Source organism: Pseudonocardia sp. 73-21 (assembly GCF_001899645.1).
Classification (GTDB): domain Bacteria; phylum Actinomycetota; class Actinomycetes; order Mycobacteriales; family Pseudonocardiaceae; genus Pseudonocardia.
Map to the genome: position 1 here is coordinate 55,373 of NZ_MKVV01000083.1, position 113,002 is coordinate 168,374.

A 113,002-nucleotide genomic window follows, 5' to 3' on the forward strand; every position below is an offset into this window, starting at 1 on the left:
CACGGCCGAGCGCATTCGCTCCATCGTGCCCGGCTACGCCGAGAACGACGAGGCGTTCTTCCGCATGTTCGAGCGGGACAAGACGGAGCTGCGGGAGCTGGGCGTGCCCCTGGAGACGGGCCGCCGCTCCAGCTTCGACACCGCCGACGGCTACCGCATCGCCCGCCAGGACTACGAGCTCGGCGAGATCGACCTCGAACCCGACGAGGCCGCGGCCGTCGCGCTGGCCGCGCGCCTGTGGGACTCCCCGGAGCTGGCCGCCCCCGCGCACGGCGCCCTGGTCAAGCTGCGCGCCGCCGGCGTCGAGGTGGACGAGGACCAGGGGCGCGTGCAGCCACGGGTCCGCGCGGGCGAGCCCGCGTTCGCGCCGCTGCTGGCCGCGGTGCAGGCCGGGCGCGCGGTCACCTTCGACCACCGCCGCGGCGGCCCCGGCGGCGAGCTCGCCACCCGCACCGTCGAGCCCTGGGGGGTGGTGTCCTGGCGCGGGCGCTGGTACCTGGTCGGCTTCGACCGCGACCGCGACGCACCCCGCTCGTTCCGGATCTCCCGCATCGTCGAACCCATCCGCGCCATCGGCCCGCACGGCGCCGTCACGGTGCCGCCCGGCGTCGACCTGATGGGGATGGTGCGCCGCAACGTCGACCCGCCGCCGGTGGTCGGCACGGCGCGGGTCTGGGTGGCGTCGGGACGGGCCCACGGGCTGCGCCGCCTCGGCACGGTCATCCGCCCCCTCACCCACGTCGGACGCGCCGGTGACGAGATGGCGATCGAGCTGCGCGGCACCGAGGTGCTGGCCCGCTGGCTGTCCGGGCACGGCCCCGACATCGCGGTGCTCGACCCGCCCGAGCTCGCGGAGCACGTGCGCGCCAACTGGTCCGCCGCCGCAGCGGCCCACACCACATGAGCGGCTCCGCCGCCCGTGCGCGGAAATCAGGGCCAGAGCACCGTTATCCGCGCACGACCCCCACGCCGTGCACGACCCCCACGTCACTCAGAACCTCAGGGGCCATCCGATGAGCGCCGTCGGGGTGGCCGACCGGCTGCCGCGGCTGCTGTCGCTCGTGCCCTACCTGCTGGCCCGCCCGGGCATCCCGATCGCCGAGGCCGCGGCCGACTTCGGCACCACCGAGAAGCAGCTGCGCCGCGACCTGGAGCTGTTGTGGATGTGCGGGCTGCCCGGCTACGGCCCCGGCGACCTCGTCGACATCTCGTTCGCCGGCGACACCGTCAGCGTCATCGAGGACGCCGGCATGCGCCGCCCGCTGCGGCTGACCACCGCCGAGGCCACCGCCCTGCTCGTGGCCCTGCGGACGCTCGCCGACGTGCCCGGGGTCGTCGACACCGCCGCCGTCCGGCGGGCCACCGTCAAGATCGAACGCGCCGTGGGCGACGCCGGCACGTCGGCGGTGGCCGTGGACGTCACGCCGGCCGAGGAGGCCGCCACCGGCGCCGTGCGCGACGCGCTGGCCGCCGGACGGGCGCTGCGCATCCGCTACTACACGGCGGGCCGCGACGCCGTCTCGCAGCGCACGATCGACCCGATGCGGCTGCTCATCGTCGAGGGCCGCGGCTACCTCGAGGCCTGGTGTCGCCGGGCCGAGGGCGTCCGGCTGTTCCGGCTCGACCGCGTCGAGGACGTCCAGGTGCTCGACGAGCCGTCGGAGCCGCCGCCCGACGCCGAGCCCACCGACCTCTCCGAGGGGCTGTTCAGGCCCAGCGCCGACCACCGCACGGCGGTGCTGGTGCTCGAGCACGACGCGCTGTGGGTGGCCGAGTACTACCCGGTGGACGAGGTGGAGGAGATCGACGGCGACCGCGCCCGCGTGGTGCTGCGCTTCTCCGACCCGGCGTGGCTGGTCCGGCTGGTGCTGGGCCTCGGCGGCCGCGCCCGCATCCTGGAACCGGCGGACCTGGCCGGGGCGGTGGCCGACCGGGCCCGCGCGGCCCTGCAGATGGGGGAGTAGCAGATGGGGTACCTACCAGCCATCATCGTGGGGGTGGCCGGGCTGCTGGTCGTCGTCGCGCTGGTGGCCGTCCTGTTCGGCCACCTGCGCCGCACCACGCGGGCGGCCGCGGTGTTGCGGGCGTCGCTCGCCTCGGCGACGGACGCCCTGCGGCGGGAGCGTCGGCGTTGATCGGGTGCCGCGTATGCTCGAATCGTCACGAATTCTCGTCGAGGAGGTAGGCGCATGCCGGGTGGATGGGAATGGCTCATCATCATCGGGGTTCTGCTGCTGCTGTTCGGGGCCAAGCGTCTCCCCGACATGGCGCGTTCGGTCGGCCAGTCCGCCCGCGTGTTCAAGGGTGAGATGAAGGGTCTCAAGGAGGACGGCAAGGACGGGAAGGACGAGACCCCCGCCACCGTCGAGGCGCCCGCGCCGCTGCCCCAGGCCCGGCCGCCCGTCGCCGAGCAGCAGAAGGTGACCCAGCCGGGCTCCACCAACGCCGGGCAGTAATCTCTGCCCGTGGCCAGACTTTCGTTGCGTCGGGGCGGTAGGCGGCCGAAGAGCCCCGACGGCACGATGTCGCTCGTCGAACACCTCTACGAGCTGCGCAACCGGCTGGGGATCGCCCTCGTCGCCATCTTCATCACGACGATCCTCGGCTTCATCTGGTACGAGACGTCGCTGTTCGGCCTGCCGAACCTCGGCGACATCCTGAAGGGCCCGTACTGCTCCATCCCGGCCGCCAACCGGGCGCAGTTCACGTCCGACCCGAACCAGTGCGTGCTGATCGGTCTCGCGCCGTTCGACCAGTTCACGTTGCGGCTCAAGGTGGCCACCACGGCCGGTGTCGTCCTGGCCTGTCCGGTCTGGCTCTACCAGATCTGGGGCTTCATCACGCCCGGCCTCTACAAGAACGAGCGCCGGTACGCGCTGTCGTTCGTCTCCGCCGCCTCGGTGCTGTTCGTCGGCGGCGCGGTCCTCGCCTACTACATCCTGGCGAAGGGCCTGTCGTTCCTGCTCACCGTCGGCGGTGGCGTCCAGGTCACGGCGCTGTCGGGCCAGGAGTACTTCTCGTTCGTCATCGGCCTGCTGGTGATCTTCGGGGTCAGCTTCGAGCTGCCGCTGCTCGTGGTCATGCTCAACCTGGTCGGCATCGTCAGCTACGAGAAGCTCAAGGCGTGGCGCCGCGGCCTGATCTTCGGACTGTTCGTCTTCGCGGCCATCGCCACGCCCGGCCAGGACCCGTACTCCATGATCGCGCTGGCCGCGGCACTCGTCGTCCTGTTCGAGATGGCCATCCAGTTCGCCCGCTTCAACGACCGGCGCAAGGCCAGGCAGCGCAAGGCCGAGGGCTGGGACGACTGGGATCCCGACAGCCCCTCGCCCATCGACACCGCGCCGAGCGCCATCGACACGACGCCGAGCACCGTCTCGCCGTCGCCGATCCCGGCCCCGGAGCCGGTCACCTACCAGCAGGGCCTCGACGACGTCACGTGAGCACGTCCGTGGCCACGTGATCGGGCTCCACCCCGTCCACGAGGACCGCGATGCCACGCGCGTTGCGGGTCCGCAGCGGCAGGATCTCCCGGTAGGCGGGTGAGTCGTACCACCCGCGGGCCTGCCGGCGGGTCGGGAAGCCGATCACGACGAGCGTGCCCTCCCACTCGCCCTCGAGGGCCTCCGGCGGGTCGCCGTGCACCAGGAACCGCCCCTCGAACGGGGCGAGCGTGGCGTCGATGCGCTGCAGGTACTCGACGATGTCGGGGCCGCGGTCCACGTCGGCCAGGTGGGCGATGGCGTAGGCGGTCACGGGATTCCTCCGGTCTGCGGGGCCGGTGCGCCCGGCCGAGGAGACCAGCCTGCGACGGCCGCGGCCACCCGTCGATGACGTCACAGGTCATGCCGAAGGGTCGTTGTCGGTGCGGTGTGGAAGCCTGGGGGTGTGGCCAGCAGTTCGAGGGCTCCCGCGGAGGCCTACGCCGCCGCCCGGAACCGCGTTGCGCGTCCCCGGCTCGCCGAGTTCGCCGGGAGTCTCCCTTTCGACCTCGACGGGTTCCAGATCTCCGCGTGCTCCGCGCTGGAGGACGGGCACGGCGTTCTCGTGTGCGCCCCCACCGGCGCGGGCAAGACCGTGGTGGGGGAGTTCGCCGTCCACCTGGCGCTCGCCCAGGGCCTGAAGTGCTTCTACACCACGCCGATCAAGGCGCTGTCCAACCAGAAGTACGCCGACCTGGTCGCGCGCCACGGCGCCGACGCGGTCGGGCTGCTGACCGGCGACACGGCGGTCAACGGCGACGCGCAGGTGGTCGTGATGACCACCGAGGTGCTCCGCAACATGATCTACGCGGGCAGCCACCACCTGGAGCACCTCGGCTACGTCGTGATGGACGAGGTGCACTACCTCGCCGACCGGTTCCGCGGCGCGGTGTGGGAGGAGGTCATCCTCCAGCTGCCCGACCACGTCGCCCTGGTCAGCCTCTCGGCCACCGTGAGCAACGCCGAGGAGTTCGGCGACTGGCTCGTCACGGTCCGGGGCGACACCACCGTCGTCGTCGACGAGGTGCGGCCGGTGCCGCTGTGGCAGCACATGATGGTCGGCAACCGGATGCTGGACCTCTTCGCCGGGGAGGACGAGGCCGGGGAGCTGCAGGTCGATCCCGACCTGGTGCGCCACACCCGCGAGCTCGACCGGCAGAACGCGATGTCGAGCTTCGGCGGCGGGCGCGGGCGCGGCCGGTCGGGTGGCCCGCCGCGACGGCCCCAGAACGGCGGCTACCGACCGCCGTCGCGCGTCACGGTCATCGACCGGCTCGACCGCGAGGGGCTGCTGCCCGCCATCACGTTCGTGTTCAGCCGCGCGGGCTGCGACGCCGCCGTCGGGCAGTGCGTGCGCTCAGGGCTGCGGCTGACCACCGACGACGAGGTCGAGGAGATCCGGCGCATCGTCGCCGAGCACACCGCCGACCTGCCGCAGGCCGACCTGGCCGTGCTGGGCTTCTGGGAGTGGCGCGAGGCGCTGGAGCGCGGCATCGCCGCCCACCACGCCGGCATGCTCCCGGCGTTCAAGGAGACCGTCGAGGAGCTCTTCGTCCGCGGGCTGGTCCGCGCGGTGTTCGCCACGGAGACGCTCGCCCTGGGCATCAACATGCCCGCGCGCACGGTCGTCCTGGAGCGGCTGGTCAAGTACAACGGCGAGTCCCACGCCGACCTGACGCCGGGCGAGTACACGCAGCTCACCGGCCGGGCGGGGCGGCGCGGCATCGACGTCGAGGGCCACGCGGTCGTCGTCTGGCAGCCCGGGGTGGACCCCGTGATGGTCGCCGGCCTGGCCTCCACGCGCACCTACCCGCTGCGCAGCTCGTTCCGGCCCGGTTACAACATGGCCGTCAACCTGGTCGGGCGCCTGGGCACCGACGCGGCCCGCGACCTGCTGGAGCAGTCCCTGGGCCAGTTCCAGGCCGACCGGTCGGTGGTGGGGCTCGCCAAGCGCATCGAGCGCAACCTGGAGGCGCTCGCCGGCTACGAGGGCTCCATGCAGTGTCACCTGGGCGATTTCGCCGAGTACATGAGGCTCCGCACCGAGGTCTCCGCGCGGGAGAAGTCGCTGTCCCGCGAGGGCATCACCGAGCGCCGCGAGGCGTCGTCGGAGTCGATGCGGCTGCTCAAGACCGGCGACGTCATCGCGGTCACCACCGGACGGCGCGCGGGCCTGGCAGTGGTGCTCGATCCCGGCATCGACGGCGACGCCGACCCGCGCCCGCTCGTGCTCACCGAGGACCGCTGGGCGGGCCGGCTGTCCACCGCCGACTTCAGCGGGCCCGTCGAGTCGCTGGGGCGGATGCGCCTGCCGAAGCGGGTGGACCACCGCACGCCGCGGGTCCGGCGTGATCTGGCCTCCGCCCTGCGCACCACGGGCATCACCGCACCCAGCTCGCCGCGCCGGCGCGCCCGCGCCGCCAACGGCGACGACCCCGAGCTCGCCGCCCTGCGCCGGGCCCTGCGCAACCACCCCTGTCACGGCTGCGACGACCGCGAGGCCCACGCCCGCTGGGCCGAGCGCCACGCCCGCCTGGAGCGCGAGACCGAGCAGCTGCGGCAGAAGGTGCGCGCCACCACCCACTCGCTGGCCCGGGCGTTCGACCGGATCCGCGGGCTGCTGGGGGAGCGGGGCTACCTCGCCGAGGAACCCGACGCCGAGGGAAACCTCGTCACCGAGCACGGCGCGCGGCTGGCCCGGCTGTGGGGCGAGTCCGACCTGCTCACCGCCGAGTGCCTGCGCCACGGCGTCTGGGAGGGGCTCGACCCCGCCGAGCTCGCCGCCGTCGTCTCCGCGCTGGTGTACGAGACGCGCCGCGACACCGGCACGATGCCGCGCGTGCCGTCCGGGGCCGTGTCGGAGGCGCTGGCCGACACCGTCCGGTTGTGGGCGGAGCTGGAGGCCGACGAGCGGCGCCACCGTGTCGACCGCACCCGCGAGCCCGATCTCGGCTTCGCCTGGCCGATGCACCGCTGGGCCCGCGGCGAGACGCTCTCGGCCGTGCTCACCGCGGCGGAGCAGAACGGCAACGAGCTCACGGCGGGCGATTTCGTGCGCTGGTGCCGGCAGGTGCTCGACCTGCTCGACCAGATCGCCGGCGTCGCGGGCCGCAAGAGCGGGGTCGGCAAGGTCGCGGCGCAGGCCGGGGCGGCCGTGCGCCGGGGCGTGGTGGCCGTCGGAACCTGATCACGGTTGTAGGAGGACCCTGCACGACATGGGGAGTCTGTGCTTTGATCGCCGCACCCGGGTCGCACCGGTGGCATCAGCGAGGGAGCACACAGGGCGATGAGCAACCCACAGGGCCCGTCCCACAACCCGGCCGATCCGCCCGCCTGGGGCAAGGAGCCCGCCGGTGGGTGGGGCCAGCCCAACCCCGACGACGAGCGCACCCAGCGCGTCGACCCCCGGTCCTTCGCACCGGGTGGGGGCCAGCCCCCGGCTGCTCCACCGCAACAGGGCTGGAACGGCCCTTCGCCCCAGCAGTACGGCGCACCGCCGCAGCAACAGCCCTACGGCGGCCAGCAGTACGGTGGCCAACCCCAGTACGGGGCGCCGCAGCAGCCGTACCCGCCGCAGCAGGGATGGCCCCAGCAGGGCGGCCCCCAGCCCACGCAGCAGTGGGGCGGTCAGCAGCCCGGGTACCCGCCGCCACCCGAGACCCCCGCGAAGTCCGGCCGCTCGAAGCTGCCCCTGATCCTCGGCGGGATCGGCGTGCTCGTGGTGGCGGCGGTCCTCGTGCTCGGGTTCGTCACGCCCGGGTTCTTCGTGTCGAAGGTGTTCGACACGGCCGCCGTGCAGACGGGCGTGCAGAAGATCCTCACCGACAGCTACGGCGTCAAGGACGTCACGACCGTCACGTGCGGCCAGAACATCGCCGTCACCGCCGGCAACACCTTCACCTGCGACGCCACCATCGCCGGCAAGCCCGCCCGGATCCCGGTGAAGATCACCAGCAACGCCGGCGACTACGAGGTGGGCCGGCCGGCGTGACCCACCCCGTCACGGTCCTCGGTACCGAGGAGCTGCGGGCGGCGCACGACCTGTTCGGCGGGGCGCTGTTCAACGGCCCGGTCGACGACGAGGGCTGGGAGTTCCGCGGGGCGAGCTACGCCCCGGGCCGCACGCTCGGCGTCCACCTCGACGGGACGCTCGCCGGCACGGCCATGTCGTTCGGCACCACCACCGTCGTGCCGGGCGGCGCCGTGCTGGAGGCCGCGGCCGTCACCCGCGTCGCGGTGCGGGCCGACCGCACCCGCCGCGGTGTCCTCTCGGCCATGATGCGCGCCCAGCTCGACGACGTCGCCGACCGCGGTGAGGCGGTCGCGTCCCTGCGCGCCACCGAGGCCCGCATCTACGGTCGCTTCGGCTACGGCGTCGCGACGCGTGGCCGCTCGGTCCGCCTGCGCGGCTCCGGCGCCGGATGGCGGCCGGGTGCCCCCGCGTCAGGCTCCGTCCGGATGCTCGGCCCCGGCGAGATCATCGACGTGCTCTCCGGGTTGCACGAGCGGCTCGCGCTGCGGCGCACCGGCGGCATCACCCGCAGCGACGGCTGGTGGAGAGCGGTGGTGGGGCGCCGGCTCCAGGCCCGCGAGCCGGTCATCGCGGCCGTGCACACGGGCGCGGACGGCGACGACGGTTACGTGGTCGCCACCCCCGGGGCGCGGGACGGTTTCACCCGGCCGCTGCACGTCGAGGACCTGCACGCGGCCGACGCCGCCGCCACGGCGGCCCTGTGGCGGTTCGTCCGCGACATCGACCTCGTCGGCGACGTCGAGGCCCACCTGCGCCCCCTCGACGAGCCCCTGGAGCTCCTGCTCGCCGACCCGCGTGACTGCACGGTCACCGGGGTGGCCGACGAGACGTGGCTGCGCCTGGTGGACGTCCCCACCGCCCTCGCCGCCCGCACCTGGGCCGCCGCCGACCCGGTACTGCTCGCCGTCCACGACCCGTTCCTGGAGCGCAACGCCGGCGTCTACCGGATCGCCGACGGCACCGCCGAGCGGGTCGGCCCGCTGGGTGGGGCGGTCGTGCCCGGGCTGGAGTGCGACGTCGCCGCGCTGGCCATGGCCTACCTCGGCGACCGCACGCCGTCGGAGCTTGCGGCCACCGGCTGGTGGACCTGCCACGACGAGAAGGCCCCGGCCCGGGCCGACGCCGCGTTCGCCACCGACGTCGTGCCGTGGTGCGGCACGTTCTTCTAGTCCGATCGCCGCCGACGCCGGAGCGTCGAGGGCGACGGCCCTCGACGGCGCCGTGCCTCGTCCGAGTGCGCAGGCGGGGTTGGGACGATTGCCGCGGGAGTCGGGCCGAGCGCTGCGTGCTGGCGGACGGACGGACGGACGAGGCTCGCTGAACGAGCGGGCCGCCGCGAACGACGGGAGCCGTGACCGCTCCGGACGGTCGGCCGATGTCGACCAGATCCCGTTCCATCAGATCGGTTGATTGCGTTGCAGCGCAATTCACACTCGACGCGCTCTCCGACGAGCAGTGGCGGTCGCTGTCGTGGACCGGTCTGGACGTGGATCCGACCCTGGTGATGTTGTTGGACGAGATCCCGCCGGCGGCGGATGGGTTCGACCGGTTGGAGCGGATCGGGACGTGGGAGCAGGTCATCGCGTGGGCGCAGGCCCGGCAGTGCGCGGAGATCACCCGATACATGGCCGACTCGGTGGCGGAGCCGGCGCACGGGATGAGGGCGGATCAGGCGGGTGAGTCGGCGCAGTCCGAGGTCGGATTGATGCTCACCCTCGCTCCCGGGGGTGCGGCGTGGCGGGTGTCGGATGCCCGGACCCTGGTCGAGGACTTCCCGGCCATTTCCGCCGCCCTCGAATCCGGGGCGATCACGTTGACGAAGGCGCGGATCATCACCGAGGGCTAGGTGGTGCTGTATCCGGAGCGCGACGGGATGGCCACCCTGGCCGCGACGTTGCCGGCGTCGGAGGCGGTGGGGGTGTTCGCGGTGCTGGATCAGCACGCCCGCGCCTGCTGCAGTACTGATGGGCGGTCGATGGACGCCCGCCGCGCGGACGCTCTGACTGATCTGGTGCTGGACGGGACCGGGTTCAGCAGCAGCGGCGGCGTTGAGAACGCCGACGACTTGTCGGCCGAGGCCACCGCAACCGCTGACGAACTGCCTCAGGTCCAGCCGCGCCGTCCGGCGTGCCTCACTCAGCGGTGTGCCCGCACCAGTGCCGTGTGCAGGCGCTCCACCGAGCTGCCCAGGCCCCACCGCTCCGCCAGCTCGGCCAGCCGGTCGGGGTCGGCGGGCACCGCGGGGAGGGCGTCGTCGCGGTCGAGGTGGACATCGGCGTCCACGGCCACCCGCACCACCGGCTCGACGACGGCCAGGTAGCCGGCCGCGGCGGCGAGCTTGGCGCGGACGGGTGGGGTGAGGCGGCCGTCGGTGCGGTCGAGGACGGCCTCGCACAGCTCCGTCCAGGAGTCGAAGCGGCCCACCAATGTGGCCGCCGTCTTGGCGCCGACGCCGGGCACACCGGGCAGGCCGTCGGAGGGATCGCCGCGCAGCATCGCCATCTCGGCGTAGGCCGCTCCGGCCCGGCCGGCGGGCACGCCGTACTTCTCGGCCACCTCCTGCGGGCCCAGGTGCTCGGCCTTCGCCAGCCCCCGTCCGACGTAGAGCAGGCGGACGGGGACCGGCTCGTCGCGGACGATCTGCATGAGGTCGCGGTCGCCGCTGACGGCGAGCACGGGGTCCGTCGTCTCGGTGGCGGCGAGCGTGCCGATCACGTCGTCGGCCTCGAAGCCCTCAGCGCCGCCGGTGGCGATGCCGGCGGCGGCGAGGACCTCCAGGATGATCGGGACCTGCGGCGAGAGGGTGTCGGGGATCTCCTCGGGCACCCCGGCGGGGGCGGTGTCCGGCTCGCCCGGCACCCGGTGCGCCTTGTAGGTGGGCAGCGCGTCGACGCGGAACGCGGGGCGCCAGTCGAGGTCCAGGCACGCGACGAGCCGGGACGGCCGGTGTTCCGACACGAGCCGCGACACCATGTCGGTGAAGCCGCGCACGGCGTTGACCGGCGTGCCGTCGGGGGCGGTCATCGACTCGGGCACGCCGTAGTAGGCCCGGAAGTACAGGCTCGCGGCGTCCAGCAGCATCAACGGTGCGGTCCCAGGGGTGCTCACAGCCGACACCCTGCCGGAATACCCTGAACGGCATGACACCGGCCGTACCCACCGCGCTGCTCGCCGACCGTCTCCGCCGCGCCGGGGAGGTGGCCGCCGACCAGGACGTGGAGCTCCTCCTGATCACACCGGGCACCGACCTGCGCTACCTCATCGGCGCCGACGGCGAGTCGCACGAGCGCCTCACCTGCCTGCTCGTGCCCGCCGCGGGCCACCTCGCACCGCCCGCGATCGTGGTGCCCCGCCTGGAGGCGCCCGGGCTGGCCGCGCTCGGACTCGAGTCCCTCGGCGTGGAGGTGATCACCTGGCAGGACGGGGAGGACCCGTACCTGCTGGTGAGCGACCTGGCCGGCGGGCCCACCCGCCTCGCGGTGACCGACACGATGCCCGCCGCGCACGTGTTCGGCGTGCGCGACGCCCTGCCCGACGCCGCGCAGTTCCTGGCCGGGCCGATCATCCGCGAGCTGCGGATGCGCAAGGACGCCGCCGAGGTGGCGGAGCTGCGGGCCGCGGGCGCGGCCATCGACCGGGTGCACGCGCGCATGGGCGAGTTCCTCCGGGTCGGCCGCACCGAGGCCCAGGTGGGTGCGGACATCGCCGCGGCCATCGTCGAGGAGGGTCACACGTCCGCCGCGTTCGTGATCGTGGGATCGGGTCCCAACGGCGCCAGCCCCCACCACGAGGTGTCGGACCGCGTGATCGAGCGCGGTGACATGGTGGTGATCGACATCGGCGGGCCGCTGCCCAGCGGCTACAACTCCGACTGCACCCGCATGTACGCCGTGGGCGCCGAGCCGGCGGTGTCGGTGCGCGAGGCCTACGCCGTGCTGCAGGCCGCCCAGGAGCGCTCGGTGGCCTCCGTGCGGCCCGGTGTGACGGCCGAGCAGGTGGACGCCGCCGCCCGCGAGCCGATCACCGAGGCGGGGCTGGGGGAGCGGTTCATCCACCGCACCGGCCACGGCATCGGCCTCGACGTGCACGAGGACCCCTACATCGTGGGCGGAAACGCCCGCACGCTGGAGCCGGGCATGGCGTTCAGCGTGGAGCCCGGCGTGTACCTCGACGGGGAGTGGGGCGCGCGCATCGAGGACATCGTGGTGGTGACCGACACCGGCGTGGAGCGGCTCAACAACAACACTCACGATCTCGTGGTGCTGTAGCCGGAGCCGCCGGAGCCCGCCACACAGGTACCGGCGTCGGCGCCGCTCCGCACGAAGTCGCCGAGGCAGCGGCCGATCGCCGCGTGCCCCTCGGCGTCGGGGTGGAACGACTCCTGGGCCAGGTGGAAACCGACCGCGTCCAGGCCGCCGTGCACCAGCGCGTCCGGGTCGACCGTCAGGCGGCGCTGCCACTCCTGCGACGACGGCGTGCGCGTGCAGGCCTCGTAGCCCTCGGTGGCGCGGTCGAGATCGAGGAACCGCGCCCCGACGCGCTGCGCCACCCCGGCCAGCGCCGTGGACAGCGCCGGGAACAGGACGGTGCGGCCCCACTGCGCGTCGTCCCGGCTGTAGGGGCAGCCCCGGGCGGCGGGGACCGGCAGCATCTTCTCCGTGATCGGGGAGGCGTAGGACGCCATGACGAACGTCCACGAGCCCGGCCGGTAGCCGGCGCGCAGCATCGCCTCCTGCACGTCGCGGGCCGCGGCCTCGACCTTGGTGGCGGTGGCCGCCATCCGGCCGGCGACGAGCGGGCCGATCGTGTCGCGGCACGGCTGCGCCGTGATGGTGATCAGCGCCTCGATGCAGGCGATGCCGGTGGCGGTGAGCGCGGCGTCGTCGTTGGCGCCGACCTGCAGCACCACGGTGGTGACCCGGTAGCGCTCCGCGACGCCGACGAGCTGCTCCGCCTGGGAGGGCTCCCCGTACCTGCCGCCGGAGCCGAACGCGACGTCGGCCGACCTCGCGCCCGAGCACGCGAGGTTGACGGCCTCGGGAGCCAGCCCCGCGACGGTGACGTAGGCGTGGGGGGAGCGGTGGCACCAGTCGCCCTGCTCGCCGCGCGTGCCGGGCACGTAGTCGCCCGCCCCCTCGCCCGACGCCGCGCTGTCGCCGAGCGCGACGGCGGCGGCCGGGCGGGTGTCGGCGGACGCGGTGGCCGGCGCACCGACGACGGATGCGGTGAGGACGGCGGCGGCGAGGAGGAGGCGGGTGAGGAGCACGAAACGGGACGCTAGACGCGGTACCACCGCCTGACCAGGGCGTTCGTCGCCACCTGTGGACAACTCGTGATCATCGCTCGACCGGCCCAGCGCGTGCACCACGGTCGGCGACCGCCGTCACCCGTCCGGGCCGGAACCTCAGGGGGATCTCCGGGCGTTCCCTGAGGGAGCCCGCCGCTGCGACAGGCAGAGTGGACCTCAGCGGCGAGACGCGCCGCACCGGAAGGAGCCCTTGGTGGCATCGACACTGACCCGCGCCCGCGACGGGAAGGTCATCGCCGGCGTCTGCGCCGGACTCGCGCAGCGTTTCGGCCTGAGCACCGGACTGGTCCGGTTCCTCTTCCTGATCTCCTGCCTGCTGCCCGGGCCGCAGTTCATCATCTACATCGTGCTGTGGATCATCATGCCCAAGCAGCGTTGATCCGCAGGATCCTCGTGGGCGTCCGGGTCCTCGACCCGGACGCCCCCTCGGGCTCGCTGGCCCTCGAGATCACCGGCGACCGCGTCACCTCCGTCGGTCCGGTGGCGGCGGCCCGCACCGACGGTGCGGAGGTCCACGACCTCGACGGCGCCGTGGTCACCCCGGCCTTCGTCGACGCCCACGTCCACGCCACGTCGACGGGCCTGCTCGTCGACGGCCTCGACCTCACCGGCTGCGCCGATCCCCGCACGCTGCTCGACGCCGTCGCCGCCCGCGCCACGGCCCGGCCCGGTGCCCTGATCTGGGGGCACGGCTGGCAGGAGCTCGGCTGGCCGCACCTGCCGTCCCGCGCCGAGATCGACCGTGCCGCGGCCGGCGCCCCGGTCTACCTCAGCCGCATCGACGTCCACTCCGCGCTGGTCTCCACCGGCCTGCTCGACCGGGCCCCGGGCGCGGTCGGGGCCACCGGCTGGTCGGACGGGACCCTGTCCGCCGACGCCCACCACCACGTCCGCCGCGCCGCGCTGGCCGCTGTCGACGGCACCGTCCGTGCGGCCGCCCAGCGGGCCTTCCTGCGCGACGCCGCGGCCCGCGGGGTCGCCGTCGTGCATGAGTGCGCGGGCCCGGACATCTCCTCGGCCGTCGACCTGGCGGCCCTGCGCACCCTCGACGGGCCGGAGGTCGTCGGGTACTGGGGGCAGGCCGTGCGCGACGTCGACGAGGCCCGCGACCTGCTCGCCGCCACCGGCGCCCACGGGCTGGCGGGCGACCTGTTCGTCGACGGCTCGGTCGGCTCGCGCACCGCCGCCCTCCGCGACGCCTACACCGACGCGCCCGGCTGCACCGGCAACCGCTACCTCGACGCCGACGCCGTCGGCGCCCACATCACCGCGTGCACGCTCGCCGGCGTCCAGGCCGGGTTCCACGTGATCGGCGACGCGGCCGCCGACACCCTCACCCAGGGCCTGCGGATCGCCGCGACCGCCACCTCGGTCCAGGCTCTGCGCACACGGACGCACCGGGTCGAGCACCTCGAGATGGTCGACGCCGAACAGCGTGCCGTCCTCGCGGAGCTCGGCGTCGTCGCGAGCGTCCAGCCGGTGTTCGACGCCCTGTGGGGCGGTCCGTCCGGGATGTACGCGGAGCGGCTGGGCGTGAGCCGTGCGGCGCCCATGAACCCGCTGGCTGCTCTCGCCGGAGCAGGGGTCACCCTCGCGCTGGGCTCGGACTCCCCGGTCACCCCCGTCGGCCCCTGGGCCGCCGTCCGGGCCGCCGTCGAGCACCGCACGCCGGGCTCCGGGATCACCCGCGAGGCGGCGGTCGCGGCCCACACCGTCGGCGGCCACCGCGCCGCCGGCGACCACTCGGCCACGGCCGGTCGGCTCGTCGTCGGCGCCCCCGCGTCGTACGCGGTCTGGGACGGCGCCGGTGACCCCGCGCCCCGGTGCCTCCTCACCGTGCACCGGGGCACGACCCTCCACAGTGTCCGGAGCGGCGGTGTGGCATCATCTCGCACGTGACGACGCGGACCAGCGGTGCAGGCGTGGCCTGTCGCTGTCCGGGGTGCTGTCGCTGCTGTCGCAGCTGACCCCCGGCCCCGTCCATCCTGCCGCCCCGCGGCCCGCACGTCTGCGAATTTTCATGATCACGCCCGATCTCCGTGGCCACACCGTCCTCGCGCTGCACGCCCACCCCGACGACGAGTCGATCTTCACGGGCATCACGCTGCGCCGGCTCGCCGAGGCCGGAGCGCGCACCGTGCTCGTCGTCGCGACGGCGGGGGAGCTGGGGGAGTCCCGGGTGCCCCTGCAGGTCGGCGAGACCGTCCCCGAGCGCCGCGTCGCCGAGCTGGAACGCGCCGCCGAGCTGCTGGGGGTCTCCCGGCTCGTCCTGCTGGGCCACCGCGACTCCGGACTGCCCGGCTGGCCCAGCGGCCACCACGCCCGCGCGTTCTCCGCGGCCGACCCCGTGCGTCTGGCCCGCACCGTCGCCGAGCTCGCCGACGACGAGGGCGCCGGCACCCTCATCCACGACGACGAGCACGGCATCTACGGCCACCCCGACCACCGGGCCGCCCACCGCATCGGCGCCACCGCGGCCGATCTGGTCGGCGCCACCGCGTACCGGATGACCGTCGACCGCGAGCACCTGCACGTCTCCGCACGCGACCGGCACCTCGTGCACGGCGCCGCCCGCGCCGCGGACGTCGCGTTCGGCCGGGTCACGGCCGAGATCACCCTGGCCGTGGGCGGGACGGCCGAGCACCTGGCGTGCAAGCGGGCGGCGATCGAGGCGCACGCGAGCCAGGTCGATCCCGCGACGCTCCCGGCGGAGCACTTCGCGGCGGCCTACGGCTACGAGTGGTACCGCAGGACGGGCGCGCCGGGCGTGGTGGACGCCCTGGGCAACGCCCACCTCGTGTCCCACGCCTCGACGAGCGGCACCCTCGTCGGATAGGTTCCGACGGGAGTGCCGCTCGTCGGAAGTTCGGGTGGCCCGTCGTACTCTTTCCCCCGTGGTCCTTCCCGACGTCGAACCGTCCGTGTCCGATCCGCCCCGATCATCCGGACGGGCGTCCTGGGGACTGCTGCTCACCCGGTCGGTGGCCGCCCTCGGCGGAGGGCTGCTGCTCTACTACAGCTTCCCCCCGCGGACGCTGTGGTGGCTCGCGATCCCGGCGTTCGCCCTGCTCGGGCTGGCCGTGTACGGCCGCCGGGCGCACGCGGGCTTCGGCTACGGGTTCCTGTTCGGGATGGGCTTCCTGCTGCCGCTGCTGACGTGGATCGGCGCGCTCGTCGGGCCGGTGCCGTGGGTGGCGCTGGTGGTGCTGGAGTCGCTGTTCGTGGGGCTCGCCGGGGCCGGCATGGCGCTGGTCTCCCGGCTCCCGGCCGCGCCCGTGTGGGCCGCCGCCGTGTGGAGCGCGGGGGAGTCGCTGCGCGGGCGGGTGCCGTTCGGTGGCCTGCCGTGGGGCCGCGTCGGGTTCGGCCAGCCGTCCGGTCCGCTGCTGCCCGTGGCGTCGATCGGCGGGGTGCCGCTGCTGTCGTTCGTCACGGTGCTGGCCGGGCTGGCCCTGGGCGAGCTGGCGCGCCGGTTGTTCCTCCGCGAGCTGCGGCCGCTGCTCGTGCCGGCCGTGATCGGCGTCGTGGCCATGCTCACCGGCCCGCTCGCGCTGCTGGTGCCGGCCACCGGCGGCGGGCCCGCGAAGTACGTCACCATCGCCGCCGTGCAGGGCAACGTGCCGCGCCTGGGCCTGGACTTCAACGCCCAGCGCCGCGCCGTGCTCGACAACCACGTCAACGAGACGATCAAGCTGGCCGACGAGGTGGCCGCCGGGAAGGTCGCGAAGCCCGACATCGTGATCTGGCCGGAGAACTCCAGCGACATCGACCCCCTGCAGAACCCCGACGCCGCCGCGCAGATCGACCGCGCCGCGCAGGCCGTCGGCGTGCCGATCCTGGTCGGGGCGGTGCTGCGCAACCCCGACGGCGTCACCACCAGCAACTCGGCCCTGGTGTGGCTGGGCGGCCAGGGGGTGGTGGAGCGGGCCGACAAGCGCCGCGTGCAGCCCTTCGGCGAGTACATGCCCTGGCGGTCGTTCTTCGCGATGTTCTCCTCCTACGTCGCCCGGGCCGGCTACTTCGTGCCCGGCAACGGCCCCGGCGTGGTCACCATGGACGGCGTGAAGGTCGGCGTCACGATCTGCTGGGAGGTGGCGTTCGACGACCTCGTCGAGGACAGTGTGGACAACGGCGCGCAGGTGCTCGCCGTGCCCAGCAACAACGCCACGTTCGGCTTCACGGAGATGACCTACCAGCAGCTCGCGATGTCGCAGGTCCGGTCGGTGGAGCACGATCGCGCATCGATCGTCGCCACCACGAGCGGGGTCAGCGCCACGATATCGCCGGACGGTACGGTCACTCAGAGCACGAAACAGTTCACGCCGGACGTGCTCGTCGAACGCACACCGCTGCTCGACACCACCACTCTGGCCACGCGCCTGGGAGCCGTACCCGAGTGGGTGCTGGTCGCGTTGGGGGTGGGAGCGGTCGGCGCGGTCATCGTGACGCGTAGGCGTGACAGGAAGGACGAGGACAAGAATGGCTGAGCCTGCCGGGCCGGTGCTCGTGGTGATCCCGACGTACAACGAGCGGGAGAACCTCGGTCCGGTGCTGACGAGGCTGCACGCGGCCGTGCCCCGGGCGGACGTGCTCGTCGTCGACGATGCGAGCCCCGACGGCACCGGCGAGCTCGCCGACGAGATGGCCGCCGCCGACAAGCGGGTCCGGGTCCTGCACCGCACCGAGAAGGCCGGCCTCGGCGCCGCCTACCTCGCCGGGTTCGCCGAGGCGCTCGCGGGCCCGCACCAGGTCGTGGTCGAGATGGACGCCGACGGCTCGCACGCCCCCGAGGACCTGCCCGCCCTGCTGGACGCGCTGATTGACGCCGATCTGGTCCTGGGCTCGCGCTACGTCCCCGGCGGCGAGGTCGTCAACTGGCCCGGCCACCGCGAGTGGATCTCCCGCACCGGCAACCTGTACTCGCGCCTCGCGCTGGGGGTGTCCATCAAGGACATCACCGGCGGCTACCGCGTGTTCCGGCGCCAGGTGCTCGAGGAGCTCGACATCTCCTCGGTGTCCTCGCAGGGCTACTGCTTCCAGGTGGACATGGCGTGGCGGGCGGTGCAGGCCGGCTTCCGCGTCCGCGAGGTGCCCATCACCTTCGCCGAACGCGAGCGCGGCGCGTCCAAGATGAGCAGCGCGATCGTCATCGAGGCGCTGTGGCGCGTCACGCAGTGGGGGGCGGCCCGGGTGCTGCGCCGCGGCGAGACCCGTCCGGCCCCGACGCCCGGCGCCACCACCGAGAAGGCACCCGACGACCCGGCCCACCGGGCCCCCGTACGGGAGAGCGCGTGAGTGAGCCTCGTGAGGAACTGAGCTGGGAGCTGTTCGGCACCGCGTCCCGGGAGCTCGCCGAGCACGTGGCCGCCGACGGCTACGAGCCGGACATCATCCTGTCGATCGCGCGGGGCGGGCTGTTCGTCGCCGGCTCGCTCGGCTACGCGCTGGACGTCAAGAACCTGCACGTCATGAACGTGGAGTTCTACACCGGCGTCGACCAGCGCCTCCCGGTGCCGATCGTGCTGCCGCCGGTGCCCAACGTGGTGGACCTGTCGGGCTCGAAGGTGCTGGTGGCCGACGACGTCGCCGACACCGGGGCCACGCTCAAGCTCGTCCGCGACTTCTGCCTCGGCCACGTGGCCGACGTGCGCTGCGCCGTGGTCTACGAGAAGCCGCACAGCACCGTCAGCTGCGAGTACGTCTGGCGCCGCACCGACCGGTGGATCAACTTCCCGTGGTCGTCGCAGCCGCCCGTCGTCCGGCGCGCCGACCAGGTCCTGGACGCATGAAGAAGCCGGGCCACCCTGAGGGTGACCCGGCTGTAGAAGATCGTCAGGCGATCTCGCGCCGGCGCTCGGCGAGCAGTTCCAGACGCTCCGCGAGCAGCACCTCGAGATCGGCCACCGAGCGGCGCTCGAGCAGCATGTCCCAGTGCGTGCGCGGGGGCTTGACCTTCTTCGTCTCCGGCTCGACGCCGTCGACCAGCTTGGAGATGCTGCCGTGGAGGCGACACTCCCAGGTGGCCGGAGCCTCGGCGTCGTTCGCGAAGGGCACCTCGAAGTCGTGCCCGCGCGGGCACGCGTAGCGCATCGACTGCCGCGGCGCGAGGTCGTGGTTGCGATCGGTCTCGTAGCTGACAGCCCCGAGCCGGCTGCCACGGAGCACGCGGTCGGCCATGCGTCTACCTCCCGTTCATGGTCGAGGGAGCCTCCCCCGACCGTTCACCACCGGGTGTAACGTCTCACCTACGGACGTACATTCCCGCCAACGGGGCGGACTGTCTGCAGGTGTCGTCATTTGACGGACACCCGATATTTGCCGCCCCGATCAGTCAGTGTGGCCCATCAGGCTCGATCGCACACGCCAGTGTGACGTGTCAGCCTACTGTGACCTATGTCACGGAGTGCTGACGTGCTGTTTACACGAGGGCCGGTTCGTCGTTACCGGCTGCCCGGATCGCCCGGCGCAGCGGGACGAACGCCATCGCGACGCCGCCCACCACGAAGAACGCGATCAGCGAGATGATCGCCGGACGGAACGAGCCGGTGGCGCCGGCGACCGCGGAGAACACGAGCGGCCCGATCCACGAGGTGCCCTCCTCGCCGATCTCGTAGAGCGCGAAGTACTCCGCCTCCTTGCCCGGCGGGATCAGCTGGCTGTAGAGCGAGCGCGTCAGGGCGAGGGTGCCGCCCAGGACCAGGCCGATGCCGATCGCGACGGCGATGAACTCCACGGTGCTACCCGCCGTCACGAAGTAGGCGAGCGTGGTGATCACCGTCCACGCCACGAGGCTGCCCAGGATGGTGCGCCGGGCCCCGAACCGGGCGGCCAGCAGCCCGTGGACCACCGCGCCGCCGTAGGCGACGAACTGCACCAGCAGGATCGTCGCGATGAGGACCTCGCGGGGGAGAAGCAGCTCCCGCTCGCCGTAGAGGCCGGCGATCTGGGCGACGGTGTTGATCCCGTCCGCGAAGATCAGGTAGGCGCCCAGGAACGCCAGGGTCAGCGGGAAGCGACGCGCTTCGCGCAGGGTGGCGGCGAGTTGTCGGAATCCGTTGCCCGAGCGCGCCGCGGCGACCGGCGGGCGGTCGTGCAACCGCCGCAGCGGGATCACCGTGAACGCCGCCCACCAGAGGCCCGCGGTGACGAAGCAGACGCGCACCGCATCGCCGGACGACAGCCCCAGCGCGTCGTGGCCCAGGTAGATGCCCAGGTGGACGATCAGCGCCAGGCCGCCGCCGAGGTAGCCGAACGCCCAGCCCCGCGCCGAGAGCACGTCCCGCTCGTCGGCGTCGGCCAGCTCCGGCAGGAACGCGTAGTAGACGACGATCGACGCGCCCAGCGCCGTGTTGGCCACGAGGAACAGCGCGAACCCGATCTGCCAGTCGGTGCCGGCCATGAGCGCCAGCGCCGAGGTGGCCGCCGCGCCGACGAACGCGAACACGCCCAGCATCCGCCGCTTGGCCCCGGTGCGGTCGGCGACCGCCCCGACGACGGGCAGCACCAGCACCTGCAGGACCGTCGCGAGCGAGATGAGATAGCCGAAGACCGAGCCCGCGGCAACCGGGATGCCGAACAGCGACACGTCGCACTGCACCAGCGCGTTGGGGTCGCTGCAGGGCTGGCCCGACGCCTGGGCGTCGGCCTCCGCGACGCTCGTCAGGTACAGCGAGAGGAAGACGGTGACCACCGAGGTGGAGAAGACCTGGTTGGCCCAGTCGTAGAAGACCCAGCCCGCCCGCTCGCGGGCGGTGCTCACGACGGTGCTCACGACGGGGCCCGCACCGGCAGCAGCGCGACGAGCCCCGCCACCAGCACCAGCAGGATCCCGACGATGCCCGCCCGCGGCGCCCCGAAGACCGACGTGAACACACCGAACAGCGTCGGCGCGAGGAACGAGACGGCGCGCCCGGTGGTGGCGTAGAGCCCGAACAGCTGCCCCTCGCGGCCGTCCGGGGCCAGCCGCGCGAGGAACGTCCGCGACGAGGACTGCGCCGGCCCGACGAAGAGCGTCAGGATCAGGCCGGAGATCCAGAACGACGTGGGTCCGGAGAGGAACAGCAGCACCGCCCCGTCGACGATCAGCCCGACCAGCGACGCGACGATCACCGGTTTCGGGCCCACCCGGTCCTCGAGCCAGCCACCGGTGAGCGCCCCGGCCGCAGAGACGAGGTTGGCCGCGATCCCGAAGATCAGCACGTCGCCCGCGCCGATGCCGTACACGGTGACGGCGAGCACCGCGCCGAACGTGAAGATCGCGGCGAGGCCGTCGCGGAACAGCGCGCTCGCGACCAGGAAGAACACCGTCTGCGGGCTCCGGCGGTACAGCGCGCCCAGGTCGGTGAACAGAGTGCGGTAGGAACCCACCACGCCGAGCCGGGCCGGGCGGCCGGGATCCGGGAGCACCTCCGGCACGCGCAGGAACAGCGGCAGCGCGAACAGCAGGAACCACGCCGCCGCCACGAGCGCGACCACCCGGATGTTGAGCCCGCCGTCGGTGGGCACCCCGAGGAGGCCGCGCGTGTCGCCGTCGCCCGCGATGAGGCCGGTGTACACCCCCAGCAGCAGCACGATGCCGCCGAAGTAGCCCATCGACCAGCCGAAACCCGAGATCCGCCCCATGTTCTCCGGCGTGGAGACCTGGCAGAGCATCGCGTTGTAGGACACCGACGCCAGCTCGAAGAAGATCGATCCCAGACTCAGCAGGAGCAGCCCGATCCACAGGTAGGTGTCGTCGTCGCGGACGACGAACAGCCCCGCCATCGCGACGACGGTGAGCACGGTCCAGACGGTGGTGGAGCGCTTGCGGTGGCCACCCGCGTCGGCGTTCTGGCCGATCACCGGCGCGGCCAGGGCGATGACCAGCCCCGCGGCGCCCAGGGCGTAGCCGAGCCAGGCGCTCGCGTCGATCGGCCCGGGGAGGTCCCTGCCGACGGAGTCGGTGAGGTACACCGAGAAGACGAACGTCAGGATCACCGCGTTGTAGGCGGCACCGCCCCAGTCCCAGAAGCCCCAGGCGAGCACCGGCCCGCGCCGGACGGGCGTCGTCCCCCGGGCCGGGGTGATGGCGGGGCTCATGGCGGGAGAGTATGTCCTACGAGGCCCACAGGTCCCGGTTCTGCAGCACCTTGCGCAGCACGTCGGGCCGGTCCGACAGCAGCCCGTCCACGCCCAGGTCGAGCAGCTCGCCCATCTCGTCGGCGTCGTCGACGGTCCAGACGTGAACCTCCCGGTCGGCGGCGTGCGCCGTGCGCAGCAGGGCCTCGTCGACGACGGTGAGCGCGCCGAGCCGGCGCGGCAGCTGCGCCAGCCCACCCCGCACGGGCAGTGCGGGGAGGTGCCGCAGCGGGCCCGGCAGGGCGTCGAGCCAGGCCCGGCTGCGCAGCCCCAGCGCCGACGGCATCGCCATCGACGTGAGCAGCCGGGGCCCCCCGCCGGCCCGGGCGCGGTCGAGCCAGCGCTCGACGAACCCGCCGACGCACACGCGGTGCCACGCGTCGGTGCGCTCCAGCACTCCCAGCAGCGGCGCGACGACCGCGTCGGACTTCAGCTCGATCGTGATCCGGGTGTCCGGCAGCTCCGTGAGCACCTGCTCCAGCCGCGGGATCGGCTCGCGGCCCCGCACCTTCACCTCGGCGATGGCCGCCGCCGACAGGGCCCCGATCCGGCCGTGGCCGTCGGTGGTGCGCTCCAGGGTGGGGTCGTGGTGCACGAACACCACGCCGTCCGTGCTGGCGTGCACGTCGAGCTCCAGGTAGCCGAAACCCTCGTCGACGGCGCGGTGGAAGGCGGCGAGGGTGTTCTCGCAGCCGGTGAGGTCGTCGAGGTGCCAGCCCCGGTGCGCGTACGCGCGCGGGAAGGGCCCGTCGAGGTAGGGATGGCGCTCCACCTGGACGAGCCTGCCACCCCGGATGGATCAACCGCGACGCGGAAGGCGTTGCGTGTCGGTGAACAGCGGGGAGAGCAGGTCGCCGTGCTCCGCGAGCCGTGCGGGCAGGTCGTCGAGGGTGAACGTCAGGTCCTCGGGCTTCCGCGCCGCGCGCACCTCGTCCCAGGTCACGGGCGTGGCGACGGTGGGCCGGGCGCGGCCGCGCAGCGAGTAGCTGGCGATGGTGGTCTTGTGCGGGTTGTTCTGGCTCCAGTCGACGAACACCCGGCCCCGCCGGCGCGCCTTGTTCATCACGGCGATCACCTGGCGCGGCGTCTCGGCCGCCATCTCCTCCGCCAGGGCCTTCACGAACTCCGAGGTCTGCTCCGGCCGCGTGACCGTCACGGGCAGGTAGAGCTGCATGCCCTTGCCGCCGCTGGTGCGCGGGTACGCGACGAGGCCGTCCGCGGCGAGGTGGTCGGCGATCCGCTCGGCCACCCGCGCGCAGTCGACGACGGTGGTGCCCTCGCCCGGGTCGAGGTCGAACACCACCAGGTCGGGCGGGTGGTGGCCGCCGCGCGGGCCGATGCGCCACTGCGGCACGTGCAGCTCCAGGGCCGCGAGGTTGGCCGCCCACGCCAGCCCGTCGACGTCGTCGATGAGCGGGAAGTCGGCGCTCTCCGAACGCCCACCGGGCGTGTCGACCCGCGCGGTGCGGATCCACGACGGCGCGTGCCGCGACACGTCCTTCTCGAAGAACGACGAGCGCTCGACGCCGTCGGGCCAGCGGACCATGGTGACCGGGCGGTCGGCGAGGTGCGGCAGCATCACCTCGGCGACGGCCAGGTAGTGCGCCAGCACGTCGGACTTGGTGGTGCCGGTCAGCGGGTAGAGCACCTTGTCCGGATTGGTGAGCTTGGCGCGGGTGGCCGCAGGCGGCGGCCTCGTGCGGCCCAGCACCTCCACCCACGCGCTGTCGTAGGGCGCGTCCGGGTCCTTGGCCACCACCGACGGCAGCCCCTGCTCGCGCACGGCCGCGATCACCGCGTCGTCGCCGTCGGGGAAGACCGGGGCGAGGCGCCAGTGCGGCCCGGCCAGCGGCAGGCCCTCCAGCAGCGCGCGGCGGTCGCGGAACGGCAGGGGAGCGGTGTCGCGGCCGTCGAGGTGCAGGACGTCGCCGATCCACAGCTCGCCGGTCGGGAGGAGCTCCGCGTCGAGGAGCACCGGGGTGGCACCCAGGGCCGGCCCGAGCCCCGCCGGCCCGTCGACCTCCCCGCCGTCGGCGTCGGTGTAGCGGGCGCGGCCGCCGTCGACCCGGACGATCACGCGCCGCCCGCCGAACCCGACCTGCAGCCAGTGGCCCACCGGGAGGGAGCCCGGGGTGGCGACGGTGGGCCGGGCGTCGCGGGGGAGGGGTTCCCGGTCGGGGGCCGGGTCGGAGCGCTGCAGCAGCCAGCTGTTCTTCTCCCCTTCCCGCTCGGTGCGGATGAACACGTAGCGGCCCTGCGCCCGCCGCCCGGCCATCCGCACGATCACCTCGCGGCGGTTCCACTTCTCGGTCTCGTAGGTGCCGGCGTCCCAGATCGTCATCGAGCCGCCGCCGTACTCACCGGCCGGGATCTCCCCGGAGAACTTCAGGTACTCGATGGGATGGTCCTCGGTGCGCACGGCCAGCCGCACGACGCCCGGCTCGGGCGGGAGCCCCTTGGGCACGGCCCACGAGGCCAGCACGCCGTCGCGCTCGAGGCGGACGTCCCAGTGCAGGCGGCGGGCGTGGTGCTCCTGGATGACGAACCGGTTGTCGGTGCCGGGTGCCGGGTCACCCTCCGGCACGGGCTCGGGCGTGCGCCGCGCGTCGCGTTTGCGGCGGTACTCCTCGAGCGCCATGGAGCACAGCTTAAGACCCTCTTGCGCTGCACCCCGGGCCAGTGCGAGCATAGGCTCGCCTAAACAAAGGGGTGGCTGATGTACGTGTGCATCTGCGCGGCGGTGACCGACACCGAGGTCCGGTCCTGCATCGCTCGTGGCGCGCGCACCGTCGAGGAGGTCGGCGACGCGTGCGAGGCGGGCACCGGGTGCGGTTCGTGCCACGACCACATCGACGTCTTCCTCGCCGCGGCCCATGCTCCGTCGGAGCTCTCCGCGCTACCCCTGTCGGCCTAAGGTTTGCCTGGCCATCCGGCAGTCGATCCTGAGTCGATCACGATCGTGGGACGGCGCTACCGTCGCCTCCTCAAGAAGTCGACGAAAAGGACGAAACCGTGCGCGGCGACCCCGAGATCATCGCTCTGCTCAACGACCAGCTGACGAGCGAGCTGACGGCCATCAACCAGTACTTCCTGCACGCCAAGATGCAGGCGAACTGGGGCCTGACGAAGCTGGCGGCCTACACGCGCGACGAGTCGATCGACGAGATGAAGCACGCGGAGAAGATCACCGACCGCATCCTGTTCCTCGAGGGCCTGCCGAACTACCAGAAGCTCGGCACCCTGAAGATCGGCCAGACGGTCAAGGAGCAGCTCGAGGCGGACCTGTCGATCGAGCTCGCGGTGGTCGAGCGCCTGCGTCCCGGCGTCATCATGTGCCGCGGCAAGGGCGACCACACGTCGGCCAACCTCCTCGAGGAGATCCTCGCCGACGAGGAGCACCACATCGACTACATCGAGACCAACCTGGAGCTCATCCAGAAGCTCGGTGAGCCGCTCTACCTCGCCCAGCTGGTGGACCAGCCGCCCGTCCCGGGCTGAGCCGCGCTGTCATAACGGGCGGCGGGACCGCCTCATCCTGCGCGAGCGGGGGTTCGAAGATACGTTCGAGCCATGACTGATGCCGGTAGCACCGCGAGCAACCCCGAGAAGGACCCCGACGACTGGACCACCGGTGACGAGCCGATGACCGGTCCGCAGAAGTCGTACCTGGAGACGCTGGCCCAGCAGGCCGGTGAACAGGCGCCCACGGGCGAGCTCTCGAAGGCCGACGCGTCGAAGCTGATCGACGAGCTGCAGGAGAAGGCCGGCCGCGGCTGAGCCGCCGGGAGCACCCTGTCCGGCAGGGTGCTCCCGCCCCTCCTCCTGTGGATCCGATAATCGTAGTTATGACAGAACGAACGGCACCTTCTCGACCGAGAGGGCCTGTGGGCCCGTCGGGTTGACGGTCACCCGCAGGTAGTCGTTCACGCCGGTCGACCCGTCGACGGTGATCCGGCTCAGGTTGGCGGCCGGCGTGCCGACCCCGTAGAACGTCAGCCACTTCGAGCCCGGCGCGAGCGGGGCGTCGGCGTTGTAGATGTGGCTGTCGCCGTTGAACAGGTACACCGGGCCGCGGTACGCGGCCGCCTGGGCGGCGATCTCCCGCACGAGCGGCTGGAACGCCGAGTAGTCGGCGAACTGCGGGTCCGGGACGGTCGGGTCGAACATGTCGGCCTGCGTGAGCAGCACGACCGCGCGGCTCTTCTTGTCCTTCCGGGCCTCGCGGAAGGTGTCGTCGATGAGTGTCAACGTGGCCGCGGTCCGCCTCTGCACCTCGGCCTGCTGCTCGGGCGTGGGTGCCGTGTTGCCGGTCCAGGGCAGCAGGCTGTTGTTGCTGCCGACGATGTGCAGAGCGGCGAACTGGACACCCGCCCGTTCGTAGGACACGTTCTCCGGGAAGCCGTCGCGGGCCTGCGAGTCGACCTCGACCGGGTGCTCCCCCAGCGTGTGCCCCGGCTTCGGGAAGAACACCGTGCGCACTGCGTCGAGGCGCTCCAGCGGGTTGTAACCGCCGTTGTTGGGCCGGTGGCAGTCGGTCCACTCGTTGTCGCCGGGGGTGTAGACGAGCGGGTCGGCGAAGCGGTCGAACTGCGTCCGGATCATCGCGAAGTAGGCGTCGCTGCACACCGACGAGCCGCTCTTGATGTCGCCGAGGTGATCGACCAGCTGTACCGAGGGATCGGCGTTGATCTGGTCGACGACCTTCGGGAAGGCCGCGATCTGCGCGTCGCCGTACGGGATGTCGCCGATCACCGCGAACGTGAACGGCTTCTCCTTCGCCTCGGCCGTCCCCGGGCCGGCTCCGAGCGCGAGCACCGCGCACATCGCCGCACCGCAGGCCGTCTTCTGCCACCGCTTCATCAGTGCCACCTTCCGTCCACTCGATCAGGCGACCCTAGGCAGCGTCGCTGAACGGAAGGTGTCCGTGAGCGGTCGGTTCAGCCGAGGTCGGCCAGCGCCGCGGCGACGTCGGCGTGCAGCGGGAGGATCTGCTGCAGGTTCATCGTCTCCCAGGGACGGATCACCGCGCGGTTGTCGGGCGCCGAGACCAGGCGTACCGGAACCGGTGACTCGTCGGGCCGCCGCGACGCGGGGGCCCGGGTGGCGAGCTCGGCCAATGTGCCCAACCCGGACGAGCCGAGGAAGCTGACGCCGGTCAGGTCGATCACCACCCCGCCGAGGCCGGGCTCAGTGAGGACGTCGTCGACCGACGTCATCAGGTCGCGGGCGGTATGGAGGTCCAACTCCCCCGAGACGGTGACGACGGCCACCGCACCGACGCGCGAAGTGGTCACGATCATCAGTCGGTCAGCGGACGCGGAATCGCCGGCACTCATCTCTCGCACGGTAGTCGGCCGGGCCGGCGAGCCCCATCCGGCCGTGCGATCGTCGACCGGTGTGCCACCTGGTGCCGCTCACCGGGAGCTCTCCGCCACGTACGGAGTAAACATGGGATGTTAGGTTGTCTGCGTGGAGTTGACGACGGTGCAGTCGGGGCGGGTGTGCGACGAGGTGATGGCCCAGCTGGAGCGGCTCATCGCCGGGGGCCGGTGGCCGGTGGGGACGAAGATCCCGCCGGAGCCCGAGCTCGTCGCGGCGCTCGGTGTGGGTCGCAACACCGTGCGCGAGGCCGTGCGGGCCCTGGAGCACGCCGGGATGCTGGAGCCGCGGCGCGGGGACGGCACCTACGTCCGTGCCACGAGCGATCTCGGGGCCGCGTTCCTGCGCCGCGTCCGCCGTTCCACGGTGCTCGACGTCCTGGACGTGCGCACCAGCCTGGAACGCGACGCCGCCGCGGCGGCCGCCGAGCGCCGCACCGACGCCGACGTGACGGCCATCCGGGCCGCGCTCGCCGACCGCAACGGGGCCGGCCGCGACCGGGCAACGTTCGTCGCCGCCGACATCGCGTTCCACCGAGCCGTGATCGCGGCGACCGGCAACCCGGTGCTGGTGGACCTCTACGCGGGGCTCACCGAGGCCGTGCAGCGCAGCGTCGCGCAGGTCGACGAGCTCGATGACGACCCGGACGGCTTCCCCGGCCACGAGGAGCTGGCCGACGCCATCGAGGCCCGCGACCCGGTGGCCGCCCGCGCCGCCGCCGACTCGTACCTGGCCGCGGCCCGCGCGGTGCTGAACCGGTGACCGCGACACTCACTCCCCCGACCACGCGGGTCCCCACCTGGTGGATCGGGGTCGGCGTCGTCCTCGTCGCAGCCAACCTGCGGCCCGCCGTGGTCGGTGTGTCGCCGCTGCTGGCCGAGATCCGCGCGACGGGTGGGCTCTCCGGCACCGCCGCCGGCGTGCTCACCGCGTTGCCGGTGCTGTGCTTCGGGCTGCTCGCCCCGTTCGCGCCGCGACTGGCGCGGCGCACCGGGATCGAGCGGGCCCTGCTCATCGCGCTCGTGCTGCTCATCATCGGGTTCGGGGTGCGGTCGCTCGACTCCGTGGTGGCGCTGTTCTCCGGGACGGTGCTGGTCGGCGCCGCGATCGCCACGGGCAACGTGCTGCTCCCGGCGCTGATCAAGCGCGACTTCGCCCACCGCACCGGCCTGATGATGGGCCTGTTCTCGATGTCGATCTCCGCCGGTGGGGCGCTCGCGGCGGGCATCACGGTGCCGGTGGAGCGGGCCGCGGGGCTGGACTGGCGGGCCGCGCTGGGCCTGTGGGGGCTCTTCGCCCTGCTGGCCCTGGTGTGCTGGCTCCCCCAGGTCCGCGGAGGCGGCACGACCGTCATGGGCACGGCCCGCGTCGCCGGGCTCACCCGCAGCCCGCTCGCGTGGCAGGTCACGGCGTTCATGGGGCTGCAGTCGCTCGGGTACTACGCGGCGGCGTCCTGGCTGCCCGCGGTGTTCGTGGAGCGCGGCTTCGACGCCTCCGCCGCCGGTTTGCTGCTGTCGCTCTCGAGCGTCACGGGCATCGTCGGGGGCCTGGTCACGCCGGTGCTCGCGGCGCGCTTACCCCGCCAGCGGCTGCTCGCCGCCGGGCTCACCGCGACCGCGGCGCTCGGCCTGCTCGGCGTGCTCACCCTGCCCGGTGCCGAGGTCGTCTCGATGGCGGTGCTGGGGCTGGGCCAGGGCGCCGCGCTCGGGCTGGCGCTGACGTTCATGGCGCTGCGCGCTCCCGACGCCGCCCACGCCTCGCAGCTCTCGGGCATGGCGCAGAGCGTGGGGTACACGGTGGCCGCGGCCGGGCCGTTCGCGGTGGGGGCGCTGCACGATCTCACCGGCACCTGGACCGTGCCGCTGGTGGTGCTGGTGGTGCTGTTCGTGCCGCAGGCGGTCGTGGGTGTGTTCGCGGGAAGGAACCGGCTCGTCGGGCGATGACTCAGGGGGTGGGCGTCGGCCCGTCGGTGCGCGAGGTGCTCGCCCACCTCGTCCGCGACGACCTCGGCGGGGAGGGCGGGGCGACGTCGTCGGGGGCGCGGCCGGTCATGAGGCGATCAGCTTGTGCAGCAGGGCGCGCAGCGGCGCGTCGTCGCCCGTGTGGGAGGCCCGGGACGCAGCGACGTTCTCCTGGGGGTCCATCGCCGACCAGCGCACCGGGTGGCCGGCGTCGCGGGCGAGCTGGGCGAGGAAGGCGCGCTGGGTGCGCCCGTTGCCCTCCCGGAAGGGGTGGAGGGCGTTGAGGTCCGACAGCAGTTCCGTGAGTGCGTCGACGAACGCGTCACGGTCGAGGCCGGTCAGGTACGCGCTACGGGCGAGCCAGGCGAACAGCTCCTCGGCGTCGCCGGCGAGGTGCTCGGGCCGGCAGAACGCCGTACCTCGGCCGATCGCCACCGTGCGCAGCTCGCCGGCCCAGTCGTACACGTCGCCGAAGATGCGGCGGTGGAACGCCTGCAGGTGCGCGAGATCGTAGGCACCGGGCAGTGGCACCCGGTTCAGGTCGTAGATCCGTGACGCCGTGAGCGTGGCCTCGACCTGGCGCAGCTCGTCGGGATCGGTGATGCCGAGGCGGTTGCGCAGGACGCCGGACCCGAGGTCGAGACAGGGATCCCAGCTCACCGGTCGTAACGGGCCAGCACGCGGGCGCGCAGCTCATCGGTGCCGATCTCGCCGGCACCGAGCGCGGTGAACATCTCCAGGTCGTCGGCGCTGGGTTCGAGGCCCTCGACCCGCACCGACGCGAGCGCCTCCGTGACCGCCTCGCGGCGCTCCGACATCTCGACGAGGTGCTGGTAGTGCGACACCGACATGACGACGGCCTCGGGCTTGCGGTGCGCACCCACGAACACCGGCTCGCCCCCCTCCCCCTGCACGCGTCTGAACGTGGCGGCGAGACCGGAGCGGAACTCCCGGAACGACAGCACCTCGGGTGGCTTCACGCGGGCGAGCGTACCCGAATGCGTACGCATTTGCGTCACACCGGGCGCTCATCACCGGTCAGGAGGTGCTCGATCCCGCCCAGAGGTTGATCCCGCCCTCCACCGCGTGCTTGTCGATCGCGGCGAGCTCGTCGTCGGAGAAGGGCAGGTTGTCCAGCGCGCCGAGGCTGTCGTCGAGCTGCGCGACGCTGCTGGCGCCGATCAGCACCGAGGTCACGCGCTCGTCGCGCAGGGCCCAGGCCAGCGCCATCTGCGCCAGCGACTGCCCGCGCGCCGACGCCATCTCGTTCAGCGCGCGGACGTGGGCCAGGGTCTGGTCGGTGAGCAGGTCGGGCGAGAGCGACTTGTCCTGCGACGCCCGCGAGCCCTCCGGCACCCCGTCGAGGTACTTGCTGGTCAGCATGCCCTGGGCCAGCGGGGAGAACGCGATGCAGCCCACGCCCTCCTCCCCCAGCACGTCGAGCAGGTCCTCCTCGATCCAGCGGTTGAGCATCGAGTAGGAGGGCTGGTGGATCAGCAGCGGCGTGCCGAGGTCCTTCAGGATCGCGACGGCCTCGCGGGTGCGCTCGCCGCTGTAGGAGGAGATCCCGGCGTAGAGCGCGCGGCCGGAGCGCACCGCGGTGTCGAGCGCGCCCATCGTCTCCTCGAGCGGCGTGGTGGGGTCGAAGCGGTGGCTGTAGAAGATGTCGACGTAGTCGACGCCCATGCGCGCGAGCGACTGGTCGAGGCTCGACAGCAGGTACTTGCGGCTGCCGCCGCCCTGCCCGTAGGGGCCCGGCCACATGTCGTAGCCGGCCTTGGTGGAGAGCACGAGCTCGTCGCGGTACGGCCGGAAGTCCTGGGCGAAGATCGAGCCGAAGTTCTGCTCGGCGCTGCCGTAGGGCGGGCCGTAGTTGTTGGCCAGGTCGAAGTGGGTGACGCCGCGGTCGAACGCCCGGCGCAGGATGGCGCGCTGGGTCTCGATGGGCTTGTCGTCACCGAAGTTGTGCCACAGGCCGAGCGAGACGGCGGGCAGGTCGAGGCCACTGCGGCCGGTGCGGCGGTAGCGAGCGCTCTCATAGCGCGTGGGATCGGCGAGGTACGTCACGGGTACATCCTGCCTCAGCTCCGGTCGCGCGCCCTGATCCGCAGGCGTGCGGTGCTCGACTCCGCGATCGGCACGAGGCGGCCCGCGTCGACCCGGCAGGACGACCACCGGAGGATGTAGCCCCATGGCACACGTACGACGTCTCGACCACATCGGCATCACCGTCTCGGACCTCGCCTCGGCCACGGCGTTCTTCGTCGGGCTGGGGCTCGAGGTGGAGGGCACCGGATCCGTGAGGGGCGAGTTCGTGGAGACCGTCTGCGCCATCCCGGGCGCGCACTGCGAGATCGTCATGCTGCGCCCGCCCGACGGAGGGTCCCGGCTCGAGCTCTCGAGCTTCGTCACCCCGGACCACCTGCCCGGATCGCCCGCGGCGATGGCCAACGAGCTCGGCCTGCGCAACGTGTCGTTCGAGGTCGGCGACCTCGACGCGGTCATCGGGGAGCTGGCCGCGGCCGGGTACGGGCTCGTCGGCGGCATCGGCGAGTACGAGAACAGCGTGCGGATGGCCTACGTGCGCGGGCCCGACGGGATCGTCGTGTCCCTGTTCGAGCAGGTCGGCTGACCCGGTGACATCCGCCGGGCCCACGGGCCGCCGGAGCACGTGGACGTGGCCGAGGTCGTCACCGTGACCCGGGAGCTGGTCCTCGCCGCGCCGCGGACGGTGGGCACCCGGTGGTCCCGAGCGCGAACCGGCGCGGGGTGGTGCCGACGAGCCGCGTGAAGTGCCGGTGCAGGTGGGCCTGGTCGTGGAAGCCGACGGCGACGGCCACGTCGGCGATCGGCTCGCCGTCGAGCAGCCGGCGGCGGGCGGCCTCCACCCGGCGTCCGGTCAGGTAGCGGTGGGGCGGCAGCCCGAACTCCCGGGTGAACGTGCGCACGAGGTGAGCCGGGTGCGAGTGCAGGACCGCGGCCGCCTCGCGCAGCGCGAGACCCGGCACGAGGTGGGCGTCCAGCAGTTCCCGGAGATCCGCGGCCAGCCGGTGCGGAACGGGATCGGGCGGCGCACCGCGCAGGTGCAGCCGGATCCGGTCGCCGATCAGGGCCAGCCTGCTCTCGGCCTCCAGCTCGGCGCCGGGCCCGTCGACGACCCCGTGCAGCTGCGCGACGCGGGAGCGCAGGAGGTCGTCGTCGAGGGCGGGCGTGGCCAGCGCGGCGCCGGTCAGCGACGCGTCGAGCACGTCGGTGTCGACGTAGAGCACGCGCTTGCGGAAGCCGTCCGCGGTGGCGGCGCGGCCGGTGTGGGCGACGTGGGGCGGGAGCAGCGTGACGGAGCGCTCCAGGGCGCCGTGCTCGTGGTGGTCGAGGTCGTAGCGGATGACGCCCTCGTCGACCACGAGCAGCGTCCAGGTGTCGTGCGCGTGGGCCGGGTAGGCGTGGTCGGTGAACCGGGCGTGGAACACCTCGGTGATGCCGGGCACCCCCGGCGACCAGGCCCGCACGGTCATGCTCCGAACGTACAAGAACCGGCCACGCGGCCGGTCGATGCTGGGTCCCGTGCGATTCGACACCAAGATCGCGGTGCTGCTCCGCGACGATCTCGAGACCTGGCAACGACTGAACGTCACGGCGTTCCTGTGCAGCGGCATCGCCGCGAACCCCGGGCTCCTCGGCGAGCCCTACGCCGACGCCGACGGCACGCCGTACCTGCCGATGTTCCGCCAGCCCGTGCTCGTGTTCGAGGGCGACAAGGCCACGCTGACGGCGGTGCACGAGCGTGCCGTGCGCCGCGGGCTGCCGGAGGCGGTGTTCACCGCGGAACTGTTCGGCACCGGCCACGACGAGGCCAACCGGGCCGCGGTGGCGGCCGTGCCCGGTGCCGGCCTCGATCTCGTCGGCCTGGCCGTGCACGGCCCCCGCAACGCGGTGGACAAGGTGCTCAAGGGAGCCACCCTGCACCGCTGAGGACCCCTACCGGGCCGTCACCGTCTGCACGCTGATCTGGTCGCCCGGTGGGGTGCCCGCGCAGCCGGTGCCGGGCCGCTCGACGTACAGCGACGCGGTGGCGCCCGGTGGATAGACGCGCAGGCCCAGCACCGGGGTCGGCCTGCAGACCGCGGCGTCGTAGTTCTGGACGTTGACCAGCCTGAGTTGGGCCCCGGCGGCCTTGCCCGGCGCCAGGACGACCTCGCCGCCCCGGGGGCCCGACATGGCCGCGGCCGGGCCGACCTGGTGGCCGTCGGTGCCCGCGACGTAGGAGACGCCCGGGAAGCCACGCAGCTCGCACGTGCGGGTGCCGACGTTGGTGAGGATCAACGTCTGGATGACCGACCCGGCGGCGCCGTCGGACGGGCCGAGCGACCCCCTGAGCTCCGGGGTGTCGCACCGCTGCGGGTTCGTGTCGGCCGGGCCGGGCGCGGGCGGTTCGCTGGTCGTCCCGCCGGCGGGCGTGGCGGCCGACGTGGGCACGGCGGCCGTGGTCGGCGCCCCGGCGGCGGTCGTGGCCACGGGCGCCAACGTCCCCGGGTCCGAACAGCCTGCGGCGAGCGCGCCGAGCAGTCCGGCGGCGACGACGAGCCCCCGCCCGCGATGAGTGACGATCATTGGGATCCCCCGATCCTGGTAGTGCCTACCCCTACAACCCAGGACGTCCCGGGGCGGAACCCGTTGCGTCGGCGAACCATCCGATCGGACGACGGTCGATAGGCTGCGGCGGTGTCCGCGACGCGTCTCCTCGTGCTCGGGATGGTCCGCGGTTACGGCCGCACCCACGGCTACCGCATCGGCACCGACCTGATCTCCTGGGGTGCCGACGACTGGGCCAACGTCAAGTGGGGCTCGATCTACCACGCGCTGCGCAAGCTCACCGACGACGGACTGCTCGTCGACCACGACGAGGTGCCGGGCCGCACGGAGTACGAGCTCACCGAACGCGGCGAGGCGGAGTTCCTGCGGCTGCTGCGCGACGCGGTGCGCCGTCCGCAGACCCGTCCGGACTTCCTCGGCGGGGCACTCGCGATGCTGCCCGCCCTCCCCCGCGACGAGGCGATCCGGCTGCTGCGGGAGCGGAGGACGGCGCTGGAGGAGATCCGCGACAAGGCCCAGGGGCAGATCGACGGGCTGGTCGACCCCCGGCACTGGTCGGAGCTGTTCGGGCTCTGGCAGCAGACAGCCGCCGGCGGCGTCGCGTGGACGTCCGGGCTGATCGGACGGCTGGAGGCCGGCGCCTACGCGATGGCCGGCGAGCCGGACTCCCCCGGCCGTCCCGGCAGTTGGCACGAACTCCGCGGACAGGGCACACTCGACGGCCCGCATTCAAACTTGAACAACGGAGCTGCCTCGTGGCCGACACCTCCCGCATCGGGCCGCCGTCGTGGATCAAGGAGATGAACGAGGGGCTGATGGAGCAGGAGCGCCAGGGCGCCCTGGGCTTTCCGCTGTCCGTGCTCACCGTGCCCGGGCGGCGCAGCGGGCAGCCTCGCTCCACCCCGCTCACGGTGCTGGAGAAGGACGGGCAGCGCTACGTGGTGGGCGGGTTCCCCGCCGCCGACTGGATCCGCAACGTCCGGGCCGCCGGGGGCGGCACGCTGACCGTGGGCGGCGTCGAGGAGCGGGTGCGGCTCGTCGAGCTCGACCTCGACGAGGCCCGGCCGATCATGCGGGAGTGGCCCGCCGTCACCCCGCAGGGCGTGGAGATGATGCGCGACGCCGGCGTCGTCACCGACACCACTCCGGACGCGCTGGAGCAGGCGGCCGGGATCTGTCCGGTGTTCCGCGTGGAACGCGCCGTATGACCACCGGGGGATCCCCCACGCCGTCCGGGTGATCGACCTCGGCCCCGACGCGGGCGGGTGGGCGTCGACCGGCCGCCAGCCGAACTGCTGCGCGCCGGGGTCCTGCACCGGGGAACACCTGGCCCGCCACGTCGGTGCAGCCCGCACGGAGAGCGCGACTCGTTCGCACGCAGACCCCGACCCGCGGGTTGTGGGCTGTGCCGCTGGTCGCACCCCGCCTGATGGTGCTCGCGGCCCGGCTAGGGTCGGGTGCGATGGACGTCGGGCTGTTCCTCCTGCTGGTGCTGGCCGGTGTCGGGGCCGGCCTGTCGGGGTCGATCGCGGGGCTCGCGTCGCTGTTCTCCTACCCGGCCCTGCTGGCCGCCGGGCTGCCGCCGGTCACCGCGAACGTCACCAACACCGTGGCGCTGACGTTCAGCTCGCTCGGGTCCGTCGTCGGGTCGCGGCCGGAGCTGACCGGCCAGGGGGCCACGGTGAAGCGGTTCGCGCTGCTGACCGCCACGGGCGGCGCGCTGGGAGCCACGTTGGTGCTGCTCACCCCGCCCGGCGCATTCGAGCGGATCGTGCCGTTCCTCGTCGGCGGGGCGTCGACCGCGCTGCTGTTCCAGCCCTGGTTCCGGCCCGTCCCGGAGCCCGGGACGGGGGTACCGCGCACCAGTGCGGCGGTGGTCGCCGGGGTGTTCGCGGTGGCCGTCTACGGCGGCTACTTCGGCGCGGCGGCGGGCGTGCTCATGCTGGCGCTGATCCTGGTGAGCCTGCCGGTGTCGCTCCTGCAGGGCAACGCGCTGAAGAACGTGCTGCTCGGGCTGGCCAACGGCATCGCGGCGATCGGGTTCGCGTTCTTCGGCGGCGTCGACTGGCTCGCCGCGCTGCCGCTGGCCATCGGCCTGCTGGCCGGGGCCCGCGTCGGGCCGGCGGTGTCGCGCCGCATCCCGACCACCATCCTGCGGGTCGGCATCGCGCTGGCCGGACTGGGCCTGGCCGTCACGCTGGCCGTCGGGGCCTACTGAGCACCGCCCTCCGGACGAGCCCGACGGGCGCCGCCACCGGACCTCCAGCGGGCGCAGACGGCCCGTCCGGCGCACGAGCGTGCCGAGGCCGACCACCACCAGCACGGGCACCACCCCGGGTAAGCGTCAGCGGGTCGCCGCCGCTGCCCCACCGCCGTTTGCCGGCCGGGCGGGCCGGGTCGGCTCCCCGTCCGGTCAGAGCGGTCCGGGCTGGAACGTCGCCACCGAGTGCTCCACCCAGGGGTCGGCGGTGGTCCGCTCCGCCGTCGGGTAGCTCCAGCTCAGCAGGTACTCGGTGTGCGGCCCGACGACACCACGGACGTACTCGACGAGTGTCCCGCCATGCAGAAATCCCGACACGGTGTAGGAGTTCGCCGACGCGTCGACGGTCGTGGTGGTCACCTCGCCCCGCCTGCGCAGGTCCGCGGTGTGGTCGGCCGCCTCGGTGGCCGGCGTGGCCCCGGCCGGGGTCGCCGACGCCGAGGCGGTCACCTCGGTCCGGCCGTCCGCACTGCGGTAGGTCAGTCCCTCTCCACCGGTCGGGGAGGGACCGGCGACCAGGCTCGCAGGGACCTGCACGCTGAAGCCGAACTTCTCGTTGCGGTAGGTCGTCCACTCCGAGCTCGTCGCGTCCGCGCCGGATCCTCTGGCGGTCGCAGAGCCGACCGGAGCGGAGGACGGCGCGGGTCGAGCAGGGGTTGCACCGGCTGCCGGCACGACGCTCGCGCTGCTGGGCGGCGTCCCGTCGGGAGCGGCCTGCGTGGTGCAGCCGCTGAGCACTGTCATCGCGACGACGCCGGCGACCGCGACCCTCGTCGTGCCCCGCGACCCCACGGAGCCCCTACCGAGATCCTGTTTCCCGAACGACGTCACACAGCCCTCCCGACCGGATGGCCCCCGGGGAGGGCCGGAGCCTCCCCTGCACCTTAGGTCGATCTTCCCGTGGCGGCCGGGTGGCCGGACCGGATGCCGGGCCGACCCGACACCGACCCGGTGAACGCAGGTCGACCGGGACACTGCACGGCATGAGCGGACCTCACCGCGGGCGGGCCGTCATCGGAGGGGCGTGACCGCCGTGACCGGTCCGGCGAGCGACGCGCCGTTGCGCTGCAACCACTCCGACAGCGCGCGCTGCACGGCGGGCAGCGGCGGCCGACGGGAGGGGTCGTTGTCCATGGCGGCCTGGAGCAGCGCCAGGTGGGCCGTGCGTCGCGGGAGGTGCGACAGGGGCGCGCCCGAGGCCGCCGCGCGCAGACCCGACACCGCGTCGGGGTGGCCGCCGCGCGGGGGCTGCCCGGTGAGCGCGAACGACACCGTGGCGGCCAGCTGCCAGGCGTCCGAGGCGGGGGTGGCGCGCTCGCCGCACGCCGCCTCGGGCGAGAGGAAGTCGGGCGTGCCCAGCACGAAGCCGGTCTGCGTCATCGTGGCGTCGCCGGACTTGCGCGCGATGCCGAAGTCGATGAGGTGCGCGAACCCGCCGTGGTCGACGACGACGTTGCCCGGCTTGACGTCCCGGTGCATGACGCCCTGCTGGTGGGCGGCGTGCAGCGCGCCTGCGAGGCTCAGCCACACCCGCGCCGCGGCCACGTCGTCGAGCGTGCCGCGGGAGCGCACGAGATCACCGAGCGACATGCCCTCGACGTAGCCCATGACGATCACCATGCCGTCGAGCTCCGAGAGGCCGGCGTCGCTGCGGGCGGGTACGAGATCGTGGATGCGGACGCAGTGCGGGTGCCGCACGGCGGCCAGCGCGCCGGCCTCGCGGCGGATGCGCTGCTCGGTCTCGGCGTCGGGCGCGTGGGCCGCCTTGAGCGCCACCACGTGGCCGAGCCGGGCGTCCTGGGCGAGCCAGACGCGCCCGAAGCCACCGGACCCCAGCCGGCGGATCAGCTGGAACCGCGGTCCGGCCGCGGTGGCGCCGGTGCGGGGTGCGCCGGGGAACGGGGGCGCGGCGATCAGGGTGGGCGGGTTGGATCGCGATGCCGCCGCACGGACCGGCGGCCGGACCGGCGGGGCCGACCGGGGCACCACGGGCGGCTCGGGCGCACGGGCGGCGAACCGCTCGGCGAGAGCGGACCTCGTCGGGGCAGCCTTCGCAGCGGCCGCCTTCGTGGGAGCCGGCCGCACCGGCGGCGGGACCGTCGAGCGGCGGACGGCCTCCCGCGACGGCGTGCCCACCACCAGCAGCACGAAGATTCCCACGAACGACCCGAGCACGGCCCCCAGCCACAGGTGCCCGGCCGAACCCGCCGGCACCCCGACGGTGAGGAACGCCACCGCCGCCGTCGGGATCCAGAAGAACTTCGACGGCCACGCGGGGCCCCGCCGCAGCGCGAGCCGTGCCTGGATCATGACGAACACGGTGACGAGGACCGGCGCGATCACCAGCAGGAACATCGCCAGGCCGAACCGGACGGGATCGGACCCGCCGAACGCGTCCGCGACGCTGCCGATGCCCAGGTACTCGGCCTGGCTGCCCAGCACGTAGCAGGCGTCGCCGCCCAGCTCGCGCAGCGCAGGCCGGCCGAGCCCGGAGAAACCGCCGCTGGCGGCGGCGGTGAAGATCCGCCCGGTGGCCGTGAACACGAGCAGCGGCAGCAGGCCCGCGGTGACGAGCCCGGCCGCGGCCAGCACGAACGACTCCGCGGCGCCGTAGCGGGACCCGATGCGCTTGCGCAGCAGCGCCACCACCAGCGCGCCGACGGTGGGCAGCAGCCCGACCCCGACACCCAGCGCGGAGACGGCCCACGGCCAGCTGCCGGGGCAGAACTGTGGCGCGACGGCCCGGTGCAGGGTGACCAGCAACCCCGCGAGCAGCGCGGCGACCCCCTCCACGCCGTCGTCCCCCTCCCGGGCCCCGAACCGCTCGGTGGCACCGCCACCACTATGGCATCGGATCGGGTGGGCGTGCCGTCAGCCCACGCCCACGACGGCGTCGGACGCCGCCCGCAGCGACGCGAGATCGCCGAACCCGGCCAGGGCCAGGGTGATGTCCAGCTCGGCCAGCACGCTGCGCAGCACGTGCCGAACCCCGTCCTGACCGCCCAGGGCGAGGCCGTAGGCGTACGGGCGGCCCAGCAGCACCGCGTCGGCGCCCAGGGCCACGGCCACAGCGGCGTCGGCGCCGGTGCGGACACCGGAGTCGAACAGCACGGGCACCCGCCCCTCGACGGCGGCGAGGATCCCCGGCAGCGTGGCGAGCGACCCGACGGCCCGGTCGACCTGCCGGCCGCCGTGGTTGGACACGACGATGCCGTCCATGCCGACGTCGAGGGCGCGCAGCGCGTCGTCGACGTGCTGGATGCCCTTGAGCACGATCGGCCCGTCCCAGTGCTCGCGGATGAGGTCGAGCCGGTCCCAGCGCAACGCGGTGCCGGTGAACATCGGCACCCAGCGCCCGACCGCGGCCATCAGGTCGTCCTCGGGGCTCTTCGCGAGCCCGGCCCGGAACGCGGGGTCGGAGAACGGGGTGGCCGTGCCCACGCCGCGCAGGAACGGCAGGTAGGCCCCGTCGAGGTCCATGGGACGCCAGCCGAGCGTCCAGGTGTCGAGGGTGACGACGAGCGTGGTGAAGCCGGCGGCGCGGGCCCGGTTCAGGATGCTGACCGTGACGTCGTCCTCGGTGGGCCAGTACAGCTGGTACCAGCGGGAACCGGCGCCGGACGCGTCGGCGACCTCCTCGATGCTGTGCGACGACGCGGTGGACAGGATCATCGGCACGTCGAGCTCGGCGGCCGCGCGGGCCACGGCGAGCTCGCCGTCGGCGTGCATGATCGAGAGCACACCGATCGGGGCGAGCAGCAGGGGCGCGGGCATCGTGGTGCCGAGGATCGTGGTGGACCAGTCGCGTGTGGTGGTGTCGCGCAGCATGCGCGGGACGAGCCCGTGGCGGTCGAACGCCTCGCGGTTGGCCCGCATCGTGGCCCCCGACCCCGCTCCCCCGGCCACGTAGCCGTAGGGCCCGTCCTCGAGCACCGCGCGTGCGGCGAGCTCGAGCCGGGCCGGATCGGTCGGGTAGGCGGGCCGCTCCCCTCCGAGCCCACGCAGGTAGATCTCGGCGGCGTAGCTGGAGAAGGACGCACTCATGGGTGGAACTCCCATCCGACGAACGGCACTCTCGTCGGAACCTATGCGACGAGAGTGCCGTTCGTCCCAGGGGGCTGGCACGATGTCTCGGGTGACCGATCTTCGCTCCCTCGCGCTGCTGCGTCGGGTCAAGGACCGGATCGACCGCGAGTACGCCCAGCCGCTCGACGTCGAGGCGCTCGCCCGGGGCGTGCACATGTCCGCGGGGCATCTCAGCCGGGAGTTCCGGCTCGCGTACGGCGAGTCGCCCTACTCCTACCTGATGACGCGCCGCATCGAGCGCGCGATGGCGCTGCTGCGCCGGGGTGACCTCAGCGTCACCGAGGTCTGCTTCGCCGTCGGCTCCTCGTCGCTGGGCACGTTCAGCACGCGCTTCACCGAACTCGTCGGCGTGTCCCCGAGTGCCTACCGGCGCGACGCCGCGGACGCGACGGTGGGCATGCCCTCGTGCGTGGCGAAGCAGGTGACCCGACCGGTCAGGAATCGAGAAGCGCCGGCCGGCGCGTCGCACCTAGCCTGACCAGCATGGACGAGGGAGCCGCCGTGAGCGTGCACGCCGCCGACAGCCACGACCTGATCCGGGTGACCGGCGCGCGGGTGAACAACCTCAAGGACATCAGCGTCGAGATCCCGAAGCGGCGGCTGACCGTGTTCACCGGGGTGTCCGGCTCGGGCAAGAGCTCGCTGGTGTTCCACACGATCGCCGCCGAGTCGCAGCGGATGATCAACGAGACCTACAGCGCGTTCGTCCAGGGCTTCATGCCGTCGCTGGCCCGTCCGGACGTCGACGTGCTCGACGGGTTGACCACCGCGATCATCGTCGACCAGCAGCGGATGGGCGCCGACCCCCGCTCCACCGTCGGCACGGCCACCGACACCGGCGCGATGCTGCGCATCCTGTTCAGCCGGCTCGGGCAGCCGCACCTCGGCCCGCCGCAGGCGTTCTCGTTCAACGTGGCGTCCATCAGTGGCGGGGGCGCGGTCACGTTCGAGCGCGGCGGGCAGAAGGTGAAGGAGCGGCGCAGCTTCAGCATCACCGGCGGCATGTGCCCGCGCTGCGAGGGCCGCGGCTCGGTCAACGACATCGACCTGGCCGCGCTCTACGACGACAGCAGGTCGATCAACGAAGGTGCCATCACCATCCCCGGCTACAGCATGGAGGGGTGGCACGGCCGGATCTTCCGCGGCTGCGGCTTCTTCGACCCGGACAAGCCGATCCGCGACTTCACGAAGAAGCAGCTGAACGACCTGCTCCACAAGGAGCCGACCAGAATCAAGGTCGAGGGCATCAACCTGACCTACGCGGGGCTGATCCCGTCGATCCAGAAGTCCTACCTGTCCAAGGACATCGACGCGCTGCAGCCGCACATCCGCGCGTTCGTGGAGCGCGTCGCCACCTTCACCACCTGCCCGGAGTGCGACGGCACCCGCCTCACCGAGGGCGCGCGCTCGTCGAAGATCAAGGGCATCAGCATCGCCGACGCCTGCGCCATGCAGATCAGCGACCTCGCCGCGTGGGTCGGCGCCCTCGACGAACCGTCCGTGGCCCCGCTCCTGGCGAACCTGCGCCACACGCTCGACTCGTTCGTCGAGATCGGGCTGGGCTACCTGAGCCTGGACCGGCCCTCGGGCACGCTCTCGGGCGGCGAGGCCCAGCGCACCAAGATGATCCGTCACCTCGGCTCGTCGCTCACCGACGTCACCTACGTCTTCGACGAGCCGACGATCGGCCTGCACCCGCACGACATCGCGCGGATGAACGCCCTGCTGCGGCAGCTGCGCGACAAGGGCAACACGGTGCTCGTCGTGGAGCACAAGCCGGAGGCGATCGCCATCGCCGACCACGTCGTCGACCTCGGCCCCCGCGCCGGCTCGGCGGGCGGCGAGATCGTGTTCGAGGGCACCGTCGAGGGTCTGCGCACGAGCGGCACACTCACCGGCAAGCACTTCGACGACCGCGTGTCGGTGAAACCGGAGGTGCGGACGCCGTCCGGGGCGCTGGAGGTGCGCGGCGCCCGCACCCACAACCTGCAGGGCGTCGACGTCGACATCCCGCTCGGTGTGCTGGTCGTGCTCACCGGTGTGGCGGGCTCGGGCAAGAGCTCGCTGGTCAACGGCTCGGTGGCCGGCCGCGACGGCGTGGTCGCGATCGACCAGGGCGCCATCCGCGGCTCGCGCCGGAGCAACCCGGCCACCTACACCGGCCTGCTGGAGCCGATCCGCAAGGCGTTCGCCAAGGCCAACGGCGTCAAGCCCGCGCTGTTCAGCGCCAACTCCGAGGGCGCGTGCCCCAACTGCAACGGCAACGGCGTCGTCTACACCGACCTGGGCATGATGGCCGGTGTCGCCCACCCCTGCGAGGTGTGTGAGGGCAAGCGGTTCGACGCCGCGGTGCTGGAGTACAGGTTCGGTGGCCGCGACATCAGCGAGGTGCTCACCATGTCGGTGGCCGACGCCGAGCTGTTCTTCGCCGCCGGCGACGCGAAGCTCCCGGCCGCCCACAAGATCCTCGAGAGGCTGGTCGACGTCGGGCTCGGCTATCTCACCATCGGCCAGCCGCTCACCACGCTGTCGGGCGGCGAGCGCCAGCGGCTCAAGCTGGCCACGCACATGGGCGAGAAGGGCGACGTCCTCATCCTCGACGAGCCGACGTCCGGCCTGCACCTCGCCGACGTCGAGCAGTTGCTCGGGCTCCTGGACCGGCTCGTCGACGCCGGCAAGTCGGTGATCGTCATCGAGCACCACCAGGCGGTGATGGCCCACGCCGACTGGATCATCGACCTCGGGCCGGGCGCCGGCCACGACGGGGGCCGGATCGTCTTCGAAGGCACGCCGGCCGACCTGGTGGCCGCCCGCTCGACGCTGACGGGCGACCACCTCGCGGCCTATGTCGGGGCGTGATCGGTCAGGATCCGAGAAGCCCGGAACCCCCCGCCATCGCTACCGTGACCAGCATGGACATCACGATTCACTCCACCTTCCTCCCGCACGACGACCCGGACGCGGCGCTGGCCTTCTACCGCGACAAGCTGGGCTTCGAGGTCCGCCAGGACGTCGGCTACAACGGCCTCCGCTGGATCACCGTCGGCCCACCCGGACAGCCCGACACGTCGGTCGTGCTGAACCCGCCGCAGGCCAACCCCGGCCTCACCGACGACGAGCGCCGCGTCATCGCCGAGATGATGGCCAAGGGCACCTTCGGTGCGATCCTGCTGGCCACCAAGGACCTCGACGGCACGTTCGAGCGGCTGCAGGCCGGCGACGTCGAGGTCGTGCAGGAGCCCACCGAGCAGCCCTACGGCGTGCGCGACTGCGCCTTCCGCGACCCGGCGGGCAACATGGTCCGGATCCAGGAGCTGCGCTGAGTCCGACCGGTGCGGGATGTCGACGCCGGCCGCACGCAGGTCCGCCTCGATCAGCGCCCGTCAGCCGGACCAGGGCGGGAGACTCGTCCGCCGGTGGTTGTCGATCAGGTCGTGCCGGGCGGCGGCGTCGGACCCGGCCCGCATCCACCGACGGTGACCATCCCGGTCCGCGTCGAGGGGGCGAGTCGCTCATGCGTTCAGCGTGGGCCCAGACCTCGGGGCGGGGCTCTCTATCCGGCGGCGGTCCAGGTCGGCGTTGAGGCGGGCGAGCAGGGTGGCGAGAGTGTCACCGTCACCGTCCGACCAGCCCGTGAGGACCGCGGCGAGGCCGGCCCGCCGGACGTCCCGGACCCGGGCCACCTGCGCGCCGCCCGCGGCCGTCAGCTCCACGAGCACCGCACGCGGGTCGCGGTCGGGCCGGGTCGTGACGAGCCCGGCGGCCGCCAGCTTCGCCACGTGCCGGCTGGCCGTCGGCTTGCTGACGCCGAGGCGGCGGGTGAGCTCCCCGAGCCCCTGCGGGCCGTGCTCGTCGACGAGGGCGAGGACCGGGTAGGTGTAGCGGTCGACCGGTCCGGCGCCGTACCCGCTGGACCAGACCTCCTCCAGCGTGCGGCGGACCAGCACGGTGATCTCCCGTTCGACCCGGGCCAGGGCGTCGTCGGTGATGAGGACACCTCCGTGCGAATCGGGACGTTCGGAGCGAACGAGGCTACTCCTGTTGCACGATCGACCGTTACGCCGTGCAATGTTTCTCGTAGGTAAGACGCACGTGACGGAAGGTCGGGGACATGTGCGGAATCTGCGGATGGGTGGACCACGAGCGCGACCTGGGGGCGCCGGACGCCCGGCGTGAGCTGGCGGCGATGACGGAGACGATGGCCTGCCGCGGCCCGGACCAGGAAGGCACCTGGGTGGACGGGCCGGTCGCTCTCGGGCACCGGCGGCTCGCGGTGATCGACGTGCCGGGCGGGCGCCAGCCGATGACGCTGCCGGTCGGCGACGAGCAGACGATGACCATCGTCTACAGCGGCGAGACCTACAACTTCCGCGAGCTGCGCGAGCGCCTCGCCGCGGCCGGCCACCGCTTCGAGACCAGCAGCGACACCGAGGTGGTGCTGCACGCCCACCAGGAGTGGGGTGGCCGCGACCCGCGCCACGCCGTGCGCGAGCTCAACGGCATGTTCGCCTACGCGCTCTGGGACAGCCGCACCCGCGAGCTGGTGCTCGTGCGTGACCGGCTGGGCATCAAGCCGCTCTACTACTACCCCACCCCGCACGGCGTGCTGTTCGGCTCGGAGCCCAAGGCGATCCTGGCCAACGCCGCCGCGAAGCGCGTCGTGGACCTGGCCGGACTGCGCCGGGCGCTGTCCTGGGTGGCCGACCCGGGCAACGCGGTGTTCCGGGACATGCGCGAGGTTCCGCCCGGTCACGTCGTGCGGATCAACCGCGACGGCATCCGCGAGCTGCGCTACTGGGCGCTCGAGGACACCGGCCACACCGACGACGTGCCCACCACGGTCCGCACCGTCCGGGACCTGCTCGAGGACACCGCGAAACGGCAGCTGATCAGCGACGTGCCGCTGTGCACGCTGCTCTCGGGCGGGCTCGACTCGTCGGCGCTCACGGCGCTGGCCGCCAGGCACCGCGCCGATTCCGGGGAGGGGAGGGTGCGCTCGTTCGCCGTCGACTTCGTCGGCTACAACGACAACTTCGCCGCCGACGACGTGCGCGGCACCCCGGACGGCCCCTACGTGCAGGAGGTCGCGCGGTTCGTCGGCACCGACCACACCGACATCACGCTGTCCACCGAGCAGATGATGGACCCGGGCGTGCGGGCGGCCGCCCTGCACTCCCGCGACCTGCCGATCACCGCCGGCGACCTGGACACGTCGCTGTACCTGCTGTTCAGGGCCGTCCGCGAGCGCTCGACGGTGGCGCTGTCGGGCGAGTCCGCCGACGAGGTGTTCGGCGGCTACCGCGACTTCCACGACGCCGACACCGTCGCCGCCGACACGTTCCCGTGGTTCGCCGGCCGGATGATGAAGCAGGCGAACGCCGGCCCGACGCTGTTCGACGAGCGCCTCACGAAGGAGCTCGACCTGCCCGGCTACCTCGACGCGCAGTACCGCCGCGCGCTCAGCGAGGTGCCGCAGCTGACCGGCCCCGTCGCGGCCGATCCGCACGAGCGGCGGATGCGCGAGATCTGCTACCTCTACCTCACCCGGTTCCTGCCCAACCTGCTCGACCGCAAGGACCGGATGAGCATGGCCGTGGGCCTGGAGGTGCGCGTGCCGTTCTGCGACCACCGGCTCGTCGAGTACGTCTTCGGCACGCCGTGGGCGCACAAGAACTTCGACGGCCGTGAGAAGAGCCTGCTGCGCGCGGCGACGGCGGACCTGTTGCCGGAGTCGGTCGTGCGGCGCGTCAAGAGCCCGTACCCGTCGACGCAGGACGCCGGGTACGAGCGGGTGCTGCGCGAGGGCGTCGGGCGCACCGTGGCGAACCCGGACTCGAAGGTGGCGCCCCTGCTCGACGCGGCGTCGGTGCGCGCGCGCCTGACCGAGACCGTCGACGGCCGGTCCGCGATGGCCGACCGCATGCAGTGGGAGCAGGTGCTCACGCTCGACTCCTGGCTGACCGACTACCAGGTGGACGTGCAGCTGTAGGGCGGCTCCGCCGCCCGTGCGCGGAAATCAGGGCCAGGGCACTGATTTCCGCGCACGATCTCCCCTCGGGCCGGAATGTTCGGCTGCCGGGCGCGTTGGCGCTGAGGGAGTGCCGAACCCGAGGAGCCTGCCATGACGCTGACCTATCCCGGTGCACCGTTCGGGCCGAAGCCGCCCACCACCGTGAACTACCGGATCGACGGCCCGGCCCACAAGCTGCTGATGCACCCCTACCCGCGCCGGATCCGGGCGGAGTTCGCCGGGCGCACGGTCCTCGACACCACCGCCGGCGTGCTCCTGCACGAGACGGCGCTGCCGCCGCGGCTCTACGTGCCCGAGGCCGACCTCGACGCCTCGGCGTTCGTGGCCACCGACCTCTCCACGCACTGCCCGTTCAAGGGCGACGCCACCTACCGCTCGCTCGTCGTGGGCGACCGGACCGTCGAGAACGCGCTCTGGGCCTACCCGACCCCCACGGCCGAGGCGCCGTGGCTGGCCGGGCTGGCGTCGCTGTACTGGGAGGCGGCCGACGCCTGGTTCGACGAGGACGAGCAGGTCAAGGGGCTCACCGACCCCTACCACCGGGTGGACGTGCGCGCGTCGAGCCGGCACGTCGAGATCTTCGCCGGCGACGAGCTGATCGCCGAGACCCACCGCCCGCTGGTGGTGGCCGAGACCGGGCTGCCGCTGCGCTTCTACCTCTCCCCCGACGAGGTGAAGGTGCCGCTGGAGCCCACCGCCACGTCCACGCACTGCCCGTACAAGGGCGACGCCCGCTACTGGACGGTGCGCCTCGGCGACGGCCGCGAGCTCACCGACGCCGCCTGGGGCTACGACGAGCCGTTGGCGGAGTCGGCCCGCCTCGCGGGCCGCGTCAGCCTCCTGCACGACGACCTGCGGATCGTGGTGGACGGCGCGGCCACCTAGTCCTCGTCCACCAGGAGTGCCTCCAGCGCCGGCATCGCGGTGTGCAGCGCGGCGAGCTGGTCGGGGTCGAGCCGGGCCAGGCGCCGCGCCACCAGCGCGGTGCGGTGGCTGCGCACGTCGTCGAGCTGGGCGGAGCCGAGCTCGGACAGCGTGATCAGCACCCCGCGGGCGTCCTGGGGGTCGGGCTCGCGGTAGACCAGACCCTGGTCGACGAGCGAGGTGAGCACCCTGCTCATCGTGGGCGCGGTGACCGCCTCCCGGCGCGCCAGCTCCGACAGGCGCAGCGGCCCGTGCTGCTCGACGGTGACCAGCGCGGAGAGCTGCAACGGCGGGATGGACTCGTGGCCGTCGATGCGGATGCGGCGGTTGAGCCGACCGACGGTGAGGCGGAGGCGGGCCGCGAGATCGGTACGGGCGTCATCGGCCGTGGGATCGGCCGTGTCGGCGGTGCGCGCACTCATCGTGCCATCGTGCCATCTCCGCTGATCAGCCCGTGGCCACCCCGACCGTTCCGGACAAATCAGACCTTGCGCAGCCGGATCCCGGTCACGTTGTGGTCGGCCCCCTTGCGCAGCACGAGGCTGGCGCGGCCGCGGGTGGGCTTGATGTTGTCCACCAGGTTGGGGCCGTTGATCGTCGCCCAGATCTGCTCGGCCCGGGCGACCGCCTGGTCCTCGTCGAGCTCGGCGTAGCGGCGGAAGTAGGACTCCGGGTCGCGGAACGCGGTCTCGCGCAGCCGCAGGAAGCGGTCGACGTACCAGCGCCGGATGTCGTCGGTGGCGGCGTCGACGTAGACCGAGAAGTCGATGAAGTCGCTCACCGCGAGCGAGCCCGAGCCGCTGGGCTGCAGGACGTTCAGGCCCTCCAGCAGCAGGATGTCGGGACGGTGCACGGTCATCCGCTCGCCCTCGACGATGTCGTAGACGAGGTGGGAGTACACCGGCGCCGTCACCTCCGAGCGGCCCGCCTTCACCTCGGTGACGAACCGCAGCAGCGCGCGCCGGTCGTAGGACTCCGGGAAGCCCTTGCGCTCCATCAGGCCGCGCCTGGCCAGCTCGGCGTTGGGAAGCAGGAACCCGTCGGTGGTCACCAGCTCCACCCGCGGGTGCTGGGGCCATCGGGCCAAGAGCAGGCGCAGCAGCCGTGCGGTGGTGGACTTGCCGACCGACACCGACCCCGCGATCCCGATGACGAACGGCGTCCGTGCGTTCGTGTTGCCGAGGAACGTGCGGTAGGCGCGGTAGAGCCGGCCGCCCTCCTGGACGTGCAGCGTGAGCAGCCGCGACAGGGGCAGGTAGACGTGGCGGACCTCGTCGAGGTCCACGGCGTCACCGAAGCTGCGGACGCGGTCGAGCTCCTCCGCGGTCAGCGGCAGCGGGGTGGCCTCCCCCAGCTTGGCCCACGACGCCCGGTCGAAGTCGACGAAGGGCGACGAGGCCTCACGCGCACCGGTGCGGCTGCCGTTCATGAACCAGCAACCTAGAGGCCAGACCGCTTCCGGTCGCCCCGAGGTGACGCGCGGCTCACCGAACAGTCGGTGGGCGGGCCTGCTGGCCCCGCGCGCGGCACTCCCGGCTGTGGACCTGCATCGGCGCCCCCGGCAGCGCGGCCGGGCACTCCCGGTTGGACCGGGCGGCCTACACTGGCCCCACCCTTCTCGAGGAGTCGTCCCCGTGCCCACCGCACGCCCCGCCGAGCCGGGCTGCTGTACGGGGCCGGGCAATGCCCGGCTCCCCCGCGCCGGTGTGGGTGTGTCGTGACCGTTCTCTGGTCCCTGCTCGGCCTGCTGGCCGTGGTCGCGCTGACGGCCGGCACCGCCGTGTCCGTCGCGTCGGAGTTCGCGCTCACCGCGCTGGAGCGCAGCCAGGTCGACAGCCACGTCGCCGAGTGCGATGACCGGGCCGCTCGCCGGGTGCAGCGCGCCCACCGCAACCTGTCGTTCCAGCTCTCGGGCAGCCAGCTGGGCATCACCGTCACCACCCTGGTCACCGGCTACATCGCGGAGCCCGCGATCGCGGCGCTGTTCCGCCCGGGCCTGGTCGGCATCGGCATCCCCGCCGGGTTCGCCGACGGCGTCGCCACCGTCCTGTCCCTGCTGCTGGCCACCACCCTGTCGATGGTGTTCGGCGAGCTCGTGCCCAAGAACCTCGCCATCGCCGACCCGCTGCGTACCGCCCGCGCCGTGGTCTGGCTGCAGAGCGGGTTCGCCACCACGTTCCGCTGGCTGATCAGCGGCCTCAACGCGCTGGCCAACACGATCGTCCGACGCCTGGGCGTCGAACCGGCCGAGGAGCTGCGCTCGGCCCGCTCACCGCGGGAGCTCAGCTCGCTCGTGCGCACCAGCGCCCAGCACGGCACCCTCGATGCCGGCACCGCCACCCTGCTGGACCGCTCGCTGCGCTTCACCGACCGCGTGGCCGAGGACCTCATGACCCCCCGCGTGCGCAGCGAGTTCCTCGCCGCCGACGACACGGTGGACGATCTGGTCGCGCTGTCGCGGCGCAGCGGCTTCTCCCGCTTCCCCGTCTACGACAGCGACCCGGACGTCGTGCTCGGCGCCGTGCACGTCAAGCAGGCGTTCGGGGTGCCGGTGCCCGACCGCGCGCGGGTCACCGTGCGCGAGCTGATCCAGCCGGTGCCGACGGTGCCCGAGTCCCTCGACGGCGACGCGCTGCTCACCACACTGCGCCGGTCCGGGCTGCAGATTGCCCTGGTGGTCGACGAGTACGGCGGCACCGCCGGCATCGTCACGCTGGAGGACCTCGTCGAGGAGATCGTCGGCGAGGTGCGCGACGAGCACGACCGCGTCGAGCAGGCCCGCGTCCGGCCGCTGGCCACCGGGGTGTGGCTGATGTCGGGGCTGCTGCGCGCCGACGAGGTGGCCGAGGCCACCGGCTTCGAGATGCCCGAGGGCGAGTACGAGACCCTGGCCGGGCTGGTGCTGGCCCGGCTGGGCCGCATCCCCGACGTCGGCACGGACCTCGTCGTCGCCGGATGGCGCCTCACCGTGATGCGCCGCGACCGCAACCGGCTGGCCGAGCTGCGGCTGGCCCGTCCGGGCGCCACCGTCGACGTCGCCGGGCGTGCGGTCCCGGAGGTGGCCCGTGGGTAGCGACCTGCTCGCGCTGCTGGCCGCCGTCGCGCTGCTGGCCACCAACGCGTTCTTCGTCGGCGCCGAGTTCGCGCTGGTCTCCGCGCGCCGCGACCGGCTCGACGCCATGGCCCGGTCCGGGGTCGCCGGCGCCCGCACGGTGCTGAAGGCCGGCGCCGACCTCTCCCGCATGCTCGCGGCGTCGCAGCTGGGCATCACGATCTGCTCCCTGCTGCTGGGCCGCCTCGGCGAGCCCGCGGTCGCCCACCTCATCGGGCGGCCCTTCACCTGGGCCGGGTTGCCGGAGGCCGTGCTCGAACCGATCGCGTTCGCGCTGTCGCTCGCCGTCGTGGTGGTGGCGCACATGGTGATCGGCGAGATGGTGCCCAAGAACATCGCGATCGCCGGTCCGGAACGCACCGCGATCCTGCTCGTGCCGCCCTTCCTCGTGTTCACCACCGCGATGCGCCCGTTGATCGAGCTGTTCAACGTCATGGCCAACGGGGTGCTGAAGCTGCTGAAGGTGGAGCCGCGCGACGAGCTGGAGGCGGCGTTCACCTCGGGCGAGCTGGCCGACCTCATCGCCGAGTCCGGCCGGGAGGGGCTGCTCGACGACGACGAGTCCCAGCGCCTGGAGCGCACGCTGAGCTCCGTGGGGGCCACGGTCGTCGACGTCCTCATCCCCCGTGACGAGTTCGTGGTGCTGCCGGTCCGGCCGCTCGTGAGCGACGTGGCCCGGGTGGTGGCCGACACCGGGTTCTCCCGGTTCCCGGTGCTCGGCCCCGAGGGGCGCTTCGCCGGCTACCTGCACGTCAAGGACATCCTCGACCTCATCGACGACGCCGGCGCCGAGGTGCCCGCGGAGCGGGTACGCGCCCTGCCCGAGGTGCGCGCCGCGGCCCGGCTGGACGAGGCGCTGGCCGAGCTGCGCCGCACCGGGGCGCACCTGGGCCGGGTCAACGACGCCCGCGGCGTCACGGTCGGGCTGGTGACGCTGGAGGACCTCATCGAGCACTTCGTCGGCACGGTGTCGGACTCCACCCACACCACACGCTGAGCGCCAGGTCCTCAGGGCCAGGGCCGCCGCCACGGGCCGTCGCCGGCTCGAACCCCGTGACCAGCGCGAACAGCAGCATCGTGGGCGACCACCATCGACCCGGGCGCGGCACCGCAGGGTGCGGCCGGCCGCGTCTCCCTGGTCGTCGACGACGTGATGGCCGAGCCCTGGCGGGCGCGCGCACGGACAAGCCGGGCCGTCGCCCCCTGAGCCCGCCGGGTCAGCGGCAGGCGACGTTCGCGTAGCCCTTGGCGGCCTGGAACACCTTGTTGGTGCAGGTCACCCGGTTGGGGTCCTTGTTGGTGGTGATCGTGAACCCGTAGCCGGTGCCGTTGACGGTGGCGTTGTTGCCGGCGAACACGGTGTCCAGCGCCCAGCCCTCGACCACCTAGTGCAGCTGGAACCCGTCGACCGGGCTCTGCGCGCTGCTGACGTAGATGCCCTCCCCGATGGCCGGCGTGCGCAGGCCCGCGCGCTGGATCAGGTTGCCGCGCACCAGGTTGTCGCTGCTGGCGCGGCGCAGGTGCAGGGCCTCGTCGCCGACGCCGGTGATCGCCAGGTGTTGCCCGGGCTGTCGGTGCAGGTCAGCGCGCTGTTAGGGCGATAGTTCCGGTTTCATCACTACGAGGTACGGTCGGCCGCGTGGAGTCACTCGACGGGCGGGCGTGGCGGGCCCGTGCCGCCGCCCACCGGGTGCGGATCGAGCGCTGGACGCTCCCCCACCGCGAGCGCCGCCGGCGCCACGAGACCCACCCCGTCATGGACTTCCTGTTCACCTACTACTCGCTGCGCCCGGTGCGCCTCGAGGAGTGGCACCCCGGTCCCGGCGTGCTGCTCGGGGACGCGGAGGAGTTCCTCGACCGGCTCGGCTACGTCCGCGACGGAGACGGGGTGCGCCTCGACGTCGCCGCGCTGCCCGAGCGGATCGCCGGCACCGCGTCGTTCGTGCGCGCGCTGCTGGTGGCCACGGCGTCGCGGCCCGCCCGGCTGGGTTGCTTCGGCCTGCACGAGTGGGCGATGGTCTACCGCAGCGACGCGCCCCGCCACGACGCCGTGCCGCTGCGGCTGGGCGCCGCCGGCACCGACGCCGTCGTGGAGCAGCTGCCGGTGCACTGCACCCACCACGACGCGTTCCGCTTCTTCACCGCCGCGGCGCGCCCCCTGAACGCCCTCACGCCCGAGCGCGAGGACCAGGTGGCCCACGAGCAGCCGGGCTGCCTGCACGCCACCATGGATCTCTACAAGTGGGCCTACAAGCTCGCCCCGGTCACCCCGTCGGAGCTGCTGGCCGACTGCTTCGCGCTCGCCGTCGACGTCCGGGAGCTCGACATGCGCGCGAGCCCCTACGACCTCGCCGATCTCGGCTACCCGCCCGTGGCGATCGAGACCCCGGCCGGGCGGGCCGAGTACGCCCGCGCCCAGGCCGGCTTCGCCGGGCGCGCCGCTCCCCTGCGGTCCCACCTCGTCGCCGTGTGCGACGAGCTCCTGGCCTGACGAGCCGGGCCCGGCTGCCCCGGATCACTGCGGGTTGGTCGGTCAATCTTTGATCGACAGTGTGCTGGCGTCAATGAATGCTTGACACATGGAACGAGTGGCAGGCGATCTCTTTCCGCGGAGATGTATCAGGTCGGGCCCGGAGCGACTCGTTGGGCACGGGAGGCGGGTTCGTGGAGGGGGCCGCCTCCCGTGTGATCGTCGTCCGCGCGACCTCGCTACGACAGTGAGGGGCAGGAGGTTGCGCGGGCGACGGTGATGCCCAGGACCGGGCGACGCTCAGGAGTAGGCCGCCACGGGCGGGCAGCTGCACACGAGGTTGCGGTCGCCGTGGGCGCCGTCGATGCGCCGCACCGGCGGCCACACCTTGTGGCCGTGCACGCCGGGCGTCACGCCGGCGGGGTACGCGGCCTGCTCGCGGGTGTAGGGGTGGTCCCACTTGTCGGTCATGCACGCCGCGGTGTGCGGGGCGCCGCGCAGCGGGTTGTCGTCCACCGGCCACTCCCCCGCCGCCACCCGGTCGATCTCCCCGCGGATGCCGATCATGGCGTCGACGAAGCGGTCGATCTCGGCCAGGTCCTCGCTCTCAGTGGGCTCCACCATGAGCGTGCCGGCCACCGGGAACGACATCGTCGGGGCGTGCAGGCCGTAGTCGGCGAGCCGCTTGGCCACGTCGTCCACGGTGACGCCCGAGTCCTTCGTGATGCCCCGCAGGTCGAGGATGCACTCGTGGGCCACGTGCCCGCCGGCACCCGCGTAGAGCACCGGGTAGTGCTCGCCCAGCCGGGTCGCCACGTAGTTGGCGGCCGCGATGGCCGTCAGGGTGGCGCGGCGCAGGCCGTCGGCCCCCATCAGACGCACGTAGGCCCACGAGATGGGCAGCACGCCGGGGCTGCCGTGCGGGGCGGCCGAGACCGCACCCACGACGCCACGACCCGGCAGGAACGGGGCCAGGTGCTCGGCCACGGCCACCGGGCCGACACCGGGCCCGCCGCCACCGTGCGGGATGCAGAACGTCTTGTGCAGGTTCAGGTGGCTCACGTCGCCACCGAACGCGCCGGGCCGTGCGACGCCGACCAGAGCGTTGAGGTTCGCGCCGTCGACGTAGACCTGCCCGCCGGCCTCGTGCACGGCGTCGCAGACGTCGCGGACCCCCGCCTCGAAGACGCCGTGCGTGGACGGGTAGGTGATCATCAGCGCGGCGAGGGCATCGCGGTGCTCGGCGATCTTCGCCCGCAGGTCGTCGAGGTCGACGTCGCCGGTCGGGCTCGTGGCCACCACCACCACGCGCATGCCCGCCATCACGGCCGACGCGGCGTTGGTGCCGTGGGCGCTGGCCGGGATCAGGCAGACGTCGCGGTGGTGGTCACCGCGGCTGCGGTGGTAGGCCGCGATGGCCAGCAGGCCCGCGAACTCGCCCTGGCTGCCCGCGTTGGGCTGCAGGGAGACCGCCGCGTAGCCGGTGAGCTCGGCCAGCCAGCGCTCCAGATCGGCGATCAGCTCCAGCGTGCCGGCGGCGTCGGCCTCGGGGGCGAACGGGTGCAGGTCGGCGAACGCGGGCCAGGTGACCGGCTCCATCTCGGTGGCCGCGTTGAGCTTCATCGTGCACGAGCCGAGCGGGATCATCGTGCGGTCCAGCGCGAGGTCGGCGTCGGCGAGGCGGCGCAGCCAGCGCATCAGCGAGGTCTCCGAGCGGTGCTCGTGGAACACCGGGTGGGTCAGGTAGCCGCTGGTGCGGGCCAGCGCCCCGGGCAGGGCGTCCTCGGTGGCGGTGTCCAGAGCGGTCGCGTCGGCCGTGATCCCGAAGGCGGCCCAGACCGTCTCCAGGTGCGCCACGGTGGTCAGCTCCGAGCAGGCGATGCCGACGGTGTCGGCATCCACCCGGCGCAGCGCGATCCCGGCGGCGTGGGCGGCGTCGGTGACCGCCTCGGCGCGGCCGGGCACCCGGGCCTGCACGGTGTCGAAGAACGCGTCGTGGACGACCCCCACTCCCCCGCTGCGCAGACCCGCCGCGAGCACCACCGCCATCCGGTGGGCCCGCTCGGCGATGCGGCGCAGCCCGTCGGGGCCGTGGTAGACGGCGTAGCAGGCGGCGACGACGGCGAGCAGCACCTGCGCGGTGCAGATGTTCGACGTGGCCTTCTCCCGGCGGATGTGCTGCTCCCGGGTCTGCAGCGCCAGGCGCAGCGCGGGACGGCCGTCGGCGTCCCGGGAGAGGCCGACGAGGCGGCCCGGGAGCTGACGGGCGAGCTTCTGGCCCACCGACAGGTAGCCGGCGTGCGGGCCGCCGAAGCCCAGCGGTACGCCGAAGCGCTGCGTGGTGCCCACGGCGGCGTCGGCGCCGAGCTCGCCGGGCGGGGTGAGCAGGGTCAGCGCGAGCAGGTCGGCGGCGACGGCGACGAGCGCGCCCCGCTCGTGGGCCGCGTCGATCACGGGACGCAGGTCGCGCACGGCGCCCGAGGCCCCCGGGTAGGACACCAGGGCACCGAAGAAGTCACCGTCCGGCAGCTCATCGGCGTCGTTGCCCGGGCCCGCGAGCGACCCTCCGGCCACCACGAGCTCGATACCGAGCGGGGCCGCGCGCGTGTGCAGCACCTCGAGGGTCTGGGGCAGCGTGTCGGCGTCCACCACGAAGCGGTTGCTCGGCGACTTCCCGGCCCGGCGCAGCAGCGTCATCGCCTCGGCGGCCGCCGTCGCCTCGTCGAGCAGCGACGCCCCGGCCACCGGCAGCCCGGTCAGGTCCGACACCGTGGTCTGGAACGTCAGCAGCGCCTCGAGCCGGCCCTGGCTGATCTCCGGCTGGTAGGGCGTGTACGCGGTGTACCAGGCGGGGTTCTCCAGCACGTTGCGGAGGATCACCGTCGGCGTGACGGTGCCCGAGTAGCCCAGCCCGATCATCGGGACGGTCACGGTGTTGCGGTCGGCCAGCCGGCGCAGCTCGGCCAGCACCTCGCTCTCCGTGGCGGCCGGCGGCAGGCCGGGCAGCGCGTGGTCCTGGATGCTGTCGGGCACGGCCGCGGCGGCCAGCTCGTCGAGCGACCCGGCACCGATCGCGGCGAGCACGGTGTCCAGCTCGGCCGGGCGGGGGCCGATGTGGCGGTCGGCGAACGGCGTGCCGCGCTCGAGATCACGGAGAGAGCTGCGCTCGGACAAGGAGACTCCAGGGTTTCGGGCGGCGCGCGGACCTGCCCTCCCCCTCTGTCTCCGCCCGGTACCCGGGCGCCTGAGAGATTCACCCGGCGAGCCGGGCTTTCCCCGTCGGCGGACGCCTGCACGTGCGCAGGCATCGCTTTCCAGAGGCGTCTCACCGGCGCGGTCCTGGGTGCCTGAGAGATTCCGGGGAGGATTTGCTCCTTCGGCGCCCGGCTCGGTTGGTCCGGGTCTCTCCCGCGCTGGTTCGGCGACTGCGCCGCCCACTCTAGCGCGACCGGTGAGGTTTCCCGGTGTCCGTGGTCTGCCCTGTGATCGATCCGCTACCGGAAACAGGAGCCCACGATGACCACGACCACCGTTCCCGCCGTCAGCCGCACCGCCTCGATCGCCGGCATCGTGCTGACCGTCCTGCTCTCGCTGTTCCTCGCGTTCGACTGCATCACGAAGCTGCTGCAGGTCCGGGCCGTCGTCGACGCCACGGTGCAGATGGGCTTCCCGCCCTCCGCGGTGCCGGTCATCGGGGCGACCCTGCTCGTCTGCCTCGTGCTCTACCTGGTGCCGCGCACCTCGCTGCTCGGTGCGGTGCTGCTCACGGGCTACCTCGGCGGCGCGGTGTGCTCCCAGCTGCGCATCGAGGCCCCGCTGCTGTCGACCCTGCTGTTCCCCGTCTACACCGGGATCGTCGCCTGGGTGACGCTCTACCTGCGCAGCGCCCGGGTGCGGCGGATCGCGGCCGAGCTCGTCACAGGACGCTGACGGAACGCGAACTCTATATTATGTTGACGGCCGTGGAGCTGAGCACCGAAGAACAGGCCGTCGTCGACGTCGTGCGCGAGTTCGTGGACCGCGAGGTGCGCCCCGTGGTCCGCGAGCTGGAGCACGCCGACGAGTACCCCGAGAAGCTCATCGAGCAGATGAAGGAGCTCGGGATCTTCGGGCTGGCCATCCCCGAGCCCTACGGCGAGGCCCCGGTCTCGATGCCGTGCTACGCGCTGGTCACCGCCGAGCTGGCGCGGGGCTGGATGAGCCTGGCCGGCGCCATGGGCGGCCACACCGTGGTCTCCAAGCTGCTGCTGGCCTTCGGCACCGAGGAGCAGAAGCAGCGCTACCTCCCCCGGATGGCCACCGGCGAGGTCCGGGCCACCATGGCGCTCACCGAGCCCGGCGGCGGCTCCGACCTGCAGGCGATGACCACCGCCGCCCGCCGCGAGGGCGACGGCTACGTCGTGAACGGCGCGAAGACCTGGATCACCAACTCGCGCCGCTCCCAGCTCATCGCCCTGCTGTGCAAGACCGACCCGGCCGCCGAGCCCAAGCACCGCGGCGTCTCGATACTGCTGGTGGAGCACGGCCCCGGGCTCACGGTGTCCAAGGACCTGCCCAAGCTGGGCTACAAGGGCGTCGAGAGCTGCGAGCTGCAGTTCGACGACATGCACGTGCCCACCGACGCGCTGCTCGGCGGCGTGGAGGGCCAGGGCTTCGGCCAGATGATGAAGGGCCTGGAGACCGGACGCATCCAGGTGGCCGCCCGGGCACTCGGCGTGGCCCGCGCCGCCTTCGACGACGCCCTGCGGTACGCCCAGGACCGCGAGAGCTTCGGGCAGCCCATCTGGAAGCACCAGTCCATCGGCAACTACCTGGCGAACATGGGCACCAAGATCGTCGCGGCCCGGGAGCTGATCCTGCACGCCGCCCAGCGCTACGACGCCGGCCAGCGGGTGGACATGGAGGCCGGCATGGCCAAGCTGTTCGCCTCGGAGATGGCCATGGAGGTGGCCCTGGACGCGGTGCGCATCCACGGCGGCTACGGCTACTCCACCGAGTTCGACGTCGAGCGCTACTTCCGCGACGCCCCGCTGATGATCGTCGGCGAGGGCACCAACGAGATCCAGCGCAACGTCATCGCCGCGCAGCTCGTGAAGCGCGGCGGGTTGGAGTAGTGGCTGCGTCGTCGTTCGATGGGCGCCAGCTCAGCGAGCGGGTGGCCGGCCACGTCCGCGAGGCGATCATGGTCGGCGAGCTGCGGGCGTCGGCGTACGTACGCGTGGAGCACCTGGCCGCACGGCTGGGCGTCAGCGCCACACCCGTGCGCGAGGCGCTGATGATCCTCCAGAGCGAGGGCACGCTGCGCTGGGAACCCCGGCGCGGCTTCCGGGTGGTGCCCCTGACCCGGGGCGACGTCGAGGACGTCTTCGCGGTGCAGGCCCACCTCGCCGGCGAGCTCGCGGCGAGGGCGGCCACCGTGCTGCCGGCCGGGGAGATCGCGCGGCTGCGGGCGGTCCAGCGCGACCTGGAGGACGCCGCGCGGGCCGGCGACGCCGCCCGGGTGGACGCGCTCAACCACGAGATCCACCGCACGATCAACAAGGCGCCCGGCGCCCACCGGCTGGCCTCGATGCTGGCCGGCACCGTGCACTACGTGCCGCTGGGGCACTTCGGGCGCGTCGAGGGCTGGGCCGACGCGTCCGCCCACGACCACGAGGCGGTCTTCACCGCGCTCGACGCCGGCCACCCCGAGGCGGCGCGGCGGGCGATGTCCGAGCACATCGAGCACGTCGGGCGGCTCCTGCTGGAGCACCTCGTCGACAACGGGGTGCTGGACCGAGCCGAGACCTGCGTCCCGTAGTTCCACGGACGCCCGCGGCCACGTGACGGCCGACACTTCGATGCATGACAACGAAGCCCCCGTCGGCCCCGACCACCGCCGCCTTCCACCTGCAGGCCGTGATCTCCTTCGGCCTCTCGCTGCTGGCCGTCGCCGTCGCCCTGTGGAACATGCCCGCCGACCCCTGGATCCGCGCGTTCCTGGCGGTCAGCGTGCTGTGGGTGACCACGTCGGCGTTCACCCTCGCCAAGGTCGTCCGGGACCGGCAGGAGTCCACCACGGTGCTCAGCCGCGTGGACCAGGCCCGGCTCGACAAGCTGCTGGCCGAGCACGACCCGTTCAGGGTGGAGAGCTAGGCCCATGGGCGTGGGAGCCGTCATGACCGACGATTCGGCGCGTTTCCGGCCGATTCCGCGCCCAACCGCTGATCATGAACGTGCCGGGGGTCCGCCGGGTGACGTCAGCTGATGGCCCGGCGGGTGCGACGGCGGGAGAGCTCGTCCTCCGGGGCCTCGTCGACGGTGCCCCCGTCGGCGCGCTCCACCGGGAAGTCCTTGATCGAGCCGCTGATCTCGCGCATCGCGCCGGAGACGGCGATGCCGAAGACGCCCTGGCCACCGCGCAGCAGGTCGACGACCTCCTCGGGCGAGCTGCACTCGTAGACGGTGGTGCCGTCGCTGAAGAGCGTGATGCCGGCGAGGTCGCGGATGCCGCGCCGGCGCAGGTGCTCCACGGCGACCCGGATGTTCTGCAGCGACACCCCGGCGTCGAGCAGCCGCTTGACGACCTTCAGGACCAGCACGTCCTTGAAGGAGTACAGGCGCTGCGACCCGGATCCCGCGGCCCCGCGGATCGACGGGACGACCAGGCCGGTGCGGGCCCAGTAGTCCAGCTGCCGGTAGGTGATGCCCACGACCTGCGTGGCCGTGGGGCCGCGGAAGCCGACGAGCTGGTCGGGCATCCCGTCGAACCCCGCGCCGAGGAGGGGGTCAGGAAAGAGCTCGCCCTGTTCGGGCGTGCCGGACGGCGGGTCTTCCACCGAGCTCCTTCCCGCCGGGGTCGCGCCTCGAACGACGCGACCCACTGTAGGTGCTGACCGTAAGCGGATGCCCGCGGCCGGTCAACGCGACGCGCCGGGAGAGGTCACCCGCGGACGGGCGTGTCGGCGTCCGGATCAGGGCTGGGCGCCTCGGAAATCCTCAGCAGAGAAGCCGACCCGCACAACACCGCAGCCCTGATCAGGGCTGGGCGCCTCGGAAATCCTCGGGAGAAATACTGTCCAGGAACTCCCGGAACTTCTCCACCTCGTCCTCCTGCTCGTCCGGGATGATCAACCCGGCCTCGGCGAGGACACTCTCGTCGGCGTGGATCGGCACGCCGATCCGCAGCGCCAGCGCCACCGAGTCGCTCGGCCGCGCGGACACCTTCACCCCGCCGTCGAAGATCAGCTCGGCGAAGAACGTGCCCTCCTGCAGATCGGTGATGCGTACCTGCTCCAGGCGACGTCCGAGCCCGGCGATCACGTCCTTGAGGAGGTCGTGCGTCAACGGGCGGGCAGGCTTCACACCCTGCTGCTCCAGGGCGATCGCGGTGGCCTCCACCGAGCCGATCCAGATCGGCAGGTAGCGATCACCACTCGTCTCCCGCAACAGGAGGATCGGCTGGTTCTGGGGCAGTTCGACCCGAACCCCCACGACGCGCATCTCACTCATGCGCTTCCCTCCTCTTGGGTGGTCCTGCTGTGGTTCGACGCTACACGTGACGCCCGCCGCGCGCCCGCCTCCGGACGGGCGTCGGGCGGTGGCGGACGGTCAGAAGGCGGCGTCAGGACCGGGCGCCGGTGATGAACACCAGCCGGAACTTCCCGATCTGGACCTCGTCGCCGTTCACGAGCACCGCCGTGTCGACCGGCTCGCGGTTGACGTAGGTGCCGTTGAGGCTGCCGACGTCGACGACGACGAACTCGCCGGCGTCGTTGCGGAACTCCGCGTGGCGGCGCGACACGGTGACGTCGTCGAGGAAGATGTCGCTGTCGGGATGGCGGCCCGCGCTGGTCGACGCGCGGTCCAGCAGGAACCTCGACCCCGCGTTGGGCCCGCGCTTGACCACCAGCAGGGCGGCGCCCTCGGGGAGAGCGTCGGCGCCGGACACCGGCTGGTCCTGTGCGGGGGGCTCGACCTCGGAGAGGAAGTCCGCCCGGAAGACCGATGTGGTCTCGGGGGAACGCTCCGGGGGTACGCCGGGCCCGTCGTTCGTGGTCACCTCGGGGACTCCTCCTGGCAGTGTCTGATGGAACCGTACGGGTGGGATCTGTGGAGCGGTGGCGTCAACCTACCGCGTCGTCAGCTGCCGACGAGCGCGCCGTAGGCAGCAGCGTCGAGCAGGTCCGCGGGAGCGCCGGTGGCGCCGTCCGCGAGCTGCACGTCGATCATCCAACCGGCCTCGTAGGGCCCACTGTTGATCAGCTCGGGGTTGTCGGCGAGCGCGTCGTTGACGGCCACGATCGTCCCGCTGACCGGGGCGTAGAGGTCGGAGACCGACTTCGTGGACTCCACCTCCCCCACCGCGGCACCCGCGGCGACGGAGGCGCCGACGTCGGGCAGCTGGACGAACACGACGTCGCCGAGCTGGGACTGGGCGTGGTCGGTGATACCGATCCGGACCACCCCGTCCCCCAGCTCGCGCACCCACTCGTGGGCTTCGGTGTAGCGCAGGTCCTCGGGGATCACGCCGGGGAGCCTAGCCACCGGACGGGGCCGGGCCGGTCGCGGCCCCGGGGCGGACGGGGTGGCGCAGCGCCAGCACGAACTCGGCCGTGTAGAGCGCCCCGGTGTAGAGGTAGAGCCCGGTGCCCCAGACGGCGAACGCGTAGCCCAGCGGGCGGCAGATGTCGGAGAACCACCCGCTGCCCAGCCCCGCCAGCAGCAGCGGGAACGCGTACAGCAGCAGGAAGGTGGCGGCCTTGCCGAGGTAGGTGACGACGAACGGCCCGTACCCGCGGCGGCGCAGCACGAGCACGCAGACCCCCAGCACGAGGTCGCGGCCCACGAGCAGCGCCACGCCCCACCAGGGGATGACGTCGCGCACGGCCAGCGCCACCAGCGCGGCGAGGATGTAGAGCCGGTCGACGGCGGGGTCGAGCAGGGCACCGAGCCGGCTGTACTGGTCCAGCAGGCGGGCGAGCTTCCCGTCGAGCCAGTCGGTGATGCCGCCGACGGCCAGCACGACGATCGCCCAGACGTCCCGGACGGCGAACCCGTCCGGGCGGGGCCCGATGAGCAACCACACGAACAGCGGAACGCCGAGCAGGCGCAGCACACTGAGCAGGTTGGGGATCGTCAGAACACGGTTGTCGCGGCTCTCGTCGCTGCTGGCCACGGGGCGCACGGTACTGCCGCGTGCGCGGGGCCCGACCGGGAGGCACGATGAACCGCATGGACGCAACGACGCTCAAGGGCATCCAGGGCCCCCTCAAGGAGCAGTACAAGTCGGACCCCACCTCCGCGGTGGTCACCCTCAAGGCCGACGGTGAGCTCGACGGCACCGGCATCGCCTGCCGCGTCACCACCGCCACCGCGCTGGTCGAGGCCGGCCTGCACCCCGCCACCGGCGGCGACGGCATGCAGCTGTGCTCGGGCGACATGCTGCTCGAGGCGCTCGTGGCCTGCGCCGGCGTCACGATGCGTGCGGTGGCCACGTCGCTGGAGATCGACGTGAGCGGCACCCTGCACGCGGAGGGCGACCTCGACTTCCGCGGCACCCTGGGCGTCGACAAGGAGGCACCGGTGGGTTTCCGCGACATCCGCCTGACCTTCGACCTGGACACCACGGCCGACGCCGACAAGATCGCACTGCTGATGAAGCTGACCGAGCGCTACTGCGTGGTGCTGCAGACGATCGTCAACTCCCCCACCACCACCGTCACCGTGAAGACGCCCGCAGCAGCATGAACGGCGCGCACGCACTCCTGCACTCCCTCGTCGCGAGCGGCGTCGACGTCTGCTTCGCCAACCCCGGCACGTCGGAGATGCACTTCGTCGCCGCGCTCGACGGGGTACCGGAGATGCGTGCGGTCCTGACCCTGTTCGAGGGCGTCGCCACCGGTGCGGCCGACGGCTACGGCCGCATGGCCGACCGGCCCGCCGCCACGCTGCTGCACCTCGGGCCCGGCCTGGGCAACGGCCTGGCCAACCTGCACAACGCCCGGCGGGCCGGCACGCCGCTGGTCAACGTCGTGGGCGACCACGCCACGTTCCACGCCCGCTACGACGCACCGCTGCAGTCCGACATCGCCGCCGTCGCCGGGTCGGTGTCGGGCTGGCTGCGCCACACCGGGTCGGCCGCCGAGGTCGGCGCGGACGCCGCCGCGGCCGTGGCGGCGGCCCGGGCCGGGACGATCGCGACGCTCGTGCTGCCGGCCGACGCGAGCTGGTCGGACGGCGGCTCCCCCAGCCGGCCCCACCCGGTACCCGCCCGCGCCGCCGCCGAGCCGGAGGCGATCAAGGCCGCCGCCGACGTCCTGACCTCCGGCGACCCGTGCGTCCTGCTGATCGGGGGCGACGCCACCCGCGCCGACGGGCTCGCCGCCGCGAACCGGATCGCCGCCGCCACGGGCGCCCGGCTGCTCGCCGAGACGTTCCCCACCCGGCTGGAGCGCGGCGCGGGCGTCGCGCCGGTGAACCGCCTGGGCTACGCCGCCGAGCAGGCGGTGCACCAGCTGCGCGGGGCGGCCCACATCGTGCTGGTCGGGGCCCGGTCCCCCGTCACCTTCTTCGCCTACCCCGGCAAGCGGGGCGACCTCGTGCCCGACGGCTGCGCCGTGCACGAGGTGGTGGTCCGCGAGGGGCTCGCCACCGACGCCCTGGTGGACCTCGCCGACCTGGTCGCGCCGGGCACCAGCGCCACGCCCGCTGCCGCCGCCCGTCCGGACCTGCCGACGGGCGAGCTCACCGTGGCGAGCGCCGCCGCCGTCGTCGGGGCGCTGCTGCCCGAGGGCGCGATCGTCGTCGACGAGGCGATCACGTCCGGGCTGGGGCTGCCCGGAGCCACGGCCGGCGCCCCACGCCACGACTGGCTCACCCTCACCGGCGGCGCGATCGGCTACGGCCTGCCCGCCGCCACCGGTGCCGCGGTCGCCTGCCCGGACCGGCCCGTGTGGTGCCTGCAGGCCGACGGGAGCGCCATGTACACGATCTCCGCGCTGTGGACCCACGCGCGCGAGGGGCTCGACGTCACCACCGTCGTCTACAACAACGCGGCGTACGCGATCCTGCGGGGCGAGCTGCTGGCCGTCGGGGCGTCGGCTCCCGCCGGTGCCGGCTCGAGATCGCGTTCCCTGCTCGACATCGGTGGCCCCCGGCTGGACTTCGTCGCGCTGGCGACGGGCATGGGGGTGCCCGCCGAACGCGTGGCGACGGCCGAGGCGCTCGCCGCCGCGCTCACCCGGGCCGGCAGGGAGCCCGGGCCGCACCTGATCGAGGCGATGGTGCCCCCGCTGGTGGGGTGAACACACGGTGAACGGGCACCTGCATCGCGTGTCGTAACGTGCTTCCGCACGTTCATCTGCACGATCCATCACCGTTCGTCGCGGACGATCAGCGCTTCACCGCGCGACCCCCGCCCCGGCCGGGTGGGCCCCCCGGGTGGCAGACGTAGAGTGTCCCCAGGTTCACGCTGCGTTCCCGCCCAGCTCACGGGGCGGAGAGGCGCCCCCGACGTGAACCCACGATCAGGTGTCGGTGGGGTGGGCCGTGACGAGAGCGATCGAGGATCTGACCCTCGTCGATCACGCCTGCGTCATTCCGGACAGTGACGAGCACCTGTGGGAGGTCACCGCCGCGTGGGTGTCCTGCGGCCTCGAGGCCGGGGACCGGGTCGTCTACTTCGAGGACGAGTCCGCCGACCTGGTGATGCGCCGCCTCTCCGAGGACCGCACCTGCGTCCGCCACGCCATGGAGAACGGTCAGCTGGTCGTCGTGCCCACGGAGGCCACGCGCTCGGCGCTGGCCGGATCGATCGAGTCGATCGGCGACATCCTGACCGGCCAGATCGACGAGACGGCAGCCGAAGGCTGGCCCGGCCTGCGCCTCGCCGGTGAGTCCGGCCCCGGGCTCATGCGCGAGGGCGGCCTGGAGAAGGTCGTCGCCTTCGAGCAGATGGCCGAGCAGCTCTTCCGGGGCCACCCCACCGCGAGGCTGCTGTGCCGCTACGACCGCCGCTACTTCGACGACGCCGCCGTCGAGGCCATGCGCAGCGTCCACGAGATCGAGCTGGTCAGCCCGGCGGTCTACGACGACACGCTCCTGCGCATCACCCACAGCGGCCCGGCCGCGGTGCGGCTGGCCGGCGAGATCGACCACAGCAACCGGCTGCAGATCCGCCGCCTGCTCCTCGCCACCCTCGACAGCGCGCTGCGGTCGCACTCCGCACCCACCGACATCACGCTCGACCTGTCCTCGCTGCGGTTCGTCGACGTGGCCGGCGCGGTGGGCCTGGTGCACGCGGCCGAGGAGTTCCCCAGCACCCACCGGCTGGTGCTCACCGGCGTGCGGCCCCGGGTCGTCCGGGTGCTCGACCGCTGTGGCGCACCGTTCGCCGAGCAGCTCGTCGTCGAGGCGACGGAGGCCTGATGGAGATCAAGAACACCCGCACGCCGTCCCCCCTGCTCACCCACGTCGCCGGGTTCCACAGCTCCGACCACGACCTCCTGGAGCAGCTGCTCCCGCTGGTCACGGCCGGGCTGGCGCACGGGCGGCCGGTGGCGGTGGCGCTGCGGCCGGCCACGACGGAGGCCGTCTACGACGCGTTCGGCAGCCTTCCGGGCCTGCTGCAGCTCGCCCCACCGGAGGGCAACGACGGCGGCTCCGGCCAGACGCTGGCCGCGCGCCGGGCCCGGCAGCTGCGCGAGCTCACGCTCTCCTTCGGCCCGGTCACCGTCGTCACCGAGCACTGGAACCGGTTCGACGGCCACGACGGCAGCTTCTGGACCGAGCTCGACGCGGCCATGAACATCGCCCTGTCCGATCTGCCGGTGCACCTCACGTGCTTCTTCCCGGAGATGCCGCTGCACCTGGAGGTCGTCGACGGCGCGCGGCGCAACCACCCGCTGCTGCTGCACCGCGACGGGCCCCGGCACAACCCCGACCACCGGGCGCCGCGCGAGGTGCTGGCCGAGCGGCCCGCTCCCGCGCCGGTGCTGCTGGGTGCCCCGGACACGCGGATGGTGTTCGGGGCCTGGCAGCTCAACGAGGTCCGGGCCACGGTCGAGCGGTCGCTGCTGGCCCACGGCTACGGGCGCGACCGCGCCGAGGACGTGGTCCTCGCGGTCAACGAGGTGGCCACCAACGCCGTCGAACACGGCACGGGCGAGGCGTTGATCAGCGTCTGGGAGGCGGCCGACGGGTTCGTCTTCGAGATCCAGGACGCGGGCTCGCTCCGCGACCCGATGCCGGGCCTGCGCGCGCCGCACCCGTCCGAGGCCCGGGGACGCGGGGTGTGGATCGCCCGCCAGCTCTGTGACTCGCTCCACGTCTGGCCGGACCGCACCGGCACCCACGTCCGGATGCGTGCCACACCGTGAGTATTGTCGCAGCAGAGCGTCACCCGGACGGCCGAGTTCTCGCCCGAACTGTGACGCAGATGCCCCTTGGCAACACCCGTGACCAGGAGAACACTTCTCTGCGGACTCGGCGCCAGGAGGCTGCATTCGGGTCACCACACGGGCACGACCACTCACTTGGGAAAAGTATGTCTGACGATCAGCGACGATCTCGCACGACTCAGGCGCACCACGTCGATGCCGGCATGTGCCGCGTCACCGTGCTCGGCGCGTTCACCCTCACCGACGGCAGCGCGGCCGTCCCGCTCGGCGTCGACTCGCGGCGCCTGGTGGCCTACCTGGCCGTCCACCCGCGCCCGCAGCCGCGCGCCGCGTTGGCCGCCGACCTCTGGCCCGGCGTCGACGCCGCGGCCGCCCTCCGGCTGCTCGACGAGGCCGTCGACGGTGTCGACGTACCGGGCCTCCTCGACGGCGCCGACGGCGCCGACGGCACGTCCGCGCCCCTCGCGCTCGCCGCGGACGTCGAGGTCGACCTCGCCGAGGCCATGGCCCTGATCCGGGCGCTTCCCGGCATCGCGGCCGATGCCGTCACCGACACCTCCGTCCTCGACGTCGACATCCTGCCCGGCTGGACCGCCGCGTGGCTCGAGATCGAACGCGAGCGGTTCCGCCAGCTGCGCCTGCACGCCGTGGAGGAGCGCAGCCTGCGCCTCTCGGCGGCCGGTCGCTACGCCGCCGCCGTCGAGATGGCCGAGATCGCCGTCAAGACCGCTCCGAGCCGCGAGAGCGCCCGGCGGGTGCTCATCGAGGCCCACCTGGCCCAGGGTGACGTCGCCGCCGCCGTCGCGGCCTACGACGAGTACCAGGAGCTGCTGCGCTCGAGCGTCGGCGGCCCCACCCCCACCGGCCTCGACGGGCTGTTCCCGCCCGCCCCCGCCTGGCCCGTGCTGCGCGCCCGCCGGGTCATGCCGCGCTCGGCCGTGCAGCTGCCCGGCCTGCGCTCGGTCCGGGGCGGCGGCACCACGCGCCGGCTCGTCGCGGGTGGCAGCACCCGCTAGTCCCGCTTCTCCACGACGAAGGGCCCCGGTCGCACGACCGGGGCCCTTCGTCCGTCCTCAGTGGAATCGCGGCGGCCGCTTCTCCGTGAACGCCGTCAGCCCCTCAGCGCCCTCCGGTCCGGCGGCGCTCGCCGAGATCGACGCCGCCTCCAGCTCCAGGTGGGCGGCCAGCGCGTTGTCCGGGGAGACGGCCAGCAGTCTCTTGATCCGGCCCAGCGCCGCCGTCGGGCCCTGGGCGATCCGGCGCGCCGTGGCCTCGGCCTCGGCCGTGACGTCGGCGTCGTCGACCACGGCCGTGACGATGCCGGCGGCCAGCGCGGCCTCGGCGTCGAGGACCTGGTCGGTGAGCAGGATGTGGCGGGCGCGGCCCGTGCCGACGATGCGCGGCAGCGTCCAGCTCATCCCGCCGTCCGGGGAGAAGCCGATGCCCGGGTAGGCCGGGCGGACGTGCGTGGAACGGCCCGCCACCGCGAGGTCGGCCGCGCAGACGATGGACAGGCCCGCACCGGCCGCCCAGCCGGGCACCCCGACCACCACGGGCACGGGGCACTCGACCACCGCGACGACGAACCGGTGGAACGCGTCGGCGAGCGCGCGCACGTAGGCTCCGCGGTCCTCGGCGGAGGCGAAGGCGCGGACGTCACCGCCGGTGCAGAAGCTGGCGCCCTCGCTGACCAGCAGCACGGCACCCGTCTCGGCCGGGTCGAGGGCCCGCAGGGCCGCCTCGATCACCGGCAGCGCGTCGCCGTCGAGGGTGCCGTGGCGGCCGCGGGCCACCCGCGCCCGCAGCACCCGCCCGTCCTGGACGACCGCGGGCGTCTCGACGTCCGGCTGCGTGGTCACAGCTCACGCAGCTTCGGCAGCACGTCCTCGGAGAACTGGGTGAGGAAGCGCTCCTGGTCGTGGCCCGGGCCGTGGAACACGAGGTGGGTGAGCCCGGCGTCGACGTAGGGCTTGATCTGCGCGAGCGCGTCGTCGGGGTCCGAGGCGACGATCCAGCGCTTCGCGACCTGCTCGATGGGCAGCTCGTCGGCGAGCCGCTCCATCTCCGTGGCCGAGTCGACGCTGTGCTTCTGCTCCTGGGTGAGCGACAGGGGCGCCCAGAACCGGCAGTTCTCCAGCGCCGCGTCCTTGTCGCGGTCGTAGGACATCTTGATCTCGATCATGTGGTCGATGTCGGCGGGATCGCGCTCGGCCTTCTCCGCGCCCTCGGCCACCGACGGCACCAGCTTCTCGGTGTAGAGCTCCATGCCCTTGCCGGAGGTGCAGATGAACCCGTCGCCCGCGCGGCCGGCGTAGCGGGCCACCATCGGGCCGCCCGCGGCCACGTAGATCGGGATCGGCGTCTCGGGCTTGTCGTAGATCGTGGCGTTGACCAGCGTGTAGTACTCGCCCTCGAAGGACACGTCCTCCTCGGTCCAGAGCCTGCGCATCAGCACCACGGCCTCGCGCAGCCGGGCGAAGCGCTCCTTGAACTCGGGCCACTCGCGCCCCGACACGGCGATCTCGTTGAGCGCCTCACCGGTGCCGACACCGAGCATGATCCGGCCCGGGTAGAGCAGGCCCAGCGTGGCCCACGTCTGCGCGAGCACGGCCGGGTTGTAGCGGAACGTCGGCGTCAGCACCGACGTGCCGAGCTGGATGCGGGAGGTGCGCTCCCCCACCGCCGTGATCCACGCCGTGGCCGACGGGGCGTGACCGCCCTCGTGGCGCCACGGCAGGAAGTGGTCCGACACCACCGCGCTGTCGAGCCCGACCTCCTCGGCCCGCACCGCGTACTCCACCAGCTCGCGCGGCCCGAACTGCTCCGCCGAGGCCTTGTAGCCGATCCGCAACGCCACGATCCCTGCCTTCCATCGAGAAGTATCGGCCCCTAGCCTGCCACCCCGAACTCGCATGCGCCGCGGCGCGGATGCTCGTACCGTCGATCGAGCCATGAGCACAGAACCCCCCTCCGGCCACCACGGCTCCACGACTGCCGCGCTGCGCCGACTCGGTCCCTACATCGCGCCCCATCGACTACCTCTGATCGGGAGCGGCCTCGCCGCACTCGTCGCCACCCTGGCCGGGCTGGCCGTCCCGCTCTGGACCCGGTCCATCGTGGACGGACCTGTGGCCCACGGCGACCTGACGACGCTGCCCTGGCTCGTCCTCGGTGTGCTCGCGTTCGGGCTGGCCGAGGCCGGCCTGATCCTCCTGCGCCGGATGCTGGTGGCCCGGCCCAGCAACCGCATCGAGGCCACGATGCGCGCCGACCTGTTCGCGCACCTGCAGCGGCTGCCGGTCGCGTTCCACGACCGGTGGGCGTCGGGGCAGCTGCTCTCGCGCGCCACGACCGATCTCACCACCATCCGCTGGTTCGTGGCGTTCTCCGGGATCTTCCTCGTGGTCAACGGCGTGACGCTGGCGGTGGGCATCGGCGTGCTGCTGTGGCTCTCGCCGTGGCTGGGGCTGGTCGTGGGGGTCACCGCCGTGCCGTTGACGGTGCTGACGCTCGCCCTGGAACGCCGCTACTCCCGCGAGGCGCGGCGCGCCCAGGACCAGGGCGGCGACCTCGCCACCGTCGTCGAGGAGTCGGCGCTGGGCATCCGGGTGCTCAAGTCGCTGGGCCGCGGCCGCGAGCTGACGGCCCGGTTCATGGCCGAGGCCCGCGGGCTGCGCGGCACGGAGCTGCTCAAGGTGCGGCTGCTCGCCGCGCTGTGGGCGGTGCTGATCCTGCTGCCCGAGATCGCCATCGCCGCCATCCTCGGCGTCGGCGCGTACGGCGTGGCGCACGGATCGCTGACGCTCGGCACGCTCGTGGCCGCGGTGTCCGTGCTCACCTACCTCTACTGGCCGATCGCGTCGATCGGGTACCTGCTGGCCGAGGCGAGCAACGCCGCCGCGGCCACCACCCGCTACTGGGAGGTGCGCGACGTCGTGCCGGCGATCGTCGACCCCGCGGCGCCGCGGTCCCTGCTCACGCCCGTGCGCGGCGAGCTGGTGCTGCGCGACGTGCACTTCACCTACCCCGGGGGCGACCGCGAGATCCTGCGAGGGGTGGATCTCACGGTCGCCCCCGGGGAGACGATGGCGCTGGTCGGGGCCACGGGATCGGGCAAGACCACGCTGACGGCGCTGGTCCCCCGGCTCTACGACGTCACCGGCGGCGCGGTGCTGCTCGACGGCGTCGACGTCCGCGACGTGCGGCTGGGCGACCTGCGCACGGCCGTCGCCACGGCGTTCGAGGACCCGGTGCTGATCTCGGCGAGCGTGCGGGAGAACGTGGCGCTCGGTGTTCCCGACGCGACCGGAGGGTCGCCTGCGGGCCCGAGCACCTACACCGACGAGGACGTGTGGGGCGCACTGCGGATCGCCAGCGCCGACGGGTTCGTGGCCGCGCTGCCGTGGGGCCTCGACACCCGCATCGGCGAGCAGGGCATGTCGCTCTCGGGCGGCCAGCGGCAGCGTCTCGCGCTCGCGCGGGCGGTGCTCGGGCGCCCGCCCGTGCTGGTCCTGGACGACCCGCTCTCGGCGCTCGACGTGCACACCGAGGCGGAGGTCGAGGGCGCGCTGCGGCGGGTGCTGGGCGGCGTCACGGCGCTCGTCGTGGCGCACCGGCCGTCGACGGTGCAGCTGGCCGACCGCGTCGCGATGCTGCAGGACGGCCGGATCACGGCCGTGGGCGACCACAGCGAGCTGCTCGCCACCGACCCGGCCTACCGGGCGCTGGTGTCGAGCCTGGACGAGGTGCGGACATGAGTACCGGGACGGACTGGCGGGGAGTCGCCGACGAGGACGAGGAGGCCGATGTCGTCTCCACGAGCGCCGGGCTGAAGCTGCAGCAGCAGGCCCGCGCGCTGGTGGGCGACCTCGTGCGGCCCCACCGTCGCGCGGTGTTCTGGGCGGTGGTGCTGCTCGTCGCCGAGAACGCGGTCATGCTGGCCGGGCCGCTGCTGGTGGCCGGGGCCATCGACACCGGCGTACCGGCCGCGCTGCGCGGCGACCTCGGCCCGCTGGCCTGGGCGATCGGCGGATACGCCGCCACCGGCATCGGGGCGGCGGTCCTGCGCGCGGCGTTCCTGGCGCTGTCCGGGCGGGTCGGGCAGGACGTGCTGCTGGAGATCCGGCGTCGGGTGTTCGCCCACGGGCAGCGGCTGTCGCTGGACTTCCACGAGTCCTACACGTCCGGCCGGCTGATCTCGCGCCTGACGAGCGACCTCGACTCCCTCAACGACCTGCTGGAGAAGGGCCTCGATGGGCTGCTGGGCGCCGTCCTGTCGCTCGTCGGCATCTCGGTGCTGCTGATCTGGCTGGACCCGGTGCTGGCGGCGATCGTGCTGCTGGGCTTCGTGCCGCTGGTGTTCCTGACCCGCTGGTTCCAGCGGCGGTCGCGGGCGAGCTACCGGCTCACCCGCACCACGGTGGCCCGGCTGATCGTGCACTTCGTGGAGTCGATGAACGGCATCCGCGCCGTCCAGGCGTTCCGCCGGGAGAAGCGCAGCGACCAGATCATGGACGGGCTCAGCGGCGCCTACCGCGACGCCAACGCCGACGCGTTCGTCACCGTCGCCTGGTACGTGGGGTTCCTGCGGCTCGTCGGCAACGTGACGCTCGCCGTCGTGCTTCTGGTGGGCGGGCTGCGCGTGGTGGGCGGCGACCTGCAGCTGGGGGCCCTCACGGCGTTCCTGCTCTACCTGCGCCGCTTCTACGACCCGCTCGACGACCTGGCGCAGTTCTTCAACGCCTACCAGTCGGCGGCCGCGGCGCTGGAGAAGATCTCCTCGGTGCTCGACACCCCGGCCGGGGTGCCCGAGCCCGCCACGCCGGTGGCTCTGCCCGTACCGGTGCGGGGCGAGCTCGCCTTCGAGGAGGTCCGGTTCGCCTACGCGCGGGCGACCACGCGCGAGATCCTGCCGCGGTTCTCGCTGCGCGTGCCGGCCGGGCAGACGGTGGCGCTGGTCGGGGCCACGGGCGCGGGCAAGTCGACGCTGGCCAAGCTCGCGGCCCGCTTCTACGACCCCACCGAGGGCGCCGTCCGGCTCGACAGGGTCGACCTGCGCGACGTCGCCGACACCGACCTCCGCTCCGCGCTGGTGATGATCACGCAGGACGCGTTCCTGTTCTCCGGGTCGGTGGCCGACAACGTGGCCATGGGCCGCCCGTCGGCCACGCGGGAGGAGATCGTCGCCGCGACCGGGGCGGTGGGGGCGCGCGGGTTCGTCGAGGCCCTGCCCGACGGCTTCGACACCGACGTGCGCAAGCGCGGCGGACGCCTGTCGGCCGGGCAGCGGCAGCTGGTGTCGCTGGCGCGGGTGGTGCTGGCCGACCCGGCCGTCGTCCTGCTCGACGAGGCCACGTCGTCGCTGGACGTGCCGAGCGAGCGGGCGGTGCAGGCGGCACTGGAGACGGTGCTGGCCGGACGGACGGCGCTGATCATCGCCCACCGCCTGTCCACGGTGCTCATCGCCGACCGCGTGCTGGTGATGGCCGACGGCCGGGTGGTGCAGGACGGGTCGCCGGAGCAGCTGCTGGCGGGGGCGGGCGAGTTCGCCGACCTGCACGCGGCGTGGCGTGCGTCGCTCGCCTGAGGATCCACCTCGCCGGGGCGGGCGGGGGCGGGCAGGCTGACAGGGTGGACGACCCCGTCAGCGTGCTCGCCCCGTCCCTGCCGCGCCCGCACATGATGCGCCAGCAGTGGCGCGACCTGTCGTTCCTGCACTGGGCGGTCGACCCGGCGACCGTGGCGCGGTTCATGCCACCGGGCGTGCGGCCCGACGTCATCGACGGGCGCACGTACGTCGGGCTGATCCCGTTCCGGATGGTCGGGGCCGGGTTCGCGCACGGCCCCGCGGTGCCGTGGGCGGGCACGTTCCTCGAGACCAATGTGCGTCTGTACTCCGTCGATGACACGGGCCGGCGCGGCATCGTGTTCCGCAGCCTCGACGCCGACCGCGCGGTGGTGGTCGCGGGCGCCCGTGCGGTGTTCGGCCTGCCATACCGCTGGGCCCGGATGCGCCACCGGCAGGTCGGCGCCGTGCACGGCTACGAGGCACGGCTGCGGTGGCCGGGGGTGTCGGCGAGCAGCCGGATCCGGGTCCGCGCCGGGGCACCGATGCCGGCCGGTCCGCTGGAGCGCTTCCTCACCGCCCGCTGGGGCCTGCACGTCGAGCACCTGGGCCGCACCTGGTACGTGCCCAACCAGCACCCCGCCTGGCCCCTGCGCCACGCCGAGGTGCTGGACCTGCACGACGGCCTGGTGGAAAGCGTGGGCCTGGGCCATCTGGCGGCGCGTCCGCCGGACCACGTGGCGTTCAGCGACGGCGTCCCGGTGGAGTTCGCCCTCCCCCGCCGCTGAACTACCCGGAGATCGCGGCGCCCAGCGCGGTGCGGCGGTGCAGCACCTCCCGCCCGGCCCGGCGGGAGGTGACCAGGCCGTTCTCACGCAGCACCTTCAGGTGCGTCGACGTGGTGGGCAGGCCGAGCCCGATGCGACGGGCCAGCGTGCTCGTCGAGGCCTCCTCGGTGAGGGCCTGCAGCAGCGCGGCGCGGGTCGCGCCCACCAGATCGCCGAGTGCGCCGGGGTCGCGGGCGGGCGCCGGCGGCCACAGGGTGCCCACCCCGCGGACGGGGTAGAACAGGGTCGGCTGCACGGGCGGGTCGGTGATGGCCACCATGTCCGGCCAGACGAAGACGCTCGGGATCAGCACCAGCCCACGGCCACGCACGTCGTCGGTGGTGCCGTGCGCGCTGCCGCCGTACACCAGCATGTCGTCGGCCCACCCGACCTCACGGTGCAGGCCGTTCAGCACCGAGCCCAGCCCGCTCGTGGCCAGCGCGGCGGCGCGGTGGGCGATGTCGGCGGCGAGCAGGTCGTCGATCGTGGCCCAGAACGGCCGGATCAGGATCTCCCAGCAGGTGCGCTGGGCGGCGACGATCCGCTCCAGGCTCCGCGCCGGATCGGCCAGCAGGCGGCGCACCCCGGCCAGCGTGCGCGACGCCGCCCTCGGGTGCCGCAGCCCCTCCGCCAGGTCGTGCACCACCTGCTCGAGCGGCGTGGCCGCGACGGTGGCCAGGTCGTCGTCGATCCCGGTGGTGGGGCCGGTCGGGATGGGGGTGATGAAGTCGGGGGTGGAACCGGGCCGGGGAACCAGCGGCCCGAGGACCTCCGCCGCGGGGGCGAGTGCGCGCAGGTCCAGGGTGCGCAGCCACGACAGGTGGTAGGCCTGCCGCCGCGGCTCGCGGGTGACCCGCAGCGCCTCCATCGTCTCCCACAGCGGCGACCGTGCGAACCGCAGCCCCAGGACGTCGCTGGTGTCGAACCGCAGGCCGAGGGGCACGTTTCGATCGTGCCCGAAGCGTGGGGAGAGCACGAGGGCGGCCTTCACGCTGGGGGCATGCCGACCTACCGCACCGTCCTGCGCAGCGGGGAGTTCCGCGCCGTGCTGGGCGCCCACGTGTTCTCGATGCTCGCCATCGTCGTCGGCGACGTCGCGCTGACCGTGCTCGTCTACCAGCGGACGTCCTCGCCGCTCCTCGCCTCGCTGACGTTCGCGATCGGGTTCGTGCCCATGGGGATCGGCGCCGTGGTCCTCGGCGGGGTGGGCCGGAGCCGCCCGAGCCGCGACGTCCTCGTGGCGTGCGAGGTGGTGTCGTCGGCGCTGCTGGTGGTGATGGCGCTGCCCGGCATGCCGATCCCGGCCATGCTCGCGCTGCTGGCGGTCAAGGGCTCGATCGACCCGGTCTTCTCGGGCACCCGCGCGGCGTCGCTGCCCGAGCTGCTCGGCGACGAGGGCTTCGCGCTGGGCCGCTCGCTGCTGCGGCTGGTGTCGCAGAACGTGCAGCTCGTCGGGTTCGCGGCCGGCGGGATCGCGCTGGTGTTCGTCACCCCCACCGAGGCCCTGCTCGGCGCGGCGGCCGGCTACGCGGCCTCCGCGCTGGTGCTGCGGCTCGGCACGCGCCGGCGGGCGCCCGTGGCCGCCCCGGCCGGTGGGGACGGACCGATCCACGCCCTGCGGACGCTCGTGGCCGTGCCCGGGATGCGACCGGTCATGGCGATGTTCTGGCTGCCCGGGTTCTTCGCGGTGGCACCCGAGTCGCTGGCCAACCCGTACGCGCAGCTGATCGGCGGGGGCACGGTGGCCGTCGGGCTGCTGCTGACCGGGCTGCCCGTGGGCTCGGTGCTCGGGGAGCTGCTCGCCGGGTCGCTGCTCGCGGCCGACCGGCGCACCCGGCTCGTCGTCCCGCTGGCGGCGGCCGGGTTCGTGCCGGTGCTGCTGTTCGCGTTCGCCCCGTCGCTCCCGGTGGCGATCACTCTGCTCGTGCTCTCCGGGCTGGGCACCAGCTACCTCATCGGGCTCGACCAGCTGGCGCTGGCGACGGTGCCCGAGGAGATCCGGCGCCGGGCGTTCACCCTGCTGCAGGCCGGGTCGATGGTGAGCCAGGGGCTCGGGTTCGCCGCGGCCGGGGCGGTCGCGGAACGGTTGCCCGTCACCACGGTGATCCCGCTGCTGGCGGCGTGCGGGCTGGCCGCGGTCACGCTCGTCGGTGTGCGCCTGCGCCGCGCCCACCCCGCCGCCGCGGCCGTGACGGCGCCACCGGTGTCCATGGGGCGGTTCGGCCCCGGACCGTCGGGGGTGCCGCCTACGATCGGCCCGTGACCCTCGCCGACACCGCCCCCCTGGACGTCCTCAAGCGGGTCTTCGGCTACGACGCGTTCCGGGGCGACCAGGCCGAGATCGTCGGGCACGTCTGCTCCGGCGGCGACGCGCTGGTGCTCATGCCCACCGGCGGCGGCAAGTCGCTGTGCTACCAGATCCCCGCGCTCGTGCGGCCCGGCGTCGGCGTCGTCGTCTCGCCGTTGATCGCGCTGATGCAGGACCAGGTCGACGCGCTCACCGCGCTGGGCGTCCGGGCGGGGTTCCTCAACTCCACGCAGGATCCCGAGCAGCGCCGCGCCGTCGAGGCGGCGTACCGCTCGGGCGAGCTCGACCTGCTGTACCTGGCCCCGGAGCGGCTGCGGGTGGAGTCCACGCTGCGGCTGCTGGAGCGCGGCACCATCGCACTGTTCGCCATCGACGAGGCGCACTGCGTGGCGCAGTGGGGCCACGACTTCCGGCCCGACTACCTCGCGCTCTCCCAGCTGCACGAGCGCTGGCCCGACGTGCCGCGCATCGCGCTGACGGCCACGGCCACGCGGGCCACGCACACGGAGATCGCACAGCGGCTCAACCTCTCCGACGCGCGGCACTTCGTCGCCAGCTTCGACCGGCCCAACATCCAGTACCGCATCGCGCCCAAGAACGAGCCACGCCGCCAGCTGCTCGACCTGCTGCGCACCGAGCACCCCGGCGACGCGGGCATCGTCTACTGCCTGTCGCGCAAGTCCGTGGAGCAGACGGCGGAGTTCCTGGTGGGCCAGGGCATCCCGGCGCTGCCGTACCACGCCGGGCTCGACGCGGCCGTGCGCCGGCGCAACCAGGCGCGGTTCCTGCGCGAGGACGGCGTGGTCATGGTGGCCACCATCGCGTTCGGCATGGGCATCGACAAGCCCGACGTCCGGTTCGTCGCGCACCTGGACCTGCCCAAGTCGGTGGAGGGCTACTACCAGGAGACGGGCCGCGCGGGCCGCGACGGGCTGCCGTCCACGGCGTGGCTGGCCTACGGGCTCGCCGACGTCGTGCAGCAGCGCAAGATGATCAACGAGTCGGAGGGCGACCGCGCCCACCGGCAGCGCCTGGGCCAGCACCTCGACGCGATGCTGGCGCTCTGCGAGACGGTCGAGTGCCGCCGGGTGCAGCTGCTGAACTACTTCGGGCAGCAGGGATCGCCCTGTGGCAACTGCGACACCTGCCTCACCCCGCCCGAGTCGTGGGACGGCACGGTGGCGGCGCAGAAGGTGCTCTCCACGGTGTTCCGGCTCGACCGCGAGCGCGGCCAGAAGTTCGGCGCCGGCCAGATCATCGACATCCTGCTCGGCAGGAGGACGGCGAAGGTGGAGCAGTTCGGCCACGACTCGCTCTCCGTCTTCGGGGTCGGCACCGACCTGGGCGAGGGCGAATGGCGGGGGGTGGTCCGGCAGCTCATGGCGCAGGGCCTGCTCGGTGTCGAGGGCACCTACCAGACCTTCGTGCTCACCGAGGCCAGCCGGCCGGTGCTGCGCGGCGAGCGTCAGGTGATGATGCGCCGCGACCCGGAGAAGGTGGCCCGCGGCCGGTCGCGGTCGTCGTCGAAGGCCCCGTCGTCGAAAGCGGGGCCGGTGGACATGCCGGCCGGGGCGGCGCCGGTGTTCGAGCGCCTGCGGGCGTGGCGGGGGGCCACCGCGAAGGAGAGCGGCATGCCCGCGTACGTGATCTTCCACGACGCCACGCTGCGCGAGATCGCCACGCGGATGCCCACCACCCTCGCGGAGCTGGGCACCATCAGCGGGATCGGGGAGAACAAGCTGGCCAAGTACGGCGAGGGGGTCCTGTCGACCCTGGCCGGCGAGGAGCCCGGGGCGCCCTGACCGGTTCATGATCACCGGCCTCGACGGCCGCGGGCGGCGCGAGGAAGCGAGGGGCACCGAGCGCTCAGTGGTTCCGGCCACCGGGTGACTCGATGAGCGCTGATCATCGTGCAGGCGCCCCGGCGCGGATGCGGGTGCCCTTCGGGTCGTACAGCGCGCCCTTCGCCACCGTCGCCCCGACCCAGTCGCCGTCCACCGCCACCGCGACCGGGCCCGCGGCGTCCAGCGGGAGGTAGGCGTAGGCGATCGAGGACGCCACCGTGTAGCCGTAACCGCCCGACGTCACCTGTCCCACCACGTGCTCCCCCACGCGCACCGGCTCGCCGCCCAGCGCCACCGAACGGGGGTCCTCGAGGACCAGGCAGCGCAGCTTCCGGGTCGGCGGACGGCGGGCGTCGGCCCCGATGTACCCGCCGCCGGCCCGGACGGCGAAGGACAGGCCGGCCTCGTCGGGGGTGGTGTCGGGGCCGATGTCGGAGCCCCGGGCGCGGTAGCCCTTCTCCAGGCGCAGGCTCTCGATCGCGCGGTAGCCGCCCGGCGTGGCGCCCGTCCCGGCCAGCACCGACCACAGCGCGGCCCCGTACTCCGTCGGGCAGTACAGCTCCCAGCCCAGCTCCCCCACGTACGTGACGCGCAGGGCGCGGACCGGCACGTCGCCCACCACGATCTCCCGCATCGAGGGGTACGGGAACGACAGGGACGCCGTGGTCAACGGGGCCAGCAACGACCGCGCGTCGGGGCCCCAGAGCCCGAAGCACGCCCACGCGCTCGTGACGTCGGTGACGTCGACGTCGAACGGGCCGGCGTGGCGGCGCAGCCACCCCAGGTCGTGCGGCCCGAACGCCGTGCCCGTGACGACGAGGTACGAGGAGGTCGCGACCCGCGTGACCGTCACGTCCATCTCGATGCCCCCGCGCTCGTCGAGCGCCTGGGTGTAGACGACGGCACCGGGCGGGCGGTCGAGGTCGCCGGCGAACACCCGGGCGCAGAACGCCGCGGCGTCCGGCCCGGTGATCTCGATCTTCGCGAACGACGACTCGTCGAACAGCCCCGCCGCGCTCCGCACGGCGACGTGCTCCGGCTCGACGCAGGGCGACCAGTTCCGCCCCGCCCACCCGCGCGGCCGCAGGTCCTCCGATCCGGCGACCGAGTAGTGGTTGACCCGCTCCCACCCGGCCTTCTCCCCGAACACGGCCCCGTGGGCGGCGTGCCAGGGGTAAGCGGGCGAGGTGCGCAACGGGCGCCCGGCCAGGCGCTCGCCGCCGGGGTAGCGGATGTCGTAGTAGCTCTCGTAGTTCTCCCGCGTGCGGGCCAGCGTGTAGCCCGGCGAGCGGTAGTGGGCCCCGAACCGGCGGACGTCCATGTGCCACAGGTCCATGCCCGGGTCGCCGTCGAGGATCCACGACGCCATCACCAGCCCGATCCCGCCGGCGCCGGCGATGCCGTGCGCGCAGAACCCGGCGGCGACGAAGAACCCGGTGACCTCGGTCTCGCCGAGGCAGAACTCGTTGTCCGGGGTGAACCCCTCCGGCCCGTTGATCATCGACGCGACGCCGACGTCGGCCAGCACGGGCACCCGGACCTGCGCGTTCTCGACGATCTCGGCGAACCGGTCCCAGTCCGGGGTCAGCAGCTTCGCGTTGAAGTCCGGCGACGGGGTGTGGTCGGCCCAGGCGGGCGCGGACCGTCGCTCGTAGCCGCCCATGACCAGCCCGTCGATCTCCTGGCGGTAGTAGACGAGCAGGTCCGGGTCGCGCAGCGAGGGCAGCGTGGCGCCCCCGATCCCGGGCACCGGCGCCGTCACGACGTACTGGTGCGACATCGGCACCACCGGGATCCGGACGTCGACGAGCCGCGCGATCTCCGCGGCGTACATCCCGCCGCAGTTGACCACCACGTCGCACCCGACGTCACCGCGGTCGGTGCGCACCCGCGTGACGCTGCGCCCGTGCCGCCCGTCGACGGTGTCGATCCCGACGACGCGGGTGTGCTGGGCGATCGTCACCCCGGCCGCCCGGGCGGTGGCGGCCAGCGCGTAGCAGAGCCGCGCGGGGTCGACCTGGCCGTCGGTGGGCGTGTACGCGGCCCCGAGCACACCGTCCGTGCTGATCAGCGGGAACAGCTCGCGCGCCTCGTCGGCGGAGATCAGCTCCAGCGGCAGCCCGGCCCGCTGCGCCCAGCCGTGCTGGCGGCGGATCTCCACCAGCCGCTCCGGCGACGACGCCAGCTTCAGCGACCCCGACTCCACCCAGCCCGGCGCGTTCTCCCCCGTCTCGAGCGTCCGGTACAGCTCGGCCGAGTGGACGTTCATGCGGGTCAGGGCGGGGTCCGAGCGCAGCTGACCGACCAGACCGGCCGAGTGGAACGTCGACCCGCTCGTGAGCTCGGAGCGCTCGACCAGCAGCACGTCGGTCTCGCCGCGCTCCGCGAGGTGGTGGGCCACGCTGGCGCCGCCCACACCCCCGCCGATGATCACGATGCGGGCGCGGTCGGGCAGATCGCTCACGGCGCAGACAGTACGGGAACCGCTAGCATCCCGGCTCATGTCCAGCGGCGGGGTGGAGGAGCTGCTCGACTCCATCCCCTGCACCGCGGGCCGGCCGCGCACCGTCGAGGACCTGCCCGGCGGGCTCACCAACCGCAACCTCAAGGTCACCACCCCCGACGGCACGGTCGTCGTCCGCATCCCGACCCCCGGGCCCTCCCTGCTGGGCATCGACCGCGACGCCGAGCACGAGAACTCCGTGCGCGCCGCCGCCGCGGGCGTCGGGGCGACCGTCCGGCACTACCGGCCCGGCCAGGGTCTCGTGGTCGACTTCCTGCCCGCGACCACCCTGACCGACGACGACCTGAACGATCCCGACGTCCTGGGCCGCGTGGCCGCCGCGTGCCGCCTGCTGCACGCCGGTCCGCGGTTCGTGAACCGGTTCGACATGTTCGACGTACAGGCCCGCTACCGGCGCATCGTCACCGAGCACGGCTTCCGGCTGCCACCCCGCTACGACGAGTTCGCGCCGGCCGTCGCCCGCATCCGCGAGGCACTGGGTCCACGGGTCACGGTGCCCTGCAACAACGACCTCCTGGCGGCGAACCTCCTCGACGACGGGGAGCGGATCCGGATCATCGACTACGAGTACTCCGGCAACAACGACCCCTGCTTCGAGCTGGGCAACCTCTGGAGCGAGGCCGCACTGCCGCCGCCGCTGCTCGAAGCGCTGGTCACCGCCTACTTCGGGGAGCCCCGGCCCGACCAGGTCGCCCGGGCCCGGCTGTTCGGGCTCGTCGCGAAGTACGGCTGGATGCTGTGGGCGTCGATCCAGGACGGCTCGAGCCCGATCGAGTTCGACTTCTGGTCCTGGGGACTGGAGCGCTACGACCGCGCCGTCGCGGAGTTCGACGGGCCCGATCTCCACCGACTGATCGGAGAGGCACAGCCATGAGGTCGCACCAGGGCAAGATGACGCTGGAGCAGCTGCGCGTCCACGTCGAGGACGGGTCGATCGACACCGTGCTCGTCGCGCTCACCGACATGCAGGGCCGCCTGCAGGGCAAGCGCTGCGACGCCCGCCACTTCGTGGACGAGGTGGTCGGCCACGCCACCGAGGCCTGCGGCTACCTGCTCGCCGTGGACGTCGACATGAACACCGTCGGCGGCTACGCCATGTCGAGCTGGGAACGCGGCTACGGCGACTTCGTGCTGCGCCCCGACCTCTCCACGCTGCGCTGGATCCCCTGGCACGAGGCCACCGCTCTCGTGCTCTGCGACGCCGAGTGGGACGACGGCTCGCCCGTGGTGGCGTCGCCGCGGCAGATCCTGCGCGGCCAGCTCGACCGCCTCGCCGAGCACGGCCTGGTCGCCGACGTGGCCACCGAGCTGGAGTTCATGCTGTTCTCCACGTCCTTCGACGAGGCGTGGCAGCGCAACTACCAGGACATGCGGCCCGCCAACCTCTACAACGTCGACTACTCCATGCTCGGCACCGCGCGGGTCGAGCCGCTGCTGCGGCGCATCCGCAACGGCATGACCGGCGCCGGGATGGTCGTCGAGTCGGCGAAGGGCGAGTGCAACCCCGGCCAGCACGAGATCGCCCTCAGGTACAGCGACGCCCTCACCACCTGCGACAACCACGCGATCTACAAGACCGGGGCGAAGGAGATCGCCGACCAGGCCGGCATGGCGCTGACGTTCATGGCGAAGTACGACGAGCGCGAGGGCAACTCGTGCCACATCCACATCTCCCTGCGTGACCCGGACACCGGCGCGGTGTTCCCGGGCGACGGCGAGCACGGCTTCTCCCCGCTGTTCGCACACTTCATCGCCGGCCAGCAGGCGCTGCTGCGCGAGTTCACCTACTTCTTCGCGCCCAACGTCAACTCCTACAAGCGCTATGCCGAGAACTCCTTCGCGCCGACGGCGGTCGCGTGGGGCAGGGACAACCGCACGTGCTCGCTGCGGGTGGTGGGCCACGGGCCGTCGCTGCGGGTGGAGAACCGGGTGCCCGGCGGCGACATGAACCCCTACCTGGGCGTGGCCGCCCTGATCGCGGCCGGGCTGCACGGCATCGAGAACGAGCTGCCGCTGGAGCCGGAGCTGATCGGCAACGCCTACACCTCCGACACGCCGCGCGTGCCGTCGACGCTGCGGGAGGCGGCCGAGCTGTTCTCCTCGTCGACGGCGGCGGTGGACGCGTTCGGGCAGGAGGTCGTGGCGCACTACGCCAACGCGGCGGAGGTCGAGCTCACGGCGTTCGACGCGGCCGTCACCGACTGGGAGCGGCGGCGCGGGTTCGAGCGCCTGTGACGGTCGCCGGTGTCCCCGTCGTCGGCATCACCGCCTACGGGGAGCGCGCGGCCTGGGGCGTCTGGGACCTCGACGCGGTGCTGCTCCCGCGCGCCTACACCGACATGGTGGCCGACGCGGGCGGCGTCCCGGTGCTGCTGCCACCCCGCGTCGAGGCGGCCGCGGCGGTGGACCGGCTCGACGCGTTGATCCTCTCCGGCGGCCCGGACCTGGACCCGGCCCGCTACGCCGCCGAGCCGCACCCCCGCACCGGTCCACCCCGGTCGCAGCGCGACGCCGCCGAGATCGCGGTGCTGCGTCGGGCGCTGGAGCGCGGGATCCCCGTCCTCGGGGTGTGCCGCGGGATGCAGGTGCTCAACGTGGCGCTCGGCGGCACGCTGACCCAGCACGTGCCCGACGTCGTGGGCCACGACGGCCACAACCCCTCGCCCGGGGTGTTCGGCCCGACGGAGGTGACGCTGACCGGCCGCGTCGGGGCGATCCTCGGCCCCACGGCGACGGTCCGGTGCCACCACCACCAGGCCGTGGACGTCCTCGCCGACGGTCTGACGGTCACGGGCCGCGCCGCCGACGGCACGGTGGAGGCGGTGGAGGGCGACGGCTGGGTGGTGGGCGTGCAGTGGCACCCGGAGCAGACGACCGCCGACCCCCGCCTGATGGCTGCGCTGGTGCGGCAGAGCGTGCCGGCCTGACCACGCGGTCCGGGGCTCTCGAGGGTCACGCCGGCGGCGTGCCCGCGACGCCCGGTGGACGAGGTCCGTCAGCGTCTCGATCGCCTCGTCGTCGGCCACCCCGCCGCTCCCGAGGGCACCACGGTCGTCGTCCGCCCGGACGGTCACGTCGGGTCCGTCGGCTGATCTACTGCACCCATGACGGAGCGGTTCGAGGGACGTACGGCGGTCGTGACCGGCGGCGGGAGCGGGATCGGGCTGGCCACGGCCCGCCGCTTCGCCGCCGAGGGCGCGAAGGTGGTGATCGGCGACGTCGACGCCGACGCGGGGCAGGCGGCGGCCGACGAGGTGGGCGGGCTGTTCGTGCGCACCGACGTGACCTCGGAGGACGAGGTGGACGCGCTGTTCACGGCGGCCGTCGACACGTACGGCAGCGTCGACGTCGCGTTCAACAACGCCGGCATCTCCCCACCCGACGACGACTCGATCCTCACCACGGGCCTCGACGCGTGGCGCCGCGTGCAGGAGGTCAACCTGACCTCGATGTACCTGTGCTGCCGCGCCGCCATCCCGCACATGCAGCGGCAGGGCAGGGGCGCCATCGTCAACACGGCCTCGTTCGTGGCCGTGATGGGGGCCGCGACCTCGCAGATCTCCTACACCGCGTCCAAGGGCGGGGTGCTGGCGATGAGCCGGGAGCTGGGCGTGCAGTTCGCGCGCGAGGGCATCCGGGTCAACGCCCTGTGCCCCGGCCCGGTCGACACGCCACTGCTGCAGGAACTGTTCGCCGCCGACCCCGAACGGGCCCAGCGGCGCCTGGTGCACATCCCGATGGGCCGGTTCGCCCGGCCCGAGGAGATCGCCGGCACCGTGGCGTTCCTGGCCAGCGACGACGCCAGCTTCATCACCGCGTCCACGTTCCTGGTGGACGGCGGCATCAGCGGCGCCTACGTCACCCCCCTGTAGGAGAGCTCACTCGGCCCGGGACCCCTCACCGGTTCGGTCAGGGTCGCGCCGTACCACTCAGCAGACCGCGGCCTGCGGAGTCGGGTTGGCCAGCCCGAAGAGACGACGCCCGCGCAGGCCGACCCACGTGCCGGCCAGCGCCACGGCACCCCGGACCCAGCCCGACAGGCTGCCCGAGGCGATCCCGGCCAGGTAGGCCCCGATGGTGCAGCCGCCCGCCAGCCGCGCCCCGACGCCCATGAGGATCCCGCCCAAGACCAGCGCGAACAGCGTGGCGGTGGTGCCCAGCAGCACAGCGTGAGCCCGCGGCCCGGCCGCCTGCCCCACCGCGACCAGCTGCCGCCACGCCGAGCTGAACCCGAACCGCGAGTGGAACAGCGCCACCCCCAGCCCGGTCCCCAGCGCGAGCAGTACGGCCTGCTGCGCCCCGAACCGCACCCCCACGTACGCGGGGAGGGCGGCGCCCACCACCCCGAACGCCCCGAGCAGCCTCCACTGCACCGGCGCGACGGACCGCTCCGCCGTCTCGACCACCACCGCACAGCCCCCACGACCCCGACGACACCGACGACACCGACGACCCCGACGACACTGCCGTTCGTCGGCTGGGGTCAGGTTTCGAGGCGGTGCAGCATCGCCGGCAGCTCGCCCGTGTGGACCACCGCCAGGCGTTGCGTCGCCCGCGTCAGGGCCACATAGAGGTCGTTCGCGCCCCTCGGGCTCTCCGCCAGCACCTCCGCGGGCTCCACCAGCACCACCGCGTCGAACTCCAGGCCCTTGGCCGAGCTGATGGGCAGCACCACGACGGGGCTCTCCAGGTCGACGTCGGGGTCCGGGGGGCCGTCGGGGCCGACCGGGCCCAGGTCGCGGGGCACGCTGCCGAGCAGGCGCTCCCGCAGGGCCACCACGCGCTCGGTGGGGGCCAGCACGACCGTGCGGCCCTCGCCGACCGCGCCGGCCTCCTCGGCCAGCACCTTCGCGACGGTGTCGTCGAGATCCGCGACGGTGCTGTGGACGGCCCGGGGCGCCACCCCGTTGCTGCGCACGGACCGGGGCGCGGCCAGCCCGGGCTCGATCACCGCGAGGACGTCGTCGGCGACCACCGCGATCTCCGACGGCGTGCGGTAGTTGACCGTGAGCTGCTCCAGGCGCCACCGGTTGGCGACGTAGGGCGAGAGCACCTCGCCCCACGAGTCGGCTCCCGCGAGGTCACCGGTCTGCGCGATGTCGCCCACGAGCGTCATCGACCGGGTGGGACACCGGCGCATGATCAGCCGCCAGGCCATCGCGGAGAGCTCCTGGGCCTCGTCGACGATCACGTGGCCGTAGGTCCACTCGCGGTCGGCGGCGGCGCGGTCGGCGGTGGAGTCGTAGCGGCGCACCTGCTGGCGTTCGGCGAGCCGGTCGGCGTCGACGACGTCGCCGGCGCGCAGCAGCTCGTCGTCGAGGTCCTCCTCGAGGTCGAGGACGTCGAGCACGCCCTGCGCGTAGGCGATCTCCTCGCGCAGCGCCTCCGCCTCGCGCGCCGCGGCCTCGGAGCCGTCGTCGCCGAGCAGCTCGGCGGCCTCGTCGAGCAGCGGGACGTCGGCGGGCGACCAGCGCAGTCCCTCGGGCACGTCCTCGGCCGACGGGGCGCGCAGCAGGAGCGCGCGGTCCTCGGGGGGCAGCCGCCGGGCCACGGAGCCGAGCTTGCGCTCGTCGGCGAACAGGTCGGTGAGCAGCTGCTCGGCCGACAGCGTGGGCCACAGCGCGTCGAGCTCCCGGCGCAGCTCGACGCTCTCGGTGAGCTCCTCGCGGATGTCGCCGATGTCGCCGCGGTCGAGCAGGCCGCGGGAATTCATCTGGGAGCCGCCGAGCGTGCGGGCCACCTGCTCGGCGAGCAGCCGGATGGCCTCCTTCTCGAAGATCCGCTTGGCCTCGTTGTGGGACTTGCGCGAGCGCCGGGCGCGGGTGCGGGCGGTGTTGGCGACGTCGCGGTCCAGCCGGACGTCCTGCTGGTCGATCACCAGCCGGATCGGACGGCGCGGCACCTGCTCGCGGTCGCGGACGGCCGCGGCGATCACGGCGGCCATGTCGGTGCGGCCCTTGACCTCCGCCACCGCGACGGGCTCGGGCCGGCGCGCGTCGAGGCCCGGGAAGAGCTGACCGACGGTGCCCAGCACCACCGACGTCTCCCCCAGCGACGGCAGGACCTGCCCGATGTAGGACAGGAAGGTGGGGTTGGGGCCCACGACGAGCACGCCGCGCCGGGCCAGGCGGTCGCGGTGGGTGTAGAGCAGGTAGGCCGCGCGGTGCAGCGCCACCGCGGTCTTGCCGGTGCCGGGGCCGCCCTGCACCACCAGCACGCCCGAGGGCTTCGAGCGGATGATCGCGTCCTGCTCGGACTGGATGGTGGCCACGATGTCGGACATCCGGCCGGTGCGGCTGGCCCCGACGGCGGCGAGCAGGGCCGCCTCGCTGGTGAGGCCGCTGGACTGCTCCGCCGCTCCCGCGGCCTCGAGGTCGAGCACCTCGTCGTCGATCGCGGTGACCTCGCGCCGCCGGGTGCGCAGGTGGCGGCGGCGCCGGATGCCCTCCGGGTTGGCCGCGGTCGCGGTGTAGAACGGGCGCGCCGCGGGGGCGCGCCAGTCCATCAGCAGCGACTCGTAGTCGTTGTCCTCGTCGAGCAGCCCCAGCCGCCCCACGTAGCGGCGCTCGCCGTCGTCGGTGTCGAGCCGGCCGAACGCCAGGCCGTGCTCGGCGGCGCGCAGCGCGGCGAGGCGGTCGGTGTAGATGCCGACCGCGACGTCGCGCTCGGTGAGCGCCTGGGGCGTGCCGACGGTCTCGTCGTGCAGCACGTCGTGGAGGCGCTGCGCCGTCTCGGCCCGGCGGACGTCGAGCCGCCCGTAGAGCATGGCCACGTAGGCGCGCTCGTGCTCGATCCCGTCGGGCTGGGACGTGCTGTCGGACACCGGTCGATCACCTTCGCGCGCAGACCATCACGGGGCAGGGGGAGTTGGAGAAACGACTTACCAACCTACCAGCGCGGACGCACTCGCGATGACGCAACGGGCCTAGACGCGGACCGGGGTGTCCGCGTGCTTCCGGCAGGTCGGCACCTCGGGGCGGGCGTCGAGCCGCTCGTCGTCGATCTGCTCGTGGCACACGACACAGCTGCCGTAGGTGCCGGCCTCGATGCGCGCCAGCGCCTCGGTGATGCCGCGCCGCTGCTCGGCGACGGTGTCCAGGAGCAGCTCGCTGTCCATCGAGGAGGTCACGTCGGCGCCGTAGTCGGCGGGGTGGGTGCCGTTCGAGCCCTCGTCGCCGGAGTCCGCCGCGGAGGCCCGGGACGACTCGGCGAAACGGGCGCGCTCGTCGAGGTCGGCGAGCTCGGCGGTGAGCAGGTCACGGGCGTGATCGGAATTCATGGTCCGGCATACCCCGTCCGTGACCGGCCCACTCGTGCTTTCAGCTACCCGGGTGGCGGGACCTCGGTGCGCGGCCGAACGGCTGCTCCACCGGCTCGACGGGCTCGGCCGCCGGGATCGGCAGCGTCACCGGACGGTCGGCCAGCGCGACCGGGTCGTCGTGGTGGCGCAGCCGCATCGGCGGGCCGCTGACCAGCGTGTACTCGGCCTCGTCCTGGCGCATCTCCACGCGCAGCTGACGGCCCTGCCACTTGAGGCCGAACGAGATCCGCGAGAGCGCCGGGGGCAACCGGGGGGCGAAGCGCAGCCCGCCGGAGTCGCACTGCATGCCGCCGAACCCCGTGACCACGGCCGTCCAGGTGCCGGCCATGGACGCGATGTGCACACCGTGGTCGGAGTTGCCGGCCAGGTTGTTGAGGTCCACCAGCGCCGACTCGGCGAGGTAGTCGAACGCGAGGTCCAGGTGCCCGGTCCACGCGGCCATGACGGCCTGGGTGCACGCCGACAGCGACGAGTCGCGCACCGTGACGGCCTCGTAGTAGGCGAAGTTGCGCTGCATCTGCTCGGGGGTGAACGCGTCGGGGCGCAGCACCATGGCGAGCACCAGGTCGGCCTGCTTGACGACCTGCTTGCGGTAGAGGTCGAAGTACGGGACGTGCAGCAGCAGCGGGTAGTGCTCGGCGGGGGTGTTCTCGAAGTCCCAGGTCTGGTGCTCGGTGAACCCCTCCGACTGCGGGTGCACGCCCAGCACCTCGTCGAACGGGATGCTCATGGCCTTCGCGGCGTCGCGCCAGCTGGCCATCTCCTCGGCGTTGACGCCGAGCCTCGCCGCGGCGCGGGTGTGCCGGGCCGCGGTGTCGGCGGCCACGCGCAGGTTCAGCTGCGCCATGAGGTTCGTGTAGACGTTGTTGTCCACCACCGCGGTGTACTCGTCCGGGCCGGTGACGCCGTCGATGCGGAACGCGCCCGACGAGTCGTGGTGGCCCAGCGAGCGCCACAGCCGCGCGGTGGCCACCAGCAGCTCGAGCCCCACCTCGCGCTCGAAGTCGACGTCCCCGGTGGCCGCGACGTGGCGGCGCACGGCGTCGGCGATGTCGGCGTTGATGTGGAACGCCGCCGTGCCCGCCGGCCAGTACCCCGAGCACTCCTGCCCGCGGATGGTGCGCCACGGGAACGCGGCACCGCTGATGCCGAGCTGCTCCGCGCGCTCGTAGGCCAGCGGCAGGATTGTCTGCCGCCAGCGCAGCGCGTCGGCCGCCGCCTCGGGCGCGATGAACGACAGCATCGGGAGGCTGAAGGTCTCGGTGTCCCAGAACGTGTGGCCGTCGTAGCCCTCGCCGGTGAGCCCCTTCGCCCCGATCGCGCGGCGCTCGGCGCGGGCACCGGCCTGCAGCACGTGGAAGATCGCGACGCGGACGGCCTGCTGCAGCTCGGCGTCGCCGTCGATCTCGATGTCGGCGGTGGCCCAGAAGTCGTCGAGGTAGTTGCGCTGCTCGGTGATCAGCCCGTCCCACCCGGTGTAGCGGGCCGCCGCCAGCGCCGCGCGGACCTGGTCGTGCAGCGCGGGCTGCGACCGGCGCGCCGACCAGCCGTACGCCAGGTACTTGACGATCGTGAGCGTCTCGCCCGGCTTGAGCCGGGTGATCACCGTGGTGCGGCCGATGTCCTCGGTGGCCTCGGAGGCGATCTTGGTGCCGTCCGGGCCGGTCACATCGTGGTCCATCGCCGCGGCCACCCGCAGCCCGGAGTGGCGGGTCTGGTGGATCAGCGTCGCGCCGGCCTCGTCGCTGCGGTGCTGCTCGGCCTGCAGCGGGTCGGTGAGGGCGGCCTCGACGCGGGGGTCGTCGTCGTCGCGGGAGGGCAGCTGCTCGTTGGCCACCAGCTCGGACTGGAGCACCAGCAGCGCGGGCTCGTCGAGCACCTGCACCTCGTAGCGGATCGCCGCGATGGCGCGCTGGGTGAGCGACACCATCCGCACGCTGCGCACCTTCACCGCGCGCCCGGCGGGCGAGGCCCACTCGACCTCGCGGGTGAGCGTGCCGGCCTGCAGGTCCAGCACGCGCTCGTGGTGGCGCAGCTCGCCGTAGCGCAGGTCGAACGGCTCGTCCTCCACCAGCAGCCGGATCAGCTTGCCGTTGGTCACGTTGATGATCGTCTGGCCGGACTCCGGGTAGCCGTAGCCGCCCTCGGCGTAGGGCAGCGGACGCTTCTCGTAGAACGAGTTGAGGTAGGTGCCCGGGGTGGCGTGCGGCTCACCCTCGTCGAGGTTGCCGCGCAGCCCGATGTGGCCGTTGGACAGCGCGAAGACGGACTCGGTCTGGCCGAGGTTCTCCATGTCCAGGCGCGGCTCGCGCACCAGCCACGGCTCGACGGTGAACGCGCGTCCGGGATCGGGGCTCATGACGGGACCTCCAGCAGCTCCGCCAGATCGTCGACGACGACGTCGGCACCGTTCTTCAGCAGGTCATCGCGGTGGCCGACCCGGTCGACCCCGACGACGAACCCGAACCCGCCGGCCCTGCCCGACGCGACGCCGGCGGTGGCGTCCTCGAACACCACCGCGTCCTCCTCGGCGACGCCCAGGTCGGCGGCCGCGGCCAGGAACGTGTCGGGCGCGGGCTTGCCGGGCAGCCCGCGCTCCCTGGCGACGACGCCGTCGACGCGGTGGTCGATGTACTGCGCGAGCCCCGTGATGTCGAGGACCTGCTCGGCGTTGGCCGACGAGGACACGCACGCCGTCCGCAGTCCCGCGGCCTTGACCGCCTCGAGGTAGGTGACCGAGCCCGGGTAGACGTCCACGCCCACCGTCTTGATCTTCTCCTGGACGAGGTCGTTCTTCCGCGTCGACAGGGCGTAGATCGTCTCGGCGTCGGGCGGGTCGTCGGGGCCGCCCTCGGGCAGCTCGATGCCGCGGGACGCCAGGAACCCCCGCGTGCCGTCGAGCCGGGGACGACCGTCGACGTACGGGCCGTAGTCGGCCTTCACGTCGAACTCCTGGAACGGCGTGCCGTCACGCTCGGCGCGGAGCTTCAGGTAGTCGTCGAACATCTGCTTCCACGCGGCGGCGTGCACGCTGGCCGTGTCGGTCAGGACGCCGTCGAGGTCGAAGAGGCACGCGCGGGTGCCGTCGGGGAGGCCGAGCATTCGCGCACGGTACCGATAGCGCCGATCACCGCCGAGAGCCGGCCGGGGCGCCCCGGCCCCGGCACCGGGCTGGTCACGTTCGACGACGCGCCGTGGACACGCCTGGTCGGCCCGCCGCTGTCGGGCCGGATCGACGGCGGGGTCGGCGGGGACCCGGTACCTGCCCCGGGCGTCACTCCGGTGTGGCGGTCCCGCTGCGGAGCTCGATCACGACGGGCTCCCCCACGCCGCCCGTCACGGTGACGGCGTGCCCGCCCGGGGCCGCCGAGATGGTCAGCACCCCGCCCTGGGGCCGGGGCTCGATGTCGCGCTGCACGGCGTCGCGGACCGCGACCAGCACCTGCAACGGCCGGACGGTGGCGCCGCGCAACCCGGCGTCGACCTCCATCTCCACGCGCAGCCGCGGCCCGAACCGGGCCTGCTCCAGCTGGAGGTAGCCGCGCACGGCGTCGAGCTCGTGGCCCAGCGTGGTGCTCGCGTTGCCGGCCTGGTCCGCGGCGCGGGAGAGGTCGGCGAACCCGAACAGCAGCTCGCGGGCGCGGCCGGGGTCGGTGCGGATGAGCGCGGCGATCGTGTTGAGCGCGTTGTAGACGAAGTGCTGCTCCAGGCGGCGCGTCTCCACCGCGGCCGCGGGCGCCGGCGGCACGGGTTCGGGCTCGACGGGGGGTTCCGGCAGCACCCGCGACGGCGGCGGGCCGACGGGCACCGCCCAGCGCGTGTCGTCGACGTCGGAGGGGGCGACCGGGCCGCGCCAGTGCGGCAGCCGCAGCCGTCCGTCGGTGGCGATGCCGGTGAACTCGACGAGCCCCACCAGCCGCGGGGCCACCCAGATCGCGGGCCGGGCGATGTCGGCCGGCATCCCGGCGAGGAACGGCGAGCCGTCGCGGCGGAGCTTGCGCAGCGCGGCCACCTGGCCCCGCTCCTCCCCCGAGACCCCGACGCGCCCGACGTAGCGCAGCTGCCCCCCGGACACTGGAACGCCGAGCAGCAGGCTCGCGATGAGGTCGGGATGATCCGGATCGGTGGGCGTCCAGCCCCCGACGACGACCTGCCGCGTACGCGGCACCGGGACCTTCACCCACAACGGCGAGCGCCCACCGGGGCGGTAGCGGGAGCCCAGGTGTCGCGCGTGCAGGGCGTCCACACCCTTCACATCGGCGATCCGCAGCATCGACTCCAGTTCCGACACCGGAAGGGGTGAGGTGGTCCAGACCGGGGCGGCGTCGAAGCCCAGGCCGTCGAGCAGCGTGCGCCGGTCGCGGTAGGGCAGGTCCACGGTTAAGTGGCCGTCGAGCCAGAGCAGGTCGGCCACCTGGAAGTCGACGGGCGTGGCCAGGATCTGGTCCTGCGACGGGTGCGAGCGGGCGCTGCGCTTCTTGAGCAGCGTGGCGCGGGGGGCGTGCTCCTCGCCGCGGGCCACGATCGTGCCGTCGAGGATCATGCCGCGCGGGGGCGAGCGCTTCTCCAGCTCCGGGGCGAGCTCGGGGTAGGCGGCCGTCATCGACACGTCGCGCGAGCTCAGCAGCCGGGTGCGGCGACCGGGCTCGACGTAGGCGATGCAGCGGTGGCCGGTCCACGCGAGCTCGACGACCCAGTCGGGCCCCGAGGGCGTCTGGCCGGACCCGGTCGAGGGCGTCATGGGCGACACCAGATCGGGCATTCCGCCCCCACCCCTGGTCACGGCACCACCGTAGCGGCACGTCCGGGTGACGGTGCTGCTCAGGTCCGTTGCAGCCAGTCGATCGGGTCACCGTCGTCGACCGGCGCGCCGGCCTGGCGCAGCAGCGCGCGGACCAGGCCCCGGCGCTGCGCGGAGTAGGTCAGCACGTGGGCCAGGACGCTGCCGAGCACGAAGCTCTCGGGCGGGTCGCACAGCGCGTCGACGAGGCGGTCGTTCCAGGCGCGGCGGCGCTCGATGTCGCGCACCGTCGCGCGCCAGCGGGGGCCGACGTCGTCGAGGCGGCCCAGCAGCGTCACCGGGTCCGCGTCCGGGCCCGGTCCGCCGGGGTGGTCCTCGCCGGCGATCGAGGCGAGCCAGATCTCGTAGGTGCCCACGCAGCGGCTGAGCAGCGCCGCGATCGAGGGCTCCTCCCCCGCCCAGCGCAGGAGCACGAGGCCCGGAAGGCGTTTACGGGTGTACTCGGCGGCCGGAATGCCCTTCGCGAGCTCCAGCAGCGACCGCACGTCGTCGACGTCGTGGTGCACCATCAGCGCCGTCACGGGGCTCGCCCCGTCGGGCTCCCCGGTCACCCACAGGTTGTGCGGTGCGTGGAAGTGGATGCCGTTGGGCGCGGGCAACCAGTGGTGTGCCCCGGCGGGCGTCGCGCTGGGCGGGTGGCCGAAGGCCCGGGCGTACGCGCGGGCGAAGCCGTCCACGGACTCGTAGCCGGCGGCGAACGCCACCTCCGTCACCGGCGAACCGGAGGCGAGCCGCCACGCGGCCCGTTCCAGCTCGACGCGCCGGCGCATGGCCACCGGCGGCTCGCCGGTGTCGCGGGCCAGCAGCCGGCTGAAGTGGAACGGCGACGTGTACGCGCCGCCGGCCATGTCGGTCAGGGATCGGTGGTCGTCGGCGAGGACGGCGTCGAGGAGATCCCGGAGCCGGTCACGTCCAGTCATCGGTGCGCGCGCCCTCCACCGCGTACCGGACGCACGCGAAGGCCCCGTTGCGCGCGACCTCGACGGTGCGCAGGGCGTAGCGGCGCGGGAAGACCGGGCGGCCCTCCCCGAGCGTGACCGGTGCGATCGACACGATGATCTCGTCCAGCAGGCCGGCGTCGGCGAACTGCCCGGCGAGGTCCCCGCCGCCGACGACCCACACGTCCCTGCCCAGGGCGGCGAGCTCCGCGTGGACTCCTGCCACGTCGCCGCGGGCGAACCGGACGTCGGCGCCGTCGATGACGGGCAGGTCCCGGTGGGTGAACACGACCGTCGGCATCGGGTAGGCCCACTTGTTGGTGCCGGCCTCGACGCGGGCGCGGACCCACTCGTAGGTGGTGGCGCCCATGACGAGCGCGCCGACGTCGGCGATGAAGGCGGTGTAGTTCATCGGGCCGGCCTCGTCGATGTCCTGGACGAAGAGCCAGTCCAGCGAGTCGCGGGCGTCGGCGATGAAGCCGTCGAGGGTGGCGGCGGTGTAGTAGACGGTGCGCGGCATGGGGTCAGCCTGCCCGGTCCGGGCCTGCGTGCGCCCGACCGTTCTTGCTGCCGCGATTTCCGGTGGCGCGATACTGGAGGGACCATGACGCTCACCGAACGCCTCCCTCCCACGCCCGACGATCCCGACGACCTCGTCGAGGCGTTCGTCGACTGGGCCTACGAGGAGCGCGGCCTGTCGCTCTACCCGGCGCAGGAGGAGGCGCTGATCGAGCTGGCCACCGGCAGCAACGTCATCCTCTCGACGCCCACGGGCTCCGGGAAGTCGCTGGTCGCCATCGGCGCGCACGCCGTGGCCCTGCAGCGCGGGCGGCGCACGTTCTACACCGCGCCGATCAAGGCGCTGGTGAGCGAGAAGTTCTTCCAGCTCATCGACGTGTTCGGCGCCGACAAGGTCGGCATGCTCACCGGCGACGCCGCGGTGAACGAGAAGGCCCCGATCATCTGCTGCACCGCCGAGATCCTGGCCAACATCGCGCTGCGCTCCGGCCGGGACGCCGACGTCGGCTCGGTGGTGATGGACGAGTTCCACTTCTACGCCGACCCCGACCGCGGCTGGGCCTGGCAGGTGCCGCTGATCGAGCTGCCGCAGGCGCAGTTCCTGCTGATGAGCGCCACGCTCGGCGACGTCACGTTCTTCCGGGACGACCTGAAGCGCCGCACCGGCCGCGACACCGCCGTCATCACCTCGGTGGACCGGCCCGTGCCGCTGCACTACCGCTACGTCTACTCACCGCTGCACGACACGATCGCCGAGCTGCTCGCCACCCACGAGGCGCCCGTGTACGTCGTGCACTTCACGCAGCAGTCCGCGGTGGACCGCGCGCAGTCGCTGATGAGCGTCAACGTCACGTCCAAGGACGACAAGGCGGCCATCGCCGCGCTGATCGGCAACTTCCGCTTCACCTCGGGCTTCGGCAGGACGCTCTCGCGGCTCGTGCGCCACGGCATCGGCGTGCACCACGCCGGGATGCTGCCGCGCTACCGGCGGCTGGTGGAGACCCTTGCCCAGGCCGGGCTGCTGCGCGTCATCTGCGGCACCGACACCCTCGGCGTCGGCATCAACGTGCCGATCCGCACGGTGCTGTTCACCGCGCTCGTCAAGTACGACGGGCAGCGCACCCGCCCGCTCAAGGCGCGGGAGTTCCACCAGATCGCCGGACGGGCCGGGCGTGCGGGCTACGACACCGTCGGCACCGTCGTGGCCGAGGCCCCCGATCACGAGGTGGAGAACGCCCGGCTCATCGCCCGCGCCGGGGACGACGAGAAGAAGAAGAAACGGATCGTCCGCAAGAAGCCGCCGGAGGGGTTCGTCGGCTGGTCCGAGGTGGGGTTCGGCAAACTGCAGGTGGCCCAGCCCGAGGCGCTGACCAGCCACTTCCAGGTCTCGCACGCGATGCTGCTCAACGTCATCTCCCGTCCCGGGGACGCCTTCGCCGCCATGCGGCACCTGCTGGAGGACAACCACGAGCCGCGGCCGCGCCAGCGACGCCACATCCTGCGGGCCATCGCGATCTACCGGGCGCTGCTGGCGTCCGGGGTGGTGGAGCAGCTCGACTCCCCGGACGCCGAGGGTCGCCGGGTGCGCCTGGTCGGCGACCTGCAGCTCGACTTCGCGCTCAACCAGCCGCTCTCGCCGTTCGCGCTGGCGTCGTTCGAGCTGCTGGACAAGGCGTCCCCGACCTACGCGATGGACATGCTCTCGATCATCGAGGCCACCCTCGACGACCCCCGCCAGGTGCTCTACGCGCAGCAGAGCAAGGCCAAGGGCGAGGCCGTGGCACTGATGAAGGCCGAGGGCATCGAGTACGAGGAGCGGATGGTGCTGCTGGAGGAGGTGACCTGGCCCAAGCCGCTCGACGAGCTCTTGAGCGGCGCGCTGGAGACCTACCGCCGCGGCGCCCCCTGGGTCGAGGACGCCACGCTCTCGCCCAAGTCGGTGGCCCGCGACATGTTCGAGCGCTCCATGACGTTCGTGGAGTACATCGGGCACTACCAGCTCGCGCGGTCCGAGGGCCTGGTGCTGCGCTACCTCGCCGACGCCTACCGCGCCCTGCGCCAGACGGTGCCCGACGAGGCCAAGACCGAGGAGCTCACCGACGTCGAGGAGTGGCTGGGCGAGCTGGTGCGCCAGGTCGACTCCTCCCTGCTCGACGAGTGGGAGGCGCTCGCGGCCGGCGCCGGCACGGGCGAGGAGGTCGCTCCGCCGTCGCTGGAGAGCGGCCCGCCCGGGGTCACCCGCAATGTCCGCGCGTTCCGGGTGCTGGTGCGCAACGCGATGTTCCGCCGCGTGGAGCTCGCGGCCCTGCGGCGCTGGGACATGCTCGGCGAGCTCGACTCCTCCTCCGGCTGGAACGGCGAGGCCTGGCGCGAGGCCCTGCTCCCCTACTGGGACCACTACGGCGACACGATGGTGGCCATCGGCACCGGCCCCGACGCGCGCGGCCCGAAGATGATCACGATCGAGGAGGAGCCGGAGCGCTGGCTGGTCCGCCAGGTCCTCGACGATCCCGACGGCGACCACGACTGGGCCATCACCGCCGAGGTCGACCTCGCCGCCTCCGACGAGGAGGGCACGGCGATGATCTGGATCACCGGCGTGGAGCCGCTGGGCGGAGCCTGACCGCCCTCGGGTCCAGACCGCCCGGCACCGGCGGTGTGCGTCTGCCGACGCCCGGGTAGACGTGCTCCCCCGGACCGGCCGGGGCCGGCTGCCACGCCGGGCGCAGCGTCGACGGGTCGGGGTGGAGGCAGGCCCGGGAGCCATCTCCTCCGCGGCGCACCGTCCGCAAATGTCGATCATGTCGTCGTTTGATCGACATTTCGCTGCCGTCAATGTATCGTTGTCACATGAAGTACTCAGAGGCCGAGCGGTGGATCGAGCGCGTCGACCCGGCCGTCACCCGCGACCGCTCGGTCACCGCCCACCTGGAGTTCCTCAAGGCCCGCAGCGCCGAGGGACCGCTCACCAACGACGCGGCCGCCGCCTGGTACGCCGTCGTCGGGGAGATGCGGCGCCTCGCCGACTACTACGAGCGCGACCTCATCCGCAAGCTGCGCTCGGACGGCATGACGTGGGCCCAGGTCGCCGACGCCGTCCATGCCCAGCTCTCCAGCCGGCAGGCCGCCCAGGGCAAGTGGAAGCGCCTGGTCGACCCGGGTCGGCGCACCACCACGGGCAACATGCGGCGCGGTGGCCGTCGCAAGCAGGAGAACTCACCCGATCAGGGGGCCGGTGCAACCTGACGATCGGATCGTTCGGTCCAACACCCACTCGACCGGTACGCTCCGTGACGCACGGTCACGCATCATCGCGCGGCCCGGTGACGCGACAGGAGTGACGCCCGCGATGGCGGACCATCCTCCGGACCTGCACCAGGAGCAGGACAGAGGGTTGCGGGGCTCGCTCCCCGACGTCGATCGGCTCGCCGGGGACTGGCTGGATTCGCTGCCCGACGGCGTCGCCGGCCCCGACCAGCGCCGCCGGCTGCTCGCCCTCGCCGGAACCCTCCGGGACGCCGTGGTCACCGAGCCGTTCGATCCCGCCCGGCCCAGGCAGGTCGGCCGGGACCTCGTCTCCGCGGGCGTCACCCGGCCGTCGGCCCTGGACGCCACCGTCCGCACCCTCGGGGACGCCGGCCCCACCATCGGCCACGCGCGCATGTTCACCGTCGTAGGAGCGCTCACCTCCGCCTACGCCGAGGCGCTGCGCGACCACACCCGCAGCGAGCAGGACCACCTCGGCGCCGCCGCGCTCGCGGCCCACGCCCTCGCCGAGGACGCCCGGCACACCAGCGAGGCCAGGTTCCACGCCGTGTTCACCGAGTCCGCCGTGGGCATCGGGATCTCCGACGTCGACGGCCGCGTCCTCGAGGTCAACCGGGCCCTCTGCGACCTCTTCGGCTACTCCCCGGAGGAGCTGACCGAGCGGTCGGCGTTCTCCTTCGTCCACCCCGACGACGACCCCGCCTACTGGGCGGAGGTGAAGGACCTGCTGGCGGGCGAGGTCGACCACGTCCGCCGGGAGAAGGCCTACGTGCGCAGGGACGGCACGTCGGTCTGGGCCGACGTCGAGCTCACCCTCGTGCGCGCCTCGGACGGCTCCCCCCGCTTCATGGTCGGGATGCTCCAGGACATCACCGAGCGCCGCCGTCTGCAGGACCGCCTCCGCCACCAGGCCGAGCACGACCCCCTGACCGGTCTGCCCAACCGCACGGTGTTCTTCGAGCACCTCGAGGAGGAGCTCGCGCAGCCCGACCGGCACCTCGCCGTGTGCTATCTCGATCTCGACGGCTTCAAGGCCGTCAACGACACGCTCGGTCACGACGTCGGCGACGCCCTGCTGCGCACCGTCGCCCACCGCCTGGCCAGCGAGCTCGACGAGCACCTCGTGGCGCGGATGGGCGGCGACGAGTTCGTCATCCTGGTCCGCTCCCCCGGCGGGCCCGAGCACGTGCACCGGTGCGCCCTCGCCGCGCTCGCCGCGGTGCGGCGTCCGGTGCGCCTGGCCGGACACGACATCCGGGTGTCGGCCGGGGTGGGTGTGGTCCACAGCTCCGACCTCACCGAACCGGCCCACGGCGTCGACATCCCGTCGCGGGCGGCCGAGCTGATGAAGGCCGCCGACACCACGCTCTACCGCGCCAAGCACGACGGCCGCGACCGCGTCGCCCACTTCGACGCCCACCGCCACCACAGCGACATCGGCCGCCTCGCGACGTCGGCGCGGATGCCGCTCGCCCTGGCCTCGGGCGAGTTCGTGGTGGAGTACCAGCCGCTGGTGCGTCTGCCCGACCAGCGGATGGTGGGCGTCGAGGCGCTGGTGCGCTGGAACCTGCCCGACGGCACCCGCCTGGGGCCCGACGTGTTCATCCCGCTCGCCGAGGAGTCCGGGCTGATCGTGCCGCTCGGGCAGTGGGTGCTGGAGCAGGCGTGCCGTGACGCCGTGCGGTGGCGCGACGCCGACCCGGAGGCCGCCCTCTACCTCAGCGTCAACATCGCCGCCCGCCAGATCCGCGAGCCGGGGGTCGTCGCCGAGGTGTCCCGCATCCTCGAGCAGACGGGGTGGCCGGCCGACGCGCTGCAGCTGGAGCTCACCGAGAGCGACCTGATGGGGCCCACCCCCGAGTCGCTGGAGACCCTCAACGCGCTCGCGGACATGGGTGTGCGGATCGCGATCGACGACTTCGGCACCGGCTACTCGAACCTCGCCTACCTGCGCCGGCTGCCGGTGCACACCCTCAAGCTCGCCGGCAGCTTCGTCACCGGCCAGCACGGGCCGCACACCGACACCGTCGACGTCGAGGTGGCCGGGCTGCTGATCCGCCTCGCCCACGTGCTCGGGCTCGGCGTGGTGGCCGAGTCGGTCGAGACCGCCGACCAGCTCGACCAGCTCCGCGCGCTGGGCTGCGACACGGGGCAGGGGTACTACTTCGCCCCCGCCCTCGCCGCCGACGCGATCCCCGGCATGCTCCACCGCCCGGTCGGGCCGTCCTAGGAGCGCGCTGAAGCACCCTCCTAGCCCAGCGGGCTCCGGGGCAGCAGCCGGTCCGAGACGATCTTGCGCTGGATCTCGCTGGTGCCCTCGAAGATCGTGGTGAGCCGGGCGTCGCGCCAGTGCCGCTCGACCTGGTGCTCGGTGGTGTAGCCGTTGCCGCCGTGCAGCTGGATGCCGTCGGCGGTGACCTCGGCCGCCATCTCCGTGGCCATCAGCTTGACCATCGCCGCCTCGCGCTCGCACGGGTGGCCGAGGTCGATCAGGTGCGCCACGTGCTGGTAGAACGCGCGCGCCTGCTCCACGCGCGCCGCCATGTCGGCGAGGGTGAACCGCACGGCCTGGAAGTCGCCGATCGGGTGCTCGAACTGGTGGCGCCGCTGCAGGTAGACGATGCAGTCCTCGACGGCGGCCCGGGCCAGGCCCACCGCGCGCGCCGCGGTGTGCACGCGGGCGATGTTGAGCCACTTCTGCGCGTCGGCGAACCCGCCCGTCCCGACCTGGTTCGCGGCCGGCACGCGCAGGCCGTCGAACTCGAGGTCCCACGTGACGAACCCGTGGTACCCGATCTTGTCGATGGGGGTGCCGGTGATGCCGTCGGGGAAGGTGTCGCGCTCCTTCTCCACCAGCAGGGTGGCCAGGCCGGCGGAGCGCTTCTCGCCGGGTTCCGGGTCGTCGGTGCGCACGAGCACCTGGATGAAGTCGGCGGCCTTCGCGTTGCCCGTCCAGCGCTTCTGACCGGTGACGACGAACTCGTCGCCGTCGCGGACGGCCCGGGTGGCGACGCCCGCGAGATCGGAGCCGGCGTCGGGCTCGGAGAGCGCGATGGCCCCGATCCACTCCCCCGCGGCACTGCGGCGCAGCAGCTGCGCGCGGCGCGCCGGGTCGGCGACGTCGGTGCCCGCGCCCTGCGCGCGGGCGATGATGCTGGCCACGCTCATCCACGCGCGCGCCAGCTCCTCGGCCACCATGCAGTACTCGAACGCACCCAGGCCGAGACCACCGTGCTCGCGGTCGACGGTGATGCCGAACCAGCCGTGGCCGGCCATCTTCTCCAGCAGCGAGCGCGGGATCTCGCCCTTCAGCGGGTCGAGCTCGTTCGCGACCGGCAGCACCTCCTCGGCGGCGAACCGCCGGGCCGTGGCCTGCAGCTCCTCTCGCTCCGGCGAGTGGTAGGGCGGCGGGACCACGGGCACGGGCGGGACCTGGATCTCGGACTGCTCGATCATGACGCAGTTGTGCCACACTCCCGGCCCGCGCGCGCGTCGGAGCGCTACAGCCGCCGCAGCCCGCTGAGCACGCGCTCCATCAGCGCGAGGTCGGGACCGCCGGCGTCCACGGTGCGGTGCACGACGACGGCGCCGAGCGCGGCGAGATCGCCCAGCAGCACCCGCGCCACCCCGAGCGGGACGCCGCGCAAGGCCGCGATCTCCGCCACCGACCGCGGTTCCCGGCACAGCTCGACGATGTCCGGGTGGGGCGTCCGGGCACCGAGCGCGGCCGGCACCACCGACACGAGGGCCTCGATCGCGAGATCGAAGGTCGAGCGGGTCCGGCCGCTCGTCAGCACGTACGGGCGGACGAACGAGGACACGGCCGCGTCGGCGTCGGGCGGCGGCTCCCGCCACCCGACGGGTCGGGGCCGGGGAACGGGCTCGCCCACCTCGGCGGCCTCCGCAGCGGCGTCGACCGGCCGCGGGACCACCCGGCGACGGCGAGGCGACGGTCCGCCGAACCGGGCTCCGGTGAGACCGACGACCGGCGCCTCGGGGCCCGGCGGGGCGGTCGACCCGAACGCGGCGGGAGGCTCGGGAAGCGGCTCGACGGCGGCCATCGCGACCGTGTCGGCGCCGGCGTCCCCCGCTGCGTCGTTCCTGCGGCCCCGCCGACGGCCACCGCCGCCGAAGCGGGCGCCCGTGAGACCGACCTCGGGACCGTCCTGAGCTCGCACGACGGCCCACCTCCCGCAGTGATCGTCCGTTGGCCCTGAACACTCTCCGTGCGGCGTTTCCGTGGCGTTTCCGGGCCGTAGCACCGTCGTGACGACTCCGCGCTCTCGCCGAAGGGCATGATCGATGTCACGATGATCCCGTGCCCTTCGCCGCCCGCTGCTGGTTCGCGTTGAACGCCCTCGTCGTCGTGGTGGCCCTCGCCATCCAGATCCCGATCACCGCAGGCAAGGTGGAGGGCGTCTTCTTCGACACCCCCGCGGCCCGGGTCGGCAACCTCTTCACGTTCTTCACGATCCTGTCGAACATCCTGGTCGCCGTGGTGTGCGTGGCGCTGGTGCTGCGCCGGCGGGACTCGGAGCCGTTCGCGGTGGCGTGGCTCGACGCGCTGCTCGGCATCACGGTCACCGGCATCGTCTACAACACCGTGCTCGCGGGGCTCTACGACCTGCGCGGCGCGGAGTACCTCGCCGACCGCCTGTTCCACACGGTCTCGCCGCTGCTGTTCGTGCTGGGCTGGCTGCTGTTCGGACCGCGCGGGCTCGTCCGGCGGCGCGTGGTGCTCCTGTCGCTGCTCTACCCGCTGGTCTGGCTCGCCTTCACGCTCGTGCGCGGTGCGCTCATCGGCTGGTACCCGTACCCGTTCGTCGACGTCGCGACGCTGGGCTACGGACAGGTCGCGGTCAACTCCGTGCTGATCACGGCGCTGTTCCTGGTGCTGGCCACCGTCGCGTTCGGCGTCGACCGGCTGGCGATGCGGCCGGCCCGCACCGGGTGATCGACCCGGACCGGATGATCATCGGGGCGGTGGCAGGATCGCGGCCATGACGCACCCGGTCCGGATCGGCCTCCAACTCCAGCCCCAGCACGCCGACTACGCCCAGATCCGCCGCACCGCCGCGGCCGCCGAGGAGGCGGGCGTCGACGTCCTCTTCAACTGGGACCACTTCTACCCCCTCTACGGCGAGCCCGACGGCAAGCACTTCGAGTGCTGGACGATGCTCGGGGCCTGGGCCGAGGCCACCAGCCGCGTCGAGATCGGCGCGCTCGTCACGTGCAACAGCTACCGCAACCCCGAGCTGCTGGCCGACATGGCCCGCACCGTCGACCACATCTCCGACGGCCGGCTGATCCTCGGCATCGGCGCGGGCTGGTTCCAGCGCGACTACGACGAGTACGGCTACGACTTCGGCACCGCCGGCTCCCGGCTCGCCGACCTCGCGCAGGCGCTGCCCCGGATCAAGGCCCGCTGGGCGAAGCTCAACCCGGCGCCCACCCGCGAGATCCCGGTGCTGATCGGCGGCGGTGGCGAGAAGAAGACGCTGCGCTACACCGCGGAGCACGCCCAGATCTGGCACAGCTTCGGCGACGTCGACGTGCTCACGCACAAGAACGCCGTGCTCGACGGCCACTGCGCCGACATCGGCCGCGACCCGGCCGAGATCGAGCGGTCCATCGGCGTGCAGAAGGCCCCCGAGGAGGTCGCCGACGCGCTGGTGGCCGCGGGCGCCACGCTGTTCACCGTGGGCGTCGGCGGACCGGACCACGACCTCGGCTTGCTCAAGGACTGGATCGCCTGGCGCGACTCCCGCTCGGCGTGACCCCGTGCCCGTACTGAGCGCAGGCCTGCTCCTGCACCGCCCCGGACCCGGCGGGATCGAGGTGCTGCTCGGCCACATGGGCGGCCCGTTCTGGGCGAAGAAGGACGACGCCGCCTGGTCGGTGCCCAAGGGCGAACACGGCCCGGCCGAGGATCCCCTCACGGCCGCACGCCGCGAGTTCACCGAGGAGATGGGCTCCCCGCCGCCCGACGGGCCGCTGCGCGAGCTGGGCAGCGTCCGGATGCGCGGGGGGAAGACCATCACCGTCTTCGCGCTGGAGGGCGACTTCGACGCCGACCACATCGAGAGCAACCACTTCACCATCGAGTGGCCCCCGAAATCCGGCCGGATCGCCTCGTTCCCCGAGATCGACCGGGCCGCCTGGTTCGACGCCGACACCGCCCGGCGCAAGCTCGTGGCCGCACAGGTGCCGTTCGTGGACCGGCTGGTGGAGGGGTGCGGCGGGTGACGGAGCGGCGCGGGCGGCGACCCCCACTGAGGTGTCGCCGCGCCGGGATGACATCGTCAACGAGGACTCTGCGTGGTGCAGAGAGTGATCAGCAGGAGGTCTGCACGTGAGCGTTGCCCAGCCCATCTCCGGCCAGAGGATCCTGGTCACCGGCGGGGCCGGCACGATCGGCTCGCACGTCGTCGACCAGGCGCTGGAGGCCGGGGCCACCGAGGTCGTGGTCCTCGACAACTTCGCCCGCGGTCGCATGGAGAACCTCGCCACCGCGCAGGAGATCGGCGGCGACCGGCTCACCGTCGTCACCGGCGACATCAACGACCCGAAGCTCGTCAACGAGCTCACCGACGGCATCGACGTGGTCTTCCACCTCGCGGCGCTGCGCATCACCCAGTGCGCCGAGCAGCCCCGGCTCGCGCTGGAGTCCCTGGTGGACGGCACCTTCACCATCATCGAGGCGGCCGTCGCGCACGGCGTCAAGAAGGTCGTCGCGTCGTCGTCGGCGTCGGTCTACGGCCTCGCCGAGACCTTCCCCACCACCGAGCGCCACCACCCGTACAACAACGACACCTTCTACGGCGCCGCCAAGGCGTTCAACGAGGGCATGCTGCGCAGCTTCCACGCCATGAACGGCCTCGACTACGTGGCCATGCGCTACTTCAACGTCTACGGCCCCCGCATGGACGTGCACGGTCTCTACACCGAGGTGCTCATCCGCTGGATGGAGCGCATCGCCCGCGGCGAGGCCCCGCTGATCTTCGGCGACGGCCTGCAGACCATGGACTTCGTGCACGTGCAGGACATCGCGCGCGCCAACATCCTCGCCGCGAAGGCCGACGTCACCGACGAGGTCTACAACATCGCCACGGCCACCGAGACCAGCCTGCTGGACCTCGCGAACGCGCTGCTGGCGGCCATGGACTCCGATCTGAAGCCGGACCACGGCCCGGAGCGCGCCGTCAACGGCGTCACCCGCCGCCTGGCCGACATCTCCCGCGCGCAGGCCGACCTGGGCTGGACGCCGGAGATCACCCTCGACGCCGGCCTGCGCGGCCTCGTCGAGTGGTGGAAGGCCGACACCGCCGCCACCGCAGGGGCTTCCGCATGATCCCCGTCATGAAGCCGACCCTCGGCGAGGAGGAGGCCCAGGCCGTCGCCGAGGCCGTCCGCTCCGGCTGGGTGGCGCAGGGCCCGCGGGTCGCGGAGTTCGAGAAGGCGTTCGCCGCGTCCGTCGGTGCCGACCACGGCGTCGCCACGTCCAACTGCACCACGGCGCTGCACCTGTGCCTCTACGTGCTGGGCGTGGGCCCGGGCGACGAGGTGATCGTGCCGTCGTTCTCGTTCATCGCCACGGCCAACGCCGTGCGCTACTGCGGCGCCACCCCGGTGTTCGCCGACGTGAGCGCCGAGACCGGCAACCTCACGCCGGAGACCGTCGCGGCCGTGCGCACCGACGCCACCAAGGCCGTGCTGGTCGTCCACCAGGGCGGCGTGCCCGCCGACATCCCGGCGCTCAAGGCCTCGCTGGGCGGGCTGCCGCTGGTCGAGGACGCGGCCTGCGCCGCCGGCTCCACGCTGAACGGGGCCCCGACGGGGCGGGGCGCGCTCATGGCCGCCTGGTCGTTCCACCCGCGCAAGCTGCTCACCACCGGTGAGGGCGGGATGATCACGACGGACGACGAGGAGCTCGCCGCCCGCATGCGCCGCCTGCGCGAGCACGGCATGAGCGTCTCGGCCGCCGACCGGCACGCCGCCGCCGGGAAGGCCATCGTCGAGTCCTACGGCGAGACCGCCTTCAACTACCGCATGACCGACATCCAGGCCGCGATGGGCCTCGTGCAGCTGCGGAAGCTGCCGGGCATCGTCGCGCGGCGCCGGGAGATCGCGGCCCGCTACCGGGAGCTGCTCGCCCCCATGGGCCTGCGCACCGTCCGGGACCCCGAGGGCGCCACGTCGAACTTCCAGTCGTTCTGGGTGGAGCTGCCCGACGCGGCCCCGCCCGTGGGCGACGTGCTCGCGGCCCTGGCCGAGGCCGGGGTGTCGGCGCGGCGCGGCATCATGGCCGCCCACACCGAGCCGGCGTACGCGGGGCACCCGCACGCGCCGCTGCCCGTCACCGAGCACCTCACCACCCGCACGCTGATCCTGCCCGTGCACCACGAGCTCACCGAGGCCGAGCAGGACACGGTCGTGGCGGCGCTGGCCGCGGCGATCGGCCTGCAGACCGCCGTCCACTGAGGAGTAGTTACTTGAGCAGCCCCGCCCCGTCGACCGACATTGCGGCCGTTCCGTTCCTCGACCTGGCCAGCCCGCACGCCGAGATCGCCGACGAGGTGAACGCGGGCTGGGCCGAGGTCCTCGCCCGCACCGCGTTCGTCGGCGGCCCGCAGATCAAGGCCTTCGAGGCCGAGTACGCGGCCTGGTCGGGCGTCGGCCACGTCGTCGGCCTCGGCAACGGCACGGACGCCATCGAGCTGGCGCTGCGCGCGCTGGGCGTCGTGCCCGGCGACGAGGTGATCCTGCCGGCCAACACGTTCATCGCCACCGCGGAGGCCGTCGCGCGCTCGGGCGCCACGCCGGTGCTCGTCGACGCCGACCTCGACACGGCGCTGATCGACGTGGAGGCGGCCGCCGCCGCGGTCACCGACCGCACCAAGGCCGTCATCCCGGTGCACCTCTACGGCCAGACCGCCGCGGTCGAGAAGCTCCGGGCCCTGCTGCCCGAGGGCGTCGCGATCCTGGAGGACGCCGCCCAGAGCCAGGGCGCCAAGCGCAACGGCGTGTCCGCGGGCAAGCTCGGCGACATCGCCGGCACCAGCTTCTACCCGGGCAAGAACCTCGGCGCCTACGGCGACGCGGGTGCGGTGCTCACCGACCGCGACGACCTCGCCGCCGCCGTCGGGCTGCTGCGCGACCACGGTTCGCCGCGCAAGTACGAGCACGCGGTGCTGGGCTTCAACAGCCGCCTCGACACGATCCAGGCCGTGGTGCTCTCGGCCAAGCTCAAGCGGCTCGACGGCTGGAACGCCAACCGCCGCGCCGCGGCCGACCGCTACGCCGCACTGCTGGCCGGCGTCGACGGTGTCGTGGCGCCGACCGTGCTGGAGGGCAACGAGCCGGTCTGGCACCTCTACGTCGTGCGCGTCCGGGAGCGCGACCGCGTGCTCAAGGAACTGCAGACCAACAGGGTCGGCGCGAGCATCCACTACCCCACGCCCGTGCACCGCACCGAGGCGTTCGCCAACCTCGGCCAGGGCGAGGGCACGTTCCCGGTCTCCGAGCAGCTCGGCGCGGAGATCATCTCGCTGCCGATGTTCCCGAGCATCACTCCCGAGCAGCAGGAGCGCGTGGTGTCGGTGCTGGCGGACGCCGTCAAGTGACCGGTACCGACACGGGGGTGCGGGTCCACCCCCAGGGCCTCTGCGAGAGCGACGACGTCGGCCCCGGCACGCGCGTGTGGGCGTTCGCGCACGTACTGCCGGGCGCCCGCATCGGCCGCGACTGCAACATCTGCGACTGCGCCTTCGTCGAGACCGGCGCGGTGCTGGGCGACAACGTGACCGTCAAGAACGGCACGCTGGTGTTCACCGGCGTCACCTGCGAGGACGACGTGTTCCTCGGCCCCAACGTGCTGTTCACCAATGACCTGCGCCCCCGCTCGGCGATCAAGCGCGGGCCGGAGGTGCTGCTGTCCACCACGGTGCGCCGCGGCGCCACCCTCGGTGCGGGCACGGTGGTGGTGTGCGGCACGGAGATCGGCGAGTACGCGTTCGCCGCCGCCGGCGCGGTGGTCACGAAGGACGTCCCGGCGCACGCGTTCGTGGCCGGCAACCCGGCGAGGGCCAAGGGCTGGGTCTGCGTGTGCGGCGAGCGCCTTCCCGATGACCTGACGTGCACGGAGTGCGGCACGAAGCACGAGGCGGCGGGCACGGGCCTGCGCTCCGTCTCCTGATCCGGGTTCAGAGCGCGCGTTCGAGCTGGGCCGCCACGGAGCGGTAGCGGCTCACCGGCACCAGGTGCACGCCGGCGAACGCGCCGGTGTCGCGCAGCGCGAGCACCAGGTCGCAGGCGGCGTGGACGCCGGCCTCCGGATCGGCGGTCACCTGCTCGACCAGGGCATCGGGGATGGCGATGTCCGGGATGCTCGCCCGCAGCCGACGCGCCATGCCCGCGCTGGCGAGGACCATGACGCCCGCGTGGACGGGCAGGTCGGTCGGGTTCTGCTCGCGCCAGCGCAGGAACGCCTCCACCGAGTAGCCCACCTGCAGGAACACGAAGTCGGCGGCCTGCTTCCAGGCGGCCATCGGGCGGCGGTGGCCGGCGGTGACCCCGAGCCGGAACGGCGCGGTGCCCTCGAAGGTCGGCTGGTCGGTGGCCCGCCGGGCCTCGTCGATCATCGTGCGGACCGTCAGCTCGCTCGTGCGGTCCCCCGCGGTCGGTTTGTCGCCGTGCACGAACAGGAAGCTCTCGACGCCGTAGGCCGCCGCCGTGAGCAGGTCCCGCCGGAACCCGAGCAGGTTGCGGTCGCGCGAGTTCACGCACGCGATGCTGCGACCGCCCATCGCCCGCACCTCGTTGGCCACGGCGATGCTGGACACCGTGGCCCGGCCGATGTGGTTGTCGGGGATCAGGAACGCGTCCGCGACCGGGGTCAGCACACCGATCTGATGGCGCGCATGGGTGAGGCCCGGCCGCGTCGGCGGCTCGATCTCGCAGACGACCCGGAACCGGTCAGCGCACATGGCTCGGACCCTACGTTCTCGCGCCGCGGGTTCAGCCCAGCAGCGCGTCGAACGCTCCGAGCACCTCGGCGGCCACCGCGTCGGCCGCGTCCACGGCCCCGAGGAACGCGGCGTAGCCGTGGATCAGGCCCGGTCCGGGCACGTGCCGTACCGTGACGCCCGCCGCGGCGAGACGCGCGGCGTAGGCGTCACCCTCGTCGCGGAGCGGGTCGAACTCGGCGGTGGCCACCACCGCGGAGGCGACCCCGGTGACGTCGGCGGTCGCCAGCGCCACCTCCGGATCGGTCGTGCCGCCCGGGATGTACTGCGCGTAGAACCAGTCCATGTCCTCGGCGGTCAGGAAGTAGCCCTCCCCGTTCTCCCGGATCGACGCCGAACCCATCGTGGGGTCGGTGCACGGGTACCAGAGCAAGTGCGCGACGAGGGGGAGACCGGCGTCGCGGGCCCGCAGCGCCGCCCCGGCGGCGAGGCCGGCCCCCGCGCTGTCCCCGGCCACGCCGAGCGCCCGGCCGGTGAACTCCGATGCGGTCCAGGCCAGCACGGCGGTGGCGTCGTCCAGGGGCGCCGGGTGAGGGTGCTCGGGGGCGAGCCGGTAGTCCGCCGCGACGACGACGGCACCCACGGCGTTGGCGACCCGGCGGCAGACGGGGTCGTGCGTGTCGAGGTCGCCCAGCACCCACCCCCCGCCGTGCAGGTAGGTGACGGCGCGCCCGCGGTCGTCCTGCGGGGTGTAGACCCGGACCGGGATCGGGCCACCGGGCCCGTCGACCGTCCGGTCCTCCACCCCGGCCACCGGTTCGGGCACGAACCCGGGCCCGCGCCGCGCGAGCGCCAGGGCCCGGTAGTGGTCGCGGCTCTCCTGTGCGGACCCGCGGATGAGCGGGAGCGCGTCGGCCGCCGTCAGGGTGTCGAGCACGGTGCGGAACTGGGGATCGAGCACCGCCCGGACTCTACGAGCATGTCGTGGTCCCCGCACCGCCTACGGGGACCGCCGGCTCAGCCGCGCGCACCCGCGCCACCGCCCGCCTGAGCGCGTCGGCCGCGGCCAGCATCAGGTTCGGGCCGACCTGGGGCTGGCGATGGAGCACGCGGCGCTACCCTTCTGGACGGCGCTGGCCGACGGTGACCCTGGACGCCCTGCGCGCCGCCCGCCGGCATGCGGAATGAACTGATCCGTCTCCGGCTTGGGAGCGACATGGCTGGCATCACGCGAGGTTTCACCGGACGCCGACAGGCCCGCGACCCCCGGCTGCCCCCGGGCCAGTACGACGCCCGCGACGACTGGCCCGTGCTGCACGCCGAAGCCACGCCGAAGATCGTCACCGACCGCTGGACGTTCACCGTCGAGGGGCTCGTGGAGCGCGAGACCACCTGGACGTGGAAGGAGATCCACGACCTCCCCCGCTCACGCTACGCCGGCGACATCCACTGCGTCACCACGTGGTCCAAGCTCGGCATGACCTTCGACGGCGTGTCGGTCGACGTCCTGCTCGACGCCGCCGGGGTGCTGCCCACGGCCACGCACGTCGTCGCGGTCGCGCACACCGGCTACACCACCAACCTGCCGCTGGCCGACGTCACCGGCGGGAAGGCGTGGGTGGTCTGGGACGCCGACGGGCAGCCGCTGACCACCGAGCACGGCGGGCCGGCGCGGATGATCGTGCCGCACCTGTACTTCTGGAAGAGCGCGAAGTGGGTGTCGGGCCTGCGGCTGCTCGACCACGACGAGCAGGGCTTCTGGGAACGCAACGGCTACCACGACCGCGGCGACCCCTGGACCGAGCAGCGCTACCAGGGCGACTGAATGACGACCCTGCCCACGAACCGGAAGACGCTGCGCTGGCAGCAGGCCACCGTGCTCTCGACACGTGACGAGACGCCGCGTGCCCGCACGTTCCGCCTGGCCCTGCCCGCCGCGATGCCGCACGTCGCCGGGCAGTACTACGTCCTGCGGCTCACCGCGCCCGACGGCTACACCGCCCAGCGCTCGTACTCGGTCGCGTCCGCCCCGGACACCAGCGGCCAGATCGATCTGACGGTGGAGAAGCTCGACGACGGCGAGGTCTCGGAGTTCCTGCACGACGTGGTGGTGCCGGGCGACGAGCTGGAGGTGCGCGGGCCGATCGGCGGCTTCTTCGCGTGGGCCGGCGACGCCCCGGTGCTGCTGGTGGGCGGCGGGTCCGGGGTGGTGCCGCTGATGGCGATGCTGCGCGCGGCCCGCCGCGACGGGCACCCTGAGCTCGTGCGGCTGCTCGTCTCCGCCCGCACCCCCGACGACCTCTACTACGCCGACGAGCTGCCCGGTCCGGAGTCCACCGTGATCTGGACGCGCGCCGCGCCGCCCGGCACCGCGCGCCCGGTGGGTCGCATCACCGCCGCCGACGTGGCGCCGCTCGTGCGGGGCGGCGAGGACGTCTACGTGTGCGGCACCCCCGCGTTCGCCGACGCGGCCACCACCGCGCTGGTGGAGGCCGGGGTGCCCGTCGACCGAATCCGGGTGGAGCGGTTCGGCCCGTCCGGGTAGACACCTGACCATGATCCGCACCGCGCTCGTCACCGGCGTCAGCCGCCGCCGGGGCATCGGCTTCGCCATCGCCCGCCGGCTGCTCGACGACGGCCACCGGGTGTTCGCCCACTCCTGGAGCCCCTACGACGCCACGGAGCCGTGGGGCGCCGATCCCGACGGGATCGACGGCGTGCTGGCCGAGCTGGGTTCCCGGGTCGGTCACCTCGCCGCCGATTTCGAGGACGCGTCCGCGCCGGCGCGGCTCGTGGCGGCCGCGGTGGAGCGGTTCGGCGCGCTGGACACGCTCGTCGTCAACCACGCCCGCAGCCAGTCCACCGGCATCGGCGACCTCACCGCCGACATGCTCGACCGCACCTGGGCCGTCAACGTGCGGGCGACGCTGCTGCTGGTGCAGGCCTTCGCGGCGCAGTTCACCGGCGAGACCGGGCGGGTGGTGCTGTTCACGTCCGGCCAGCACCGCGGGCCGATGCCGGACGAGATCCCCTACATCGCGACGAAGGGCGCGCTGCACCAGCTCACCGCGAGCCTCGCCGACGCGCTCGTCGACCGCGGGATCACGGTGAACTGCGTCAATCCCGGGCCGACCGACACGGGCTGGGCCTCCGCGGACCAGGACGCGTTCGTCGGCCGGCACATGCCCCGCGGCCGCTGGAACTCCCCCGCCGAGGCCGCGGCGGTGGTCGCGATGCTGCTCGGCCCGGACGCGGAGACGATCACCGGTCAGGTGGTGGACGCCGAGGGTGGATTCCGGCGCTGGACGCCCTGACGCACCACGGACCGTCATCACGTCACGCGGTCGGGCGGGCACCCGGCAACACCTTCGGGTGAGATCCCCACCGCAGGCGCGACGCAGCGATGATCACCCGCCAAGCTGGGGCCATGCAGCGGAAGCCCCTGGTCATCGCCCTCGTGCTCGCCGTCGCCGCGGGCGCCGTCCTCGTCGGCGGGGCGGCCGCCGAGACCCGCACCACCCGCACCACCCTCACGTCCTCGGCCTACAACCGCGGCTGGGAGGTCCCGTCCGCGGACGCGATCGCTGCCCTCGACCGCTAGACGGCCCCTCCGCGCAGGCCCCAGATGTTCGCGCGGTCGATCGGGTCGCCGTCGGCCATCCGCTGGTACATCTGCGCGGCGGCCCGGGAGAACCCGTCGGGCAGGCCCACCGCCGCGAACGCGTCACCGGCCTCCTCCATCTCACCCACCCACCGCCACGCCTTGGCCGCCGCGCGGGTGTCGAGCTGCTCGAGCTTCGCGACGAGGTCCGTGCCGTCGCGGGCCAGCTCCTCGCGCAGGGCGTCCTCGACGCCGTAGGCCCGGGCCGCCTCCGCGATGGCCAGCCAGATCGTCGGCAGCGCCTTGCTCTGCGCCGCGAAGCAGGCCTTCAGGCCGCTGGCGGCCCCGATCCCGCCGTCGAGCACGCGGGCGGTGAACGGCGAGCCCGCGAACAGCGCCGCCACCACCGGCGCCTGCTCCCCCGCGAGCCACAGCACGGTGTGCCCGGGCTCCCACGCGGGTGGCCCGATGATCGCGCCGTCCACCGTGCGGTCGGCCCCGAACAGCTCGCCGATGCCCGCGACCGTGGCGGGCGAGACGGCGTTGGCGTCGACGTAGAGGGGGCGGCGGTCGCCCGCGGCGGCCGCCACCTGTTCCGCGACGTCGCGCGCGGCGTCGGGCGGGCACACCGAGATCACCACGTCGGCGCGCCGGGCCAGCTCGGCGAGATCCGGGACGCCCACCAGATCGGCGATCTCCGCCCGCTTCGAGGTGGTGACGCTGCGCCCCGCCGCCGCCCAGATCACGGCCCCCGCAACGGGCTTGAGGGCGGAACCGACCGAGGCGCCCATGACGCCGGGGTGCAGGATCCCGATGACGGGCCGGGGGGGCAGCGCGAAGGTCACGGCAGCATCATCGCGCCACAGCCGTCCGGGCGCGCAGGGTGCCCCGGTCCCCGGACGTCGCAGCCCGTCGGGTCACCTCGCAGCGCGCCGGCGGGCTGCGAGCAGCACCACGTGCTGCGAGGTGGGTGGGGCCGAGGGCTCAGGCCCGGGTCAGGAGGCGTTGCAGCTGGTCGCGCGCCTGCTCCAGTACCGGGGCCACCCCGGGCACCACGAGCGCCACCAGCACGAACACCGCCACCGTCAATGCCGGCGCCACGAGCCAGGCCTCCACCGCCCCGCCCGTACGGAACCGGAAGGCACGCGGGCTACCCACCGGATACCAGCTGCGCTGCCGGATCCGCAACGGCCACAGCAGCGGCGCGCCCGACTCGGTGATCGCGTCGCCCGCGGAATGCACCAGCATCCCGAGTGTGATCGCGGTGCCGAGCCAGCCCGCGGTGCCCGCCGTGCCGCCGGGCACGTACTGCTGCACGGCGAGGGTGAGCCCGGCCGCGATCACCAGGGACGGCGGGCCGGGCACGATCGCGTCGAGGCCCTTGATCGCCA

General features: G+C 73.3%; 111 protein-coding genes, 2 pseudogenes and 1 riboswitch (2 of these 114 cut by a window edge). Of the genes and pseudogenes, 67 read left to right on the plus strand and 46 right to left on the minus strand.

Annotated elements, in window-relative coordinates:
• The 5 genes from BGP03_RS26095 to tatC all read left to right on the plus strand — a co-directional run.
• On the plus strand, nt 1–904 hold the 3' portion of the coding sequence (locus BGP03_RS26095) for a WYL domain-containing protein (protein ID WP_296375476.1). Its footprint begins 68 nt before the window's first position; the window shows 904 of its 972 coding nt (coding positions 69–972); its start codon lies off the left edge, out of view; the stop codon is at nt 902–904.
• A gap of 109 nt (nt 905–1,013) precedes the next feature.
• Entirely contained in the window at nt 1,014–1,964 is a 951-nt protein-coding gene (locus BGP03_RS26100) for a YafY family protein (protein WP_296375471.1), read from the plus strand.
• Between the two features lie 3 nt (nt 1,965–1,967).
• The gene (locus tag BGP03_RS26105) at nt 1,968–2,135 is read left to right on the plus strand and encodes a hypothetical protein (protein WP_296375469.1); all 168 of its coding nucleotides are present in this window, start codon (nt 1,968–1,970) and stop codon (nt 2,133–2,135) included.
• Between the two features lie 54 nt (nt 2,136–2,189).
• Nucleotides 2,190–2,456: a Sec-independent protein translocase subunit TatA gene (gene tatA, locus BGP03_RS26110; protein WP_298797759.1), complete on the plus strand. Its 267-nt coding sequence runs from the start codon at nt 2,190–2,192 to the stop codon at nt 2,454–2,456.
• 9 nt (nt 2,457–2,465) lie between these two features.
• A complete protein-coding gene (gene tatC / locus BGP03_RS26115) occupies nt 2,466–3,443 on the plus strand; it encodes a twin-arginine translocase subunit TatC (protein ID WP_296375466.1) in 978 nt (325 codons plus the stop codon).
• On the opposite strand, the gene BGP03_RS26120 is transcribed toward tatC, so the two are convergent.
• Nucleotides 3,436–3,756: a DUF1330 domain-containing protein gene (locus BGP03_RS26120; RefSeq protein WP_298797757.1), complete on the minus strand. Its 321-nt coding sequence runs from the start codon at nt 3,754–3,756 to the stop codon at nt 3,436–3,438. The genes tatC and BGP03_RS26120 overlap by 8 nt on opposite strands.
• Nucleotides 3,757–3,888: 132 nt before the next feature.
• On the opposite strand from BGP03_RS26120, the gene BGP03_RS26125 reads away from it, so the two are divergent.
• The 5 genes and pseudogenes from BGP03_RS26125 to BGP03_RS36080 all read left to right on the plus strand — a co-directional run.
• On the plus strand, nt 3,889–6,669 hold the full coding sequence (locus BGP03_RS26125) for a DEAD/DEAH box helicase (protein ID WP_298797755.1): 2,781 nt from the start codon (nt 3,889–3,891) through the stop codon (nt 6,667–6,669).
• A gap of 99 nt (nt 6,670–6,768) precedes the next feature.
• Entirely contained in the window at nt 6,769–7,473 is a 705-nt protein-coding gene (locus BGP03_RS26130) for a DUF4333 domain-containing protein (RefSeq protein WP_296375459.1), read from the plus strand.
• A complete protein-coding gene (locus tag BGP03_RS26135; protein ID WP_296375456.1) occupies nt 7,470–8,684 on the plus strand; it encodes a GNAT family N-acetyltransferase in 1,215 nt (404 codons plus the stop codon). The genes BGP03_RS26130 and BGP03_RS26135 overlap by 4 nt, the downstream gene beginning before the upstream one ends.
• Nucleotides 8,685–8,866: 182 nt before the next feature.
• On the plus strand, nt 8,867–9,361 hold the full coding sequence (locus BGP03_RS26140; RefSeq protein WP_298797752.1) for a DUF222 domain-containing protein: 495 nt from the start codon (nt 8,867–8,869) through the stop codon (nt 9,359–9,361).
• Nucleotides 9,362–9,364: 3 nt separating this feature from the next.
• Nucleotides 9,365–9,529 (plus strand): annotated as a pseudogene (locus BGP03_RS36080) (DUF222 domain-containing protein); the annotation flags it as partial.
• 122 nt (nt 9,530–9,651) lie between these two features.
• Here BGP03_RS36080 and BGP03_RS26145 read toward each other — a convergent pair.
• Nucleotides 9,652–10,596 (minus strand): 5'-3' exonuclease, encoded by a 945-nt coding sequence (locus tag BGP03_RS26145; protein WP_296375585.1) that lies wholly within the window; start codon nt 10,594–10,596, stop codon nt 9,652–9,654.
• A gap of 59 nt (nt 10,597–10,655) precedes the next feature.
• On the opposite strand from BGP03_RS26145, the gene BGP03_RS26150 reads away from it, so the two are divergent.
• Nucleotides 10,656–11,783, plus strand: coding sequence for a Xaa-Pro peptidase family protein (locus tag BGP03_RS26150; RefSeq protein ID WP_298797749.1), 1,128 nt, complete (start codon nt 10,656–10,658; stop codon nt 11,781–11,783).
• Here BGP03_RS26150 and BGP03_RS26155 read toward each other — a convergent pair.
• Entirely contained in the window at nt 11,762–12,781 is a 1,020-nt protein-coding gene (locus BGP03_RS26155; protein WP_298797747.1) for a GDSL-type esterase/lipase family protein, read from the minus strand. The genes BGP03_RS26150 and BGP03_RS26155 overlap by 22 nt on opposite strands.
• Before the next feature lie 235 nt (nt 12,782–13,016).
• Between BGP03_RS26155 and BGP03_RS26160 the strand changes: the two genes are divergently transcribed.
• The 6 genes from BGP03_RS26160 (at nt 13,017) to BGP03_RS26185 (ending at nt 18,609) form a co-directional block, all read left to right on the plus strand.
• Nucleotides 13,017–13,202 (plus strand): PspC domain-containing protein, encoded by a 186-nt coding sequence (locus BGP03_RS26160; RefSeq protein ID WP_298797745.1) that lies wholly within the window; start codon nt 13,017–13,019, stop codon nt 13,200–13,202.
• Nucleotides 13,199–14,722, plus strand: coding sequence for an amidohydrolase family protein (locus BGP03_RS26165; RefSeq protein ID WP_298797743.1), 1,524 nt, complete (start codon nt 13,199–13,201; stop codon nt 14,720–14,722). Before BGP03_RS26160 ends, BGP03_RS26165 begins: the two co-directional genes overlap by 4 nt.
• Before the next feature lie 121 nt (nt 14,723–14,843).
• The gene (locus tag BGP03_RS26170) at nt 14,844–15,659 is read left to right on the plus strand and encodes a PIG-L family deacetylase (RefSeq protein ID WP_298797740.1); all 816 of its coding nucleotides are present in this window, start codon (nt 14,844–14,846) and stop codon (nt 15,657–15,659) included.
• A 58-nt stretch (nt 15,660–15,717) separates the two neighbouring features.
• Nucleotides 15,718–17,307: an apolipoprotein N-acyltransferase gene (gene lnt, locus BGP03_RS26175; protein WP_298797738.1), complete on the plus strand. Its 1,590-nt coding sequence runs from the start codon at nt 15,718–15,720 to the stop codon at nt 17,305–17,307.
• On the plus strand, nt 17,300–18,115 hold the full coding sequence (locus BGP03_RS26180; RefSeq protein WP_296375439.1) for a polyprenol monophosphomannose synthase: 816 nt from the start codon (nt 17,300–17,302) through the stop codon (nt 18,113–18,115). The genes lnt and BGP03_RS26180 overlap by 8 nt, the downstream gene beginning before the upstream one ends.
• Nucleotides 18,112–18,609, plus strand: coding sequence for a phosphoribosyltransferase (locus BGP03_RS26185; RefSeq protein WP_296375437.1), 498 nt, complete (start codon nt 18,112–18,114; stop codon nt 18,607–18,609). Before BGP03_RS26180 ends, BGP03_RS26185 begins: the two co-directional genes overlap by 4 nt.
• A gap of 43 nt (nt 18,610–18,652) precedes the next feature.
• On the opposite strand, the gene BGP03_RS26190 is transcribed toward BGP03_RS26185, so the two are convergent.
• The 5 genes from BGP03_RS26190 to ligD form a co-directional block, all read right to left on the minus strand.
• Nucleotides 18,653–18,997, minus strand: a complete 345-nt coding sequence (locus BGP03_RS26190; protein WP_296375435.1) for an RNA polymerase-binding protein RbpA — start codon at nt 18,995–18,997, stop codon at nt 18,653–18,655.
• Between the two features lie 241 nt (nt 18,998–19,238).
• A complete protein-coding gene (locus tag BGP03_RS26195; RefSeq protein ID WP_298797735.1) occupies nt 19,239–20,591 on the minus strand; it encodes an MFS transporter in 1,353 nt (450 codons plus the stop codon).
• The gene (locus tag BGP03_RS26200; RefSeq protein WP_298797733.1) at nt 20,588–21,898 is read right to left on the minus strand and encodes an MFS transporter; all 1,311 of its coding nucleotides are present in this window, start codon (nt 21,896–21,898) and stop codon (nt 20,588–20,590) included. The genes BGP03_RS26195 and BGP03_RS26200 overlap by 4 nt, the downstream gene beginning before the upstream one ends.
• A 16-nt stretch (nt 21,899–21,914) precedes the next feature.
• Nucleotides 21,915–22,709 carry a glycerophosphodiester phosphodiesterase family protein gene (locus BGP03_RS26205; RefSeq protein ID WP_296375430.1) on the minus strand — a complete coding sequence of 265 codons (795 nt, stop codon included), beginning with the start codon at nt 22,707–22,709 and terminating at the stop codon, nt 21,915–21,917.
• 27 nt (nt 22,710–22,736) lie between these two features.
• The gene (gene ligD, locus BGP03_RS36085; protein WP_363094519.1) at nt 22,737–24,575 is read right to left on the minus strand and encodes a non-homologous end-joining DNA ligase; all 1,839 of its coding nucleotides are present in this window, start codon (nt 24,573–24,575) and stop codon (nt 22,737–22,739) included.
• A gap of 78 nt (nt 24,576–24,653) precedes the next feature.
• Between ligD and BGP03_RS26220 the strand changes: the two genes are divergently transcribed.
• From BGP03_RS26220 to BGP03_RS26230, 3 genes are all read left to right on the plus strand, one after another.
• Complete coding sequence (locus BGP03_RS26220; protein WP_296375427.1) at nt 24,654–24,851, plus strand: (2Fe-2S)-binding protein; 198 nt, start codon at nt 24,654–24,656, stop codon at nt 24,849–24,851.
• 98 nt (nt 24,852–24,949) lie between these two features.
• Nucleotides 24,950–25,435 (plus strand): bacterioferritin, encoded by a 486-nt coding sequence (gene bfr, locus BGP03_RS26225; protein ID WP_298797731.1) that lies wholly within the window; start codon nt 24,950–24,952, stop codon nt 25,433–25,435.
• A gap of 72 nt (nt 25,436–25,507) precedes the next feature.
• Nucleotides 25,508–25,714 carry a DUF3072 domain-containing protein gene (locus BGP03_RS26230; RefSeq protein WP_296375424.1) on the plus strand — a complete coding sequence of 69 codons (207 nt, stop codon included), beginning with the start codon at nt 25,508–25,510 and terminating at the stop codon, nt 25,712–25,714.
• A 66-nt stretch (nt 25,715–25,780) separates the two neighbouring features.
• Here BGP03_RS26230 and BGP03_RS26235 read toward each other — a convergent pair whose 3' ends face one another.
• Nucleotides 25,781–26,797, minus strand: a complete 1,017-nt coding sequence (locus BGP03_RS26235) for a metallophosphoesterase (RefSeq protein ID WP_296375423.1) — start codon at nt 26,795–26,797, stop codon at nt 25,781–25,783.
• Between the two features lie 77 nt (nt 26,798–26,874).
• Nucleotides 26,875–27,273: an STAS domain-containing protein gene (locus BGP03_RS26240; protein WP_296366392.1), complete on the minus strand. Its 399-nt coding sequence runs from the start codon at nt 27,271–27,273 to the stop codon at nt 26,875–26,877.
• 133 nt (nt 27,274–27,406) lie between these two features.
• On the opposite strand from BGP03_RS26240, the gene BGP03_RS26245 reads away from it, so the two are divergent.
• Entirely contained in the window at nt 27,407–28,078 is a 672-nt protein-coding gene (locus tag BGP03_RS26245; protein WP_296366394.1) for a FadR/GntR family transcriptional regulator, read from the plus strand.
• On the plus strand, nt 28,075–29,259 hold the full coding sequence (locus tag BGP03_RS26250) for an MFS transporter (RefSeq protein ID WP_298797728.1): 1,185 nt from the start codon (nt 28,075–28,077) through the stop codon (nt 29,257–29,259). Before BGP03_RS26245 ends, BGP03_RS26250 begins: the two co-directional genes overlap by 4 nt.
• Before the next feature lie 105 nt (nt 29,260–29,364).
• Here BGP03_RS26250 and BGP03_RS26255 read toward each other — a convergent pair whose 3' ends face one another.
• From BGP03_RS26255 to mgrA, 3 genes are read right to left on the minus strand one after another with little or no spacing between them, the layout of a single operon-like run.
• A complete protein-coding gene (locus tag BGP03_RS26255) occupies nt 29,365–29,937 on the minus strand; it encodes a Fic family protein (RefSeq protein ID WP_296366400.1) in 573 nt (190 codons plus the stop codon).
• A complete protein-coding gene (locus BGP03_RS26260) occupies nt 29,934–30,257 on the minus strand; it encodes a type II toxin-antitoxin system Phd/YefM family antitoxin (RefSeq protein WP_296366402.1) in 324 nt (107 codons plus the stop codon). The genes BGP03_RS26255 and BGP03_RS26260 overlap by 4 nt, the downstream gene beginning before the upstream one ends.
• Before the next feature lie 58 nt (nt 30,258–30,315).
• On the minus strand, nt 30,316–31,344 hold the full coding sequence (gene mgrA / locus BGP03_RS26265; RefSeq protein ID WP_298797726.1) for an L-glyceraldehyde 3-phosphate reductase: 1,029 nt from the start codon (nt 31,342–31,344) through the stop codon (nt 30,316–30,318).
• 124 nt (nt 31,345–31,468) lie between these two features.
• On the opposite strand from mgrA, the gene BGP03_RS26270 reads away from it, so the two are divergent.
• Nucleotides 31,469–31,909, plus strand: coding sequence for a VOC family protein (locus BGP03_RS26270; RefSeq protein ID WP_296366406.1), 441 nt, complete (start codon nt 31,469–31,471; stop codon nt 31,907–31,909).
• A gap of 58 nt (nt 31,910–31,967) precedes the next feature.
• Here the strand turns inward: BGP03_RS26270 and BGP03_RS26275 are convergent, their stop codons facing one another.
• Nucleotides 31,968–32,792, minus strand: a complete 825-nt coding sequence (locus tag BGP03_RS26275; RefSeq protein WP_296366408.1) for an AraC family transcriptional regulator — start codon at nt 32,790–32,792, stop codon at nt 31,968–31,970.
• A gap of 37 nt (nt 32,793–32,829) precedes the next feature.
• On the opposite strand from BGP03_RS26275, the gene BGP03_RS26280 reads away from it, so the two are divergent.
• Nucleotides 32,830–33,249, plus strand: coding sequence for a DUF2000 domain-containing protein (locus BGP03_RS26280; RefSeq protein ID WP_296366409.1), 420 nt, complete (start codon nt 32,830–32,832; stop codon nt 33,247–33,249).
• Nucleotides 33,250–33,255: 6 nt separating this feature from the next.
• Here BGP03_RS26280 and BGP03_RS26285 read toward each other — a convergent pair whose 3' ends face one another.
• Nucleotides 33,256–33,888, minus strand: a complete 633-nt coding sequence (locus tag BGP03_RS26285; protein WP_298797723.1) for a DUF4232 domain-containing protein — start codon at nt 33,886–33,888, stop codon at nt 33,256–33,258.
• A 111-nt stretch (nt 33,889–33,999) separates the two neighbouring features.
• Between BGP03_RS26285 and BGP03_RS26290 the strand changes: the two genes are divergently transcribed.
• From BGP03_RS26290 to BGP03_RS26300, 3 genes are all read left to right on the plus strand, one after another.
• Nucleotides 34,000–34,674, plus strand: a complete 675-nt coding sequence (locus tag BGP03_RS26290; protein WP_296366413.1) for a PadR family transcriptional regulator — start codon at nt 34,000–34,002, stop codon at nt 34,672–34,674.
• Nucleotides 34,626–35,078 carry a nitroreductase family deazaflavin-dependent oxidoreductase gene (locus BGP03_RS26295; RefSeq protein WP_298797721.1) on the plus strand — a complete coding sequence of 151 codons (453 nt, stop codon included), beginning with the start codon at nt 34,626–34,628 and terminating at the stop codon, nt 35,076–35,078. The genes BGP03_RS26290 and BGP03_RS26295 overlap by 49 nt, the downstream gene beginning before the upstream one ends.
• A gap of 254 nt (nt 35,079–35,332) precedes the next feature.
• Nucleotides 35,333–36,088, plus strand: a complete 756-nt coding sequence (locus tag BGP03_RS26300; protein ID WP_298797821.1) for a sulfite exporter TauE/SafE family protein — start codon at nt 35,333–35,335, stop codon at nt 36,086–36,088.
• A gap of 195 nt (nt 36,089–36,283) precedes the next feature.
• Here the strand turns inward: BGP03_RS26300 and BGP03_RS26305 are convergent, their stop codons facing one another.
• From BGP03_RS26305 to BGP03_RS26315, 3 genes are all read right to left on the minus strand, one after another.
• Complete coding sequence (locus BGP03_RS26305) at nt 36,284–36,874, minus strand: hypothetical protein (RefSeq protein WP_296366420.1); 591 nt, start codon at nt 36,872–36,874, stop codon at nt 36,284–36,286.
• A gap of 267 nt (nt 36,875–37,141) precedes the next feature.
• Complete coding sequence (locus BGP03_RS26310; RefSeq protein ID WP_298797719.1) at nt 37,142–38,923, minus strand: serine/threonine-protein kinase; 1,782 nt, start codon at nt 38,921–38,923, stop codon at nt 37,142–37,144.
• A gap of 78 nt (nt 38,924–39,001) precedes the next feature.
• Nucleotides 39,002–40,174, minus strand: a complete 1,173-nt coding sequence (locus BGP03_RS26315; protein ID WP_296366422.1) for a lactate 2-monooxygenase — start codon at nt 40,172–40,174, stop codon at nt 39,002–39,004.
• Between the two features lie 82 nt (nt 40,175–40,256).
• On the opposite strand from BGP03_RS26315, the gene BGP03_RS26320 reads away from it, so the two are divergent.
• Genes BGP03_RS26320 through BGP03_RS26330 form a run of 3 tightly spaced genes read left to right on the plus strand, consistent with a single transcriptional unit; the run spans nt 40,257 to nt 43,539 of the window.
• Complete coding sequence (locus tag BGP03_RS26320) at nt 40,257–40,694, plus strand: AraC family transcriptional regulator (RefSeq protein ID WP_296366423.1); 438 nt, start codon at nt 40,257–40,259, stop codon at nt 40,692–40,694.
• A gap of 5 nt (nt 40,695–40,699) precedes the next feature.
• On the plus strand, nt 40,700–43,075 hold the full coding sequence (locus BGP03_RS26325; RefSeq protein WP_298797716.1) for an excinuclease ABC subunit UvrA: 2,376 nt from the start codon (nt 40,700–40,702) through the stop codon (nt 43,073–43,075).
• Nucleotides 43,076–43,128: 53 nt separating this feature from the next.
• Nucleotides 43,129–43,539 (plus strand): VOC family protein, encoded by a 411-nt coding sequence (locus BGP03_RS26330; RefSeq protein WP_296366425.1) that lies wholly within the window; start codon nt 43,129–43,131, stop codon nt 43,537–43,539.
• 189 nt (nt 43,540–43,728) lie between these two features.
• Here the strand turns inward: BGP03_RS26330 and BGP03_RS26335 are convergent, their stop codons facing one another.
• Nucleotides 43,729–44,163, minus strand: coding sequence for a MarR family winged helix-turn-helix transcriptional regulator (locus tag BGP03_RS26335; RefSeq protein ID WP_296366427.1), 435 nt, complete (start codon nt 44,161–44,163; stop codon nt 43,729–43,731).
• A gap of 164 nt (nt 44,164–44,327) precedes the next feature.
• Here BGP03_RS26335 and asnB point away from each other — a divergent pair, with 164 nt between their 5' ends.
• Complete coding sequence (asnB, locus tag BGP03_RS26340) at nt 44,328–46,205, plus strand: asparagine synthase (glutamine-hydrolyzing) (protein WP_296366428.1); 1,878 nt, start codon at nt 44,328–44,330, stop codon at nt 46,203–46,205.
• A 132-nt stretch (nt 46,206–46,337) separates the two neighbouring features.
• Nucleotides 46,338–47,132 (plus strand): DUF427 domain-containing protein, encoded by a 795-nt coding sequence (locus BGP03_RS26345; protein WP_296366429.1) that lies wholly within the window; start codon nt 46,338–46,340, stop codon nt 47,130–47,132.
• Here the strand turns inward: BGP03_RS26345 and BGP03_RS26350 are convergent.
• Together BGP03_RS26350 and coaA are read right to left on the minus strand one after the other, a co-directional pair.
• A complete protein-coding gene (locus BGP03_RS26350) occupies nt 47,129–47,593 on the minus strand; it encodes a MarR family transcriptional regulator (RefSeq protein ID WP_296366431.1) in 465 nt (154 codons plus the stop codon). The genes BGP03_RS26345 and BGP03_RS26350 overlap by 4 nt on opposite strands.
• A 59-nt stretch (nt 47,594–47,652) precedes the next feature.
• Complete coding sequence (gene coaA / locus BGP03_RS26355) at nt 47,653–48,600, minus strand: type I pantothenate kinase (RefSeq protein ID WP_296366433.1); 948 nt, start codon at nt 48,598–48,600, stop codon at nt 47,653–47,655.
• 288 nt (nt 48,601–48,888) lie between these two features.
• On the opposite strand from coaA, the gene BGP03_RS26360 reads away from it, so the two are divergent.
• Nucleotides 48,889–50,244: a hemolysin family protein gene (locus BGP03_RS26360; RefSeq protein WP_296366435.1), complete on the plus strand. Its 1,356-nt coding sequence runs from the start codon at nt 48,889–48,891 to the stop codon at nt 50,242–50,244.
• A complete protein-coding gene (locus tag BGP03_RS26365) occupies nt 50,237–51,280 on the plus strand; it encodes a hemolysin family protein (RefSeq protein WP_296366437.1) in 1,044 nt (347 codons plus the stop codon). The genes BGP03_RS26360 and BGP03_RS26365 overlap by 8 nt, the downstream gene beginning before the upstream one ends.
• A gap of 220 nt (nt 51,281–51,500) precedes the next feature.
• Here the strand turns inward: BGP03_RS26365 and BGP03_RS26370 are convergent, their stop codons facing one another.
• Nucleotides 51,501–51,668 carry a hypothetical protein gene (locus BGP03_RS26370; RefSeq protein WP_296366438.1) on the minus strand — a complete coding sequence of 56 codons (168 nt, stop codon included), beginning with the start codon at nt 51,666–51,668 and terminating at the stop codon, nt 51,501–51,503.
• Between the two features lie 254 nt (nt 51,669–51,922).
• Here BGP03_RS26370 and BGP03_RS26375 point away from each other — a divergent pair, with 254 nt between their 5' ends.
• Nucleotides 51,923–52,774 carry a 3-methyladenine DNA glycosylase gene (locus BGP03_RS26375; protein WP_296369822.1) on the plus strand — a complete coding sequence of 284 codons (852 nt, stop codon included), beginning with the start codon at nt 51,923–51,925 and terminating at the stop codon, nt 52,772–52,774.
• Nucleotides 52,775–53,053: 279 nt separating this feature from the next.
• Here the strand turns inward: BGP03_RS26375 and gcvP are convergent, their stop codons facing one another.
• Entirely contained in the window at nt 53,054–55,927 is a 2,874-nt protein-coding gene (gene gcvP, locus BGP03_RS26380) for an aminomethyl-transferring glycine dehydrogenase (protein WP_298797710.1), read from the minus strand.
• Between the two features lie 150 nt (nt 55,928–56,077).
• A riboswitch (glycine riboswitch) is annotated at nt 56,078–56,174 on the minus strand.
• A 95-nt stretch (nt 56,175–56,269) separates the two neighbouring features.
• Between gcvP and BGP03_RS26385 the strand changes: the two genes are divergently transcribed.
• From BGP03_RS26385 to BGP03_RS26400, 4 genes are read left to right on the plus strand one after another with little or no spacing between them, the layout of a single operon-like run.
• Nucleotides 56,270–56,683, plus strand: a complete 414-nt coding sequence (locus tag BGP03_RS26385) for a DoxX family protein (RefSeq protein ID WP_296369825.1) — start codon at nt 56,270–56,272, stop codon at nt 56,681–56,683.
• Nucleotides 56,684–56,721: 38 nt separating this feature from the next.
• On the plus strand, nt 56,722–57,867 hold the full coding sequence (locus tag BGP03_RS26390) for an acyl-CoA dehydrogenase family protein (protein WP_298797819.1): 1,146 nt from the start codon (nt 56,722–56,724) through the stop codon (nt 57,865–57,867).
• Nucleotides 57,867–58,553: a GntR family transcriptional regulator gene (locus BGP03_RS26395; protein WP_296369829.1), complete on the plus strand. Its 687-nt coding sequence runs from the start codon at nt 57,867–57,869 to the stop codon at nt 58,551–58,553. The genes BGP03_RS26390 and BGP03_RS26395 overlap by 1 nt, the downstream gene beginning before the upstream one ends.
• Before the next feature lie 44 nt (nt 58,554–58,597).
• Nucleotides 58,598–58,888 (plus strand): YiaA/YiaB family inner membrane protein, encoded by a 291-nt coding sequence (locus BGP03_RS26400; RefSeq protein WP_298797707.1) that lies wholly within the window; start codon nt 58,598–58,600, stop codon nt 58,886–58,888.
• A gap of 104 nt (nt 58,889–58,992) precedes the next feature.
• On the opposite strand, the gene BGP03_RS26405 is transcribed toward BGP03_RS26400, so the two are convergent.
• The 5 genes from BGP03_RS26405 to BGP03_RS26425 all read right to left on the minus strand — a co-directional run bounded on the left by BGP03_RS26405 (nt 58,993) and on the right by BGP03_RS26425 (nt 61,910).
• Nucleotides 58,993–59,571 carry a MerR family transcriptional regulator gene (locus tag BGP03_RS26405; RefSeq protein WP_296369831.1) on the minus strand — a complete coding sequence of 193 codons (579 nt, stop codon included), beginning with the start codon at nt 59,569–59,571 and terminating at the stop codon, nt 58,993–58,995.
• A 199-nt stretch (nt 59,572–59,770) separates the two neighbouring features.
• Nucleotides 59,771–60,244: a bifunctional nuclease family protein gene (locus BGP03_RS26410; RefSeq protein ID WP_296369833.1), complete on the minus strand. Its 474-nt coding sequence runs from the start codon at nt 60,242–60,244 to the stop codon at nt 59,771–59,773.
• Between the two features lie 112 nt (nt 60,245–60,356).
• Nucleotides 60,357–60,794, minus strand: coding sequence for a glycogen accumulation regulator GarA (garA, locus tag BGP03_RS26415; RefSeq protein WP_296369835.1), 438 nt, complete (start codon nt 60,792–60,794; stop codon nt 60,357–60,359).
• 80 nt (nt 60,795–60,874) lie between these two features.
• Entirely contained in the window at nt 60,875–61,261 is a 387-nt protein-coding gene (gene gcvH, locus BGP03_RS26420; protein WP_298797704.1) for a glycine cleavage system protein GcvH, read from the minus strand.
• A 10-nt stretch (nt 61,262–61,271) separates the two neighbouring features.
• On the minus strand, nt 61,272–61,910 hold the full coding sequence (locus tag BGP03_RS26425; protein WP_298797701.1) for a CDP-alcohol phosphatidyltransferase family protein: 639 nt from the start codon (nt 61,908–61,910) through the stop codon (nt 61,272–61,274).
• Between the two features lie 56 nt (nt 61,911–61,966).
• Here BGP03_RS26425 and BGP03_RS26430 point away from each other — a divergent pair, with 56 nt between their 5' ends.
• From BGP03_RS26430 to BGP03_RS26450, 5 genes are all read left to right on the plus strand, one after another.
• Complete coding sequence (locus tag BGP03_RS26430) at nt 61,967–62,482, plus strand: OsmC family protein (RefSeq protein ID WP_296369842.1); 516 nt, start codon at nt 61,967–61,969, stop codon at nt 62,480–62,482.
• Nucleotides 62,479–64,038 (plus strand): acetolactate synthase large subunit, encoded by a 1,560-nt coding sequence (locus BGP03_RS26435; protein WP_298797699.1) that lies wholly within the window; start codon nt 62,479–62,481, stop codon nt 64,036–64,038. The genes BGP03_RS26430 and BGP03_RS26435 overlap by 4 nt, the downstream gene beginning before the upstream one ends.
• Before the next feature lie 244 nt (nt 64,039–64,282).
• Complete coding sequence (locus BGP03_RS26440) at nt 64,283–65,161, plus strand: MEDS domain-containing protein (RefSeq protein ID WP_298797698.1); 879 nt, start codon at nt 64,283–64,285, stop codon at nt 65,159–65,161.
• Entirely contained in the window at nt 65,161–66,111 is a 951-nt protein-coding gene (locus BGP03_RS26445) for an ATP-binding protein (protein ID WP_298797697.1), read from the plus strand. The genes BGP03_RS26440 and BGP03_RS26445 overlap by 1 nt, the downstream gene beginning before the upstream one ends.
• 224 nt (nt 66,112–66,335) lie before the next feature.
• Nucleotides 66,336–67,148 carry a BTAD domain-containing putative transcriptional regulator gene (locus tag BGP03_RS26450; RefSeq protein ID WP_298797695.1) on the plus strand — a complete coding sequence of 271 codons (813 nt, stop codon included), beginning with the start codon at nt 66,336–66,338 and terminating at the stop codon, nt 67,146–67,148.
• A gap of 57 nt (nt 67,149–67,205) precedes the next feature.
• On the opposite strand, the gene BGP03_RS26455 is transcribed toward BGP03_RS26450, so the two are convergent.
• Both BGP03_RS26455 and fgd read right to left on the minus strand, forming a co-directional pair.
• On the minus strand, nt 67,206–67,991 hold the full coding sequence (locus BGP03_RS26455; RefSeq protein WP_296369851.1) for an enoyl-CoA hydratase-related protein: 786 nt from the start codon (nt 67,989–67,991) through the stop codon (nt 67,206–67,208).
• Nucleotides 67,988–68,989 (minus strand): glucose-6-phosphate dehydrogenase (coenzyme-F420), encoded by a 1,002-nt coding sequence (gene fgd / locus BGP03_RS26460; RefSeq protein WP_298797693.1) that lies wholly within the window; start codon nt 68,987–68,989, stop codon nt 67,988–67,990. The genes BGP03_RS26455 and fgd overlap by 4 nt, the downstream gene beginning before the upstream one ends.
• Nucleotides 68,990–69,083: 94 nt before the next feature.
• Between fgd and BGP03_RS26465 the strand changes: the two genes are divergently transcribed.
• Genes BGP03_RS26465 through BGP03_RS26475 form a run of 3 tightly spaced genes read left to right on the plus strand, consistent with a single transcriptional unit; the run spans nt 69,084 to nt 73,485 of the window.
• Complete coding sequence (locus BGP03_RS26465; protein ID WP_298797691.1) at nt 69,084–70,889, plus strand: ABC transporter ATP-binding protein; 1,806 nt, start codon at nt 69,084–69,086, stop codon at nt 70,887–70,889.
• Nucleotides 70,886–72,718: an ABC transporter ATP-binding protein gene (locus BGP03_RS26470; RefSeq protein WP_298797689.1), complete on the plus strand. Its 1,833-nt coding sequence runs from the start codon at nt 70,886–70,888 to the stop codon at nt 72,716–72,718. The genes BGP03_RS26465 and BGP03_RS26470 overlap by 4 nt, the downstream gene beginning before the upstream one ends.
• Nucleotides 72,719–72,762: 44 nt before the next feature.
• A complete protein-coding gene (locus BGP03_RS26475; protein ID WP_296369858.1) occupies nt 72,763–73,485 on the plus strand; it encodes a DUF2071 domain-containing protein in 723 nt (240 codons plus the stop codon).
• Between the two features lies 1 nt (nt 73,486).
• Here the strand turns inward: BGP03_RS26475 and BGP03_RS26480 are convergent, their stop codons facing one another.
• Entirely contained in the window at nt 73,487–74,467 is a 981-nt protein-coding gene (locus tag BGP03_RS26480; protein ID WP_296369860.1) for a DUF5937 family protein, read from the minus strand.
• 57 nt (nt 74,468–74,524) lie between these two features.
• Here BGP03_RS26480 and BGP03_RS26485 point away from each other — a divergent pair, with 57 nt between their 5' ends.
• Both BGP03_RS26485 and recQ read left to right on the plus strand, forming a co-directional pair.
• Nucleotides 74,525–75,787, plus strand: coding sequence for an MFS transporter (locus BGP03_RS26485; RefSeq protein ID WP_296369862.1), 1,263 nt, complete (start codon nt 74,525–74,527; stop codon nt 75,785–75,787).
• On the plus strand, nt 75,784–77,634 hold the full coding sequence (gene recQ, locus BGP03_RS26490) for a DNA helicase RecQ (RefSeq protein ID WP_298797686.1): 1,851 nt from the start codon (nt 75,784–75,786) through the stop codon (nt 77,632–77,634). The genes BGP03_RS26485 and recQ overlap by 4 nt, the downstream gene beginning before the upstream one ends.
• 103 nt (nt 77,635–77,737) lie before the next feature.
• Here recQ and BGP03_RS26495 read toward each other — a convergent pair whose 3' ends face one another.
• On the minus strand, nt 77,738–80,140 hold the full coding sequence (locus tag BGP03_RS26495) for an FAD-dependent oxidoreductase (protein ID WP_298797684.1): 2,403 nt from the start codon (nt 80,138–80,140) through the stop codon (nt 77,738–77,740).
• A gap of 37 nt (nt 80,141–80,177) precedes the next feature.
• Here BGP03_RS26495 and BGP03_RS26500 point away from each other — a divergent pair, with 37 nt between their 5' ends.
• From BGP03_RS26500 to BGP03_RS26515, 4 genes are all read left to right on the plus strand, one after another.
• Nucleotides 80,178–81,074: a choline kinase family protein gene (locus BGP03_RS26500; RefSeq protein ID WP_298797682.1), complete on the plus strand. Its 897-nt coding sequence runs from the start codon at nt 80,178–80,180 to the stop codon at nt 81,072–81,074.
• Nucleotides 81,071–82,435, plus strand: coding sequence for a glutamine synthetase family protein (locus tag BGP03_RS26505; RefSeq protein ID WP_298797680.1), 1,365 nt, complete (start codon nt 81,071–81,073; stop codon nt 82,433–82,435). The genes BGP03_RS26500 and BGP03_RS26505 overlap by 4 nt, the downstream gene beginning before the upstream one ends.
• On the plus strand, nt 82,432–83,127 hold the full coding sequence (locus BGP03_RS26510; protein WP_296369869.1) for a gamma-glutamyl-gamma-aminobutyrate hydrolase family protein: 696 nt from the start codon (nt 82,432–82,434) through the stop codon (nt 83,125–83,127). Before BGP03_RS26505 ends, BGP03_RS26510 begins: the two co-directional genes overlap by 4 nt.
• A 177-nt stretch (nt 83,128–83,304) precedes the next feature.
• A complete protein-coding gene (locus BGP03_RS26515; RefSeq protein ID WP_298797678.1) occupies nt 83,305–84,072 on the plus strand; it encodes a 3-oxoacyl-ACP reductase in 768 nt (255 codons plus the stop codon).
• A gap of 57 nt (nt 84,073–84,129) precedes the next feature.
• Here the strand turns inward: BGP03_RS26515 and BGP03_RS26520 are convergent.
• The 8 genes and pseudogenes from BGP03_RS26520 to BGP03_RS26555 all read right to left on the minus strand — a co-directional run.
• Nucleotides 84,130–84,336 (minus strand): annotated as a pseudogene (locus tag BGP03_RS26520) (YeeE/YedE thiosulfate transporter family protein); the annotation flags it as partial.
• Nucleotides 84,337–84,683: 347 nt separating this feature from the next.
• Nucleotides 84,684–86,966, minus strand: coding sequence for an ATP-binding domain-containing protein (locus BGP03_RS26525; RefSeq protein ID WP_296370106.1), 2,283 nt, complete (start codon nt 86,964–86,966; stop codon nt 84,684–84,686).
• Nucleotides 86,967–87,125: 159 nt separating this feature from the next.
• Complete coding sequence (locus BGP03_RS26530) at nt 87,126–87,479, minus strand: TraR/DksA C4-type zinc finger protein (RefSeq protein ID WP_296369876.1); 354 nt, start codon at nt 87,477–87,479, stop codon at nt 87,126–87,128.
• A gap of 40 nt (nt 87,480–87,519) precedes the next feature.
• Nucleotides 87,520–89,880: a glycoside hydrolase family 65 protein gene (locus BGP03_RS26535; protein ID WP_296369878.1), complete on the minus strand. Its 2,361-nt coding sequence runs from the start codon at nt 89,878–89,880 to the stop codon at nt 87,520–87,522.
• Nucleotides 89,877–90,623: a beta-phosphoglucomutase family hydrolase gene (locus tag BGP03_RS26540; RefSeq protein WP_296369880.1), complete on the minus strand. Its 747-nt coding sequence runs from the start codon at nt 90,621–90,623 to the stop codon at nt 89,877–89,879. The genes BGP03_RS26535 and BGP03_RS26540 overlap by 4 nt, the downstream gene beginning before the upstream one ends.
• 172 nt (nt 90,624–90,795) lie before the next feature.
• On the minus strand, nt 90,796–92,262 hold the full coding sequence (locus BGP03_RS26545; protein ID WP_298797675.1) for a histidine kinase: 1,467 nt from the start codon (nt 92,260–92,262) through the stop codon (nt 90,796–90,798).
• Nucleotides 92,263–92,342: 80 nt separating this feature from the next.
• Nucleotides 92,343–93,242, minus strand: a complete 900-nt coding sequence (locus BGP03_RS26550) for a helix-turn-helix domain-containing protein (protein ID WP_298797673.1) — start codon at nt 93,240–93,242, stop codon at nt 92,343–92,345.
• Nucleotides 93,229–93,780, minus strand: coding sequence for a dihydrofolate reductase family protein (locus tag BGP03_RS26555; RefSeq protein ID WP_298797671.1), 552 nt, complete (start codon nt 93,778–93,780; stop codon nt 93,229–93,231). The genes BGP03_RS26550 and BGP03_RS26555 overlap by 14 nt, the downstream gene beginning before the upstream one ends.
• A gap of 84 nt (nt 93,781–93,864) precedes the next feature.
• Between BGP03_RS26555 and BGP03_RS26560 the strand changes: the two genes are divergently transcribed.
• From BGP03_RS26560 to BGP03_RS26570, 3 genes are all read left to right on the plus strand, one after another.
• Nucleotides 93,865–96,402: a DEAD/DEAH box helicase gene (locus BGP03_RS26560; RefSeq protein ID WP_296369887.1), complete on the plus strand. Its 2,538-nt coding sequence runs from the start codon at nt 93,865–93,867 to the stop codon at nt 96,400–96,402.
• Between the two features lie 227 nt (nt 96,403–96,629).
• Nucleotides 96,630–97,025, plus strand: a complete 396-nt coding sequence (locus tag BGP03_RS26565; protein ID WP_298797668.1) for a hypothetical protein — start codon at nt 96,630–96,632, stop codon at nt 97,023–97,025.
• Nucleotides 97,026–97,128: 103 nt separating this feature from the next.
• The gene (locus BGP03_RS26570) at nt 97,129–99,276 is read left to right on the plus strand and encodes an EAL domain-containing protein (protein WP_296369891.1); all 2,148 of its coding nucleotides are present in this window, start codon (nt 97,129–97,131) and stop codon (nt 99,274–99,276) included.
• A 20-nt stretch (nt 99,277–99,296) separates the two neighbouring features.
• Here the strand turns inward: BGP03_RS26570 and BGP03_RS26575 are convergent, their stop codons facing one another.
• Together BGP03_RS26575 and BGP03_RS26580 are read right to left on the minus strand one after the other, a co-directional pair.
• The gene (locus BGP03_RS26575; protein ID WP_298797667.1) at nt 99,297–100,502 is read right to left on the minus strand and encodes an acyl-CoA dehydrogenase family protein; all 1,206 of its coding nucleotides are present in this window, start codon (nt 100,500–100,502) and stop codon (nt 99,297–99,299) included.
• Between the two features lie 44 nt (nt 100,503–100,546).
• A complete protein-coding gene (locus tag BGP03_RS26580; protein WP_298797665.1) occupies nt 100,547–101,224 on the minus strand; it encodes a DUF742 domain-containing protein in 678 nt (225 codons plus the stop codon).
• 140 nt (nt 101,225–101,364) lie between these two features.
• On the opposite strand from BGP03_RS26580, the gene BGP03_RS26585 reads away from it, so the two are divergent.
• From BGP03_RS26585 to BGP03_RS26615, 7 genes are all read left to right on the plus strand, one after another.
• Nucleotides 101,365–102,000: a Pr6Pr family membrane protein gene (locus BGP03_RS26585; RefSeq protein WP_296369897.1), complete on the plus strand. Its 636-nt coding sequence runs from the start codon at nt 101,365–101,367 to the stop codon at nt 101,998–102,000.
• A 46-nt stretch (nt 102,001–102,046) separates the two neighbouring features.
• Complete coding sequence (locus BGP03_RS26590; protein ID WP_296369898.1) at nt 102,047–102,823, plus strand: LLM class F420-dependent oxidoreductase; 777 nt, start codon at nt 102,047–102,049, stop codon at nt 102,821–102,823.
• A gap of 4 nt (nt 102,824–102,827) precedes the next feature.
• Nucleotides 102,828–103,292, plus strand: a complete 465-nt coding sequence (locus BGP03_RS26595; protein WP_296369900.1) for an NUDIX domain-containing protein — start codon at nt 102,828–102,830, stop codon at nt 103,290–103,292.
• A gap of 106 nt (nt 103,293–103,398) precedes the next feature.
• Nucleotides 103,399–104,397 carry an SDR family NAD(P)-dependent oxidoreductase gene (locus BGP03_RS26600; RefSeq protein ID WP_296369901.1) on the plus strand — a complete coding sequence of 333 codons (999 nt, stop codon included), beginning with the start codon at nt 103,399–103,401 and terminating at the stop codon, nt 104,395–104,397.
• An 8-nt stretch (nt 104,398–104,405) separates the two neighbouring features.
• Nucleotides 104,406–105,527, plus strand: coding sequence for a DegT/DnrJ/EryC1/StrS family aminotransferase (locus BGP03_RS26605; protein ID WP_298797661.1), 1,122 nt, complete (start codon nt 104,406–104,408; stop codon nt 105,525–105,527).
• 11 nt (nt 105,528–105,538) lie between these two features.
• On the plus strand, nt 105,539–106,669 hold the full coding sequence (locus tag BGP03_RS26610; protein WP_298797660.1) for a DegT/DnrJ/EryC1/StrS family aminotransferase: 1,131 nt from the start codon (nt 105,539–105,541) through the stop codon (nt 106,667–106,669).
• Complete coding sequence (locus BGP03_RS26615) at nt 106,666–107,241, plus strand: acyltransferase (RefSeq protein ID WP_298797657.1); 576 nt, start codon at nt 106,666–106,668, stop codon at nt 107,239–107,241. Before BGP03_RS26610 ends, BGP03_RS26615 begins: the two co-directional genes overlap by 4 nt.
• Nucleotides 107,242–107,248: 7 nt before the next feature.
• On the opposite strand, the gene BGP03_RS26620 is transcribed toward BGP03_RS26615, so the two are convergent.
• Together BGP03_RS26620 and BGP03_RS26625 are read right to left on the minus strand one after the other, a co-directional pair.
• On the minus strand, nt 107,249–108,031 hold the full coding sequence (locus BGP03_RS26620; RefSeq protein WP_298797655.1) for a methylenetetrahydrofolate reductase: 783 nt from the start codon (nt 108,029–108,031) through the stop codon (nt 107,249–107,251).
• Between the two features lie 31 nt (nt 108,032–108,062).
• A complete protein-coding gene (locus tag BGP03_RS26625; RefSeq protein ID WP_298797653.1) occupies nt 108,063–108,971 on the minus strand; it encodes an alpha/beta hydrolase fold domain-containing protein in 909 nt (302 codons plus the stop codon).
• Nucleotides 108,972–109,226: 255 nt separating this feature from the next.
• Here BGP03_RS26625 and BGP03_RS26630 point away from each other — a divergent pair, with 255 nt between their 5' ends.
• The 4 genes from BGP03_RS26630 (at nt 109,227) to BGP03_RS26645 (ending at nt 111,611) form a co-directional block, all read left to right on the plus strand.
• On the plus strand, nt 109,227–109,835 hold the full coding sequence (locus BGP03_RS26630) for a sulfite oxidase-like oxidoreductase (protein WP_298797651.1): 609 nt from the start codon (nt 109,227–109,229) through the stop codon (nt 109,833–109,835).
• Nucleotides 109,836–110,555, plus strand: a complete 720-nt coding sequence (locus BGP03_RS26635) for a ferredoxin reductase (protein WP_298797649.1) — start codon at nt 109,836–109,838, stop codon at nt 110,553–110,555.
• A gap of 13 nt (nt 110,556–110,568) precedes the next feature.
• On the plus strand, nt 110,569–111,324 hold the full coding sequence (locus BGP03_RS26640; RefSeq protein ID WP_296370110.1) for an SDR family oxidoreductase: 756 nt from the start codon (nt 110,569–110,571) through the stop codon (nt 111,322–111,324).
• Nucleotides 111,325–111,437: 113 nt separating this feature from the next.
• Nucleotides 111,438–111,611, plus strand: coding sequence for a hypothetical protein (locus BGP03_RS26645; RefSeq protein ID WP_298797647.1), 174 nt, complete (start codon nt 111,438–111,440; stop codon nt 111,609–111,611).
• Here the strand turns inward: BGP03_RS26645 and BGP03_RS26650 are convergent.
• Together BGP03_RS26650 and BGP03_RS26655 are read right to left on the minus strand one after the other, a co-directional pair.
• Nucleotides 111,608–112,456 (minus strand): DUF1932 domain-containing protein, encoded by an 849-nt coding sequence (locus BGP03_RS26650; RefSeq protein ID WP_296369929.1) that lies wholly within the window; start codon nt 112,454–112,456, stop codon nt 111,608–111,610. The two genes, BGP03_RS26645 and BGP03_RS26650, sit on opposite strands and share 4 nt — an antisense overlap.
• A gap of 139 nt (nt 112,457–112,595) precedes the next feature.
• Nucleotides 112,596–113,002, minus strand: the 3' portion of a protein-coding gene (locus tag BGP03_RS26655; RefSeq protein ID WP_298797644.1) for a metal-dependent hydrolase. 397 nt of this gene lie beyond the right edge of the window; 407 of the gene's 804 nt are visible here — the last part of the coding sequence; its start codon lies beyond the right edge, outside the window — the gene reads right to left on this strand; its stop codon occupies nt 112,596–112,598.

Excerpts from the sequence above, each read along its gene's own strand:
- BGP03_RS26280 (WP_296366409.1), top strand. The coding sequence starts at position 32,830 with ATGCTGGGTCCCGTGCGATTCGACACCAAGATCGCGGTGCTGCTCCGC.
- BGP03_RS26485 (WP_296369862.1), top strand. The coding sequence starts at position 74,525 with ATGCCGACCTACCGCACCGTCCTGCGCAGCGGGGAGTTCCGCGCCGTG.
- tatA (WP_298797759.1), top strand. The coding sequence starts at position 2,190 with ATGCCGGGTGGATGGGAATGGCTCATCATCATCGGGGTTCTGCTGCTG.
- BGP03_RS26240 (WP_296366392.1), bottom strand. The coding sequence starts at position 27,273 with ATGAGTGCCGGCGATTCCGCGTCCGCTGACCGACTGATGATCGTGACC.
- BGP03_RS26570 (WP_296369891.1), top strand. The coding sequence starts at position 97,129 with ATGGCGGACCATCCTCCGGACCTGCACCAGGAGCAGGACAGAGGGTTG.
- BGP03_RS26325 (WP_298797716.1), top strand. The coding sequence starts at position 40,700 with ATGGACGAGGGAGCCGCCGTGAGCGTGCACGCCGCCGACAGCCACGAC.
- BGP03_RS26190 (WP_296375435.1), bottom strand. The coding sequence starts at position 18,997 with ATGGCCGACCGCGTGCTCCGTGGCAGCCGGCTCGGGGCTGTCAGCTAC.
- BGP03_RS26315 (WP_296366422.1), bottom strand. The coding sequence starts at position 40,174 with ATGAGTGCGTCCTTCTCCAGCTACGCCGCCGAGATCTACCTGCGTGGG.
- BGP03_RS26445 (WP_298797697.1), top strand. The coding sequence starts at position 65,161 with ATGGAGATCAAGAACACCCGCACGCCGTCCCCCCTGCTCACCCACGTC.
- BGP03_RS26320 (WP_296366423.1), top strand. The coding sequence starts at position 40,257 with ATGTCTCGGGTGACCGATCTTCGCTCCCTCGCGCTGCTGCGTCGGGTC.
- BGP03_RS26550 (WP_298797673.1), bottom strand. The coding sequence starts at position 93,242 with ATGACTGGACGTGACCGGCTCCGGGATCTCCTCGACGCCGTCCTCGCC.
- BGP03_RS26230 (WP_296375424.1), top strand. The coding sequence starts at position 25,508 with ATGACTGATGCCGGTAGCACCGCGAGCAACCCCGAGAAGGACCCCGAC.
- BGP03_RS26535 (WP_296369878.1), bottom strand. The coding sequence starts at position 89,880 with ATGAGCCCCGATCCCGGACGCGCGTTCACCGTCGAGCCGTGGCTGGTG.
- BGP03_RS26470 (WP_298797689.1), top strand. The coding sequence starts at position 70,886 with ATGAGTACCGGGACGGACTGGCGGGGAGTCGCCGACGAGGACGAGGAG.
- BGP03_RS26330 (WP_296366425.1), top strand. The coding sequence starts at position 43,129 with ATGGACATCACGATTCACTCCACCTTCCTCCCGCACGACGACCCGGAC.
- BGP03_RS26645 (WP_298797647.1), top strand. The coding sequence starts at position 111,438 with ATGCAGCGGAAGCCCCTGGTCATCGCCCTCGTGCTCGCCGTCGCCGCG.
- BGP03_RS26560 (WP_296369887.1), top strand. The coding sequence starts at position 93,865 with ATGACGCTCACCGAACGCCTCCCTCCCACGCCCGACGATCCCGACGAC.
- BGP03_RS26145 (WP_296375585.1), bottom strand. The coding sequence starts at position 10,596 with ATGCTGCTGGACGCCGCGAGCCTGTACTTCCGGGCCTACTACGGCGTG.
- BGP03_RS26500 (WP_298797682.1), top strand. The coding sequence starts at position 80,178 with ATGTCCAGCGGCGGGGTGGAGGAGCTGCTCGACTCCATCCCCTGCACC.
- BGP03_RS26275 (WP_296366408.1), bottom strand. The coding sequence starts at position 32,792 with ATGACCGTGCGGGCCTGGTCGCCGGGGGTGCCCGGCATCACCGAGGTG.
- BGP03_RS26430 (WP_296369842.1), top strand. The coding sequence starts at position 61,967 with ATGGACGCAACGACGCTCAAGGGCATCCAGGGCCCCCTCAAGGAGCAG.
- BGP03_RS26200 (WP_298797733.1), bottom strand. The coding sequence starts at position 21,898 with ATGAGCCCCGCCATCACCCCGGCCCGGGGGACGACGCCCGTCCGGCGC.
- BGP03_RS26545 (WP_298797675.1), bottom strand. The coding sequence starts at position 92,262 with ATGACGCCCTCGACCGGGTCCGGCCAGACGCCCTCGGGGCCCGACTGG.
- BGP03_RS26285 (WP_298797723.1), bottom strand. The coding sequence starts at position 33,888 with ATGATCGTCACTCATCGCGGGCGGGGGCTCGTCGTCGCCGCCGGACTG.
- BGP03_RS26410 (WP_296369833.1), bottom strand. The coding sequence starts at position 60,244 with ATGAGTGAGATGCGCGTCGTGGGGGTTCGGGTCGAACTGCCCCAGAAC.
- BGP03_RS26270 (WP_296366406.1), top strand. The coding sequence starts at position 31,469 with ATGGCACACGTACGACGTCTCGACCACATCGGCATCACCGTCTCGGAC.
- BGP03_RS26435 (WP_298797699.1), top strand. The coding sequence starts at position 62,479 with ATGAACGGCGCGCACGCACTCCTGCACTCCCTCGTCGCGAGCGGCGTC.
- BGP03_RS26345 (WP_296366429.1), top strand. The coding sequence starts at position 46,338 with ATGACGCTGACCTATCCCGGTGCACCGTTCGGGCCGAAGCCGCCCACC.
- BGP03_RS26565 (WP_298797668.1), top strand. The coding sequence starts at position 96,630 with ATGAAGTACTCAGAGGCCGAGCGGTGGATCGAGCGCGTCGACCCGGCC.
- BGP03_RS26505 (WP_298797680.1), top strand. The coding sequence starts at position 81,071 with ATGAGGTCGCACCAGGGCAAGATGACGCTGGAGCAGCTGCGCGTCCAC.
- BGP03_RS26235 (WP_296375423.1), bottom strand. The coding sequence starts at position 26,797 with ATGAAGCGGTGGCAGAAGACGGCCTGCGGTGCGGCGATGTGCGCGGTG.
- BGP03_RS26170 (WP_298797740.1), top strand. The coding sequence starts at position 14,844 with ATGATCACGCCCGATCTCCGTGGCCACACCGTCCTCGCGCTGCACGCC.
- BGP03_RS26620 (WP_298797655.1), bottom strand. The coding sequence starts at position 108,031 with ATGTGCGCTGACCGGTTCCGGGTCGTCTGCGAGATCGAGCCGCCGACG.
- BGP03_RS26305 (WP_296366420.1), bottom strand. The coding sequence starts at position 36,874 with ATGACAGTGCTCAGCGGCTGCACCACGCAGGCCGCTCCCGACGGGACG.
- BGP03_RS26400 (WP_298797707.1), top strand. The coding sequence starts at position 58,598 with ATGACAACGAAGCCCCCGTCGGCCCCGACCACCGCCGCCTTCCACCTG.
- BGP03_RS26575 (WP_298797667.1), bottom strand. The coding sequence starts at position 100,502 with ATGATCGAGCAGTCCGAGATCCAGGTCCCGCCCGTGCCCGTGGTCCCG.
- BGP03_RS26300 (WP_298797821.1), top strand. The coding sequence starts at position 35,333 with ATGGACGTCGGGCTGTTCCTCCTGCTGGTGCTGGCCGGTGTCGGGGCC.
- BGP03_RS26465 (WP_298797691.1), top strand. The coding sequence starts at position 69,084 with ATGAGCACAGAACCCCCCTCCGGCCACCACGGCTCCACGACTGCCGCG.
- BGP03_RS26150 (WP_298797749.1), top strand. The coding sequence starts at position 10,656 with ATGACACCGGCCGTACCCACCGCGCTGCTCGCCGACCGTCTCCGCCGC.
- BGP03_RS26530 (WP_296369876.1), bottom strand. The coding sequence starts at position 87,479 with ATGAATTCCGATCACGCCCGTGACCTGCTCACCGCCGAGCTCGCCGAC.
- BGP03_RS26450 (WP_298797695.1), top strand. The coding sequence starts at position 66,336 with ATGTGCCGCGTCACCGTGCTCGGCGCGTTCACCCTCACCGACGGCAGC.
- coaA (WP_296366433.1), bottom strand. The coding sequence starts at position 48,600 with ATGAACGGCAGCCGCACCGGTGCGCGTGAGGCCTCGTCGCCCTTCGTC.
- BGP03_RS26350 (WP_296366431.1), bottom strand. The coding sequence starts at position 47,593 with ATGAGTGCGCGCACCGCCGACACGGCCGATCCCACGGCCGATGACGCC.
- BGP03_RS26100 (WP_296375471.1), top strand. The coding sequence starts at position 1,014 with ATGAGCGCCGTCGGGGTGGCCGACCGGCTGCCGCGGCTGCTGTCGCTC.
- ligD (WP_363094519.1), bottom strand. The coding sequence starts at position 24,575 with ATGGCGCTCGAGGAGTACCGCCGCAAACGCGACGCGCGGCGCACGCCC.
- BGP03_RS26590 (WP_296369898.1), top strand. The coding sequence starts at position 102,047 with ATGACGCACCCGGTCCGGATCGGCCTCCAACTCCAGCCCCAGCACGCC.
- BGP03_RS26180 (WP_296375439.1), top strand. The coding sequence starts at position 17,300 with ATGGCTGAGCCTGCCGGGCCGGTGCTCGTGGTGATCCCGACGTACAAC.
- BGP03_RS26540 (WP_296369880.1), bottom strand. The coding sequence starts at position 90,623 with ATGCTCGGCCTCCCCGACGGCACCCGCGCGTGCCTCTTCGACCTCGAC.
- BGP03_RS26635 (WP_298797649.1), top strand. The coding sequence starts at position 109,836 with ATGACGACCCTGCCCACGAACCGGAAGACGCTGCGCTGGCAGCAGGCC.
- BGP03_RS26220 (WP_296375427.1), top strand. The coding sequence starts at position 24,654 with ATGTACGTGTGCATCTGCGCGGCGGTGACCGACACCGAGGTCCGGTCC.
- BGP03_RS26105 (WP_296375469.1), top strand. The coding sequence starts at position 1,968 with ATGGGGTACCTACCAGCCATCATCGTGGGGGTGGCCGGGCTGCTGGTC.
- asnB (WP_296366428.1), top strand. The coding sequence starts at position 44,328 with ATGTGCGGAATCTGCGGATGGGTGGACCACGAGCGCGACCTGGGGGCG.
- BGP03_RS26515 (WP_298797678.1), top strand. The coding sequence starts at position 83,305 with ATGACGGAGCGGTTCGAGGGACGTACGGCGGTCGTGACCGGCGGCGGG.
- BGP03_RS26630 (WP_298797651.1), top strand. The coding sequence starts at position 109,227 with ATGGCTGGCATCACGCGAGGTTTCACCGGACGCCGACAGGCCCGCGAC.
- BGP03_RS26605 (WP_298797661.1), top strand. The coding sequence starts at position 104,406 with ATGAAGCCGACCCTCGGCGAGGAGGAGGCCCAGGCCGTCGCCGAGGCC.
- BGP03_RS26525 (WP_296370106.1), bottom strand. The coding sequence starts at position 86,966 with ATGCTCTACGGGCGGCTCGACGTCCGCCGGGCCGAGACGGCGCAGCGC.
- BGP03_RS26130 (WP_296375459.1), top strand. The coding sequence starts at position 6,769 with ATGAGCAACCCACAGGGCCCGTCCCACAACCCGGCCGATCCGCCCGCC.
- BGP03_RS26385 (WP_296369825.1), top strand. The coding sequence starts at position 56,270 with ATGACCACGACCACCGTTCCCGCCGTCAGCCGCACCGCCTCGATCGCC.
- BGP03_RS26555 (WP_298797671.1), bottom strand. The coding sequence starts at position 93,780 with ATGCCGCGCACCGTCTACTACACCGCCGCCACCCTCGACGGCTTCATC.